The sequence below is a fragment of the Citrobacter sp. MGH104 genome (genome assembly GCF_001034485.1).
GTDB classification, from domain to species: Bacteria; Pseudomonadota; Gammaproteobacteria; order Enterobacterales; family Enterobacteriaceae; genus Citrobacter; species Citrobacter freundii.
The window spans coordinates 1,920,728-2,034,319 of sequence record NZ_KQ089818.1 but is presented as its reverse complement, the minus strand read 5'-3'; the positions used below and the strand labels follow the sequence as shown (position 1 = coordinate 2,034,319).

Sequence of the window (113,592 nt, the reverse complement as noted above, 5' to 3'; positions counted from 1 at the left end):
CGAAGATCGTTGGAACGCAGTTCTCAAGCTGCAGTCTCTGCCGCGTGATTCCAGCCCGTCCCGTCAGCGTAACCGCTGCCGTCAAACAGGTCGTCCGCATGGCTATGTGGGCAAGTTCGGGTTGAGCCGTATCAAACTGCGTGAAGCCGCCATGCGCGGTGAAGTACCAGGCTTGAAAAAGGCTAGCTGGTAATTACCAATTGAATCACGGGAGTAAAGACAGATGAGCATGCAAGATCCGATCGCGGATATGCTGACCCGTATCCGTAACGGTCAGGCCGCGAATAAAGCTGCGGTCACCATGCCTTCCTCCAAGCTGAAAGTGGCAATTGCCAACGTGCTGAAGGAAGAAGGTTTTATTGAAGATTTTAAAGTTGAAGGCGACACCAAGCCGGAACTGGAACTTACTCTCAAGTATTTCCAGGGTAAAGCTGTTGTAGAAAGCATTCAGCGTGTCAGTCGCCCAGGTCTGCGCATTTATAAGCGTAAAGACGAGCTGCCGAAAGTTATGGCTGGCATGGGTATCGCAGTTGTTTCTACCTCTAAAGGTGTTATGACTGATCGTGCAGCGCGCCAGGCTGGTCTTGGTGGCGAAATTATCTGCTACGTAGCCTAATCGGAGGAAAAAATGTCTCGTGTTGCTAAAGCACCGGTCGTTATTCCTGCCGGCGTTGATGTAAAAATCAACGGTCAGGTTATTACGATCAAAGGTAAAAACGGCGAGCTGACTCGTACTCTCAACGATGCTGTTGCAGTAAATCATGCAGATAATGCACTGACCTTCGGTCCGCGTGATGGTTACGCAGATGGATGGGCTCAGGCTGGTACCGCGCGTGCCCTGCTGAATGCAATGGTTGTCGGTGTTACCGAAGGCTTCACTAAGAAGCTTCAGCTGGTTGGTGTAGGTTATCGTGCAGCGGTTAAAGGGAATGTAGTAAACCTGGCTTTAGGTTTCTCTCACCCAGTTGACCATCAGCTGCCTGCGGGAATCACTGCAGAATGTCCGTCTCAGACTGAAATCGTGCTGAAAGGCGCTGATAAACAGCTGATCGGTCAGGTTGCAGCAGATCTGCGCGCCTACCGTCGTCCTGAGCCTTATAAAGGCAAGGGTGTTCGTTACGCCGACGAAGTCGTGCGTACCAAAGAGGCTAAGAAGAAGTAAGGTAACACTATGGATAAGAAATCTGCTCGTATCCGTCGTGCGACCCGCGCACGCCGCAAGCTCCAGGAGCTGGGTGCAACTCGCCTGGTGGTACATCGTACCCCGCGTCATATTTACGCACAGGTAATTGCACCGAACGGTTCTGAAGTTCTGGTAGCTGCTTCTACTGTAGAAAAAGCTATCGCTGAACAATTGAAGTACACCGGTAACAAAGACGCTGCTGCAGCTGTAGGTAAAGCTGTTGCTGAACGCGCTCTGGAAAAAGGCATCAAAGATGTTTCTTTTGACCGTTCCGGGTTCCAATATCATGGTCGTGTCCAGGCACTGGCAGATGCTGCCCGTGAAGCTGGCCTTCAGTTCTAAGGTAGAGGTGTAAGATGGCTCACATCGAAAAACAAGCTGGCGAACTGCAGGAAAAGCTGATCGCGGTTAACCGCGTATCTAAAACCGTTAAAGGTGGTCGTATTTTCTCCTTCACAGCTCTGACTGTAGTTGGTGATGGTAACGGTCGCGTTGGTTTTGGTTACGGTAAAGCGCGTGAAGTTCCAGCAGCGATCCAGAAAGCGATGGAAAAAGCCCGTCGCAATATGATTAACGTCGCGCTGAACCACGGCACCCTGCAGCACCCGGTTAAGGGTACTCACACGGGTTCTCGTGTATTCATGCAGCCGGCTTCCGAAGGTACCGGTATCATCGCCGGTGGTGCAATGCGCGCCGTTCTGGAAGTCGCTGGAGTTCGTAACGTTCTGGCTAAAGCGTATGGTTCTACTAACCCGATTAACGTGGTTCGTGCAACTATCGATGGCCTGGAAAATATGAAATCTCCGGAAATGGTCGCTGCCAAGCGTGGTAAATCCGTTGAAGAAATTCTGGGGAAATAAACCATGGCAAAGACTATTAAAATTACTCAAACCCGCAGTGCAATCGGTCGTCTGCCGAAACACAAGGCAACGCTGCTTGGCCTGGGTCTGCGTCGTATTGGTCACACCGTAGAGCGCGAGGATACTCCTGCTGTTCGTGGTATGGTCAACGCGGTTTCCTTCATGGTTAAAGTTGAGGAGTAAGAGATGCGTTTAAATACTCTGTCTCCGGCCGAAGGCTCTAAAAAAGCGGCTCGCCGCCTGGGTCGTGGTATCGGTTCTGGCCTCGGTAAAACCGGTGGTCGTGGTCACAAAGGTCAGAAGTCTCGTTCTGGCGGTGGCGTACGTCGCGGTTTCGAGGGTGGTCAGATGCCTCTGTACCGTCGTCTGCCGAAATTCGGCTTCACTTCACGTAAAGCAGCGATTACAGCCGAAGTTCGTCTGTCTGACCTGGCTAAAGTTGAAGGCGGTGTTGTAGACCTGAACACGCTGAAAGCAGCTAACATTATCGGTATCCAGATCGAGTTCGCGAAAGTGATCCTGGCTGGTGAAGTCACTACTCCGGTAACTGTTCGTGGCCTGCGTGTTACTAAAGGCGCTCGTGCTGCTATCGAAGCTGCTGGCGGTAAAATCGAGGAATAAGTAGCAGATGGCTAAACAACCGGGATTAGATTTTCAAAGTGCCAAAGGTGGCTTAGGCGAGCTGAAACGCAGACTGCTGTTTGTAATCGGCGCGCTGATTGTGTTCCGTATTGGCTCTTTCATTCCGATCCCTGGTATTGATGCCGCTGTACTTGCCAAACTGCTTGAGCAACAGCGAGGCACCATCATTGAAATGTTTAACATGTTCTCTGGTGGTGCTCTCAGCCGTGCTTCTATCTTTGCTCTGGGGATCATGCCGTATATTTCGGCGTCGATCATTATCCAGCTGCTGACGGTGGTTCATCCAACGCTGGCAGAAATTAAGAAAGAAGGGGAGTCTGGTCGTCGTAAGATCAGCCAGTACACCCGCTACGGTACTCTGGTGCTGGCAATATTCCAGTCGATCGGTATTGCTACCGGTCTGCCGAATATGCCTGGTATGCAAGGCCTGGTGATGAACCCAGGCTTTGCATTCTATTTCACCGCTGTTGTAAGTCTGGTTACAGGGACGATGTTCCTGATGTGGTTGGGTGAACAGATTACTGAACGTGGTATCGGCAACGGTATCTCAATCATTATCTTCGCCGGTATTGTAGCGGGACTCCCGCCAGCCATTGCCCATACTATCGAGCAAGCGCGTCAAGGCGACCTGCACTTCCTCGTGTTGCTGTTGGTTGCAGTATTAGTATTCGCAGTGACGTTCTTTGTTGTATTTGTTGAGCGTGGTCAACGCCGCATTGTGGTAAACTACGCGAAACGTCAGCAAGGTCGTCGTGTCTATGCTGCACAGAGCACACATTTACCGCTGAAAGTGAATATGGCGGGGGTAATCCCGGCAATCTTCGCTTCCAGTATTATTCTGTTCCCGGCGACCATCGCGTCATGGTTCGGGGGCGGGACTGGTTGGAACTGGCTGACAACAATTTCGCTGTATTTGCAGCCTGGGCAACCGCTTTATGTGTTACTCTATGCGTCTGCAATCATATTCTTCTGTTTCTTCTACACGGCGTTGGTTTTCAACCCGCGTGAAACAGCAGATAACCTGAAGAAGTCCGGTGCATTTGTACCAGGAATTCGTCCGGGAGAGCAAACGGCGAAGTATATCGATAAAGTAATGACCCGCCTGACTTTGGTTGGTGCGCTCTACATTACCTTTATCTGCCTGATCCCGGAGTTCATGCGTGATGCAATGAAAGTACCGTTCTACTTCGGTGGGACCTCACTGCTTATCGTTGTTGTCGTGATTATGGACTTTATGGCTCAAGTGCAAACTCTGATGATGTCAAGTCAGTACGAGTCTGCATTGAAGAAGGCGAATCTGAAAGGCTACGGCCGTTAACAGTCGCCCGAGAAGTTACGGAGAGTAAAAATGAAAGTTCGTGCTTCCGTCAAGAAATTATGCCGTAACTGCAAAATCGTTAAGCGTGATGGTGTCATCCGTGTGATTTGCAGTGCCGAGCCGAAGCATAAACAGCGCCAAGGCTGATTTATTCGCATATTTTTCTTGCAAAGTTGGGTTGAGCTGGCTAGATTAGCCAGCCAATCTTTTGTATGTCTGTGCGTTTCCATTTGAGTATCCTGAAAACGGGCTTTTCAGCATGGTGCGTACATATTAAATAGTAGGAGTGCATAGTGGCCCGTATAGCAGGCATTAACATTCCTGATCAGAAACATGCTGTGATCGCATTAACTTCGATCTACGGCGTCGGCAAGACCCGTTCTAAAGCCATTCTGGCTGCCGCGGGTATCGCTGAAGATGTTAAGATCAGTGAGCTGTCTGAAGAACAAATCGACACGCTGCGTGACGAAGTTGCCAAATTTGTCGTTGAAGGTGATCTGCGCCGTGAAGTTAGCATGAGCATCAAGCGCCTTATGGACCTTGGTTGCTATCGCGGTTTGCGTCATCGTCGTGGTCTCCCGGTTCGCGGTCAGCGTACCAAGACCAACGCACGTACCCGTAAGGGTCCGCGCAAACCGATCAAGAAATAATCGGGGTGATTGAATAATGGCAAAGGCACCAATTCGTGCACGTAAACGTGTAAGAAAACAAGTCTCTGACGGCGTGGCTCATATCCATGCTTCTTTTAACAACACCATCGTTACCATTACTGATCGTCAGGGTAACGCACTGGGTTGGGCAACAGCCGGTGGTTCCGGTTTCCGTGGTTCTCGCAAATCCACTCCGTTTGCAGCTCAGGTTGCAGCAGAGCGTTGCGCTGAAGCCGTAAAAGAATACGGTATCAAGAATCTGGAAGTTATGGTCAAAGGACCGGGTCCAGGTCGCGAATCTACTGTTCGTGCTCTGAACGCCGCTGGTTTCCGCATCACTAATATTACTGATGTGACTCCGATCCCTCATAACGGTTGTCGTCCGCCGAAAAAACGTCGCGTATAACGCTGTCGTTTCTAGGATTGTTGGAGAAAGAAAATGGCAAGATATTTGGGTCCTAAGCTCAAGCTGAGCCGTCGTGAGGGCACTGACTTATTCCTTAAGTCTGGCGTTCGCGCGATCGATACCAAGTGTAAAATTGAACAAGCTCCTGGCCAGCACGGTGCGCGTAAACCGCGTCTGTCTGACTATGGTGTGCAGTTGCGTGAAAAGCAAAAAGTTCGCCGTATCTACGGTGTGCTGGAGCGTCAGTTCCGTAACTACTACAAAGAAGCAGCACGTCTGAAAGGCAACACCGGTGAAAACCTGTTGGGTCTGCTGGAAGGTCGTCTGGACAACGTTGTATACCGTATGGGCTTCGGTGCCACTCGTGCAGAAGCACGTCAGCTGGTCAGCCATAAAGCAATTATGGTAAACGGTCGTGTTGTTAACATCGCTTCTTATCAGGTTAGTCCGAATGACGTTGTTAGCATTCGTGAGAAAGCGAAGAAGCAGTCTCGCGTGAAAGCCGCTCTGGAGCTGGCTGAGCAGCGTGAAAAGCCAACCTGGCTGGAAGTTGATGCTGGCAAGATGGAAGGTACGTTCAAGCGTAAGCCGGAGCGTTCTGATCTGTCTGCGGACATTAACGAACACCTGATCGTCGAGCTTTACTCCAAGTAAAGCTTAGTACCAAAGAGAGGACACAATGCAGGGTTCTGTGACAGAGTTTCTAAAACCGCGCCTGGTAGATATCGAGCAAGTGAGTTCGACGCACGCCAAGGTGACCCTTGAGCCTTTAGAGCGTGGCTTTGGCCATACTTTGGGTAACGCACTGCGCCGTATTCTGCTCTCATCGATGCCGGGTTGCGCGGTGACCGAGGTTGAGATTGATGGTGTACTACATGAGTACAGCACCAAAGAAGGCGTTCAGGAAGATATCCTGGAAATCCTGCTCAACCTGAAAGGGCTGGCGGTGAGAGTTCAGGGTAAAGATGATGTTATTCTTACCTTGAATAAATCTGGCATTGGCCCTGTGACTGCAGCCGACATTACCCATGATGGTGATGTCGAAATCGTCAAGCCACAGCACGTGATCTGCCACCTGACCGATGAGAATGCATCTATTAGCATGCGTATCAAAGTTCAGCGCGGTCGTGGTTATGTGCCGGCTTCTACCCGAATTCATTCGGAAGAAGATGAGCGCCCAATCGGCCGTCTGCTGGTCGACGCATGCTACAGCCCTGTAGAGCGTATTGCCTACAATGTTGAAGCAGCGCGTGTAGAACAGCGTACCGACCTGGACAAGCTGGTCATCGAAATGGAAACCAACGGCACAATCGATCCTGAAGAGGCGATTCGTCGTGCGGCTACCATTCTGGCTGAACAACTGGAAGCTTTCGTTGATTTACGTGATGTACGTCAGCCGGAAGTTAAAGAAGAGAAACCAGAATTCGATCCGATCCTGCTGCGCCCTGTTGACGATCTGGAATTGACTGTCCGCTCTGCTAACTGCCTCAAAGCAGAAGCTATCCACTATATCGGTGATCTGGTACAGCGTACTGAGGTTGAGCTTCTTAAGACGCCTAACCTTGGTAAAAAATCTCTTACCGAGATTAAAGACGTGCTGGCTTCCCGTGGACTGTCTCTGGGCATGCGCCTGGAAAACTGGCCACCGGCAAGCATCGCTGACGAGTAACCGGATCACAGGTTAAGGTTTTACTGAGAAGGATAAGGTCATGCGCCATCGTAAGAGTGGTCGTCAACTGAACCGCAACAGCAGCCATCGCCAGGCTATGTTCCGCAATATGGCAGGTTCACTGGTTCGTCATGAAATCATCAAGACGACTCTGCCGAAAGCGAAAGAGCTGCGTCGCGTAGTTGAGCCGCTGATTACTCTTGCCAAGACTGATAGCGTAGCTAATCGTCGTCTGGCATTCGCCCGTACTCGTGATAACGAGATCGTGGCAAAACTGTTTAACGAACTGGGCCCGCGTTTCGCGAGCCGCGCCGGTGGTTACACTCGCATTCTGAAGTGTGGTTTCCGTGCAGGCGACAACGCGCCGATGGCATACATCGAGCTGGTTGATCGTTCAGAGAAAACAGAAGCTGCTGCAGAGTAATCTGTAGTAACGTAAAAAAACCCGCTTCGGCGGGTTTTTTTATATCCGTCATATCCCCACTTATCTACAATATCTGTACTCTTTTTGTTCATCCCCTGGAGTGTTGTATGTGGTTACTGGACCAGTGGGCAGAGCGCCATATCATTGATGCACAATCTAAAGGTGAGTTTGATGATTTACCGGGAACGGGTAAACCGCTGACTCTTGACGATGACTCCCATGTCCCGACTGAACTCCGAGCTGGATACCGTTTATTAAAAAATGCAGGTTGCCTTCCTCCTGAGCTCGAGCAACGCAGAGAAGCAATACAGCTGCTTGAAATACTCGCGGGGATCCGCAAAGATGATCCAAGTTATCCGGAGGTGAGCCGAAGACTGTCGCTGCTGGAACTTAGACTTCGGCAGGCTGGACTCAGTACCGAGTTTTTGCGCGGTGACTACGCAGATAAGCTGCTAAAAAAGATCAACGATGAATAGCGGAGAGAGCATGTACCGAATTGGTGAAATAGCGAAACTGGCTGACGTGACGCCAGATACTATCCGCTACTATGAAAAGCAGCAGATGATGGAGCATGAAGTGCGTACTGAAGGCGGATTTCGCCTCTATACAGAAAGCGATCTTCAGCGCCTGAAGTTTATTCGTTATGCCCGCCAGCTTGGTTTCACTCTGGAGTCGATCCGCGAATTGCTTTCGATCCGTGTTGATCCCGAACACCATACCTGTCAGGAATCAAAAGGGATCGTCCAGGAAAGACTGCAAGAAGTCGAAGCACGTATTGCCGAACTTCAGACGATGCAGCGGTCTCTGCAGCGATTGAATGATGCATGCTGCGGCAAGTCACACAGCAGCGTGTACTGCTCTATTCTTGAAGCTCTTGAGCAAGGCGCCAGTGGAACAACATCAGGCTGTTGATTTCTTGAACTGCCGGGTCTACACTCCCGGCTTAAATTACCTCAAACTGGAGATATTATGAGTCGTTATCAGCACACCAAAGGGCAGATAAAGGACAACGCCATTGAGGCGCTCCTGCATGACCCACTGTTCAGACAGCGCGTTGAGAAAAATAAGAAAGGGAAAGGAAGTTATCTACGTAAAGGCAAACATGGCAATCGGGGTAACTGGGAGGCCAGTGGCAAGAAAGTAATTAACTTTTTTACCACTGGCCTTCTTGTTTCAGTGAGTGCTTAAGAGCGGTTATTCTGTTCTTTCAGCAGGTCACGAATTTCACTCAGTAATACTTCTTCTTTCGATGGCGCTGGCGGTGCTGCCGGCTCCTCCGCTTTTTTACGGTTCAGTTTGTTGATCAGTTTGATTGCCATAAAGATAGCAAACGCAACAATAACGAAATCGAAGACATTCTGAATAAATACACCGTAATGCATGACCACGGCAGGGATGTCTCCCTGTGCATCACGTAGTGTTAAAGCAAACTGTTTAAAATCAATTCCACCAATTAACAACCCCAGTGGCGGCATGATGATATCGGCAACCAGTGATGAAACAATCTTACCGAATGCCGCACCAATAATGACACCCACTGCCAAATCGACAACATTCCCGCGCATCGCGAATTCGCGAAACTCTTTAATAATGCTCATTTTATTCTCCCTATGCAGCTGACGTTTATAAGTTTAACAAATGTTTAGGCAATTTCCATTTATGTATTGCCGAAAGGAAAATTTATTAGACCATGAAATATAAAGGGAAATAAAAAGGGCGCTGTATTAGCACCCTTTTTATTACAGGAAGAAAGGACTTGGCTGGAATAGTCGCTCGACGTCGGTAATAAACTTTTTATCTGTCAGGAACATAATTACGTGATCGCCCTGCTCAATGCGCAGGTTATCGTTGGCAATCATCACATCGTTACCACGCACAACGGCGCCAATAATGGTTCCAGGGGGAAGTTTAATTTCATCAATTGAGCGTCCCACCACCCGAGATGTTGTTTCATCCCCGTGTGCGACGGCTTCAATGGCTTCCGCGACGCCACGGCGTAGTGAAGAAACGCCGACAATGTCAGCTTTACGTACGTGACTGAGCAACGCGGAGATGGTCGCCTGCTGCGGTGAAATAGCAATATCGATCACGCTACCTTGCACCAGATCGACGTATGCTCTGCGTTGGATTAACACCATCACTTTCTTGGCACCCATCCGTTTGGCAAGCATCGCCGACATGATATTCGCTTCATCATCGTTGGTCACTGCGATGAACAGATCTACCTGATCGATATGTTCTTCGGCCAGCAACTCTTGATCCGAAGCATCACCAAAAAAGACGATCGTATTTTGCAGTTTCTCTGCAAGTTCGGATGCTCGCTGTTGATTACGTTCGATCAGTTTGACGCTGTAATCTTTTTCCAGACGACGAGCAAGACCCGCTCCGATATTACCGCCGCCTACTAACATAATGCGTTTGTACGGTTTTTCCAGACGTTGCAGTTCACTCATTACGGCGCGAATATGCTGTGATGCCGCAATAAAGAAGACTTCATCACCCGCTTCAACGATCGTAGAACCTTGTGGACGGATTGGTCGATCATGACGGAAAATCGCCGCAACACGGGTATCGATGTGCGGCATATGTTCACGCATTGTTGACAGCGCATTACCGATAAGCGGCCCGCCGTAATAGGCTTTTACTACTGCCAGACTGACTTTACCTTCGGCAAAATTGACCACCTGCAATGCACCCGGATATTCAATCAGTCGATAAATGCTATCGATAACCAGTTGCTCCGGTGCAATCAGGTGATCGATAGGTACCGCATCGGATTGGAATAGCTTGTCCGCATCACGAACATAATCCGGTGAACGAATACGGGCGATGCGATTAGGCGTATTAAACAGTGAATAAGCTACCTGGCAGGCAACCATATTTGTTTCATCTGAGCTGGTTACGGCAACCAGCATATCGGCATCGTCGGCCCCAGCTTCACGCAGTACGCGAGGATGTGAACCGTGCCCTTGCACGACGCGGAGATCAAACTTGTCCTGCAGGCTGCGCAGGCGTTCACCATTGGTATCGACTACCGTGATATCGTTGTTCTCTCCGACCAGGTTTTCAGCCAGCGTACCGCCAACTTGCCCTGCGCCCAGAATGATAATTTTCATCAGTCGCGACCCGTTATCCCATCACTTTTTGATTAGCTTAGCGTAAAAGAAGCCATCGCCATCTTCCGCACCCGGTAAATTCTGACGTCCGGGTTTTTCCGGCGTACCGGTTTCGCTTAATACCGCATCCGGCGTGCGTGCCAGGAAGGCGGTAATTTGCTGCTGGTTTTCTTCTGGCAGGATAGAGCACGTTGCATAAACCAGCGTGCCGCCAGGTTTAAGATGTAACCAGGTTGCATTCAGGATCTCGGCCTGCAGCTGCGCAAGTTCGGCAATATCCCGGTCGCGACGCAGCCATTTGATGTCTGGATGGCGACGAATAACGCCGGTGGCAGAACACGGAGCATCCAGCAAAATACGGTCAAACTGTTGTTCGCCACACCATTGTTGTGGATATCGACCATCACCCTGTTTTACGGTTGCCTTCATGCCCAGACGTTTCAGATTGTCGTAAACGCGCGATAAGCGTTTTTCATCCACATCGACGGCCATGACGTTAGCTTGCGGAGCAACTTCCAGAATGTGCGTCGTTTTACCGCCCGGCGCGCAGCACAGGTCGAGGATCTGTTCACCGTTCTCCGGCAACAGATAAGTTACACATCCTTGAGCTGAAGCATCCTGGACGGTTACCCAGCCTTCATCAAAGCCTGGGAGGGCGTGTACAGGAGCCGGCGTTTCCAGACGCACTGCATCCGGATAATCCGGATGTGGGAAGCCGGTTAATCCTGCTTCGCTAAGCAGGTCCAGCCAGGCGTCGCGCGTATGGTGATTACGATTGACGCGTAGCCACATCGGCGGTCGCTGGTTATTGGCTTCAAGAATAGCTTCCCACTGCTGCGGATACGTACTTTTAATACGTTTCACCAGCCAGGAGGGGTGTAAGAAGCGCAAATCGCTTTGCGCAAACTCGGCCAGCAGTTCATCCTGACGGCGTTGAAACTGGCGCAACACGCCGTTGATCAGCCCTTTCAGTTGCGGACGCTTAATGGCAACCGCACCTTCTACTGTCTCAGCCAGCGCGGCGTGTGCTGGAATACGAGTATGCAGAAGTTGGTAGAAGCCCACCATGATCAGGTAGTGAACGGTGCGTTGTTTGCCCGTCATTGGACGTTCCATGAGTTGCTGGATCATCCATTCCAGTTGAGAGAGTGTACGCAATACGCCGAAGCAAAGTTCCTGCAACAGCGCTTTGTCTTTATCTGCAACTTTTTGCTGCATGGCGGGCAGCACGTTGCTTAATGACTGTCCTTTTTCGACAACCTGTTCGACGGCTTGGGCCGCCATACTGCGTAAATTAAGATGTTTTTTCATAAGCGCAAAAATAAAAATGCCCGGAAACACCGGGCTTAAAGAGATGAACCGTCAGACCAGACGGTTACCGGGTACAAACCATTCCCGGCGTGAATTAAGCAGATCCTGCGCGCTCATGGCTTTTTTACCGGCAGGCTGCAAAGAGACGAGATTCAGGATGCCGTCACCCGTGGCGACCTGAATACCCTGCTTTGTTGCCTCCAGAATGGTGCCTGGCGCAGCCTGGGTGTTTTCCGCAATAACCGAAGCTTGCCAGACTTTAACTGGTTGACCGTCGATTTCAAGCCAGCTCATTGGCCATGGGTTAAAGGCGCGGATGCAGCGTTCCAATTGAACAGCTGAAAGCGACCAGTCGATACGGGCCTCTTCTTTGCTGAGTTTTTCTGCATGCGTAACCAGTGATTCATCTTGTACCACCGGGTTTATTGTGCCGGCAGCCAGCTGTTTTAGCGTTTCAATCAGCCCCTGCGGCCCCAAATCTGCCAGCTTATCGTATAACGAACCGCTGGTATCTTCTGCCGTAATCGGGCAAGACAGCTTAAGCAGCATATCTCCGGTGTCGAGGCCAACATCCATCTGCATGATGGTTACACCTGTTTCGGTGTCACCTGCCCACAGTGAGCGCTGGATCGGTGCTGCACCACGCCAGCGTGGAAGCAGGGAGCCGTGAACGTTGATACAACCCAGACGCGGCATTTCCAGTACGGCTTTTGGCAGAATCAGGCCATATGCCACCACCACCATCACGTCTGCGCGTAAATCAGCAACCAGCTGCTGGTTTTCCTGAGGGCGAAGAGAGACAGGTTGGAAAACCGGTATCCCTTTTTCTTCCGCCAGCACTTTGACCGGGCTGGGCATCAGCTTTTTACCGCGTCCCGCCGGGCGGTCCGGTTGGGTAAACACGCCAACGACGTTGTGTCCAGAAGACAACAGCGCGTCGAGATGACGCGCTGCAAAGTCAGGTGTACCCGCAAAAATAATACGTAGTGAGTCTGACACGTTGATTCTTGTCCTTAAGCTCGGGCGTTCAGGCGGTCGAGTTTTTCAACTTTCTGACGAATACGTTGTTGCTTCAACGGAGACAGATAATCGATAAACAGTTTACCGACCAGGTGATCCATTTCATGTTGAATGCAGATAGCCAGTAGGCCATCGGCTTCCAGTTCAAAAAATTTACCGTTGCGATCGAGCGCACGAATTTTTACTTTCTCTGCGCGTGGTACTAACGCACGCTGTTCAGGAATCGACAGACAGCCTTCTTCAATGCCGGTTTCGCCGTCTTTTTCCAGCAGCTCTGGGTTAATGAGTACCAACTGCTCGTCGCGGTTTTCAGAGACATCAATAACGATGATGCGCTGATGAATATCGACCTGTGTTGCTGCCAGGCCGATACCTTCTTCGGCATACATCGTTTCGAACATATCATCAACGATGCGCTGAATTTCTGCATTCACTTCTTCGACCGGTTTTGCGACTTTGCGAAGGCGCTCGTCCGGAATATGTAACACTTGCAAAACTGACATAGTTATCCAGAGTTGTGTTCAGGAGTTGAAAAGATTATTACCTCTATTCTAGACAAAACCCCCTCTGATTGACAGCATCAGTGACCAATCGCAAAGATTGCCAGGACTGCTTGTGGCAGGGGGACAAGGATGACCCAAATCGAAATTTGGCTACGTTTAGCGCAAGTGAATGAACTGTATGGTGATGAGATGGTGCGCATTGCCCACTGGCTCAATACTCAACCGTCGATTAGCAACGCGGTACTCCTGCAGGCAGGATTCTCTCCCCGCCAGGCAAGGCGCTTTTTAACCTTTTCGGATCTGACGCTGGAAAAAACGTTGCGTTGGCTTGAACAGCCTAACCATCATTTTGTGGTTGCCGACAGCGAGCATTACCCGCCACAGCTCCGTGCGATTGAGGATTATCCTGGGGTGCTTTTTGTCGCAGGAAATCCCGCATGTCTTCGCTCGTTCCAGGTGGCCGTTGTCGGCAGCAGACAGCACTCCTGGTATGGCGAACGGTGGGGGCGATTGTTTTGTGAAAAGCTTGCAGCATGTGGTGTGACGATCACCAGCGGTCTGGCCCGGGGAATTGATGGCGTGGCACACAGTGCTGCGATAAACCGACAAGGCACAAGTATTGCGGTGCTGGGAAATGGACTTGAGACCATTCACCCACGACAGCATATCCGTCTTGCTCAGCGACTGATTGAGGCAGGTGGTGCACTGGTGTCTGAGTTCCCATTAGATACGCTCCCTTTGCCACGCAATTTTCCCCGACGAAATCGCATTATCAGTGGTCTAAGTAAAGGTGTACTGGTCGTCGAAGCTGCACAGCGTAGCGGGTCACTGGTTACTGCTCGCTGTGCACTGGAACAAGGGCGGGAGGTGTTTGCTTTGCCGGGGCCGATTGGGAGCCCGGGAAGTGAAGGCCCGCATTGGCTAATTCAGCAGGGAGCCATGCTTGTGACGACACCAGAGGAAATTCTTGAAAATTTGCAATATGGGCTGCAATGGTTGCCAGATGAACCTGAAAAATCAATTTATTCGCCAGATCACGAAGAGGTGGCATTGCCATTTCCGGAGCTCCTGGCTAACGTAGGAGATGAGGTAACACCTGTTGACGTCGTCGCTGAACGTGCCGGCCAACCTGTGCCAGAGGTAGTGGCTCAACTGCTCGAACTGGAGTTAGCAGGGTGGATCGCAGCTGTACCCGGCGGCTATGTCCGATTGAGGAGGGCATGCCATGTTCGACGTACTAATGTATTTGTTTGAGACATATATCCATAACGAAGCTGAGCTGCGTGTGGATCAGGACAAACTGGAACGGGATCTTACCGACGCTGGTTTTGATCGTGAAGACATTTACAACGCGTTACTTTGGCTGGAAAAGCTTGCTGACTATCAGGATGGCCTTGCTGAACCTATGCAACTGGCATCTGACCCTCTTTCTATACGTATTTATACTGCGGAAGAGTGCGATCGACTGGATGCAAGCTGTAGAGGATTCCTGCTATTCCTGGAGCAGATTCAGGTGCTAAACCTCGAAACGCGAGAAATGGTCATTGAGCGTGTACTCGCGCTGGATACGGCAGAGTTCGATCTGGAAGACCTGAAGTGGGTAATCCTGATGGTGCTATTCAACATTCCAGGTTGTGAAAATGCCTATCAGCAAATGGAAGAATTACTCTTTGAAGTGAATGAAGGTATGCTGCATTAATCAATCTTCATTCAGTATGAGTTGTTATGGCTAAATCAGCACTGTTCACGGTGCGTAAAAATGAGCCCTGCCCACAATGCGGGGCTGAATTGGTTATTCGTTCCGGGAAACACGGTCCGTTTCTCGGTTGTTCACACTATCCAGAATGCGATTACATCCGTCCGCTGAAATCTTCCGCGGACGGACATATTGTCAAAGTTCTGGAGGGTAAGCTTTGTCCTGCATGTGGCGCTGAGCTGGTGCTGAGACAGGGACGATTCGGTATGTTCATTGGATGCAGTGACTATCCTGCGTGCGATCACACCGAGCTCATCGATAAGCCTGATGAAACAGCAATAGTCTGTCCTCAATGCCAGACTGGTCATCTTGTCCAGCGGCGTTCCCGTTATGGCAAAACCTTCTACTCCTGCGATCGCTATCCGGAGTGCCAGTTTGTCATTAACTTCAAACCGTTATCCGGAGAATGTCCTGAGTGTCATTATCCGCTTCTCATCGAAAAGAAAACCGCACAGGGTGTGAAGCATTTCTGTGCCAGTAAACAATGTGGAAAGCCGATTTCGGCGGAATAAAAAAGTGAATAATAACCTGCCCACAGACGCTATCGCTGCGGCGATAGCGGTTCTGAAACAAGAAAAAGTCATCGCCTATCCAACTGAAGCTGTTTTCGGTGTCGGTTGCGATCCCGACAGCGAAACGGCTGTTACCCGTCTGTTAGAGTTAAAACAACGCCCAGTCGATAAAGGTTTAATTTTGATTGCGGCAAGCTTTGACCAGCTTAAACCCTATATCGACGATAGCATGCTCACCGAGGCCCAACGTGAGGCTGTGTTCGCCCGCTGGCCTGGGCCTGTTACTTTCGTTTTCCCGGCGCCCGCGACTACGCCTCGTTGGTTGACCGGTCGTTTTGACTCGCTGGCCGTGCGTGTCACCGATCATCCGCTGGTGGTTGCATTGTGCCAGGCTTATGGCAAACCATTAGTCTCTACCAGTGCTAATCTGAGTGGCTTACCGCCTTGCAGAACGGTTGAGGAAGTCCGTGCGCAGTTTGGTACAGACTTTCCTGTGGTTGAGGGGGAGACCGCAGGCCGTTTGAATCCTTCGGAGATCCGTGATGCTCTGACGGGTGAACAGTTTCGACAGGGGTAATATGAAAGAAGCCTATGCTGTTTTTGGTAATCCGATAGCGCACAGTAAATCGCCCTTTATTCATCAGCAATTTGCAGAGCAGTTGAAGATTGATCATTCCTATGGGCGTGTACTGGCGCCCATCAATGATTTTGTGAATACACTGAACGCTTTTTTTGCTGAGGGCGGGAAGGGGGCAAATGTCACTGTGCCTTTTAAAGAAGAGGCGTTTGCACGTGCTGATGAACTAACGGAGCGGGCATCGCTTGCTGGAGCGGTCAACACCCTTAAACGGCTGGAGGATGGGCGTTTACTGGGAGACAACACGGATGGTATCGGCTTATTAAGCGATCTTGAGCGTTTATCTTTCATTCATCCCGGATCGCGAGTTCTGCTGATTGGTGCGGGTGGTGCATCCCGTGGAGTTTTATTACCTCTTCTTTCTATGGATTGTGCGGTGACTATTGTTAACCGTACCGCTTCGCGTGCTGAAGAACTGGCACAAATCTTCTCCCACACCGGTAGCGTGCAGGCGGTGGGAATGGACGATCTTGAAAATTGCAGTTTTGATTTGATCATCAATGCCACATCCAGCGGAATGAGCGGTGAGATACCAGCTATTCCAGCATCTCTTATCCACCCTTCGGTCTATTGTTATGACATGTTTTATCAGAAAGGGAACACACCGTTTCTTTCCTGGTGTGTTTCGCATGGGGCGAAACATTATGCCGATGGCCTGGGGATGCTGGTGGGGCAGGCTGCGCATGCAGTTTTACTTTGGCATGGCGTTTTGCCACAGGTGGAGCCTGTCATAAAAAGCATGCAACAGGAATTGTCGGCATGAATCAGGCGATCCAGTTTCCCGATCGGGAAGAATGGTGCGCGGATGTTTACGCCGTTGTGTTTCCAGCGATGGTTCATGGTATGCAGTTAACATGTGCCATATCTGGAGAGATTATGGCGTCCCGCTTTGGCGGCGACACGCCTGAGCAGTGGTTGGAAATATTTCAACAGCATCGCTGGGATCTGGAAGAAGAAGCTGAAGCATTGATCCAGGCCCAGCAGGAAGATGCTCAAGGTTGGGTGTGGTTACTCTGACTTAAATACTCGTCTTTCCACTTAACATAGTTGTTAGCTGAATATTGTAAGCCTGCTTTCTCTTCATCGCTTAATGGACGGATTTGCTTAACCGGGCTTCCCAGGTACAGATATCCGCTTTCCAGGCGCTTGTTTTGTGGAACCAGGCTACCAGCCCCAATCATAACGTCGTCTTCTACGACTACGCCATCCAGCAGAATCGATCCCATGCCGACTAATACACGGTTGCCAATGATACAGCCGTGTAGCATGACTTTATGACCAACCGTAACGTCCTCACCCACGATCAGTGGATTACCCTGCGGATTAGACGTGGATTTGTGCGTGACATGGAGAACGCTGCCGTCCTGGATGTTTGTACGGGCACCAATTTGTACATAGTTAACGTCGCCACGAATGGCAACCAGTGGCCAAATTCCGACATCATCAGCTAAACGAGCATCACCAATGACGACACTACTGGTGTCGATCATCACGCGATTTCCGATCTGTGGGAAAAGATCCTTATAAGGACGCAATACATCAGACATGTTTACCTCAACGAAAATAGAGCAGTAATGAAGACTTTGGTTGGATTATTGAGACTGTGCAAGTGGTTTAGCTATCAAAAATCAGTCAAATTGCGCAGGAATGTAGCGAAAGGAGTGAAAAACAAGCATTCAGAAAAAAAGATCCAAAAAATACTTGTGCTAAAAAATGGGATCCCTATAATGCGCCTCCATCGACACGGCGGATGTGAATCACTTCACGCAAACAGCCGGTTCGGTTGAAGAGAAAAACCTGAAAATGAGGGTTGACTCTGAAAGAGGAAAGCGTAATATACGCCACCTCGCGACAGAGCGCTAAAGCGCGTCGCAACTGCTCTTTAACAATTTATCAGACAATCTGTGTGGGCACTCGAAGATACGGATTCTTAACGTCGCAAGACGAAAAATGAATACCAAGTCTCTGAGTGAACATACGTAATTCATTACGAAGTTTAATTCACGAGCATCAAACTTAAATTGAAGAGTTTGATCATGGCTCAGATTGAACGCTGGCGGCAGGCCTAACACATGCAAGTCGAACGGTAGCACAGAGGAGCTTGCTCCTTGGGTGACGAGTGGCGGACGGGTGAGTAATGTCTGGGAAACTGCCCGATGGAGGGGGATAACTACTGGAAACGGTAGCTAATACCGCATAACGTCGCAAGACCAAAGAGGGGGACCTTCGGGCCTCTTGCCATCGGATGTGCCCAGATGGGATTAGCTAGTAGGTGGGGTAACGGCTCACCTAGGCGACGATCCCTAGCTGGTCTGAGAGGATGACCAGCCACACTGGAACTGAGACACGGTCCAGACTCCTACGGGAGGCAGCAGTGGGGAATATTGCACAATGGGCGCAAGCCTGATGCAGCCATGCCGCGTGTATGAAGAAGGCCTTCGGGTTGTAAAGTACTTTCAGCGAGGAGGAAGGCGTTGTGGTTAATAACCGCAACGATTGACGTTACTCGCAGAAGAAGCACCGGCTAACTCCGTGCCAGCAGCCGCGGTAATACGGAGGGTGCAAGCGTTAATCGGAATTACTGGGCGTAAAGCGCACGCAGGCGGTCTGTCAAGTCGGATGTGAAATCCCCGGGCTCAACCTGGGAACTGCATCCGAAACTGGCAGGCTAGAGTCTTGTAGAGGGGGGTAGAATTCCAGGTGTAGCGGTGAAATGCGTAGAGATCTGGAGGAATACCGGTGGCGAAGGCGGCCCCCTGGACAAAGACTGACGCTCAGGTGCGAAAGCGTGGGGAGCAAACAGGATTAGATACCCTGGTAGTCCACGCCGTAAACGATGTCGACTTGGAGGTTGTGCCCTTGAGGCGTGGCTTCCGGAGCTAACGCGTTAAGTCGACCGCCTGGGGAGTACGGCCGCAAGGTTAAAACTCAAATGAATTGACGGGGGCCCGCACAAGCGGTGGAGCATGTGGTTTAATTCGATGCAACGCGAAGAACCTTACCTACTCTTGACATCCAGAGAACTTAGCAGAGATGCTTTGGTGCCTTCGGGAACTCTGAGACAGGTGCTGCATGGCTGTCGTCAGCTCGTGTTGTGAAATGTTGGGTTAAGTCCCGCAACGAGCGCAACCCTTATCCTTTGTTGCCAGCGATTCGGTCGGGAACTCAAAGGAGACTGCCAGTGATAAACTGGAGGAAGGTGGGGATGACGTCAAGTCATCATGGCCCTTACGAGTAGGGCTACACACGTGCTACAATGGCATATACAAAGAGAAGCGACCTCGCGAGAGCAAGCGGACCTCATAAAGTATGTCGTAGTCCGGATTGGAGTCTGCAACTCGACTCCATGAAGTCGGAATCGCTAGTAATCGTGGATCAGAATGCCACGGTGAATACGTTCCCGGGCCTTGTACACACCGCCCGTCACACCATGGGAGTGGGTTGCAAAAGAAGTAGGTAGCTTAACCTTCGGGAGGGCGCTTACCACTTTGTGATTCATGACTGGGGTGAAGTCGTAACAAGGTAACCGTAGGGGAACCTGCGGTTGGATCACCTCCTTACCTTAAAGAAACGTTCTTTGTAGTGCTCACACAGATTGTCTGATGAAAATTAGCAGTAAGAAAATCTCTGCAGGCTTGTAGCTCAGGTGGTTAGAGCGCACCCCTGATAAGGGTGAGGTCGGTGGTTCAAGTCCACTCAGGCCTACCAAATTCGCCTCCGTGCTGTGTTACGGCGATGCTCGCATACTTCAGTATGCTTCGCACCACCGCGCCTTGCCAGGAAACGAATTAGGGTACAGAGATTAGCATTTACGATGGGGTTATAGCTCAGCTGGGAGAGCGCCTGCCTTGCACGCAGGAGGTCTGCGGTTCGATCCCGCATAGCTCCACCATCTTTACTGCAAAAACACAAGAAAACTTCAGAGTGTACCTGAAAAGGTTCACTGCGAAGTTTTGCTCTTTAAAAATCTGGATCAAGCTGAAAATTGAAACGACACACTGTTTCATTTCTCCGTAATAAGAAATGAAAAGCGGTGTGTTCGAGTCTCTCAAATTTTCGCAACACGATGGTGTTTTACGAAACATCTTCGGGTTGTGAGGTTAAGCGACTAAGCGTACACGGTGGATGCCCTGGCAGTCAGAGGCGATGAAGGACGTGCTAATCTGCGATAAGCGTCGGTAAGGTGATATGAACCGTTATAACCGGCGATTTCCGAATGGGGAAACCCAGTGTGTTTCGACACACTATCATTACGTGAATACATAGCGTAATGAAGCGAACCGGGGGAACTGAAACATCTAAGTACCCCGAGGAAAAGAAATCAACCGAGATTCCCCCAGTAGCGGCGAGCGAACGGGGAGCAGCCCAGAGTCTGAATCAGCTTGTGTGTTAGTGGAACGGTCTGGAAAGTCCGACGGTACAGGGTGATAGTCCCGTACACCAAAATGCACAGGTTGTGAACTCGAAGAGTAGGGCGGGACACGTGGTATCCTGTCTGAATATGGGGGGACCATCCTCCAAGGCTAAATACTCCTGACTGACCGATAGTGAACCAGTACCGTGAGGGAAAGGCGAAAAGAACCCCGGCGAGGGGAGTGAAAAAGAACCTGAAACCGTGTACGTACAAGCAGTGGGAGCCTCTTTATGGGGTGACTGCGTACCTTTTGTATAATGGGTCAGCGACTTATATTCTGTAGCAAGGTTAACCGTATAGGGGAGCCGAAGGGAAACCGAGTCTTAACTGGGCGTTAAGTTGCAGGGTATAGACCCGAAACCCGGTGATCTAGCCATGGGCAGGTTGAAGGTTGGGTAACACTAACTGGAGGACCGAACCGACTAATGTTGAAAAATTAGCGGATGACTTGTGGCTGGGGGTGAAAGGCCAATCAAACCGGGAGATAGCTGGTTCTCCCCGAAAGCTATTTAGGTAGCGCCTCGTGAATTCATCTTCGGGGGTAGAGCACTGTTTCGGCTAGGGGGTCATCCCGACTTACCAACCCGATGCAAACTGCGAATACCGAAGAATGTTATCACGGGAGACACACGGCGGGTGCTAACGTCCGTCGTGAAGAGGGAAACAACCCAGACCGCCAGCTAAGGTCCCAAAGTCATGGTTAAGTGGGAAACGATGTGGGAAGGCACAGACAGCCAGGATGTTGGCTTAGAAGCAGCCATCATTTAAAGAAAGCGTAATAGCTCACTGGTCGAGTCGGCCTGCGCGGAAGATGTAACGGGGCTAAACCATGCACCGAAGCTGCGGCAGCGACACTATGTGTTGTTGGGTAGGGGAGCGTTCTGTAAGCCGTTGAAGGTGTGCTGTGAGGCATGCTGGAGGTATCAGAAGTGCGAATGCTGACATAAGTAACGATAATGCGGGTGAAAAACCCGCACGCCGGAAGACCAAGGGTTCCTGTCCAACGTTAATCGGGGCAGGGTGAGTCGACCCCTAAGGCGAGGCCGAAAGGCGTAGTCGATGGGAAACAGGTTAATATTCCTGTACTTGGTGTTACTGCGAAGGGGGGACGGAGAAGGCTATGTTAGCCGGGCGACGGTTGTCCCGGTTTAAGCATGTAGGCGGAGGTTCCAGGTAAATCCGGTACCTTTTAACGCTGAGGTGTGATGACGAGGCACTACGGTGCTGAAGTAACAAATGCCCTGCTTCCAGGAAAAGCCTCTAAGCATCAGGTAACACGAAATCGTACCCCAAACCGACACAGGTGGTCAGGTAGAGAATACCAAGGCGCTTGAGAGAACTCGGGTGAAGGAACTAGGCAAAATGGTGCCGTAACTTCGGGAGAAGGCACGCTGATATGTAGGTGAAGCGGTTTACCCGTGGAGCTGAAATCAGTCGAAGATACCAGCTGGCTGCAACTGTTTATTAAAAACACAGCACTGTGCAAACACGAAAGTGGACGTATACGGTGTGACGCCTGCCCGGTGCCGGAAGGTTAATTGATGGGGTTATCCGTAAGGAGAAGCTCTTGATCGAAGCCCCGGTAAACGGCGGCCGTAACTATAACGGTCCTAAGGTAGCGAAATTCCTTGTCGGGTAAGTTCCGACCTGCACGAATGGCGTAATGATGGCCAGGCTGTCTCCACCCGAGACTCAGTGAAATTGAACTCGCTGTGAAGATGCAGTGTACCCGCGGCAAGACGGAAAGACCCCGTGAACCTTTACTATAGCTTGACACTGAACACTGGTCCTTGATGTGTAGGATAGGTGGGAGGCTTTGAAGTGTGGACGCCAGTCTGCATGGAGCCATCCTTGAAATACCACCCTTTAATGGCTGGTGTTCTAACGTGGACCCGTTATCCGGGTTGCGGACAGTGTCTGGTGGGTAGTTTGACTGGGGCGGTCTCCTCCTAAAGAGTAACGGAGGAGCACGAAGGTTAGCTAATCCTGGTCGGACATCAGGAGGTTAGTGCAAAGGCATAAGCTAGCTTGACTGCGAGAGTGACGGCTCGAGCAGGTGCGAAAGCAGGTCTTAGTGATCCGGTGGTTCTGAATGGAAGGGCCATCGCTCAACGGATAAAAGGTACTCCGGGGATAACAGGCTGATACCGCCCAAGAGTTCATATCGACGGCGGTGTTTGGCACCTCGATGTCGGCTCATCACATCCTGGGGCTGAAGTAGGTCCCAAGGGTATGGCTGTTCGCCATTTAAAGTGGTACGCGAGCTGGGTTTAGAACGTCGTGAGACAGTTCGGTCCCTATCTGCCGTGGGCGCTGGAGAATTGAGGGGGGCTGCTCCTAGTACGAGAGGACCGGAGTGGACGCATCACTGGTGTTCGGGTTGTCATGCCAATGGCATTGCCCGGTAGCTAAATGCGGAAGAGATAAGTGCTGAAAGCATCTAAGCACGAAACTTGCCCCGAGATGAGTTCTCCCTGAGACTTTAAGTCTCCTGAAGGAACGTTGAAGACGACGACGTTGATAGGTCGGGTGTGTAAGCGTAGCGATACGTTGAGCTAACCGATACTAATGAACCGTGAGGCTTAACCTTACAACGCCGAAGATGTTTTGGCGAAGAGACGACATTCAGCTTGATACAGATTACATCAGAACGCATAAAGCGGTCTGATAAACAGAATTTGCCTGGCGGCTGTAGCGCGGTGGTCCCACCTGACCCCATGCCGAACTCAGAAGTGAAACGCCGTAGCGCCGATGGTAGTGTGGGGTCTCCCCATGCGAGAGTAGGGAACTGCCAGACATCAAATAAAAGCGAAAGGCCCGGTCGAAAGACCGGGCCTTTTGTTTTATCTGTTGTTTGTCGGCGAGCGCTCTCCTGAGGAGGACAAATCCGCCGGGAGCGGATTTGAACGTTGCGCAGCAACGGCCCGGAGGGTGGCGGGCAGGACGCCCGCCATAAACTGCCAGGCATCAAATCAGCAAAAAGGCCATCCATTAGGGTGGCCTTTTTGCTTTCAGTTCGTTGAAATTTAATGAATAACCTGCGATAAAAACGCACGAGTGCGTTCAGATTTGGGGTGAGCAAAAAACTCATCCGGTGGTGCCTGTTCCACAATCTCGCCAAGATCCATAAAGATCACCCGGTCAGCTACTGTGCGGGCAAAGCCCATTTCATGGGTTACACATAGCATGGTCATGCCCGATTGTGCCAGACCTATCATGGTATCCAGCACTTCTTTTACCATTTCAGGATCCAACGCTGATGTGGGTTCATCAAATAACATGATTTTGGGTTTCATACACAGCGAGCGTGCAATGGCCACGCGCTGTTGTTGTCCACCAGAGATTTGCCCGGGATATTTATGCGCATGTTCGGCAATGCGGACCCGCTCGAGGTAGTGCATTGCCAGTACTTCAGCCTCTTTTTTCGGCATCTTTTGCACCCAGATAGGCGCCAGTGTGCAGTTTTGTAGGACAGTTAAATGAGGAAAGAGATTAAAGTGCTGAAAGACCATGCCAACTTCTTGTCGGACGCGCTCAATATTGCGGATGTCTTCATTGAGTTCAATCCCATCCACCACAATGCGTCCTTGTTGATGCTCTTCCAGATGGTTAATACAGCGGATAGTTGTCGATTTACCCGAACCGGAAGGCCCGCATAATACGATGCGCTCTCCCTGTTTTACCTTCAGGTTGATGTTTTTCAGGACGTGAAACTGTCCGTACCATTTGTTGACGTTTTCCAGCGTAATCATCGCGTCGGTAGACGGCATTAATAATTGGCTCATAAATTCCTCAGTGCGGTGTACGCCCGGTGTTAAAACGTTTTTCCAGATGTTGGCTGTAACGCGACATACTGAAACAGAAGATCCAGTAAATCAGTGCAGCGAAAACATATCCTTCTGTCGACATACCCAGCCACGCAGGGTCCACAGTTGCTTGCTGCACGCTACTGAAGAGATCAAACAGACCGATGATAATGACCAGACTGGTATCCTTGAACAGGGCGATAATCGTGTTAACCAGGCCAGGGATAACCAGCTTGAGGGCTTGCGGAAGAATGACCAGCCCCTGAGTTTTCCAGTATCCTAACGCCAGTGATTCAGCGGCTTCATACTGACCTTTTGGTAGGGCTTGTAACCCTCCGCGAACCACTTCTGCGACATAGGCCGACTGGAAAAGAATAACGCCGACCAGGGCCCGGATAAGCTTGTCGATACTGGTTCCTTCGGACATAAACAGAGGAAGCATGACCGAGGACATAAACAGAACGGTAATCAACGGCACACCGCGCCAGAACTCAATGAAAATGACGGATAAAACCCGCACGACTGGCATATTGGAACGACGTCCCAGCGCCAGTAAAATGCCCCATGGAAGCGCGCCTGCAATCCCCACGGATGCGATAATTAGCGTCAGTGTTAATCCACCCCACTGCCGGGTTTCTACGCGCTCCAGCCCGAAAAAACCCCCGTACATCAGCCACCAAACCACCACTGGATAAACGACGGCCCAGACGGCGATATAGCGGCCACGATGCGGGATTGTTTTCAAGAACATGGGAACGATAGACAGCAAACCAATTATCAGGGCCAGATTTACACGCCAGCGCTGATCGTGGGGATAAAGTCCATACATGAATTGCCCAAAGCGTTCATGAATGAACACCCAGCAGGCTCCGGCTTTGGTGCAGTCTGCTCGGGTTGAACCGACCCAGTTGGCCTGAAAGAATACCCAGTTCAACAGTGGCGGAAGAAATGACCAAATCAGCCATATGCATAGTAGGGTGAGCAGGCTATTTGACCAACTGGAGAACAGGTTTTTACGCACCCAGAGTAGGCTGCGGCTTGCCGGATTACTGCGCTGGCGTGAGGGGTGAGACAGCAGGGCTTTTGTCATCATGGCTCCTTAGCGCTCAATCAGTGCAATACGGCGGTTATAAATATTCATCAGCAAAGAAATACTCAGACTAATGATCAGGTATACCGACATGGTGATGGCGATCGTTTCAATGGCTTGCCCTGTTTGATTGAGTACCGTGCCGGCAAACAGTGAAACCATGTCCGGATAGCCAATGGCGGCCGCAAGAGAAGAATTCTTGACGATATTCAGGTACTGGCTGGTCAGTGGGGGAATGATGACGCGTAGCGCCTGTGGGATGATTACCTGGCGTAGCGTCACCGGATTTGGCAGGCCCAGCGAGCGTGCGGCTTCATGTTGGCCATAAGGAACGGCCTGAATTCCCGCCCGAATAATTTCTGCAATAAATGCCGAGGTGTACACCGAAAGCGCCAGAGTCAGTGCCGCCAGTTCGGGAATAAGCACCATACCGCCACGGAAGTTAAAACCACGAAGCGCGGGAATATCCCAGTGAAGCGCAGCGCCAAACATCCACTGTGAAATCACCGGTAAAAGTACGACCAACGCCAGAGCCGTGGGCCAGGTCCGACGTAGCTGGCCGGTTTTGGTCTGATGCATTCTGTTGAATCGAAATAATCCGATGGTGACGACGATAGCGATAACGACAGCGGTGCAAAAGGCAAAAAAACCTTCTCCCATTTGTGGGGCCGGTATATAGAGCCCCCGGTTACTCAGGAACATCAAATCCAGTGCGTTAACAGCCTGGCGTGGGCCGGGCAGGTTACGTAATACAGCGAAATACCAGAAGAAGATCTGCAGCAGCGGCGGTATATTGCGGAACGTTTCGATGTAGATCGTCGAGAGTTTTCGCAATAACCAGTTATCTGACAGGCGTGCCAGTCCGAGAAAGAAACCGAGAATTGATGCGAAAACAATACACAATGCAGAAACTAATAGTGTATTGAGCAGGCCGACCACAAAGACACGGCCATACGTATCGCCTTGCTCGTAATCAATCAGATGCTGGACAATACCAAATCCGGCACTGCGATCGAGAAAAGAAAACCCCGAGGTAATACCGCTATTGTTCAGGTTATTTATCGTGTTATGAATGAGATAGACCGCAATGCTGATAACCGCAATGACGGCGAGTATTTGAAATAACCAGGCGCGGACCGCAGGGTTAGAAAAGGATAACGATCCTTTTATGGTTGAGCGGCGATGGAACATAAGAAAACCTCAGTAACTATGACTCTGGGCTGAGCGCCGCAGTTGCGGCGCCCGTTACATCACTACGCATTAGCGCACCGGTGGCGCATATTGGATGCCACCGTTATTCCAGAGGTTGTTCTGTCCACGTTTGATCTTCAGCGGACTTTCCGAGCCAACGTTACGTTCAAAGATCTCCGAATAGTTACCAACCTGCTTGATAATGTTGTAGGCCCATTTGTTATCAAGTTTCAGATCCTTGCCATAATCCCCTTCTTTACCCAACAGGTGAGCCATATCCGGAGTTGCTGGATTAGCTGCTTTTTCATCGACGTTTTTCGAGTTAACACCCATTTCTTCCGCATTCAACATGGCGAACAGCGTCCAGCGAACAATGGAGAACCACTCATCGTCCCCACGACGTACGACAGGTCCCAGCGGTTCTTTAGAAATAACTTCTGGCAGGACGATCCACTCCGCAGGATTGCTCAGCTTGATGCGTAGGGCATACAACTGAGACTGGTCGGAAGCCAGCGTATCGCAACGTCCAGATTCCAGAGCTTTGGCTGATTCATCCGAGCGGTCAAAGGTGACGGGGGTGTACTTCATATTGTTGGCTTTAAAGTAGTCGGCCACGTTCAGTTCGGTATCGGTTCCCGCCTGAATACAGACCGTTGCGCCATCCAGCTCTTTAGCGCTCTTCAGACCTGCTTTATTGTGGGTAAGAAAACCAATGCCGTCATAATACGTTACGCCAGTGAAGGACATACCCATACCGGCATCACGAGAGGAGGTCCACGTGGTATTACGAGAGAGCATGTCGACTTCACCAGACTGTAATGCAGTAAAGCGTTCCTTGGCGGTGAGCGGGGTATATTTTACTTTGCTATCATCGCCAAATACGGCGGAGGCAACGCCACGACATACATCAACATCAATACCCGAGAACTTGCCGCTTGCATCGGCGTAAGAAAAGCCAGGCAAGCCGTCGCTGATCCCACATTGCACAAACCCTTTTTTCTTTACGGCATCAAGTGTTGCGCCGGCATGCGCCTGATTTGCAACAGCAAGCAGCACGCCGGCCGCAGCCAGGCTGGCGATTATCATCTTTTTCATAGAGCATCCTGTGTGGAGGAATTATTGTTATGGAAACGTTCTGAAAACGTCTTTTACCTGTCTGTGGTTTTGGCCATACTCTTTTAAGCAAAGGTAGTGCCAGTTTTTTGCGCCTGATTATTTGACGCAATATGCAGAGTGTAGACAGGAAAAAATAAATGCAGCGCCCTGAAGTGGTGCAAAATTGAAACGTAAGCCACATTTCGGCGCAAAAAATTTAAAAATCAGACAGGACGCGTGATAACGATTTCTGGCGTTAATATTAATGGCGTGAGAATAATGAAAAGAAACTGTGGTGTAACGAAAAACAGAAAAAATGCTAATTTTAAATCGTGGATGTGTGAGGGAAATCTATAATAATTTTATTATATGTCAGTCGCTATTAAGCAACGTTTTGTCTTATATGTAGATTTTATGCTTAGTGCTCAAAGCGCGGTAATAACCGCGCTTTTGAGATGATTTATTTGGTCAGGGCGACAATCCCAAGTGTTAGTCCGGCAACGGCTGCAGCACCACCGGCGATGGCTCCGGCTGTTTCCCAGTTATCCTGGGTAGTGCCTTTCATACAGGTATTGGTATGAACCAGGCGCCCCTGATCGTCGTATACAGGTACGCAAGGAGAATCGTGTGCACAGCCAGCCAGGAATGCGGTAAGCAATGCAACGGATATTAATCTTTTCATGGTGTTACCTCAAAATAAGCGTTTCGCTAATTAAGCAAAGACAAACGCTAAGCCATCTGCGAACTCGGTGATTATTTTACCACTTCTTAAAAAAGGACTGACATGAGGAATAATCTCAATTCATGTGGATTGTAAAAATAATGGATAAAAAGAAAGGTCGTAGGCGAGTTTAGAGGGGTAGTTTAAATGAAATAAATGGCTATCTTACTAATAAATAAAGAGGAGCATCGTAGGTAAAAAAGGCGTCCGTAGACGCCTTTATTTTACAAATTAATCGTTGTGCCGACTAAAACGCCGTCTTACGACAACAAAGAAGACGGGGACGAAGAAGATAGCCAACAATGTTGCGGTCAGCATTCCTCCCATAACACCTGTACCGACCGCATTCTGTGCACCACTACCTGCTCCGTGACTGATAACCAGAGGCATAACCCCCAGAATAAAGGCCAGGGATGTCATCAGGATAGGACGAAGACGCATACGTGATGCCTCCAGCGTCGCTTCAATCAACCCCTTGCCTTCTTTATCCATCAGGTCTTTGGCAAACTCGACGATCAGGATGGCGTTCTTAGCCGAGAGGCCGATAGTGGTTAGTAAGCCAACCTGGAAATACACATCGTTATTCATCCCGCGCAGTGATGCTGCTAACAATGCGCCTACAACACCGAGCGGTACAACCAGCATCACCGAGAAAGGAATAGACCAGCTTTCATACAATGCGGCAAGGCAAAGGAATACTACGATTAACGAGATGGCATACAGCGCAGGCGCCTGGTTACCCGACAGCCTTTCCTGATAAGACATACCCGTCCAGTCATGACCAATACCATTCGGCAGTTTTTCCGCCAGACTTTCCATCAGCGCCATTGCTTCACCAGTGCTTCGCCCTGGTGCCGCTTCGCCCAGTATTTCCATGGATGGCATACCGTTGTAACGTTCCAGTCGCGGTGAACCATAAATCCAATGTGATGCACTGAACGCAGAGAACGGAACCATTTCGCCATTGGAGCTGCGGATATACAGATTATTGATGTCCGCTGGCAGCATGCGGTATTTTGCATCCCCCTGAACGTACACTTTTTTCACACGACCGCGGTCAATAAAGTCATTGACGTAATAGCCGCCCAGTGATGCGGAGATAGTTTCGTTGATATCCGACAGCGATACCCCCAGTGCCTGTGCTTTCTCCTGATCAACATCCAGCTTAAACTGCGGAGTATCTTCCAGTCCGTTAGGACGAACGCGAACCAACAGATCGGGGTGTTTAGCCACCATTCCCAGTAGTTGGTTACGGGCTTGCGTCAACGCCGTATGCCCCAGACCGCCCTGATCGATCAGCTCAAAATCGAAGCCGGTTGCGGTACCCAGTTCAACAATAGCGGGCATATTGAAGGGGAAGACTAACCCATCGCGGATCTGGCTGAACGCGCGTGTGGCGCGTGCAATGACCGCTTCAACACTATTTTCCTCGCCGCTACGTTCATTCCAGGGCTTGAGGCTAACGAATGCCAGACCTGAGTTTTGCCCCTGACCGCTGAAGCTAAAACCGTTAACCGTGAAGACGCTTTCGACGTTAGCTTTCTCATTGGTCAGGTAGTACTGAGTAACCTGATCCAGTACTTTCTGGGTGCGCTCTTGCGTAGCTCCTGCCGGAAGTTGAATCATTGTCATAAACACACCCTGATCCTCCTCTGGCAGGAAGGAGGTCGGCAGGCGCATAAACAGAACCGCCATTCCGATCACGATGATCAGATAGACGACAAGGTAACGCCCTGTTTTACGCACAATACCGCTGACGCTATTGGTATAGTGATTGACGCTGTGATCGAATTTGGCATTAAACCAGCCAAAGAAACCGCTTTTTTTCTCGTGATGCTCAGCCGATACCGGCTTCAACAATGTTGCACAAAGCGCAGGAGTCAGGATCAGCGCTACCAGTACAGAAAGTGCCATGGCGGAAACGATGGTAATGGAGAACTGCCGATAGATAGCCCCAGTTGAACCGCCAAAGAAGGCCATCGGGATAAATACCGCAGACAGCACCATGGCAATACCAACCAGTGCCCCCTGTATTTGTGACATGGACTTTTCCGTCGCCTCTTTAGGCGGCAGATTATCTTCCATCATCACGCGTTCCACGTTTTCCACCACCACTATCGCATCATCGACCAATAGACCGATGGCGAGCACCATGCCGAACATCGTCAGGGTGTTTATCGAGTAGCCAAACGCGGCAAGTACGGCGAATGTGCCCAACAATACGACGGGGACAGCGATGGTTGGAATGAGCGTTGCCCGGATGTTTTGCAGGAACAAATACATGACCAGGAACACCAGCACGATCGCTTCAAACAGCGTTTTTACCACTTCATGAATGGAGATGGTCACAAACGGCGTCGTGTCGTATGGGTAGACCACCTTCATTCCCTGCGGGAAGAATGGTTGCAGTTCAACCAGCTTGGCTTTGATAGCGTTCGCGGTATCCAGCGCGTTTGCCCCGGTTGCCAGCTTGATCCCAAGGCCGGATGCAGGCTTACCGTTAATACGCGCCACGACGTTGTAGTTTTCCCCACCCAACTCGATACGCGCGACGTCTTTCAGGTGAACAACCGAACCATCGCTGTTCACGCGTAAAGTTACTTTCCCGAACTCTTCAGGGTCTTTCAGTCGCGTTTGCGCAATGATAGAGGCGTTCAACTGCTGGTTAGGTAATGCAGGCGTCCCCCCTAACTGACCTGCGGCAATCTGATCGTTCTGTACCTTCAACTGATTGATCACATCAACCGGCGTGAGCTGATATTTGTTCAATAAGTTTGCATCCAGCCAGATGCGCATGGCGTACTGTGCACCAAACAGCTGCACGTCACCCACGCCATTCAGACGGCTGATTGAGTCTTTAACGTTCGAAGCGACGTAGTCGGAAATGTCATCCTGTGTGGTTTGTGGGTTGTCAGAAACAAAACCCGCGACCATCAAAAAGCTGCTACTCGATTTCTCGACGCTGATCCCTTGCTGCTGAACTTCTTGCGGCAGTAACGGAGTGGCGAGCTGCAGTTTATTTTGCACCTGTACTTGCGCGATATCGGGATCGGTACCGGACTGGAAAGTCAGCGTAATAGTCACACTCCCGGCCGAGTCGCTGGTGGAGGACATATACATCAGGTTATCGATACCATTCATATTCTGTTCGATAACCTGTGTGACTGTATCCTGAACCGTCTGCGCATCTGCACCAGGATAAGTGGCAGAAATGGCGACCGCAGGAGGCGCAATGGTCGGGTACTGTGCCACGGGCAGTTGCATGATTGCCAGAGCACCGGCCATCATCAGAATGATAGCCAGTACCCAGGCAAAGATAGGACGCCTGATAAAAAAGTTAGCCATGTCCGGTTACCTTATTGGGCTTTCGTGGCAGGAGTTTCGGTATCGGCGGTTGCTTTAACCTGAACGCCTGGACGTGCTTTCTGTAAGCCGCTCACGATAACTTTGTCACCCGGTTGCAGGCCTTCGCTGATAAGCCATTTGTCGCCAATGGCTTGTGCAGCAACGACTGCGCGAGACTCAACCTGACTCTTGTCATTGACGACCATTACGGTGGCATCGCCGCGAGGCGTACGCGTTACCCCCTGCTGCGGAACGAGAATGGCATTTGGCTGAACACCTTCATCAATGCGTGCGCGCACAAACATGCCCGGCAACAGCGTATGCTCTGGGTTTGGGAACACGGCTCTGAGGGTGATTGATCCGGTGCTTTCATCAACCGTCACATCAGAAAACTGCAAAGAGCCTTTTAGCGGGTATGACTGACCATTTTCCATCACCAGTTCGACTGTACTGCTGGCACTGTCTTTATGCAGACTCCCTTGTTCAACAGACTGTTTGAGGCGCATAAAGTCGTTACTGGACTGTGTTACGTCGACGTAAATGGGATCGAGCTGTTGAACGGTAGCAAGCTCTGTAGCCTGGCCATTCGTGACTAATGCGCCTTCGGTGACGTTAGATTTACCGATGCGTCCGCTAATCGGCGATGTCACTTTTGTGTAGGCCAGATTGATACGCGCGCCTTCGACCGCCGCTTTTGCCGCGATCACGGAGGCATCGGCCTGACGAGCATCAGCAATTGCCTGATCGTACTCTTGCTGGCTGATGTACTTGGTGCCAACCAATGGCACATAGCGTTTTACCGTTAAATGCGCGATTGCAGCCGCCGCTTCACTCTTCGCCAGTTCACCTTTGGCGCTGTCATAGTCGGCCTGGTAAGTCGCGGGATCGATCTGATAAAGCGACTGTCCGGCTTCAATATCGCTTCCCTCAGTGAAATTCCGTTTAAGCACTATCCCGCTGACCTGGGGACGGACTTCTGCAATTCGGAATGCCGTTGTGCGCCCGGGTAATTCGGTCGTTACGGCTAAAGGAGCCTTTTCGACGACATGGACAGTCACCTGCGGTTCTGCGGGATGAGCTTGTGCTTCTCCCTGATCGTTACAACCGGCGAGTAATGCAGCGGAGACGATGATGAATGAGGGCAGGAGTGAAAACCTGGCATTTTTCGTCATTTCAATTCCTTAAAAAACCGAACGCTCGTTATTAACCGGGTAACACAGGGGCGATAACGCGCACAAGAGAAAATAATAGTTGGCTATCCTACAAATTATTAGCTAGCGATGTAAGTAATACTTATTTATGGGGGCGATTCACGGCACGTAAAAGCAAAAAGAGATTAATCGACTGTTGTTTCATTGAGGTGTTAATAGCAATACTATGATGCGGATAAACACAAATTGAAATAAGCATTTGGTTTATGAATATATTTATTATTGGTATTTGTTTTGTTTATTTGTGTGCAAAGTCAGTAATAATATTTTTTAGGGCTCGTTTAAATAAATGCTAAGTGATACATTTATTGCGTTTAGCAAATATTAGATAAGAAAGTTAATCATTCTCTACCTTACCCTTACCTCAGACAGCTGAAACCATGGCCAGAAAAACGAAAGCTGATGCCCTCAAAACGCGGCAGCACCTGATAGAAACAGCGATTGTACAGTTTGCCGCACGTGGCGTAAGCAATACGACGCTAAACGACATTGCAGATGCCGCCAGCGTGACGCGGGGGGCGCTGTATTGGCATTTTGAAAACAAGACGCAATTGTTTAATGAACTATGGTTACAACAACCGCCATTGCGCGATCTTATTCAGGACCAGCTTATTGGCCGTTGGGGAGATAATCCTTTACAGCGACTGCGTGAAAAGTTAGTTGTGGGTTTGCAATATATTGCGCAGAATCCTCGCCAGCAGGCATTAATGCAGATTTTATATCATAAATGTGAATTCCATAACGATATGATATCGGAACAGGCTATTCGTGAAAAAATTGGTATCAATCATATGGGTATGCGCATTGCCTTGCAGAAATGTATGGATGACGGACTTATCGCAACCAGCCTTGATTTAGACGTTATAATAATTATTCTTCATGGGAGTTTTAGTGGCATTGTTAAAAACTGGCTCATTAATCCAATGAGTTATGATCTTTATAAACAAGCGCCAGTATTAGTTGATAATGTATTAAAAATGTTAAGCCCAGATGGTAGCGTAAGGCAATTAGCGCAGAGTGAGAGTCAGGTGGGGTAGTTTTAGCCGCCAGGCCTGACGGCTGCTGAAGTGGGGTTGGTGGCGCTATTCGAGGTCGACGCAGTTGACCAGCTTAAGGGGATTCACTGAGTTCATATTCCGGCACTTATCGTGCTCTGTTGTCATCAGCTCTATCCATTGGATGAGCAGCGCATCAAAAAGAAAAACGAATACTGCAAAAACAACCAGCCACCAATACTTGCGAATCATTACCAAACCCTGTGTATTCATGCCCAAGCGTGCAGGGAATATACACGAAATCTGTAACCTGAAAAGCAGACTTACAATGCCTTTACTTTGTTGAAAGAACGCCGCTCTTTGCCGTCAATCGACTCTTTTTAGACAGGTTTTTTGTCTTACGTTTTTTCACCTTGGCAAGCTCAATTTCTGAAAAATGAGAACCGATACTCAGTCTTCTGAGCCCCATTTTTACGTATTCAACATTGATCTCAATCCCGACAAACTTGCGACCCAATTCCACGGCGGTGGCACCGGTGGTGAAGCTGCCGGCAAACGGATCCAGTACCCTGTCATCTGGGTTCGAGGATGCCAGAATTATACGCTCCAGGAGGGCTTTGGGTTTCTGGGTGGGGTGGTTTTCGTATTCGTCCATCAGATAGCGAACGCGTGGGAACTCCCAGACATTTCCCGGCACTTTTTTCTGATTGTATGGCTGCGGTGGATTTTTTCTGTAGTCTATTAGCGCGCGTTGAGCCCCGGTTTTGGCTTCAACCAGAATATCGTCACGATTAAATGTGTAGTTTTTCTGATCTTTTACCATCATCAGGATCGGTTCATACATCGAACCAAAGTAATTTTTGGCCTGTACCCCTGAGCTATCGTATGACCACACGATACGGCTCTTGATAGTAAAGAGCTGGCGGCATTTGAGGTCAATATACGGCATGTTCTCCGTACTGTTCATGATGTACATGGTGCCGTGCGGTTTGAGAATGCGATGGCACTCGTCAATGCACTCAAACAGCCACGCCAGAAAAGCCTCTTCATCCCAGGACTCCACCATCCCGTCAAAATCTTTACCGATGTTATAAGGTGGATCGGCAAAAATGAGATCGACGCTTTCAGAAGACAGCTTTTGCAGTTCGGTCAGTGCATCACCCAGGATTATCTTTTTAGATTCATCGCCAAAATAGACAGGTTCACATCTTGCGTTCATCGCCAAAGCCTCCCGTGTGAAGTTAATAAAAAAGGCGCTTCCCCATGCCGAGTAGCGCCTTTTAAAACAAACATTTAACTGATTAGTATCAGTTCATGCCGTATTTTTTCAGTTTTTTACGCAGCGTACCACGGTTGATGCCCATCATCAGGGCAGCACGGGTCTGGTTACCGCGGGTGTATTGCATCACCATGTCCAACAGGGGCTGTTCTACTTCAGCCAGTACCAGCTCATAGAGATCGTTAACATCCTGACCATTCAATTGAGCAAAATAGTTCTTCAGTGCCTGTTTAACCGAGTCACGCAGGGGCTTTTGAGTTACCTGGTCCTGAGAGTTAACGGTAGAAACGGTCAGTACGTCAGAATTTACGCGTTGTTCGAACATAGTTCTGTCAGCTCTTTATTTCTGTTTACGCAAAATTTTCGAAGTATGCCTCCAACGCCGCCAGCTGTTCGCTGGAATCTTCAATGGCGTTGAATGTGCGCCGAAACTGGTCATCCGGAGCGTGTTCCTGGAGATACCAGGATACGTGTTTACGCGCAATTCGGTACCCTTTTGCCTGACCATAAAAGTCGTGCAGTTCCCGAACGTGCGCACAAAGCAAGCGCTTCACCTCTGCCAGAGGCAGCGGGGGCAGCAGCTCCCCAGTGTCCAGATAATGCTGGATTTCCCGAAAGATCCAGGGTCTTCCCTGAGCTGCACGTCCTATCATCAGGGCATCCGCCCCCGTATAGTCGAGTACAGCTCTGGCTTTATGCGGGTCAGTAATGTCGCCATTCGCGATAATCGGAATGGAAACTTTCTGCTTAACTGCCCGAATACTGTCGTACTCAGCATCTCCATTGAACAAACAGGCGCGGGTGCGTCCATGAATGGTCAGAGCCTGAATGCCACAATCTTCAGCCAGTTGGGCAATCTCTACGCAGTTACGGTGTTCCGGAGCCCAGCCGGTGCGAATCTTGAGTGTGACAGGAACGTCCACTGCATTGACGACCTCGGTTAGTATCGACTTCACTAAATCCGGGTACTGCAAGAGGGCTGAACCTGCGAGCTTACGATTCACTTTTTTAGCCGGACACCCCATATTGATATCAATAATCTGGGCGCCGCTTTCCACGTTAATACGTGCGGCATCGGCCATCTCAACAGGGTCGCTACCGGCAATTTGCACCGTGCGAATTCCTGGCTCATCAACGTGCACCATCCGTAAACGAGACTTGTCACTTTCCCAAACCTGAGGGTTAGAAGACATCATCTCGGATACCGTCAACCCGGCTCCCATCTCATAGCACAGCGTCCTGAATGGTCTGTCAGTGATGCCAGCCATAGGTGCTGCGATCAGGCGATTTCTGAGCTGGTATTGTCCGATGCGCATGAGTTAAGAAATGACCATACTGTGACTGCAAGGCGGCGTATATTACGCATTTTTCGCACGAGATGAAAGGCCAAACTTTGACCAATCCACTGAGGTGGATCAATGAATTGCCGTAAATGTGAACGCATGAAAATATTTAATCATATAAATCATTGCATTATAAAAATGTGTCGATTTTATATACACATATAATTTTGCGTAACTTCTCATTTTTTCTTCAGTTGCAGAAGGTACTGACAAGATATTCTGCTGAATTAATCAGCAAATTACCTCGCCATTGTGTGATCGCTACCTCATTTTAGTACAGGATCTCGGTATCCCCAGAATAGCTGTCCGTAATCTTGCGTTCATTCAACGGCTGCAGCGGGCGATTGTTTGCAGGCCCAACAATGTAGTGAAATTTATCCAACTGTTCGGCTGAAAGAGCAACAGGCGTTTTCAGGACAGCCCAGGTGACGCCTTCGGTGCAGGGTGGCGTTGTTAACGAACCACGGTAGCGCCAGTAGGTTTTATTGTCGGGTAAAAGCTGATTGATATTAACTGGTGAGAAGATGGGCATACTGCTGTCTTCCATGGCTGGAAAGGACTCCCACAAATTTTGAATCGCCTGGTTCGGTTCGCCGACGTCAAACATAACCGCCACGATAGCGATGTCTCCGGATTGATTTTTGTGGAGCAGCTGCAGCTCCAGCGGATAGGTTTTACCGTTGAGGGCATGTTCACTCGGGGCGTGGAATTCAAATTGTTTTAAATAATAAAGCGTTTCATCAATTTCAATGGAATTAGATGTATAGCTACTCATCGTTGCCTGCAACGTATGGTTAATGCTCCGAAATCTAGTTGGGCCATCGACGTACTGCATGTTGAGCGCGGGAAGACCGAGTTTACTGGTTGTGGTGGTCTGGATGTCTATGGGGGATTGGTTTATGCCTGTCTGGCACGTTGCATACGCTTTGCTGATTTCTCCCCACCGTGCGGGGCCATTTTCTTCGGTATATCCCCATGGTACGGCCAGCGTGGTCAGTGGCATCAGGCATGCTGCCAGCAAAGTTGTTGTAAAACAGTTGAAACGCATACGTTTACTCAATGAAAATCAATATAAAAAATAACAAAATCAATTGATTATTATATCGCTGAGGAAAGTGTCGGTATGCTGGTCTATTGTCTGAAAATGGCGTGGTCAGATAACCACGCCGGAAGGGATTATTTTTTCTGGCCGGTAATGCGACACCACTCTTCTTTCTCAATAACCGGATCGAGCGTAAAGAGATCGGCATAGGCTTCACAGACGCTTTCCGCCTGGCTGGCAAGAATACCAGAAAGCCCCAGCAAACCGCCTTCTACGGGCAGTACGCTGATTAAAGGAGCCAGTTCACGTAATGGGCCAGCAAGGATGTTGGCGACCACCACGTCGGCTTTCATCGCCTCTGGCTGGTCTTTCGGCAGATAAAGCTCCAGACGCTCAGAAACACCATTACGCTGGGCGTTATCACGGCTGGCCTGAATCGCTTGCGGATCGATATCCACGCCAATGGCTTTCGCCGCACCCAGTTTCAGTGCCGCAATGGCAAGAATGCCGGAGCCGCAGCCAAAGTCGATAACCGTTTTACCGTTAAGATCAAGACCGTCCAGCCATTGCAGGCACAGAGAGGTGGTGGGGTGCGTGCCTGTACCAAACGCCAGACCCGGGTCCAGCATCACGTTGACAGCATTCTCATCCGGGACATCGCGCCAGCTCGGGCAAATCCACAAACGTTCGCCAAAGCGCATCGGGTGGAAGTTATCCATCCATTCGCGTTCCCAGTCTTTGTCTTCGAGCTGTTCGATTTTATGCACGAAGCCTTCACCCAGCAGCGGATGCTGTTCCAGGATGGCAACAACTTCTTTCATGTCGGTTTCTGCATCGAACAAGCCGATAACGTCGGTATCACCCCACAGGCGAGTCTCGCCCGGCAGAGGTTCAAATACCGGCGTATCATGCGTATCCTGGAAAGTAATGGAAACGGAGCCCGCTTCCATCAGCGCATCGCTCAACTCTTCAGCGTTGGCACCGGTCGTGTTCAGTTTCAGTTGGATCCATGGCATGGCAAAACTCTTTATTTATCAGTAGTCAATATGGCGACTTGCGGGACGGCGGAACCGAAACGGTTGCCGATCAGGAAAGCCAGCAAGCTTATCAGTAACGAGGGCACGATTGGATGGAAGCCCAGGAACTGAACGTTAAAGGTGGCGAGTAAAGCATAAAGCACGCCGCCGACAATCATCGCGCTCAATGCGCCTGACGCGTTTGCCCGCTCCCAGTAGAGGCCCAGCACCAGCGGCCACAGGAAGACGGCTTCCAGCCCGCCAAACGCCAGCAGATTCAGCCAGATAATCATCTCTGGTGGTTTCCAGGCGGCCAGCAACAGTAACGCGCCCAGCAATAGGGTAATCACTGCTGACATGCGCTTCAGCCGGGTTTCATTTTTAAGCTGTTCCGGACGAAGGTTCAGGTACAGATCCTTAATGATCGTAGCGGAACTTTGCAGCAATTGGGCATTGATCGTCGACATGATCGCGGCCATGGGAGCCGCAAGGAAGATCCCGGCAGCGATCGGCGGCAAGACTTTGACCATCAGCGTAGGGATAACCAGGTCTGGTACCGTCAGGTCAGGGATTACCGCCCGTCCCAGAGCACCCGCCAGATGCATACCAAACATCAGGATCGCCACCACTATGGTGCCGATGATAATGCCGCGGTGTACCGCTTTACTGTCTTTATAAGAGATGCAGCGTACCGCCGTATGCGGCAGGCCAATTACGCCAAAACACACCAATACCCAAAATGAGGTCATAAACGTGGGTGACAAAATGTCATCAGCGCCCTGCGGCGAGACCAGTTTAGGATCGATAGTCTGCAGGGTTACCACCGCATTGCTAAGGCCACCGGCAGCATGGACGACGCCGACCAGCAAAACGATAGTTCCAATCAGCATCACCATACCCTGCATGGTATCGTTCAGTACACTGGCGCGAAATCCGCCGAACGCCGTATACAATGCGATACTGACGCCAAAAATCAGCAATCCAGTTTCGTAAGGAATGCCCGCTGCGGTTTCAAGCAGACGTGCGCCGCCAATAAACTGTACGGTCATTGCTCCGACAAACGCGACCAGCAGGCTGAGACTCGCCAGCCACACCAGCAGGCGGCTCTGGTAGCGCGCAAACAGCATATCGTTGAGGGTAACAGCATTATAACGACGCGCCAGAATCGCGAATTTCTTACCAAGAATCCCCAATGAGAGCCAGACGGCAGGCAACTGGATCATCGCCAGCAGCACCCATCCCAGTCCGTATTTGTAAGCAGCGCCAGGACCGCCAATAAACGAGCTGGCGCTAATGTAGGTTGCCGTTAGCGTCATCGCTAACACGACCCCGCCCATGGAACGGCTGCCAAGGAAATATTCATTCAGGAAGGTACCGGTCACTCTCTTACGCATGGCGTAAACAGAAAGACCGAAGACCACCAGAAGATAGGCGACCAGCGGTAAAATAACTTCAAGCTGCATCGTCATCCTCCAACGAAATGTCGCGATAGATAAACTTCACCATCGCCCAGCACAGCACGATGAAAACCAGCGGCGTTAGCAGGCAGGCCATTTCGAACCAGTGCGGTAAGCCGGTAAAACCCAGCGTTGAATCAGGTAAGTAAGCGGTCACTAACCATGTAACCAGATATAAAAGGGTTAGCCACAGCGCCCAGCGCGCCTCTTTATGGGCCTGAACAAAACGAGCGTCCATTTTTTGTCCCTTGTGGATAAAGAAAGCGGGGATTGTACCTTATGGCACGTGCGGGAGGGGAGAAAAACAAAAGGCCGGAATTTCCGGCCTTTTTGGTTAACGCACGCTTACTTTTCCTGAAGTCCGAGTTTTTTCTCCAGATAGTGGATATTGGTTCCACCGTGCTGGAAGTGCTCGTCATTCATGATACGGATCTGCAGGTCAACGTTGGTTTTGATACCGTCGATGATCAGTTCCTGCAAGGCGTTTTTCATACGGGCGATAGCGACGTCGCGGTTTTCGCCATAGCAGATCAGCTTACCGATCATTGAGTCATAGTACGGAGGTACGGTGTAGCCTGCGTAAATATGAGACTCCCAACGCACACCAAAACCACCCGGCGCGTGGAAACGCGTGATTTTACCCGGGCTTGGCAGGAAGGTGTTCGGGTCTTCGGCATTGATACGGCATTCTACCGCATGGCCTTTAACCACAACTTCGTCCTGCTTGATGGACAGCGGTTGACCCGCTGCGATGCGCAGTTGCTCTTTGATCAGGTCAACGCCGGTGATCATTTCGGTTACCGGGTGTTCAACCTGAATACGGGTGTTCATCTCAATGAAGTAGAACTCGCCGTTTTCGAACAGGAACTCGAAAGTACCCGCCCCGCGATAGCCGATATCAACACAGGCTTTGGCGCAACGCTCGCCGATGTAGCGACGCAGTTCCGGAGTAATGCCCGGTGCAGGTGCTTCTTCGACAACTTTCTGGTGACGACGCTGCATGGAGCAGTCACGCTCTGCCAGATAAATTGCGTTACCCTGACCGTCTGCCAGCACCTGAATCTCAATGTGGCGTGGGTTTTCCAGGTACTTCTCCATGTAAACCATGTCGTTGTTGAAAGCCGCTTTCGCTTCCGCTTTGGTCATGGAGATGGATTGTGCCAGTTCGGCATCGCTGCGCACGACGCGCATACCGCGACCGCCGCCGCCGCCGGAGGCTTTGATGATAACCGGATAACCGATGCGTTTAGCATGAGCGCGGTTAGCGTCCATGTCATCACCCAGCGGGCCGTCAGAGCCTGGGACTGTTGGTACACCTGCTTTCTTCATCGCGGTGATTGCGGACACTTTGTCACCCATCAGGCGGATGGTGTCGGCTTTCGGGCCGATGAAGATAAAGCCGGAACGTTCTACCTGTTCAGCAAAGTTGGCGTTCTCAGAGAGGAAGCCATAACCCGGGTGAATTGCCACCGCGCCAGTGATTTCAGCAGCGCTAATGATAGCCGGGATGTTCAGATAGCTTTTTACGGATGCTGCCGGGCCAATACAGACCGTCTCATCCGCCAGCAATACGTGTTTTAAATCGCGATCCGCGCTTGAATGCACCGCGACAGTCTTGATGCCCAGTTCTTTACAGGCACGAAGAATACGCAAGGCAATCTCGCCGCGGTTGGCGATAACAATTTTATCCAACATGTTCGCCTCGTTATTCGATGACGACCAGCGGCTCGTCAAATTCTACCGGTTGACCGCTTTCTACCAGAATCGCTTTAACTACGCCGGATTTGTCGGCTTCGATCTGGTTCATCATTTTCATGGCTTCAACGATGCACAGGGTATCGCCCGCATTCACTTTCTGGCCGATTTCGATGAACGCTTTCGCATCCGGGCTCGGGGTGCGGTAGAACGTACCAACCATTGGGGAGCGTACGATGTGACCACTGATTTCCGCTGCTGCCGGAGCTTCCATACTTGGAGAGGCAGTTTGTGCGACAGCGTTAGACAGAGCTGGCTGCTGCATCACTGGTGCAGCATAAGCCTGTTGCATCATCGGAAAACTTGCAGCTGGCGCTGCACGGCTGATGCGTACAGATTCTTCGCCTTCAGAAATTTCCAGTTCGGAGATGCCTGATTCTTCAACCAGCTCGATCAGTTTTTTAATCTTACGAATATCCATGAGTGGGTTCCGTACTCTTTGTTTAGTGAGATTGTGACAAGCGTTTTACCGCCGTCTGTATAGCATTTTTATAACAGTGAGTGACAAGATGCCACGCATCTCAGGCGCTGCACTGGGTGCTGCTGCCATTAAATGAGATTGCCAGACTTGTTAGTCATTGTGCGGCTATCTTCTGCCATTTTCGGGTAAAAGACAAAATATACCTTCAATATGCGATTGTCACCCTTTCAGCGCTTTAAAAACGCTACCGGGGATAGCAAAGTCGCACATTATAACTATTTCGTAGCAATTGGCAGCTAAATACTGGTCTTATCAGGGAAGATAATCAACCGTTAACATGTAAAGAAAATCGGATCGTCCGTGTTTTGCAACGCACTGCACATAACGTGAAACTACCGCCACCACTGGCGAAACTTCTTGTAACGGCACGCTAACAGCACCGCCGCGAGCGCTGCATAAATAATCGGTTGAGGGGAGATAATTTTTACCGACCACAGATAATGTATGGGTGCCAGGATCGCCACAAGATAGACGAAGTTGTGCAGATACTGCCATTTTTTACCCAGCATTCTCTGTGCAGCTTGCGTAGACGTTAAGGTGAGGGCGAATAATATGACCCAGCTAGCAATGCCCAATGTTAAATAAGGTCGCGTAAGTAATTCGCGCCCTAATAACGCCAGATTATTAATGCCCAGCTCCAGTAACGCGTAGCTGGTTAAATGCAGCGTTGCCCAGGCGAAACACCATAGCCCTAACAGACGACGTGTGCGTATCAATAATGGCTGTTTAGCGTAGCGCGTGAGTGGAGAGACCAGCAAGGTCGCCAGCAAGAATTTCAGAGCTGTCCTACCGGTAAAGTGCTGGATATCTTTGACCGGATCGGCGCTCAGGCCGCCGTGATTTACCGCCCAAAATAGCCAGATAAACGGCAATAATCCGGCAAGATGCAGGCAAACTTTCAGCCTGATAATGTGCTTTGCGGTCAGACGCACTTAAAAATTCTCCTGCAAATTGAGTCCGCGATACAGTGATGCAACCTCTTCGGCATAGCCGTTAAACATCAGCGTGGGCTGACGCTGTACGTCCAGGATACCGCCTGCGCCAATAAAACGCTCAGTGGCCTGGGACCAGCGGGGGTGATCGACATGCGGATTCACGTTGGCATAAAATCCGTATTCATTGGGCGCGGCCAGATTCCAGGTTGTCGGAGGGCGTTCGCGCGTGAGTTTGATACTCACGATCGACTTAATGCCTTTAAATCCATATTTCCACGGCACAATTAAGCGAATGGGCGCGCCATTTTGTGGCGGAAGGGCCTTACCATAAACCCCCACAGTAAGCAGTGTGAGTGGGTGCATTGCTTCATCCAGACGCAGTCCTTCAACATAGGGATATTTTAGCCCGCCGCCAATAAAGCGATCTTTCTGTCCCGGCATATCATCCGGTGCGTACAGCGTTTCGAACGCGACATACTTTGCGTTGCTGGTGGGTTCAACCTGCGCCAGCAGTTTATGTAACGGAAAGCCGATCCACGGCACGACCATTGACCAGGCTTCCACGCAGCGCATCCGATAAATCCGTTCTTCCAGCGGGAAACGGGCGGTCAGCGAATCGTGATCGAGGGTGAGTGGTTTTGCCACCTCGCCACTGATTTGCAACGTCCACGGATCGGTTTTCAGGCTGCCTGCATTGGCTGCCGGATCCGCTTTATCGAGACCGAACTCGTAGAAGTTGTTGTAGCCAGAAACCTTATCCGCAGGCGTTAAAGGAAGTGAATTTTGCCAGGCGGAGGGCTTACTGAAATCAAGCGGCTTACCTGCAGGTGCGGGCGGGCGGTCATTACCCTTAAACCAACTCAGAAGGTCAGCCTGAGCAGAGTGGGGTAAAGACAACGCGGCTGCGCTGATCCCTAGTGCTTTCAGCACCTGGCGACGCTGCATAAAAAAAGCCGACTCGTCAGTGATGTCGGCTTCTGTAAATGGACGTAATTTCTTCATAACAGACTCCCGGCTTACGCGTCATAACTGACAGGGGACGCGTAGTTAATATGGCAGGGAGTCTGTAGATGTGCCGCGAAATTTGGTTAATTAAGTGTAAATTTCTGCGCCAGGGCCTGTTACTTCACCTTCACCAGCGTACGGCCTTGCACCTGGTTATTGATGATGGCATCGGCGAACTTCGGCGCATCCGCCAGCGTAATTTCCGTTGCCGCCTGGGCATAGAAAGATTCCGGCAGATCCTTAACCAGACGCGCCCAGGCCTCTGCACGGCGTGCCGGCGGGGTCATCACCGAGTCCACTCCTTGCAAACGAACGTTACGCAGAATGAATGGCATCACCGTGGTCGGCAGAGCGAAACCACCCGCCAGGCCGCAGGCGGCAACGCAGCCACCGTAGTTCATCTGCGCCAGAACTTTTGCCAGAACTTTGTCGCCAACGGTATCCACCGCGCCAGCCCACAGCTGTTTTTCCAGCGGACGAGACTCGGCAAACTCATCGCGGCCAAGAATACGGTTAGCGCCCAGGCTTTTCAGGTAGTCGTGGGTGCTTTCACGGCCCGAAACCGCCGCAACCTGATAACCCAGCTTATGCAGTAACGCAACGGCTGTGCTGCCCACGCCGCCGCTGGCGCCGGTGACGACAATTTCACCGTCTTGCGGGCGAATACCTGCATCTTCAAGCGCCATTACGCACAGCATAGCGGTAAAGCCGGCGGTACCGATGACCATGGCTTTACGCCCATCCAGTCCTTTTGGCAGCGCAACCAGCCAGTCGCCTTTCACGCGTGCGCGCTCTGCCAGTCCACCCCAATGATTTTCACCCACGCCCCAGCCGGTCAGTAACACTTCCTGACCCGCATGAAAACGGGGATCTTCGCTTGCACGCACGGTACCGGCGAAATCGATACCAGGAATCATCGGAAAATTACGAATGATTTTACCCTTGCCAGTGATAGCCAGAGCATCTTTATAGTTCAGGCTTGACCAGTGGATATCCACCGTAACATCGCCTTCAGGTAGCTGATTTTCGTCGAGGGGTTGAACGGATGCGAGGGTTTTTCCGTCCTGCTGTTCTAAGATCAAAGCCTGCATAACCTGTCCTCAATTCGTATAGTGGATTGGAAAATTATTAATGAAGACTATACTCGCTAATCAAAACATGATGCCGATTCTGCGCAATAAATTGCCAGATATACCTGATTTGGTAGTATGCCCACACTGTATGTATAAATGGACGGATTTTGCGTTCAGTTTTGCATTTTTGGGTCGCTTTATCACTTTCAGGCCTGTTTCATAACTGTCGGAGTTAACACAAGGATGCGATTAACGACGAAATTTTCAGCTTTTGTCACGCTGCTTACTGGGTTAACGATCTTCGTGACTCTGATCGGCTGTTCGCTGAGTTTCTATAACGCTATTCAATATAAGTTCACCACGCGCGTGCAGGCGGTCGCGACGGCGATTGATACGCATCTGGTCTCCAGAGATGTCGTTGCGTTAACCCCGCAAATCGATGAGCTGATGGTTTCTGTTGATATCGTGCGCATCGAACTGTTGCAGGGCGAACACGTGGTGTATGACCACTCGCGCACCAGTAGCTACCGACCGGCAGGGACGAACAATCTCTACCGCGAGATCACCGTACCGTTGGTCAAGCATCCGGGCATGTCATTGCGTCTGGTTTATCAGGATCCGATGGGTAACTATTTCCATTCGCAGCTGACCACCGCACCGCTCACGATAGCCATTGCTTTCATTATTCTGATGCTCTTTTTGTCTGTGCGCTGGCTTCAGCGCCAGCTTTCGGGTCAGGAGCTGCTGGAGATTCGTTCCACACGTATTCTGAACGGCGAACGTGGGCCAAACGTGCGGGGAACGGTCTATGAATGGCCTGCGCGCACCAGCAGTGCGCTCGATATGCTGCTGACTGAAATTCAAAATGCTCGCGAGCAACGCAGCCGCCTGGATACGCTGATTCGTTCCTATGTCGCGCAGGATACAAAAACTGGGCTAAGTAACCGCCTGTTCTTTGATAACCAACTGGCCACGCTGCTGGAAGATCAGGAAAAAGTAGGCTCGCATGGCGTCGTGATGATGGTACGCCTGCCGGACTTTACGCTGCTGCGCGATAGCTGGGGAATCACCCTCGCGGAAGAACAAATCTCGACGCTGATCAATTTGTTGTCGACTTTTATGACGCGCTATCCGGGCGCGTTGCTGGCGCGCTACCACCGTAGCGATTTTGCCATCCTGCTGCCACACCGCACGTTGAAAGAGGCGGAAAGTATTGCCGGGCAATTATTAAAAGCGGTAGATGCACTTCCGGCTAATAAAATGATCGATCGTGCCGATATGGTTCATATTGGCATTTGCGTTTGCCGCAGCGGTCAGTCGCCGGAGCAAGTGATGGATCATGCTGAAGCAGCCACGCGGAATTCGGTATTGCAGGGCGGAAATAGCTGGTCGGTCTATGATGACTCGCTGCCGGAAAAAGGTCGGGGCAACGTACGCTGGCGAACGCTGATCGAACAGATGCTCAGCCGGGGCGGGCCGAGAATTTATCAAAAGCCTGCAGTAACCCGTGAAGGGCGGGTGCACCATCGGGAGCTGATGTGCCGTATTTTTGATGGTAACGAAGAGGTCATTTCGGCGGAATATATGCCGATGGTCCTTCAATTTGGCCTGGCTGAAGAGTATGACCGTTTGCAGATAAGCCGTCTGACCCTGCTTTTGGGTTACTGGCCGCAGGAAAATCTGGCGATGCAGATAACGGTTGAATCGCTTATTCGCCCACGTTTTCAGCGCTGGCTGCGTGATACGCTGATGCAGTGCGAAAAATCATTACGCAAACGCATAATTATTGAACTTGCTGAGGCAGATGTCTGTCAACATATCAGCCGGTTACAGCCCGTCATCAGATTGATGAATGCGCTGGGCGTGCGTATTGCCGTTACGCAGGCGGGGTTAACGCTGGTGAGCACCAGTTGGATTAAAGAGCTTAACGTTGAGTTATTGAAGCTGCATCCAAGTCTGGTGAGGAACATTGATAAGCGAACGGAAAATCAGCTTCTGGTTCAAAGCCTGGTGGAGGCCTGTTCGGGAACACCCACGCAGGTTTACGCTACGGGCGTACGTTCGCGTAGTGAGTGGCATACGCTGACAGAACGCGGAGTTGCGGGTGGGCAAGGGGATTTTTTTGCTGCATCACAACCACTTGACACTAACGTGAAAAAATATTCGCAAAGATACTCGGTTTAACCTGCCGTTTAATTTGTTTTCACGTAGAATAACGCGCGCTGTGCCTTCTGGGGGTGTGCTTGCCTGCTCGCCAGGTTGTAACAGCAAACATGCAGGTGAATGACCTTTGACAGGTTGCAAACAAAAGCGAGGAGTGCTGCTGATTTATTCAGCCCTGATGGACTCAGGCCGGTTTTGTAACAAAGGAAACGAACTGCACTAATTTTCACCGTAGCAGATGATTTTTGCGCCTTGTCGCTGCTGCGTGTGGTTGGTAAAGTAAGCGGATTTTGTTTTCCGCCCCAGCTTTCAGGATTATCCCTTAGTATGTTGAAAAAATTTCGTGGCATGTTTTCCAATGACCTGTCCATTGACCTGGGTACCGCGAATACCCTTATTTATGTAAAAGGACAAGGCATCGTATTGAATGAGCCTTCTGTTGTGGCCATTCGTCAGGATCGTGCCGGTTCGCCGAAAAGCGTGGCTGCAGTAGGTCATGATGCGAAGCAGATGCTGGGTCGTACGCCGGGCAATATCGCTGCAATTCGCCCAATGAAAGACGGCGTTATCGCTGACTTCTTCGTGACTGAAAAAATGCTCCAGCACTTTATCAAGCAAGTGCACAGCAATAGCTTCATGCGCCCAAGCCCGCGCGTACTGGTGTGTGTACCGGTTGGAGCAACTCAGGTTGAACGCCGTGCGATCCGTGAATCAGCTCAGGGCGCAGGTGCTCGTGAAGTCTTCCTGATCGAAGAGCCGATGGCGGCTGCGATCGGTGCGGGTCTGCCAGTTTCTGAAGCAACCGGTTCAATGGTTGTTGATATCGGTGGTGGTACCACTGAAGTTGCCGTTATCTCCCTGAACGGCGTGGTTTACTCCTCTTCTGTTCGTATTGGCGGCGACCGCTTTGATGAAGCCATCATTAATTATGTTCGTCGTAACTACGGTTCTCTGATCGGTGAAGCGACCGCAGAACGTATTAAACACGAGATCGGTTCCGCTTATCCGGGCGACGAAGTGCGCGAAATCGAAGTTCGCGGTCGTAACCTGGCTGAAGGCGTTCCGCGCGGCTTTACCCTGAACTCCAACGAGATTCTGGAAGCCCTGCAGGAACCGCTGACCGGTATCGTTAGCGCGGTAATGGTTGCACTGGAACAGTGCCCGCCGGAACTGGCGTCTGACATCTCCGAACGCGGTATGGTGCTGACCGGTGGCGGTGCGCTGCTGCGTAACCTTGACCGTCTGTTAATGGAAGAAACCGGTATTCCAGTTGTTGTTGCTGAAGATCCGCTGACCTGCGTGGCGCGCGGTGGCGGCAAGGCGCTGGAAATGATCGACATGCACGGCGGCGACCTGTTCAGCGAAGAGTAATCGGATGCAGGTTGGGTAGCCCCCGCGGGTTGCCCTTCCGCTCTGATACGAGAATACGCATAGACTATGAAGCCAATTTTTAGCCGTGGCCCTTCGCTACAGATTCGCCTTATTCTGGCGGTGCTGGTGGCGCTCGGCGTTATTATTGCCGACAGCCGCTTGGGTACGTTTAGTCAAATCCGAACGTACATGGATACCGCCGTCAGTCCTTTCTACTTTATCTCAAATGGTCCTCGTGAATTACTTGACGGCGTGTCGCAAACGCTGGCTTCGCGTGACCAACTCGAACTTGAAAACCGGGCATTGCGTCAGGAACTGCTGCTGAAAAATAGCGAACTGCTGATGCTGGGGCAATACAAACAGGAGAACGCGCGTTTGCGCGAGCTGCTGGGATCGCCATTGCGTCAGGACGAACAAAAGATGGTGACGCAAGTCATCTCAACGGTTAATGACCCTTACAGCGATCAGGTGGTGATCGACAAAGGGAGCGTTAACGGCGTCTACGAAGGTCAGCCGGTTATTAGTGACAAAGGCGTTGTGGGTCAGGTCGTGGCGGTGGCTAAACTGACGAGCCGCGTGCTGCTGATTTGCGATGCGACGCATGCGCTGCCCATTCAGGTTCTGCGTAACGATATTCGCGTGATCGCTGCGGGTAACGGCTGCACTGACGATCTTCAGCTCGAACACCTGCCGGCCAATACCGACATTCGCGTTGGCGATGTGCTGGTCACCTCGGGTCTGGGCGGACGTTTCCCTGAAGGTTATCCGGTTGCTGTTGTTTCTTCCGTTAAGCTGGACACTCAGCGCGCTTATACCGTGATTCAGGCTCGCCCGACCGCGGGTCTGCAGCGTTTGCGCTATCTGTTGCTGTTGTGGGGTGCCGATCGTAATGGCGCGAACCCGATGACGCCGGAAGAAGTACACCGCGTTGCCAATGAACGTCTGATGCAAATGATGCCGCAAGTTCTGCCAGCACCAGATGCCATGGGGCCGCCTGCGCCAGTGCCAACTCCTGCAACAGGTGTGACTTCTGCGCCTGTGGATACCACGCCGCCACAACCTGCTCCGCGTAAGCCGGGAGGACAGTAAGTGGCAAGCTATCGTAGCCAGGGACGTTGGGTGATTTGGCTCTCGTTCCTTATTGCACTGTTGCTGCAAGTCATGCCCTGGCCGGATGACATTCTGGTTTTCCGGCCAAACTGGGTACTGCTCATCTTGTTGTATTGGATCCTGGCGCTGCCGCATCGCGTAAATGTGGGCACGGGATTTGTGGTGGGTGCCATACTGGATCTCATCAGCGGCTCCACGCTTGGCGTGCGCGCATTGTCGATGAGTATCATTGCTTATCTGGTCGCGCTGAAATTCCAGCTATTCCGAAACCTCGCGCTCTGGCAACAGGCGCTGGTGGTCATGTTGTTATCACTGGTCGTGGATATTATTGTTTTCTGGGCCGAGTTTTTAGTGATCAACGTCTCTTTCAGACCTGAAGTGTTCTGGAGTAGTGTAGTGAATGGCGTGCTTTGGCCATGGCTATTCTTACTGATGCGTAAAGTCCGTCAGCAGTTTGCGGTGCAATAAGGTTGATATGAATACTCTGTATCTTGCTTCAGGTTCTCCACGTCGTCAGGAGTTGCTCGCTCAGCTTGGTGTTACGTTTGAACGACTGATCCCTGGGATTGAAGAACAGCGGCACCCGCAGGAAAGTGCGCAGCAGTACGTTTCCCGTCTGGCGCGCGAAAAAGCGCAGGCTGGTGTAGCGCTGGCACCGCGCGATTTGCCGGTATTGGGTGCGGATACCATCGTTATCCTTAATGGCGAAGTGCTGGAAAAACCGCACGACGCTGCCCACGCCGCAGCAATGCTGCGCAAACTGTCGGGCAAAACGCATCAAGTTATGACGGCCGTGGCACTGGCCGATTGCCAGCACAGTCTGGACTGCCTGGTAGTGACGGAAGTGACATTCAGAGCACTAACCGATGAGGACATCGCGGGTTATGTTGCCAGCGGTGAACCAATGGATAAAGCAGGTGCATACGGTATTCAAGGGTTGGGTGGCTGTTTTGTCAGGAAGATAAATGGCAGCTATCACGCCGTAGTCGGCTTACCGCTGGTAGAAACGTATGAGTTGCTGACCAATTTTAACGCACTGCGTGAGAAAAGGGATAAACATGACGGCTGAATTGTTGGTAAACGTAACGCCATCGGAAACTCGGGTGGCTTACATTGATGGCGGTATTCTGCAGGAAATTCATATTGAACGTGAGGCGCGACGCGGAATCGTAGGCAATATCTACAAAGGTCGTGTAAGTCGTGTACTTCCGGGTATGCAGGCGGCTTTTGTAGATATTGGACTGGATAAAGCCGCATTTCTTCACGCTTCTGACATCATGCCGCACACCGAATGCGTGGCGGGTGAAGAACAAAAACAGTTCACCGTACGCGACATTTCTGAACTGGTGCGCCAGGGTCAGGATCTGATGGTGCAGGTGGTAAAAGATCCTTTGGGAACGAAGGGCGCACGCCTGACGACGGACATCACGCTTCCTTCCCGTTATCTCGTTTTTATGCCGGGGGCCTCGCACGTTGGCGTATCCCAACGTATCGAAAGCGAAACGGAACGCGAACGTCTGAAAAAAGTGGTGGCGGATTACTGCGATGAGCAGGGTGGCTTCATCATTCGCACGGCGGCAGAAGGCGTATGCGAAGAGGATCTGGCCTCGGATGCTGCCTACCTGAAGCGCGTCTGGACAAAAGTCATGGAGCGTAAAAAGCGCCCGCAAACGCGCTACCAGATGTACGGTGAACTGGCACTGGCACAGCGCGTGTTGCGTGACTTTGCTGATGCGCAGCTTGACCGCATCCGCGTCGACTCCCGTCTGACCTATGAGGCGTTACTGGAATTTACGGCGGAATATATCCCCGAGATGACCAGCAAGCTGGAACATTACAGCGGGCGTCAGCCTATTTTTGATCTCTTTGACGTAGAGAATGAAATCCAGCGCGCGCTGGAACGCAAGGTTGAGCTGAAGTCCGGCGGTTATCTGATCATCGATCAAACTGAAGCTATGACCACCGTCGACATCAATACCGGCGCGTTTGTTGGGCATCGTAATCTCGACGACACTATCTTTAATACTAATATTGAAGCAACGCAGGCCATTGCTCGTCAGCTGCGTCTGCGTAACCTCGGCGGCATTATCATTATCGATTTTATCGACATGAATAATGAAGATCACCGTCGCCGGGTGCTGCACTCCCTGGAGCAGGCTCTGAGCAAGGATCGTGTAAAAACCAGCATTAACGGTTTTTCACAGCTGGGCCTGGTGGAGATGACGCGCAAACGCACACGTGAAAGCGTGGAACATGTATTGTGCAACGAGTGTCCAACCTGCCATGGGCGTGGTACGGTGAAAACGGTGGAAACCGTATGTTATGAAATCATGCGCGAAATCGTGCGGGTACACCATGCATATGACTCCGATCGTTTCCTGGTTTATGCCTCTCCGGCAGTGGCTGAAACCCTGAAAGGTGAAGAGTCACATGCGCTGGCGGAGGTTGAGATCTTTGTCGGCAAACAGGTCAAAGTACAAATCGAACCGCTGTATAACCAGGAGCAGTTCGACGTCGTCATGATGTAAATCGTGTAGTGGCACCCGCGCATGTAGGCCGGATAAGGCGCAAGCGCCGTCATCCGGCAATATTCACTCAAGGGGTGTGAGTCATATTTTTTGGTAGACAAGGAGAGGTGCGTGAGGCGATTGCCGGGGATATTACTGCTCACTGGAGCCGCATTCGTTGTCATCGCAGCGCTGCTGGTCAGTGGACTGCGCCTTGCGTTACCTCATCTTGATAGCTGGCGTCCAGCCATTCTTGGCAAGATTGAATCCGCTACAGGTCTACCTGTTTCCGCCAGTCAGCTTTCTGCCAGCTGGCAAAATTTCGGTCCTACGCTTGAAGCGCGTAATATCCAAGCGCAGCTAAAAGATGGGGGAGAATTTTCGGTAAAACGCGTCACGCTGGCGCTGGATGTCTGGCAAAGTTTGCTGCACATGCGTTGGCAGTTTCGCGATCTCACCTTTTGGCAACTGCAGTTGCGCACCAATACTCCTATCCAGCGTAGCGAAGGCGGAGATGGAATTGAAACCGACCATCTCAGCAATCTCTTCCTGCGTCAGTTTGATCATTTCGATCTACGCGACAGTCATATCAGCTTTATAACCCTCTCAGGCCAACGTGCTGAACTGGCGATCCCACAGCTTACCTGGCTGAACAATAAAAATCGGCATCGCGCCGAGGGTCAGGTCAGCCTCTCCAGCCTGACCGGACAGCACGGCGTTATGCAGGTGAGGATGGATCTGCGCGACGATAATGGGCTATTGAATAATGGTCGGGTCTGGTTGCAGGCAGACGACATTGACGTCAAACCGTGGTTGGGCAAATGGATGCAGGATAATGTCGCGCTACAAACCGCGCGTTTTAGCCTGGAAGCATGGATGACGATCAGCAAAGGCGTCGTTTCTGGTGGCGATGTCTGGCTGAAAAAAGGTGGAGCAAGTTGGCTGGGTGAAAATCGTACGCACACGCTCTCCGTCGATAATCTGACGGCGCACATCAGCCGTGAAGAGGCGGGCTGGCAATTCTCTATTCCCGATACTCGTATTACCATGGATGATAAACCCTGGCCGAGCGGTGCATTAACGCTGGCATGGATCCCTGAGCAGGAAGTCGGTGGCGAGAATAACAAACGCAGCGACGAGTTACGCATTCGCGCCAGCAATCTGGAACTGGCCGGGTTAGAAGGTCTGCGCCCGATGGCGTCCAGGTTATCACCAGCGTTGGGTGATATCTGGCGGGCCACGCAGCCAAGCGGCAAGATCGATGTGTTGGCGCTGGATATCCCGTTACAGGCGACAGAAAAAACCCGCTTCCTGTCCTCGTGGACCGATTTGGCCTGGAAACAGTGGAAGCTGCTGCCGGGGGCAGAACATTTCTCCGGTACGCTTGCGGGCAGCGTTGAAAATGGGGCGCTCACCGCCTCCATGAAGCAAGCCAAAATGCCGTATGAAACTGTCTTCCGCGCGCCGCTGGAAATAGAGAACGGCGTGGCGACGCTAAGCTGGCTGAAAAATGATAAAGGTTTTCAGTTAGATGGGCGCAACATCGATGTTAAAGCGAAAGCGGTACGCGCACGCGGTGGTTTTCGCTATCTGCAGCCCACTGGAGATGAACCGTGGTTAGGCATTCTGGCTGGCATTAGCACCGACGACGGCTCTCAGGCCTGGCGCTATTTCCCGGAAAACTTGATGGGCAAAGAGCTGGTTGACTACCTCAGCGGCGCTATTCAGGGCGGCGAAGCGGATAACGCCACGCTGGTGTATGGCGGTAACCCGCATCTGTTCCCGTATCTGCACAACGAAGGGCAATTTCAGGTTCTGGTGCCGCTACGTAACGCGAAATTTGCTTTCCAGCCCGACTGGCCTGCGCTAACCGATCTCAATATTGAACTGAACTTCATTAACGATGGTCTGTGGATGAAGACGGATAGCGTCAATTTAGGCGGCGTGAAGGCCAGTAACCTGACGGCTAATATTCCCGACTATGCTAAAGAAAAACTGCTGATTGATGCCGATATCAACGGGCCGGGCAAGGCGGTCGGACCTTATTTTGATGAGACGCCGTTGAAGGACTCCCTCGGCGCTACGCTTGAGCAGTTGCAGATTGACGGCGATGTGAATGCTCGCTTACATCTGGATATTCCGCTAGACGGCTCGCTGGTTACCGCCAAAGGCGATGTCAACCTGCGTAATAACAGCCTGTTTATTAAACCGCTCGACAGCACGCTGAAGAATTTGAATGGTAAATTCAGCTTTATCAACGGCGATCTGAAGAGCGAGCCGATGACGGCGAACTGGTTTAATCAGCCGCTGAACGTCGACTTCTCCACCACCGAAGGGGCGAAAGCCTATCAGGTAGCCGTGAACCTGCAAGGCGACTGGCAGCCAACCCGCATGGGGATTTTACCAGCGCAGGTCAACGATGCCTTAAGCGGCAGCATGGCGTGGAATGGCAAGGTGGGTATCGATCTTCCGTATCATGCCGGACCGACCTACGACATTGAGCTTAAAGGCGACCTGAAGAATGTAAGTAGCCACTTACCTGCTCCGCTGAATAAGGCAGCCGGTGAGGCATTACCGGTGAACGTTAAGGCCAACGGCAATCTGCGCAGTTTTGAAGTGACCGGCAACGCGGGCAGTAAGAACCACTTTAACAGCCGCTGGTTGCTGAATCAGAAACTGACGCTTGACCGCGCAATCTGGACGTCGGAAAGCCGTACCGTGCCCGCGTTACCCGATCAGCAAGGCATTGAGCTTAACCTTCCCCCTATGGATGGCGCGCAATGGCTGGCGTTGTTCCAGAAAGGCGCAGCAGATAACGTTGGCACCAACGCCAACTTCCCGCAGCGCATCACGGTGCGTACGCCATCGTTATCCCTGGGCGGTCAGCAGTGGAATAACTTGAGTATCGTGTCTGAGCCTGCGAGCAATGGCTCCATCGTGCAGGCGCAGGGACGTGAAATTAATGCCACGCTGGCTATGCGCAATAATGCGCCGTGGCTGGCCAATATTAAGTATCTTTATTACAACCCCAGCGCGGCGAAAGCGTCGCCGACGAAAGCACCACTGAATAGTACTCCAGCCTCGCCGTTTTCCGCCGTGGGCAACGTCAGCTTCCACGGCTGGCCGGATGTTCAGTTACGCTGTGCCGAGTGCTGGATGTGGGGACAGAAATACGGGCGCATTGACGCCGATGTGGCGATTAAAGGCGACACGCTAACGCTGAGTAACGGTCTGTTGGATACAGGCTTTGCCAGACTGACCACCGATGGTGTGTGGGTGAACGCGCCGGGCAAAGAACGAACGTCACTGAAGGGTAAACTGAGCGGCAGTAAAATTGACTCCGCTGCCAGTTTCTTTGGCGTATCGACCCCGATTCGTAACTCTTCGTTCAACGTGGAGTATGACCTGCACTGGCGTAACCCGCCATGGGATCCAGATGAAGCTTCGCTGAATGGGATTTTGCGTACCCGGTTGGGCAAAGGTGAGCTTACTGAACTCAGCACCGGACATGCGGGGCAACTATTGCGACTGCTGAGCTTTGATGCGTTGCTGCGTAAACTGCGTTTTGATTTTAGCGATACTTTCAGCGAAGGTTTCTATTTCGACTCGATTCGCAGCACGGCCTGGATCAAAGATGGCGTGATGCATACCGATGACACGCTGGTGGACGGTCTGGAGGCAGACATTGCGATGAAAGGCTCGGTGAACCTGGTGCGCCGGGAGCTGGATATGGAAGCCATTGTCGCGCCGGAAATTTCTGCCACCGTAGGCGTTGCCGCTGCGTTTGCTGTCAATCCAATTGTCGGCGCGGCGGTGTTTGCTGCCAGTAAGGTTCTGGGACCATTGTGGAGCAAAGTGTCGATTCTGCGTTATCGCATCACCGGTCCGGTCGATAAGCCGCAGATTAACGAAGTTCTGCGTCAGCCGCGCAAAGAAAGCCAGCAATAATTTGACGGGGGCGAGTAATTGCCCCAATCTCAACATAGATCCTCTACCGCAGTCCGTAGGCCGGATAAGGCGTTCACGCCGCCATCCGGCATTGAAGTGCCTGATGGCGACGCTGGCGCGTTTTATCAGGCCTACAACAGTAACTAATGAGTAGCAAAACGATGAGTCTGAACCTGGTAAGTGAACAATTGCTAGCGGCAAATGGCCTGAAACATCAGGATCTGTTTGCCATCCTGGGCCAACTGGCCGAACGCCGTCTTGATTACGGCGATCTCTATTTTCAGTCGAGCTATCACGAATCCTGGGTTTTAGAAGACCGCATCATTAAAGATGGTTCTTACAATATCGATCAGGGCGTTGGCGTGCGCGCCATCAGCGGCGAAAAAACAGGGTTTGCCTATGCAGACCAGATTAGCCTGCTGGCGCTGGAGCAGAGTGCTCATGCTGCCCGTACTATCGTGCGTGACAGCGGTGACGGCAAAGTAAAAACGCTGGGAGCTGTGGAGCATCAGGCACTTTACACCTCGGTTGATCCCCTGCAGAGCATGAGCCGCGAAGAGAAACTGGATATTCTGCGCCGCGTAGACAGCGTGGCGCGTGCCGCCGACAAGCGCGTCCAGGAAGTAACCGCCAGCCTGACCGGTGTTTATGAACTGATCCTGGTAGCAGCGACCGACGGTACGCTGGCCGCTGACGTTCGCCCGCTGGTACGCCTGTCCGTAAGCGTACAGGTGGAAGAGGACGGTAAGCGCGAGCGCGGCGCCAGCGGTGGCGGCGGTCGTTTTGGCTATGACTATTTCCTGGGCGACCTTGATGGTGAAGTTCGTGCTGACGCATGGGCGAAAGAAGCCGTACGCATGGCGTTGGTTAATCTCTCAGCGGTAGCTGCGCCTGCTGGTACGCTGCCGGTAGTACTCGGCGCTGGCTGGCCTGGCGTTCTGCTGCATGAAGCGGTCGGTCATGGTCTGGAAGGCGACTTTAACCGCCGTGGTACCTCGGTATTCAGCGGTCACATGGGTGAGCTGGTAGCGTCAGAACTGTGCACCGTTGTGGATGATGGCACAATGGCGGACCGTCGTGGCTCTGTGGCTATTGATGATGAAGGCACGCCGGGTCAGTACAACGTGCTGATCGAAAACGGTATTCTGAAAGGCTACATGCAGGACAAACTGAATGCGCGCCTGATGGGCGTTGCGCCAACGGGTAACGGTCGCCGCGAATCTTACGCGCACCTGCCGATGCCACGTATGACCAACACCTATATGCTGCCGGGGAAATCTACGCCGCAGGAAATCATCGAATCCGTTGAATACGGTATTTATGCGCCTAACTTCGGCGGCGGCCAGGTGGATATCACCTCCGGAAAATTTGTGTTCTCTACGTCTGAAGCATATCTGATTGAAAACGGTAAAGTCACCAAACCGGTGAAAGGCGCGACGCTGATTGGCTCTGGTATCGAAGCGATGCAGCAGATTTCGATGGTGGGTAACGACCTGAAACTGGATAACGGGGTTGGCGTGTGCGGTAAAGAAGGGCAGAGCCTGCCGGTGGGCGTGGGCCAGCCCACGCTGAAGGTGGATAACCTGACCGTGGGTGGCACCGCATAACATCATGATGTATGCCCGATAAGCACCAGTGCGATCGGGCATCTTTCCGGATGCGGCGTCAATGCCTTATCCGGCCTATACTTTTTTTATTTCTCTTTTCCCCGACCGTACATTCCCTGAAACAACTGCGCTACATCGACAAAATAGTCTGTCAGATAGTTAATCACCACCTGCACCTTGAGCGGCAATTTGTCTTTTTCGGTATACAGCGCATAGACCGGACGAGGATCCGACTGGTAGCGGGGAAGCAGAATCTCCACTTCGCCACGATTGATCTCATTGATCACCCACATCAGCGGTACATAGGCAATGCCCGCGCCTGCGGCCAGCCAGCGCACCAATGTCATCGGATCGTTAGTCACAAAACGACCCTCTGGGATCAGGCGGGTGGAAATTCCTTCCGGAGCGATAAGCTCGAATTCATTATCCGGGCGCACGCTGTATTCCAGCCACGAGTGGTTGCTGAGATCGGCAGGTTTCTCCGGGGTGCCAAACTGTGCGAGATAGCTTTTCGCCGCGCAGACCACCATCGGCATAGCCCCCAAACGGCGTGAAAACAGGCTGGAGTCCTGCAACGCGCCGACGCGGATAACCACGTCCAGACCATCAGCGATTAAATCCGGGGCCGGGATGCCGGTCACCAGATTTACCGTCAATCCCGGATACTCTTTCAGCATCGTGGCGGTTAATCCGGCGAGGACATTTTGTGCCATAGTTGAAGAACAGCCAATGCGCAGAGTGCCGATGGGCGTGTTGTTAAAGGCATAGAGTTGCTCGTGAACATCCTGCGCTTCGTGCAGCATTCTCCGGCAGCCCTGATAATATATTTTACCGGCTTCAGTTAGCCCAATGCTACGCGTGCTGCGGTTTAGCAGCTTGACTTGTAGCTCATCTTCCAGTTTTGAGACCGTCTGGCTTATCGATGAAACGCTCATTTGTAGCTGTCTTGCGGCGGCAGTGAAGGAGCCCATTTCGACAACTTTGGCGAACACCGACATACGTTTTAATCGTTCCATTGTTCACTCTGGCTTAAAAGTGATTTAGATCACATAATATAGATAACAGCATAACAGTTACGTTAATATATTATTATTCAAATAACGGCTATGTCGCTCTCGCCTGGCTCATCCTTGCCCTTCTCTGCGGTGACATACGCTAGAAAATCTATCATCTGCACTCTCTTACGTTACCAAGGTCAACATGAGTCTGTTTCCCGTTATCGTGGTGTTTGGTCTGTCCTTCCCACCGATTTTTTTCGAATTACTTTTGTCACTGGCGATTTTCTGGCTGGTGCGCCGGGTGCTTGTTCCGACTGGCATCTATGATTTTGTCTGGCATCCGGCTCTGTTTAACACCGCGCTGTATTGCTGTCTGTTCTATTTAATAACGCGCCTGTTCGTTTGAGGTTGAAGTGAAAACACTAACAAGAAAACTCTCCCGCACGGCCATTACCGTGATACTGGTCATTCTGGCTTTCATCGCTATTTTCCGCGCATGGGTGTTCTACACCGAGTCGCCGTGGACACGTGATGCGCGTTTCAGCGCCGATGTCGTCGCGATTGCGCCGGATGTTGCGGGCCTTATTACCAACGTTAACATCCATGATAACCAACTGGTGAAAAAGGATCAGATCCTGTTCACTATCGACCAGCCACGCTATAAGAAAGCCCTCGAGCAGGCCGAAGCTGACGTGGCCTATTATCAGGTACTGGCGCAGGAAAAACGCCAGGAGGCCGGTCGTCGTAACCGGCTGGGCGTGCAGGCTATGTCTCGTGAAGAGATTGACCAATCAAACAACGTCCTGCAAACCGTATTACACCAGCTTGCGAAGGCGCAAGCGACCCGCGATCTGGCGAAATTAGATCTGGAACGTACCGTTATTCGCGCGCCAGCAGACGGCTGGGTGACGAACCTGAACGTCTATAGCGGCGAATTTATCACGCGCGGTTCCACGGCGGTGGCATTGGTCAAACAGCATTCTTTCTATGTGCTGGCGTATATGGAAGAAACCAAACTGGAAGGCGTCCGCCCTGGGTATCGCGCTGAAATCACCCCGCTTGGCAGTAATAATGTGCTGAAGGGCACGGTTGATAGCGTGGCGGCTGGCGTAACGAATGCCAGCAGCACGCGGGACGCCAAGGGTATGGCGACCATTGATTCCAATCTTGAATGGGTGCGTCTGGCGCAGCGTGTGCCGGTACGAATTCGTCTTGATGAGCAGCAGGGAACCTTGTGGCCTGCCGGGACGACGGCGACCGTCGTCATTACCGGCAAGCAGGATCGCGATGCCAGCCAGGAATCTTTCTTCCGTAAAATGGCGCACCGCCTGCGCGAGTTTGGTTAATCGCGATGGGTATTTTCTCCATTGCCAACCAGCATATCCGCTTTGCGGTAAAACTGGCCTGCGCGATTGTACTGGCGCTGTTCGTTGGCTTTCACTTCCAGCTTGAGACCCCGCGCTGGGCGGTGCTGACCGCGGCCATTGTGGCGGCAGGTCCGGCCTTTGCCGCTGGCGGAGAACCTTATTCAGGTGCTATCCGCTATCGCGGCATGTTGCGTATTGTCGGGACATTTATCGGCTGTATTGCCGCCCTGATCATTATCATCAGCATGATCCGCGCCCCACTATTGATGATCCTGGTGTGTTGTATCTGGGCTGGTTTTTGTACCTGGATCTCGTCGTTAGTGAAGATCGAAAACTCTTATGCCTGGGGGCTTTCAGGCTATACGGCGCTGATCATCGTCATTACTATCCAGGCTGAACCGCTGCTGACGCCGCAATTTGCGCTCGAACGCTGTAGTGAAATTGTGATGGGTATTGTCTGTGCCATTGTTGCCGACCTGCTCTTTTCGCCCCGTTCGGTGAAGCAGGAGATTGATGTTGAACTGGATAGCCTGCTGGTGGCGCAATATCAGCTTATGCAGCTGTGCATTAAGCATGGCGACAGTGAGGAAGTGGACAAAGCTTGGGGAGATTTAGTCCGGCGTACGGCGGCGCTGGAAGGCATGCGTAGTAACCTGAATATGGAGTCCTCGCGCTGGGTGCGGGCTAACCGCAGACTCAAGGCATTGAATACGCTGTCGCTTACGCTTATCACACAATCCTGCGAAACCTATCTTATTCAGAATACCCGACCAGAACTGATCACCGATACCTTCCGCGAGTTGTTCGATACGCCGGTTGAAACGGTACAGGATGTCCATAAACAGCTGAAGCGGATGCGTCGGGTGATTGCATGGACCGGTGAACGTGACACACCTGTCACAATTTACACCTGGGCCGGGGCGGCAACGCGCTATCTGTTACTTAAACGTGGAGTTGTCAGCAACACCAAAATTAGCGCTATCGAAGAAGAGATCCTGCAAGGTGAACCGGTGGTGAAAGTGGAATCTGCCGAGCGTCACCATGCGATGGTTAACTTTTGGCGCACCACGCTTTCTTGTGTGCTGGGAACCTTATTCTGGCTGTGGACCGGCTGGACATCCGGCAGCGGCGCAATGGTGATGATTGCGGTCGTCACCTCGCTGGCAATGCGTTTGCCCAACCCGCGCATGGTGGCGATAGACTTTATCTACGGTACGTTGGCGGCGTTACCGCTCGGGGCACTCTATTTCCTGGTGATTATCCCTAATACGCAGCAAAGCATGTTGTTGCTGTGCCTGAGCCTGGCAGTGCTGGGATTCTTTCTGGGGATTGAAGTACAGAAACGACGGCTGGGTTCGATGGGGGCGCTGGCCAGCACCATTAATATCATCGTGCTGGATAACCCGATGACCTTCCACTTTAGCCAGTTCCTTGACAGTGCACTGGGGCAGATTGTTGGCTGCATGTTGGCGTTTATCGTCATTCTGCTGGTGCGTGATAACTCTCGTGACAGAACGGGTCGTGTGTTGCTCAACCAGTTTGTCTCGGCGGCGGTTTCAGCGATGACCACCAACGTGGTACGTCGTAAAGAAAACCACCTCCCGGCGCTTTATCAGCAGCTGTTTTTGCTGATGAACAAATTTCCGGGCGACCTGGCGAAGTTTCGCCTGGCGCTGACCATGATCATCGCGCATCAGCGCCTGCGCGATGCGCCGGTGCCGGTAAACGAAGATCTCTCCGCATTCCATCGCCAGCTTCGACGCACTGCCGATCGCGTGATTTCTGCAGGAAATGACGACAAGCGCCGACGCTACTTTAGCCAGTTGCTGGAAGAGCTTGAGATCTATCAGGAGAAATTAATCATCTGGCAAGCACCACCACAGGTGACCGAGCCGGTAAAACGACTCAGTGGGATGTTGCACAAATACCAGCATGCGCTGGTCAGTAATTAAGAGTTGAAAACCGACGCTAAAAGCGTCGGTTTTTTTATGGCTATACTTACCTGAAAATGCGAGAGACCCCTACATATTGGCGGTCTGTAGAGTGGCTGGCGTCGGGATGGTGGCTATAGATGAATATCTATACATTTGATTTTGACGAGATAGAAGACCAGGGTGATTTCTATCGCGAGTTTACGCGCACGTTCGGTCTCGCCAGGGAGAAGGTGGTTGATTTAGATTCTCTGTGGGAGGTGGTTATCGGGGAAGTTTTACCGTTGCCGCTGGAGATTGAATTTGTCCATTTACCGGACAAGCTGCGCAGGCGATACGGCGCGCTGATTTTACTGTTCGATGAAGCGGAAGAAGAGCTGGAAGGGCAGTTGCGTTTTAACGTTCGCCACTCAATGTAAGGTATAAAAAAGCCCCCGGCAGGCGGGGGCAAGTCGTCGGACTTAGACGACGAGGGTTTATTTGTAGAGTTCTGCAGTAGCGTGCCAGTGAGCACCTTCACGGAGTTCGGTGACGCGATAGCTGCTGGCGCCTGCTTTTTCAGCCTTAGCGGCGATGGCCTGACGCATGTCCATTGGTGAACTACCGATCTGAGATACGGAGATGCTACCCATAGATTGCAGATTCTGTGCTTCTTGTGAGTTCACCTGAGTAACCGCGGCGCTTGCACCGAAGGAGAGAACAGAAAGAAGGCTTAAGGTTGCAATAGTAGTTTTGATTTTCATGATATTTACCTCGTCGAATTCTTTTATAGGGGTCTGTGTTCTGTGACCCTCATCACAAAATCAAGTATACACTAATAACCTTATAAATTAATACCACGCTAATTGTTTCCGTGGGTATTAAGTGTTAAGAAAAATATTTTTTATAACCAAATGGAATTAAAAAGAGCGTTTCGAACATTTTAAAAGAAATAAATTAAATAAAATCAATTGGATATGGTTTTTTGCAAAATGTGCGTTTTTAAGCCATCACATTCACTATGTGAATGGTTTTTGACGGTTAAACGCACCATTTGTTAAATGCATAGCAGTTAAAAATAGACGGAAGGGGGTAGAAAGAGAGTGTTTTCCCCCGCCGCGAGACGACGGGGAGGCGGTATTACAGTTCTTGTTCGAACAGTTCCAGAATGGCTTCGTACAGATCTTTTACCGTAAAACCCTTAGCTGGGGTGGTGAAGATGGTATCGTCACCGGCAATCGTACCCAGGATACCTTCCGCTTTCCCCAATGAGTCCAGCAGACGTGCAATCAACTGAGCAGCGCCAGGACTAGTATGAATAACCACGACCGCATCGTTATAGTCGATATCCAGCACCAGATTTTTCAGCGGACTGGAGGTTGTAGGCACGCCCAGTTCCGCCGGAAGGCAGTACACCATTTCCATTTTCGCATTGCGGGTACGCACGGCGCCAAATTTGGTCAGCATGCGTGAAACCTTGGACTGATTGATATTATCAAAGCCCTGATCCTGCAATGCGAGGACGATTTCGCCTTGAGAGCTGAACTTTTCTTCTTTAAGCAGCGCTTTAAACGCCTTTACTAATTCTTCTTGTTTTGCCGAGCTTCGCATAAGTCACCCGTAATATGGCGGTAGAAACAACATTATTGTGCATACAGATGAATTTTTATGCAAACAGTCTGCCTTGTTCAAGGCTGAAATAATGTTATGAAAGAGCGGAATTTTATCAAATTTAGTTATCAAGAAACATGCCTGTGTCACGGCTCGCAAATAAGGTTAAAAGTAAATTAAATGTTATCAAATTGATGTTGTTTTGAGAGGTGGGTAGGGTATATTGTCAGCACCTGTTGGAAAGTTGCTCTACTGTGCGGGTGGTTTTGAATTACGTAACTTAGGTTTTATTTTACGTAAGTTAAATGCATAAAAGCCAAATTTGCGTGACTACGCATTCTTGACGCGTGGTTGTTGTATTCGTTGGATTTGTGAATTAAGGTCGCCGCCGCGGAGCAATAGACACTTTGCTTATCAATATAATAAGGAGTTTAGGATGAAAGTTGCAGTCCTCGGCGCTGCTGGTGGTATCGGTCAGGCGCTAGCATTACTGTTAAAAACCCAACTGCCTTCAGGTTCAGAACTCTCCCTGTACGACATCGCTCCAGTAACGCCTGGTGTGGCCGTTGATTTGAGCCATATCCCTACTGCTGTGAAAATCAAAGGCTTCAGTGGCGAAGACGCTACTCCTGCACTGGAAGGTGCTGATGTAGTACTGATCTCCGCGGGCGTCGCACGTAAACCGGGTATGGATCGTTCCGACCTGTTCAACGTTAACGCCGGTATCGTGAAGAATCTGGTGCAGCAGGTTGCTAAAACCTGTCCGAAAGCATGTATCGGTATCATCACCAACCCGGTGAACACGACCGTTGCTATCGCTGCAGAAGTCCTGAAAAAAGCAGGCGTATACGATAAGAACAAACTGTTTGGCGTGACCACGCTGGACATCATCCGCTCCAACACCTTTGTTGCGGAACTGAAAGGCAAGCAGCCTGGCGACGTTGAAGTCCCGGTTATTGGCGGCCACTCTGGCGTGACCATTCTGCCGCTGCTGTCACAAATTCCTGGCGTAAGCTTCACCGAGCAAGAAGCAGCTGACCTGACCAAACGTATCCAGAATGCGGGTACTGAAGTTGTGGAAGCTAAAGCCGGTGGCGGATCTGCAACCCTGTCTATGGGTCAGGCCGCAGCACGTTTCGGACTGTCACTGGTTCGCGCACTGAGCGGCGAAAAAGGTGTGGTTGAATGTGCTTACGTTGAAGGCGATGGTCAGTATGCTCGCTTCTTCTCTCAGCCGCTGCTGCTGGGTAAAAACGGCGTAGAAGAGCGTCAGTCTATCGGCAAGCTGAGCGCGTTTGAACAAGCTGCGCTGGAAGGTATGCTGGATACGCTGAAGAAAGATATCACTCTGGGCGAAGAGTTCGTTAAGTAACGAACTGCCCAAAAGTAAAAAACCGGAGCACTTGCTCCGGTTTTTTTATATCCGTATTAGTTGGTCGCCGGATATTCCTGAATCGTGACCTGCAGCGTCAACTGCTTGTCATCGCGCATCACGACCACGGAGATAACTGAACCTGGTCGAATCTCTGCCACCTGGTCCATCGTTTCCAGTGCAGATACCGCCGGTTTGTTATTGACCGAGATAATCAGATCGTTAACCTGAATACCTGCCTGCGCTGCCGGACCGTCCGGGGCTACTTCGTTAACCACAATCCCCTGAATTTGATCCATCCCGCCGCCCTGGGCGTGCAGTGGCGCAATTTCTCGGCCGCTGATGCCGATATAGCCGCGAATCACGCGCCCGTCACGAATCAGCTTATCCATGATTTTGGTTGCCAGTTGAAAAGGAATAGCAAAGCCGATCCCTTCCGGGGTTTCGCCATCGTTGCTCTTATCAAATGACAGGGTGTTAATACCCATCAACTCGCCCAGCGAGTTGACCAGCGCGCCGCCGGAGTTACCGTGGTTGATGGAGGCATCGGTTTGCAGGAAGTTTTGCCGTCCCGTCGGGTTCAGGCCAATACGACCGGTGGCACTGATAATCCCCTGGGTGATGGTTTGCCCGAGGTTGTACGGGTTCCCGATGGCGAGAACCACATCGCCAATGTGCGGTACGCGTTTGTTATTAATTGGAATTGTCGGCAGTCCACCAGTGGCGTTGATTTTCAGCACCGCAAGGTCGGTTAACGTATCAGACCCCACAAGCAGCGCTTCAAATACGCGACCGTCCTGCAATGCGACGATGATTTGGTCTGCATCGTTAATGACGTGCTTATTGGTAATGATATAGCCGCGCTGATCCATGATAACGCCTGAGCCGAGCGTGCGGATCTCAAGCTGGTTATGCGCTGTGCTGTTCATACTGCGGTTATAAACGTTAACGACGGCAGGTGCTGCACGGCGAACCGCCGGGTTATAGCTGGCGGGCGTTTCATCTGCACTGTCGAACTGCGGTGCAGTAAGCGTATTAATTTTGCGCAGCGAGGGCATCGCGGCCAGCAGAATAGCGCCGACGATTAAACCAATCGCGACCGAACGTAAAAGCTTCACAAACATGATGGCGGCGTCATTAATAAAGGGAACGGCTGCAGCATATCACGAGTTTACCGGACATCACACGAGGGGCTGATGTCCGGTTGCATGCGTTAACGCAGGAGCAGGTAAATACTCTCGTTACCGCGCACCACCTGCAGGGCAATGATCGACGGTTTCGCTTCCAGCACTTTACGCATTTCAGCGATCGAGTTTACGCGATCGCGGTTAACGCCAATAATAACGTCATCTTTATGCAGTCCGGCCTGTGCGGCAGGGCTACTTTTTTCAACGTTATCAATTCTGATGCCTTTGGTACCGTCTTTTAACTGACCGTCGCTGAGCGTGGCCCCTTGCAACGCAGGCGCAATCATCTCTGCGCTGGCGGACGATGATGTGCTGGTATCGAGGGTGACTTCAACCTCCAGCGGTTTACCGTTACGTAGCAGGCCCAGTTTGACTTTGGTCCCTGGTTCGGTTGTCGCAATACGTGAACGAAGTTCGGCGAAGTTGTTAAGCGGTTTACCGTTGAGACTGGTAATGACGTCACCTGATTTCACCCCCGCTTTTGCGGAGCCGGAGTTAGGCAGAACCTCACTGACAAACGCGCCACGCTGTACGTCCAGTTTGAACGCTTTGGCGATATCGGAAGTCATCTCGGTGCCTTTGATGCCCAACAGACCGCGTTTGATTTCACCAAACTGCATCAGCTGCTGTGCCAGCGTGCGCGCCATGTTGCTCGGAATTGCAAAACCAATACCGATGCTGCCGCCACCGGGGGCCAGAATCGCGGTGTTAATACCGATCAGCTCACCGTTGAGGTTAAGCAATGCGCCGCCGGAGTTACCGCGGTTGATAGAGGCGTCAGTCTGAATAAAGTTTTCCAGACCTTCCAGGTTCAACCCACTGCGACCCAAAGCCGATACAATGCCGGAGGTGGCTGTTTGACCCAAACCGAACGGGTTACCCACAGCCACTGCGAAATCACCCACGCGGAGTTTATCAGAGTCAGCAATGGCAATTTGCGTCAGGTTGCTGGGGTGTTGAATTTGTAGCAGTGCGATATCGCTCTGATCGTCGCTGCCAATAAGCTTTGCGTCGAACTCACGACCATCATTAAGCTGAACGCTGATTTTTTGCGCCTGATTAATAACGTGGTTATTGGTCAGGACGTAGCCTTTGGCGGCATCAATAATGACACCTGAACCCAGTCCTTCAAAAGGTTGTGAAGGTTGATCGGGAAGTTCATCACCAAAAAACTTTTTGAACTCTTCCGGGACTTTCTGCCCCTGAGTGGCGGTGCCTTCGACCCTTACACTCACCACGGCTGGCAAAACTTTCTCCAGCATCGGGGCGAGGCTGGGGAGCGCAGCCTGACCGGGAACCTGGCCGGGAATCGACGCAACGGCCGGGAATGGCGCCGAGAGAGTTAACCCGACACTTAACGCTAATGCACTCAACAGCTGGGTTTGTTTTTTCATGGATCCTGCTCTCGTACCTTGAGTAAACGGAAGATGATTCAAAACAGTTTGATGTTATTGAATTTTCGGTTTGGTCACAATGAGGCTAACGACTAAATAATAGCTGGGACGGGAAGAGAAGCGGAGGGCGCAATTGCTGCGCCCAATAAATTTCTTAACGATGTGCGGTTAGTCGCGCTTTGCGCCACTACGCAGTAGGCCAGATGCCCCTTCAGAATAGTCACGTGGCATCTGAACCGGCGCCTGATCGTTGCCTGCTTCAGACTCTGCCAGACGATTACGGAACGGGTTGTTTTCCGGCGACATACCCGGCAGCAGGTTGCTTGAGCTTTTCGCCATGTGCTGGTAAATCTGACGATAATCGTCCGCCATGTTATCCAGCAATTCAGCGCTGCGGGCAAAGTGGCTCACCAGTTCTTCACGGTACTCTTCCAGCTCAGCTTTATTTTTTTCCAGTTCGTACTGCAATGCCTGCTGTTGGCGTAATTTCCGATTACCAAAACGCATGGCTACAGCACCAATAATGATACCGACGACTAACCCAATTAGCGCATATTCCCAGGTCATGAACATCTCCCGTTGTCTTGTGTTTCCGTAGGGTGTTGGCTTTAGGCTCCATGCCTGCGCCTGATTATGCCACTATAACCGCTAATCCCGTAGAAGTGGAATCCCGTGTTTATATCACGTAATGTAGAACGGCCTTTTTTTCGTCAACCGTGAGCGACGGCACATCGATTCTCAAGGAATAACAATAACATCATGCAAAGCCTTTCCCCGACATCGCGTTACCAGCAAGCCCTCAACGACGGCAGTCATCAGCCCGACAATGTACAACAAGAAGCCGTGAATCGACTGGAAACAATTTTCCAGGCGCTTACGACGCCAGCGCGACCTGCGCCGCAGGAGAGCGGACTGATGGCGCGTTTTGGCAAATTGCTGGGCAAGCGTGAGTCGCCGATCAACACACCGGTGCGTGGTTTATATATGTGGGGCGGAGTTGGGCGCGGAAAAACCTGGCTGATGGATCTGTTCTACCATAGTCTGCCGGGCGAACGTAAACAGCGTTTGCACTTTCACCGTTTTATGCTGCGTGTGCATGAAGAGCTTACTGCCTTACAGGGGCAGAGCGATCCGCTGGAAATCATCGCCGATCGCTTTAAGGCAGAAACGGACGTGCTGTGCTTTGACGAATTTTTTGTTTCTGATATTACCGACGCCATGCTACTCGGCGGCCTGATGAAGGCACTGTTTGCCCGTGGCATTACGCTGGTGGCGACCTCCAATATTCCGCCAGACGAGCTGTATCGCAACGGTTTACAACGCGCGCGTTTTCTTCCTGCCATTGATGCTATCAAACAGCATTGCGACATCATGAATGTTGATGCTGGCGTCGATTATCGTCTGCGCACCTTAACGCAGGCGCATTTGTGGCTGTCGCCACTGAATGAGGAAACCCGCCAACAGATGGATAAACTCTGGCTGGCATTAGCGGGAACCAAAGGTGAACATGCGCCGACGCTGGAGATCAATCATCGTCCGATGCAGACGCTGGCCGTCGAAAACCAAACGCTGGCGGTGTCATTTACCACGCTCTGTGTCGATGCGCGTAGCCAGCATGACTACATTGCGCTGTCGCGTTTGTTTCACACGGTACTGTTGTCTGATGTGCCGGTCATGACCCCGCTGATGGAGAGTGAAGCGCGGCGCTTTATCGCATTGGTGGATGAGTTCTACGAACGCCACGTCAAGCTGGTGGTCAGCGCGGCATCGCCACTCTATGAAATTTATCAGGGCGAGCGTCTGAAGTTTGAATTTCAGCGCTGTTTGTCGCGTTTGCAGGAGATGCAAAGCGAAGAGTATCTGAAGCGGGAACATTTAGCCGGTTAAACCTGCCGCAAATCACATAAAGGGGTCGATCTTTGACCCTGACTTCTCTATAATCTTGCGACCCCACGTTACGAGAGAGTTTTTTTCCCAAAACTTTCTATGCGCCGGCATAGGCTATTCGAAGGGGTAGGTTTGCTGGACAATGTCGTGTGAACCTCAACTGACAAAACGTTTGGGTGTTCACCAACGTGTAACTTATTTATTTGGGTAAGCTTTTAATGAAAACTTTTACAGCTAAACCAGAAACCGTAAAACGCGACTGGTATGTTGTTGACGCGACCGGTAAAACTCTGGGCCGTCTGGCTTCCGAACTGGCTCTGCGCCTGCGCGGTAAGCACAAAGCGGAATACACTCCGCACGTAGATACCGGTGATTACATCATCGTTCTGAACGCTGACAAAGTTGCTGTAACCGGCAACAAGCGTACTGACAAAGTGTACTATCACCACACCGGCCACATCGGTGGTATCAAACAAGCGACCTTTGAAGAGATGATTGCTCGCCGTCCTGAGCGTGTGCTTGAAATCGCGGTTAAAGGCATGCTGCCAAAAGGCCCGCTGGGTCGTGCTATGTTCCGTAAACTGAAAGTTTACGCTGGCAACGAGCACAACCACGCGGCACAGCAACCGCAAGTTCTTGACATCTAATCGGGATTATAGGCAATGGCTGAAAATCAATACTACGGCACTGGTCGCCGCAAAAGTTCCGCAGCTCGCGTTTTCATCAAACCGGGCAGTGGTAAAATCGTAATCAACCAACGTTCTCTGGAACAGTACTTCGGTCGTGAAACTGCCCGCATGGTAGTTCGTCAGCCGCTGGAACTGGTCGACATGGTTGAGAAACTGGATCTGTACATCACTGTTAAAGGTGGTGGTATCTCTGGTCAGGCTGGTGCGATCCGTCACGGTATCACCCGCGCTCTGATGGAGTACGACGAGTCCCTGCGTGGCGAACTGCGTAAAGCTGGCTTCGTTACCCGTGATGCTCGTCAGGTTGAACGTAAGAAAGTCGGTCTGCGTAAAGCACGTCGTCGTCCTCAGTTCTCCAAACGTTAATTGTACTCTGCTTCGGCAGACGACAATTTGCGAAAAAACCCGCTTTGGCGGGTTTTTTTATCGTTATTTCTCGCCTCAGATCCACGGTAATCCGCTGATTGCCACCTCTTTTTCCCCATTTCAAGAATCGACTCACCACAAAGGTCACAAAATCTGGTAAACTATCATCCAATTTTCTGCCCAAATGTCCGGTATCGTTCATTTTTTGTTTGTATTTTGAACAGCAATGACTTTCCCGAGTCTGGGTGACATCACTTCTGGCTGGCCACTGAGTGGCTGGTAGCAGTAAAAATTCTGAATATACCTGGAGGTTTTCATGGCTGTCGCTGCCAACAAACGTTCGGTAATGACGCTGTTTTCTGGTCCTACTGACATCTATAGCCATCAGGTCCGCATTGTGCTGGCTGAGAAAGGTGTTAGTTTCGAGATTGAGCACGTGGAGAAGGACAATCCACCTCAGGATCTGATCGACCTCAACCCGAATCAGAGCGTACCGACACTGGTGGATCGTGAGCTGACCCTGTGGGAATCTCGCATCATTATGGAATACCTGGATGAGCGCTTCCCGCATCCGCCGCTGATGCCGGTTTACCCGGTTGCGCGTGGTGAAAGCCGCCTGTACATGCAGCGTATTGAAAAAGACTGGTACACGCTGATGAATGTCATCGTGAACGGTTCTGCATCTGAAGCCGAAGTCGCGCGTAAGCGTCTGCGCGAAGAACTGCTGGCAATTGCGCCAGTATTTGGCCAGAAACCTTACTTCCTGAGCGATGAGTTCAGCCTGGTAGACTGCTACCTGGCGCCGCTGCTGTGGCGTTTACCGCAGCTGGGTATTGAATTCAACGGTGCAGGTTCGAAAGAACTGAAAGGGTACATGACTCGCGTCTTCGAACGTGACTCTTTCCTGGCTTCTCTGACTGAGCCTGAACGTGAAATGCGTCTGGGCCGGGGTTAACCTGTATGGATTTGCCACAGCTAACACCACGCCGTCCGTATCTGCTGCGCGCATTCTATGAGTGGTTGCTAGACAACCAGCTCACGCCGCATCTGGTGGTGGATGTGACGCTCCAGGACGTGCAGGTTCCAATGGAATATGCGCGTGACGGGCAAATTGTTCTGAATATTGCACCGCGTGCGGTGGGCAACCTGGAACTGGCTAACGATGAAGTGCGCTTTAACGCGCGCTTCGGTGGTGTGCCGCGTCAGGTGTCTGTGCCGTTGGCTGCTGTTCTGGCAATTTATGCACGTGAAAATGGCGCTGGTACGATGTTCGAACCGGAAGCCGCCTACGATGAAGATGTCGCCAGCTTAAATGATGACGACAACGACGCGTCTGGTTTTGAGAGTGAAACAGTCATGTCGGTCATTGATGGCGATAAGCCTGACAATGGCGACGACAACGATCCTGATGACACTCCGCCGCCACCTCGCGGTGGGCGTCCGGCGCTGCGCGTAGTGAAATAAATAGTGAAATAAAAAAACAGGTCCTTTCGGGCCTGTTCTGTTTTCTGGCTTCGGGATCAGTAAAACAGCGCGATGGTGGCTACCATATTCACCACAAATCCTACTGCCATCGGGATTGCTGTACGTTTTACTACTTCAAAGGGCGATACGCCGGCAATACCTGATGTCACGACAATTACAGCGGTTATGGGTGACACCGCGCGGGCAAGCGTAGTGGCAAAATGCATCGGCATAATCATCACTACTGCAGGAATATGCAGCCCGGCGGCAATATCCGGAATGAGGCTGGCAAAAGACATAAACGGTGCGTTGCCTGACCCCATGACAATCGCACAGGCGGCGATGACCACCGCCATGATGATCATCACGCCGATGCCGCCAAGACCGGAATGCTCTGCGCCTTTTATTACGGCGTCGACAGTCCCGATAGTCGTCAACCCTTTCGCAAAGATTTCACCGGCGACCACCAGCGTGACAACGTTGGCAAACTGCGTCCCCATGCCGTCAAAAAAAGCCTGCACATCATCCATCGTTTCGCGCAGATTATGTTTATGCAGGAATTCAACAAACATAGTCAGCGTCATGCTCATCAACATCACCACCACCAGATTCAACTCTGCTTTCATTAGTCCCATTTGCGCAAGGGCAAGCGAGCCCAGCATCAGGATCAGCGGCATGACGGGTAGAATGGCGTAATAGAGCGGAGGTACGTTTTCCAGCGTCTTTTGTTCAGCAAATCCGTTGCTTTCCGGTGCGGCTTTTTTATCAAACTGACGCTGAACGAAAAAATGCGCAATGGCGACGGCGACAATGACACACGACGCGACGGGCAACTGGTATTGAAAGAAATAAGTGGCGATTTTCATACCTGCGACCTGCGCGGCAAAAATCGAGTTGGTTTCCAGAATGCCCCATTCAATCGACATCGAAGTGGCAATGACCGCCACTGCAGATAAACGGCTCACGCCAAGACTGACCAGCGTTGGGAATAGCGTCACCATCAGCAACATACCTAACCCGGATGCGCTGGTAATGAATTGCGCCATGATCTGACCAATAACATAGGTGGCGGCAAGCACAACATAGGGTGAGCGGATTAGCTTGAGCGGGCGGCTTAACAGGCTAACCATCGCTCTGCTGGCTCCCATTCTGTCCATATAACGGGCATAACCACCCACTGCCATGATTGATAACCCCAGTCCGGCTGCGCGGTTGGAGAGCATACGCAAAATTTCGTTGTAAATATCGACCAGTAGATAGCCACTGCTCTTATCGTCAGCGACCAACACGCCGTAGCCCAGCCAGACACCGCAGATCATCAGGAAGATCCCAGCGGCGGCCAGCACGACCTGCGGTTTGTAGTTTTTGAGGATCAGGTAACCCATCGTTAATAAAACGATGACAGAGATAATGATGCCGAACATTGTTTCACTCCATGCCAGAGAAGAAGATAAATCCGGTAATAACGCTGTTATCCCAACGGATGTTATATTTTTCTGGGCATTTTTTATGGAGTGAATATCTTATTTTTAATTCGAGGGTTTAATTATTTATCGTTATAAAATAGATGGTTATGATAAATTATCACGTTAATGTTCATAAGTTTCATGAAGATGATATAACTCTATTCAATTAAAAATAGGCGGAAGATACTCGCTTAAAATAATATTGCTGTTACGTATGTTATCAATAAGCCAGCGGGGGCGGATCGACCATCATTTCACCCTGCTTTCGATCCTGTGTTAGGATAAACCCGCTGTTGTTTGTCACCACGACTTAGCTGAATGGACCCTATGAACGCATTTGATTCGCAAGCTGAAGACTCTCCATCCACCATTGGCCGTAGCTTACGCAATCGCCCGCTGGCGCGTAAAAAACTGTCTGAAATGGTTGAGGAAGAACTGGAGCAGATGATTCGTCGTCGGGAATTTGGCGAGGGCGAACAGTTGCCGTCTGAGCGGGAGCTGATGGCCTTCTTTAACGTGGGCCGTCCTTCTGTACGAGAAGCGCTGGCCGCGTTAAAACGCAAAGGTCTGGTACAAATCAACAACGGCGAGCGCGCCCGCGTTTCGCGTCCTTCAGCTGATACCATCATCAGCGAGCTGTCTGGTATGGCGAAAGATTTCCTCGCACATCCCGGCGGCATTGCCCACTTCGAGCAGTTGCGACTGTTCTTTGAATCAAGCCTGGTTCGATACGCCGCCGAACATGCGACGGATGAGCAAATCGACAGGCTGGCGAAAGCGCTGGAGATCAACAGCCAGTCGCTCGATGACAATACGTTGTTCATCCGTTCGGACGTTGATTTTCACCGCGTACTGGCGGAGATCCCGGGCAATCCCATCTTTATGGCGATCCATGTTGCGCTGTTAGACTGGTTAATTGCTGCCCGTCCGGCCGTTGCCGATCAAGAATTGTATGAGCACAATAACGTGAGTTATCAGCAGCATATCGCTATTGTTGACGCGATTCGTCAGCGCGATCCTGAAGAAGCAGACCGTGCACTGCAAGAACATCTCAATAGCGTTTCCGCAACCTGGCACGCCTTCAGCAAAAGTAAAAAATTGCGTAAGTAATCGCGATCCTGACGATCTTTTAAACCCAAAATCATTCAAGTTGCATCAAGGCGGCAAGAGAGCGAGTCCCCTGGAGCATAGATAACTATGTGACAGGGGTGAGCGAACGCAGCCAACGCAGAGGCGGCTCGAAGGATGAAGTGTTTAGTGAGGTAGATCGCACTATAAGCGTTCTCTATTGTATTGCTGCTTATTTGATCTGGTATAACAGGTATAAAGGTATGCAGTCAGATAACACTAATCATCGTCAGAGGTCGTTATGGCAAGAAATTTAAAAGGCGTAATGCCAGCGTTGTTAACTCCATTCGATAACCAACAGAAACTGGACATCGAGAGCCTGCGCCGTCTGGTGCGTTTCAACATTGGGCAGGGGATCGATGGGCTCTACGTTGGTGGCTCAACGGGTGAGGCTTTTGTCCAGAACCGCGCTGAAAGAGAGCAGGTTCTGGAAATTGTTGCTGAAGAAGCAAAAGGCAAGGTGACGCTGATCGCCCATGTTGGCACGGTGAGCACCGAAGAGAGCCAACAGCTGGCGAGCGCTGCGCATCGCTACGGATTTGATGCGGTTTCGGCCGTCACGCCGTTTTATTATCCGTTCAGCTTTGAAGAGCACTGCGATCACTACCGCGCAATTATTGATTCCGCCGATGGCTTACCGATGGTGGTCTATAACATCCCGGCACTGAGCGGCGTAAAACTGACGCTGGATCAGATCAACACGCTGGTGACGTTGCCGGGCGTTGGCGCACTGAAGCAAACTTCTGGCGATCTCTATCAGATGGAACAGATCCGCCGCGCTCATCCCGATCTGGTGCTTTATAACGGTTATGACGAGATCTTCGCTTCTGGACTGCTAGCAGGCGCAGATGGTGGTATCGGTAGCACTTACAACATCATGGGATGGCGTTATCAGGGAATTGTGAAAGCGCTCAAAGAAGGTGACATTCGCACGGCGCAAAAGCTGCAAACCGAGTGCAATAAGGTTATCGATCTGCTCATTAAAGTTGGCGTGTTCCGCGGCCTGAAAACAGTACTGCACTATATGGATGTGGTTTCTGTTCCACTGTGCCGTAAACCCTTTGCTCCAGTAGATGAACGCTATCTGCCGGAACTGAAAGCGCTGGCAAACCAACTGCTGGCGGAAAAGGCGTAATCGCGGGTCGCCGGGGGCGCTTCGCCTTGCCCGGCCTGGATTTTTCGACCGTAAGCCGGGTAAGGCAAAGCCACCACCCGGCACAACAACAAAGATCGTCGGGAGAGTAAAATGAGTACTTCTACCCAGAGCATCCCGTGGTATCGCCATCTCAATCGGGCACAATGGCGGGCATTCTCCGCCGCCTGGCTGGGATATTTGCTTGATGGTTTTGATTTTGTATTAATCGCCCTTGTACTGACGGAAGTACAAGGTGAATTCGGACTGACGACGGTGCAGGCGGCTAGTTTGATTTCCGCCGCCTTTATCTCCCGCTGGTTTGGCGGGTTAATGCTGGGGGCGATGGGCGACCGTTACGGACGTCGCCTGGCGATGGTCACCAGCATCATTCTGTTCTCCGTGGGGACGCTGGCTTGCGGCTTCGCACCGGGGTACACCACCATGTTTATCGCCCGTCTGGTTATCGGTATGGGAATGGCGGGTGAGTACGGCTCCAGTGCAACCTATGTTATTGAAAGTTGGCCTAAACACCTGCGAAATAAAGCCAGTGGCTTCCTGATTTCCGGTTTCTCTGTTGGCGCGGTGATCGCCGCGCAGGTCTACAGCCTGGTGGTTCCGGTCTGGGGGTGGCGTGCGCTGTTCTTCATCGGCATCCTGCCAATTATCTTCGCCCTGTGGCTGCGTAAAAATATTCCGGAAGCGGAAGACTGGAAAGAGAAACACGAAGGCAAAGCGCCAGTGCGCACGATGGTGGATATTCTCTACCGGGGCGAGCATCGGGTAATTAATATTCTGATGACGATCGCCGCTGCAACCGCGCTGTGGTTCTGCTTTGCTGGTGACCTGCAAAATGCGGCTATCGTGGCGGTCCTCGGCCTGATATGTGCGTTTATTTTCATTAGCTTTATGGTGCAAAGCAGCGGGAAGCGCTGGCCGACGGGCGTCATGCTGATGGTGGTCGTACTATTCGCCTTCCTGTACTCGTGGCCGATTCAGGCACTGTTGCCAACCTATCTGAAAACCGAACTGCTGTACGATCCTTCCACGGTGGCCAGAGTGCTCTTCTTTAGCGGTTTTGGTGCGGCGGTCGGTTGTTGCGTCGGCGGTTTTCTTGGCGACTGGCTGGGCACGCGCAAGGCCTATGTCTGCAGTCTGCTGGCCTCGCAGTTGCTGATTATTCCGGTATTTGCGATTGGCGGCTCAAACGTCTGGGTGCTGGGTTTGCTGCTGTTTTTCCAGCAAATGCTCGGCCAGGGGATCTCCGGGATCTTACCAAAACTGATTGGCGGCTATTTCGATACCGACCAGCGTGCGGCGGGCCTGGGCTTCACCTATAACGTGGGCGCACTGGGTGGGGCTCTGGCACCGATCATCGGCGCGCTGATTGCCCAACGTCTGGATCTGGGCACCGCGCTGGGATCGCTCTCTTTCGGCCTGACATTTGTGGTGATCCTGCTGATTGGTCTCGATATGCCGTCCCGCGTACAGCGCTGGCTGCGTCCTGAAGCGTTACGTACGCATGATGCCATTGATGGTCGACCGTTTAGCGGGGCTGTACCGTTCGGCGGTGACAAAAGCACCATGGTGAAATCCAAAAGTTAATCCCATTGCCCGGTGTTGAACCGGGCAATTAGCGTAAGGGAAGAAGTATGTCGTTACTTGAGCAACGGGATAAAAAGCGTATCACCGCGATGCAGAAGGCGGTGTCATGACCACATTGGCAATTGATATCGGCGGTACCAAACTGGCTGCCGCGCTGTTAGACAGTAATCTGCAAATTCGCGAGCGGCGTGAATTGCTGACGCCCGCCAGCAAAACGCCGGAGGCGCTGCGCGCTGCGCTGCAAGCACTGGTTGCACCGCTACAGGGGCGTGCTAATCGGGTGGCGATCGCCTCGACGGGGATTATCCGTGAGGGGGCTTTACTGGCGCTGAATCCGCATAACCTTGGCGGGTTGATGCATTTTCCGCTAACACAAACGCTGGAACAAATCACCGGCCTGCCGACGCTGGCAGTCAATGACGCACAGGCAGCGGCCTGGGCGGAATACCACGCTATGGCGGATGAGATAAGCGACATGGTGTTTATCACCGTGTCGACAGGCGTCGGTGGCGGCGTGATCAGCAACGGCAAATTACTCACCGGGTCTGGTGGTCTGGCTGGACACTTAGGACATACGCTGGCGGATCTCAATGGACCGGCCTGCGGCTGCGGGCGTGTGGGCTGCGTCGAGGCGATTGCTTCCGGTCGAGGGATCGCGGCTGCAGCCGAAGGTACACTTGCTGGATGCGATGCCAAAACCATTTTTAGCCGCGCCGGGCAAGGAGATGAGCAGGCAAGCAGGTTGATCCATCGCTCGGCGCGTACTTTGGCAAGGCTTATCGGCGATGTGAAGGCCACGACCGATTGCCAGATTGTGGTGATTGGCGGCAGCGTTGGGCTGGCTGAAGGATATCTGGCGCTGGTGGAACATTATCTGGCACAAGAGCCCTTGGCCTATCACGTGGAATTACTGGCGGCGCATTACCGCCATGACGCTGGATTACTGGGGGCCGCGCTGTTGGCCCAGGGAGAATGATGATGATATCAGATGAGTTGCGTTCACTGCCTTCTGCCGGATTACATCCGGTCTTACAGCAGGCATTAACGCTTGCCATTGCGGCGAATCCGCAGGAGAAAACGCCAGGGCGCTACGCGTTGCAGGGCGATACTATTTTTATGAATGTCATGCAGTTTGCGACGCAGAGCCCAGAGCAAAAGAAAGCGGAACTGCATCAGCAGTACATTGATATTCAGGTGCTGTTGTCTGGCGAAGAACGCATTCTGTTCGGGATGACCGATTCTGCTCGCCAGTGCGATGAGATGCATGTTGAGGATGACTATCAGTTGTGCAGCGAGATTGCCGATGAGCAGGCGATCGTACTGAAGCCGGGAAGATTTGCGATTTTTATGCCGGGCGAGCCGCATAAACCGGGCTGTATGGTGGGGGGGCCGGGGGAAATCAAAAAGGTCGTGATCAAGGTGCGCGCCAGCTTATTACAAGCCTCACGATGAGAGACCGTGTCGGATGGCAAGGCTTGCGCCATCCGACACTGGATAGAACAACTTAGCGCTTAAACGTCACCGCTTCCGGCTGCGTCAGATGCAGCGTGGTCTGGCTTGGCACTGTCTCAGCAATGACTCGCCCGTGACGAATGGAATAACGGGCAGGCGTCTGGCGACGAACCGCGTCAAACCCATTTTCTGCCGCTAAAATCACCAGATTTCCGGAGTTTCCCACGTTCAGACCGTAATCCTGCAGGTGCAGGGTTTTCGCACTGTGGGTGGTAACCAGGTTCAGCCCATCGTTGATCTGTCCGTATCCCATCAGCTGACACACATGTAATCCCATATGCAGTACCTGCAGCATATTGGCGGTGCCCAGCGGATACCACGGGTCGAAGACGTCATCATGGCCGAAGCAGACGTTGATCTCCGCTTCCAGCATCTCTTTGACGCGCGTTACGCCGCGACGTTTAGGATACGTATCAAAGCGCCCTTGCAGGTGAATATTTACCAGTGGGTTCGCGACAAAGTTAATGCCGGACATTTTCAACAGGCGAAAGAGGCGGGAAGCATACGCGCCGTTATAGGAATGCATTGCCGTGGTATGGCTGGCGGTCACGCGTTCGCCCATATTGTCACGATGCGCCAGCGCCGCGACGGTTTCAACAAAGCGTGACTGCTCATCGTCAATTTCGTCGCAGTGCACATCGATAAGCCGATCGTATTTCTGCGCCAGAGCGAAAATTTTGTGCAGCGACTCAACGCCATATTCACGCGTAAATTCAAAGTGGGGGATCGCGCCAATGACGTCTGCGCCCAAACGCACGGCTTCCTCTAATAGCGCTTCACCGTTGGGGTAAGAAAGAATGCCCTCTTGCGGGAAGGCGACAATTTGCAGCTCTACCCATGGCGCGACTTCTTGCTTCACCTCCAGCATGGCTTTCAGTGCAGTCAGCGTTGGATCGGAAACGTCAACGTGCGTGCGGACATACTGGATGCCGTTGGCCATCTGCCACTTCAGCGTCTGCATGGCGCGCGCTTTGACGTCTTCGTGCGTGAGCATTGCCTTACGTTCGGCCCAACGCTCAATGCCTTCAAATAACGTACCAGACTGGTTCCAGCTCGGCTCGCCTGCGGTTTGCGTGGTGTCCAGATGGATATGTGGCTCAACGAACGGTGGAATGGCCAGGCCGCCTTCGGCATCAAGCACTTCGCCCTGCGGTAACGTGGCGGTGTCCTGTGGCTCAATCCGGCTGAAGCGCCCGTTTTCAATCGTGAGCTGCCACAATCCTTCGCGTCCCTGTAAACGTGCCTGACGAAGGGTGATGTTATTATTCTGCATGGCTGACCTCTGGTGATTTAGCAAGGCTGCGATTGAAAAGTGGATTCAGCAGGATATAGCTGAATACGCCGCCAAGTACGGCGTTGACGGGCACAATACCGGGAATATAGTGACCTGCGGCAATGCCCAATGCAACGGACAGGATCGCTATCCAGTTTACGGAAATAAATTGCGCTTTGCTGAAGTCGGCATAGCGACGATGGTTCAGCAGATAGTCGGCGATGATCACCCCGCCGATCGGGGGAATTGCTGCCGACAGAAAAGTTAGCCAACCGACAAAGTTATTGTAAAGCCATAGCGCGCACAATGTGCCGATAATACCGTTAGCCACCGACAGCGTACGGCTGGAAAGGCCAGTAATATTGGCAAATCCCAGACCTGAGGCATACAGCGCATTGTCGTTAGTCGTCCAGATGTTCAGACCGAGCACTACAATCGCGGGCAGCAGCAGTCCCTGGGCAATCATCACGTCAGAGATATCTGCCTGTCCAACCGCAGCCGCGCCCGCAGCGCCGAAGATGAACATCAAGGAGTTGCCAAGGAAAAACGCCACCATGGCAATCAGCACCGCGCCTTTGGCGTTGCGACCAAAGCGAACGAAGTCGGCGGTTAATGTTCCTGCGCTGACAAACGAACCGACCACCAGCGCCAGGGCGGTGGAGAAATTCAGCGGCGTCTGCGGCACTATCGCTTTTAAATGGTCTAAACCGCCGACATCACTCACCGCCAGCCAGACGGAGTAGCTGCCAAGAACGACGATGGCAGGCACGGCGATGATAGATAAAACGGTCAGCGCCGAGATGCCAAAAAAGATGGTCAGGGTCATCAACAGACCGGAAACCGCAATCAGGATATTGACGTCAATTCCTGTCGCTTTGCCCACCGGGATAGCAAACATAGCCACACCCACGCCAAACCAGCCTACCTGCGTACCGCCTAACAACAGTGAGGGAAGCCATGAACCTTTCAAACCAAATGAGTAACGCGCCAGAAGGTGGGTTGAGAGCCCTGTTTTTGCGCCGATAAAACCGAGAAATGCAGTGTAAATACCGAGGAGAAGATTACCGAAGAGAACTGCCAGGAAGAAATCATTATAGGAAAGACCGGTACCGAGTGTGCCACCGGTCCACATACTGGCGGAAAAAAATGTAAGCCCCAACATGACAAATGTTAGTGGAACCACGCCTTTCCGCGCCGCCAGAGGGACGGGGCCCTGGCTATAATTGTTGTCCTGCGACACAACGCCTCCATGAATTTTGCCCAAAAAATCCGCCGCATAATATACAGTTCTCAGAATAAAGCAAACGATTACGTATAATCTTTACATGGTTATTATTTATGGTGTTGATGATTGCGTTGATTTTCCTTGGTCGACAGTTAACCCGCGTCTGTGAGTTGAGTTCCCAGCATGGTTTGTGAACGAATGAGCTCGTCTGCAAGTAATTTTTCATCAGGTAGCTGTACTTTGTAGTCGCTCGCCTGGATGGTATTCGGTAGGCCGTTCAACGCGTAGTGCGCTTCCCCCGCCCCTTTTCCTGCGCACAGAATCAGCCCGACTGGCGGATTTTCCCCCGGTATCGTCCAATGTTCTTTGGCATAGTTCAGATACATATTCATCTGCCCGGCATCCGCATAGCTGAATTTGCCTACTTTTAGATCAACGAGCAACAGGCAGCGTAAACGACGATGAAAGAACAGCAGATCGACGCGGAACCAGTTATCGTCAATGCGCAATCGACGCTGACGGCCAACAAAAGCAAAATCGTCGCCGAGCTCCAGCATAAAGTCCATCAGGTGATTGATCAGCGCCTCTTCAAGATCCGATTCTGAATACTCATCCTTGAGGCCAAGAAACTCCAGAATGAACGGATCGCGGATGGCCTTTTCAGGCAAGACTTCAGGCTCCGTCGGGACTGCCTTCTGCAACATGGCGGATTTGTCGCGGGACAACAGCGTCCGCTCATAAAACTGAGTGGCAATTTGTCGATTGAGCTGCCGTACTGACCAGCCGTTACGGAGAGTCTCTTTCTCATAAAAAGTGCGGGCATCGGCATTTTTAACAGACAAGAGGCGGACATACGCCGACCAGGGTAGTGGGAATGTTTTGGCGAGTTGTATGAGATTTTGAGATTCACCAGACAGTGTCTGCTGAATCTCAATTTGTTGAAAATAAAGATAAAACATACGCATTTGCCGTATGTTTACCATGGAAAACACCCGTTTATAGCGTTGGTTTAGATCCACTGACAGCCGTTCAATAAGCTGAGCGCCATAGGCTGCCCGGGATTCACCACCTTGCTCAAATTCAACAATTCGTCGACCAATTTCCCAGTAGGTCGCCGTCATTAGTGCATTGATACTACGGACAGTTTCTGTCCGCGCGGTGTCCAGTAGTCGAACAATTCCGTTATGGATTTGCTGATAGTCATCTGCATCCTGAAGTGACGTCGGCGTGGTCATACTTCATCCCTTTAGTGAAAGTTACGGTGTAAAAATATTCCGCGATCAATACGCCCGGGTGCTGAAGTGGTCAATCCACGTTCTACTAATTACAAAGAATTGCAGTCTTAATTGCGAGTAGCTTTCAAAGAATGGTGGAGAAATACGGAGAAAAAAAGCCCCTGTCGACAAACGTGAACAGGGGCCAGAGAAGGCTCTTTTACACTTCCAGGTAATTCAGAATCCCGTCTGCCGCTTTACGACCTTCGGCAATCGCGGTGACCACCAGATCCGAACCGCGTACGATGTCGCCGCCTGCGAAGATTTTCGGGTTGCTGGTCTGGAAAGCGTTGTCGCTACGTTCCGGGGCAATAATGCGCCCCTGTGAATCCAGCTCGACGCTGTGCTCTTTCAACCATTCCATGCTGTGTGGGCGGAAACCAAACGCCAGGACCACGGCATCAGCCGGAACAACGTGCTCGGAGCCAGCGACGATCTCCGCACGGCGACGTCCCTTCGCATCCGGTTCGCCCATTTCAGTGCGCGCCATTTTCACGCCGCACACTTTCCCGTTGGCATTCACTTCCACACCTAAAGGCTGGACGTTGAACTGGAACTCGACGCCTTCTTCGCGCGCGTTTTTCACTTCGCGTTTCGAACCCGGCATGTTCTCTTCATCGCGACGATAGGCGCAGATAACGTGCGATGCTTCCTGACGTACGGAGGTGCGCACGCAGTCCATCGCGGTATCGCCACCGCCGAGCACGACGACACGTTTGCCTTCCATGCTGATATATGGCTCATTGCTGCTTTCGCCAAAGCCCATCAACTGTTTGGTATTGGCAATCAGGAACGGCAGGGCATCAAACACGCCATCAGCGTCTTCGTTTTCCAGCCCGCCGCGCATCGACTGATAGGTTCCTACGCCAAGGAACACGGCGTCGTAATCCTTCAGCAAATCATTGAGCTGTACGTCACGGCCTACTTCCACGTTGAGTTTGAACTCAATGCCCATGCCGGTGAAGATTTCACGGCGACGGGTCATGACCTCTTTTTCCAGCTTGAAGGCTGGGATACCGAAGGTCAGCAAGCCGCCGATTTCCGGGTGACGGTCAAATACCACCGCCTTTACGCCGTTGCGGGTCAGCACATCAGCACAGGCCAGGCCCGCTGGCCCCGCACCGATAATCGCCACGCGCTTGTCCGTCTGGCGAACGCCGGTCATATCCGGACGCCAGCCCATCTCGAACGCTTTATCGTTGATATAGCGCTCGATGTTGCCAATGGTTACCGCGCCAAACTCATCGTTCAACGTACAGGATCCTTCACACAGTCGATCCTGCGGGCATACACGGCCACAGACTTCCGGCAAGGTGTTGGTCTGGTGCGAAAGCTCTGCCGCTTCAAAAATACGTCCCTCATTCGCCAACTTCAGCCAGTTCGGGATGTAGTTATGCACCGGACACTTCCACTCGCAGTACGGGTTACCGCAGGACAGGCAGCGATCTGCCTGTGCTTTGGCCTGACCTTCAGAAAACGGCTCGTAGATCTCGATAAATTCGATCTTACGGATCTTCAGCGGCTTCTTCGGCGGATCAACACGCTGCAGGTCGATAAATTGGTATACGTTCTGACTCATTGCTGCTACCCCTTACTGCGCCTGCACACGCAGCTCTGCTGCGCTACGACTACGGTGACCCAACAGTGCTTTCACATCACTGGATTTTGGTTTTACCAGCGCGAATTTCGCCGAGAATGCTGGCCAGTTCGCCAGGATCTCTTCGCCGTGAGAAGAACCGGTATGCTGTACGTGCTCGGTAATCAGGCCACGCAGGTGCTCTTCGTGGATCGCCAGCGAGTCCACGCTCAGCACTTCGACCAGTTCCGGGTTTACGCGTTTGCGGAATTCACCGTCTTCGTCGAGCACGTAGGCGAATCCGCCGGTCATGCCCGCGCCGAAGTTAACGCCGGTTTTGCCGAGAATACAGACGATGCCGCCGGTCATGTATTCACAGCCGTTGTCGCCAATACCTTCAACCACGGTGATTGCGCCAGAGTTACGCACTGCAAAGCGCTCACCCGCACGACCCGCAGCAAACAGGCGACCACCGGTGGCGCCATACAGGCAGGTGTTACCGATGATGCTCGCCTCATGGCTACGGAAAGCAGAGCCAACCGGAGGACGTACCGCCAGCAGGCCGCCCGCCATGCCTTTACCGACATAGTCGTTGGCATCGCCGGTCAGATACAACTCCACGCCGCCCGCGTTCCATACGCCAAAGCTCTGGCCTGCAGTACCGCTGAAGTGCGCTTTGATCGGGTCAGACGCCAGCCCCTGATCGCCATGCGTCTGAGCGATATAGCCCGACAGCGATGCGCCGACGGAACGGTCGGTGTTGCGGATATCGAACCAGAAGGTTTTGCTCTGGCGCTCGTCGACGAACGGCTTCGCCTGCTGTAACAGCTGGGCGTTCAGCACGCCATTATCAAACGGCGGGTTGTTCTCGGTGCAATGCAGCGCTTTACCCGGATGCGGTTCGGCGGTTTCCAGCAGACGAGACAGCTCCAGCTTTTGCTGCTTGGCGGTAAACCCTTCCAGCTCTTTGAGCAGGTCGGTGCGACCAATCAGATCCACCAGGCGGGTAACGCCCAGCGAGGCCATCAGCTCGCGCACTTCACGGGCGATAAATTCAAAGTAGTTGGTCACTTTGAACGGCAGGCCGTGATAGTGATTCTTACGCAGTTTCTCATCCTGAGTTGCAACACCGGTTGCGCAGTTGTTCAGGTGGCAAATACGCAGATATTTACAGCCCAGCGCCACCATCGGGCCGGTACCGAAGCCAAAGCTTTCTGCACCCAGAATTGCCGCTTTAATGATATCGACGCCGGTTTTCAGACCGCCATCGACCTGCAGACGAATCTTGTGACGCAGACCGTTAGCCACCAGCGCCTGCTGGGTTTCCACCAGGCCGAGTTCCCACGGGCAGCCCGCATATTTCACTGATGAGAGCGGGCTTGCGCCAGTGCCGCCATCGTAGCCAGCAATGGTGATCAGATCCGCATAGGCTTTCGCTACGCCAGTGGCGATGGTACCAACGCCTGGTTCGGAAACCAGCTTCACCGAGATCATCGCCTTCGGGTTGACCTGTTTCAGGTCGAAAATCAGCTGCGCTAAATCCTCGATAGAGTAGATATCGTGGTGCGGCGGCGGGGAGATCAGCGTCACACCCGGTACGGAATAGCGTAGTTTGGCGATGTACGGGGTGACTTTATCACCCGGTAACTGACCACCTTCGCCAGGTTTCGCGCCCTGAGCGACTTTAATCTGAATGACATCGGCATTGACCAGGTATGCCGGGGTTACGCCAAAGCGACCGGAAGCAACCTGCTTAATCCGTGACACTTTATTGGTGCCATAGCGCGCCGGGTCTTCGCCGCCTTCACCGGAGTTCGAATTGCCGCCGATGCTGTTCATGGCTTCGGCCAGCGCTTCGTGTGCTTCCGGGCTTAATGCGCCGATAGACATGGCGGCGGTATCAAAGCGTTTAAACAGTTCGGTCGCGGGTTCTACTTCGCTAATGCTTACGGCTTCATCGCCAGGCGTAATCGCCAGCAGATCGCGCAGCGTGGCCGCCGGACGCTCATTAACCAGCTTGGCGTATTCCTGATAGTCGCTGTACTCGCCGCTTTGTACCGCCTGCTGCAGAGTGCGTACCACGTCCGGGTTGTAGGCGTGGTATTCGCCGCCGTGGACGTACTTCAGCAAACCGCCCTGGCTGATAGGTTTACGCGCCAGCCATGCATGTTTGGAGAGGTTCAGCAGATCCTGCTGGAAGTCGGTAAACCCTGCACCGCTAATACGGCTGACCACGCCCTGGAAGCACAACGCAACCACATCATCGTGCAGACCAACGGCTTCAAACAGCTTCGAGCAGCGGTAGGAGGCAATGGTCGAGATGCCCATTTTGGACATGATTTTGTACAGACCTTTGTTGATGCCGTTACGGTAGTTCAGCATCACGGTCCGGTAATCTTTGGCAATCGCCTGAGTGTCGATCAGACGTCCCAATGTTTCATACGCGAGATACGGATAGATTGCCGTCGCGCCAAAGCCGAGCAGGACGGCAAAATGGTGCGGATCGCGGGCACTGGCGGTTTCAACGATGATGTTGGCGTCGCAGCGCAGGCTTTGTTCTACCAGACGCGTTTGCACTGCGCCCACGGCCATCGGCGCCGGAACCGGCAGACGATTTTTAGCGATGTTGCGGTCAGAGAGTACCAGTAGTACCGTGCCGTTGCGCACCATCTGTTCCGCCTTATCGCACAATGCTTTGACGGTCTCTTCGAGCGTAGTTTCGGTCGCGTCGAAGGTGATATCCAGACGGTCAGCGCGATAATGCTCCTCTTTCATGGTGGTGAGCTGGGTGAAATCGGAGTACAGCAGGATCGGCGATTTAAAGCTCAGGCGGTGTGCCTGACCTTCAGCTTCGCAGAAGACGTTCATCTCACGACCGATGCTGGTGGCCAGCGACATGACGTGCGCTTCACGCAGCGGGTCGATCGGCGGGTTGGTGACCTGCGCGAACTGCTGGCGGAAGTAGTCATAAATGATGCGCGGCTGGCTGGAGAGTACGGCAAACGGGGTATCGTCACCCATTGAACCGACCGCTTCCTGGCCGTTTTCACCGAGCACGCGGATCACGGAATCCAGCTCTTCAGCGCTGTAGTTAAACTGTTTCTGATAGCTGGCGAGGGTGTCATCGTCCAGTTCACGGCTGCCGACCTGATCGTCAGCCAGGTCTTCGAACGGTACCAGGCGGCGGACGTTTTTCTCCATCCACTCTTTGTATGGGTGACGACTTTTCAGGTCATCATCGGTTTCGGCGGAGTGGAGAATGCGCCCGCTGCGAGTATCGATAACCATCAGCTCGCCAGGGCCGACGCGGCCTTTCTCTACCACTTCATCCGGCTGATAATCCCAGATCCCGACTTCAGAGGCGCAGGTAATCAGCTTGTCTTTGGTGATGACGTAGCGTGCCGGACGCAAGCCGTTACGGTCAAGGTTACAGGCGGCAAAGCGGCCGTCGGACATGACGATGCCTGCCGGACCATCCCATGGTTCCATGTGCATGGAGTTGAAGTCAAAGAACGCGCGCAGCTCCGGATCCATATCAGGGTTGTTCTGCCATGCCGGTGGAACCAGTAAGCGCATGGCGCGGATGATGTCCATCCCGCCTGCCAGCAGCAGTTCTAGCATGTTGTCCATCGAGCTGGAGTCAGAGCCGGTTTCGTTAACAAACGGCGCGGCGTCGTGCAGATCCGGGATCAACGGGGTCTGGAACTTATAGGTACGGGCTCGCGCCCATTGGCGGTTGCCGGTGATGGTGTTGATTTCACCGTTGTGCGCCAGATAGCGGAACGGCTGCGCCAGCGGCCAGCGCGGTACGGTGTTGGTGGAGAAGCGCTGATGGAACAGGCAGATGGCCGATTCCAGACGCAGGTCTGCCAGGTCCAGGTAGAAGCGCGGCAGATCCGCCGGCATACACAGACCTTTATAGATATTGACCAGATTCGACAAGCTACAGACGTAGAAATCTTTGTCTTGCAGGAGGCGTTTTTCGATACGACGACGCGCGATGAACAGGCGACGCTCCATATCACGCGGACGCCAGCCCGCAGGGGCGTTAACAAAAATTTGCTCGATACGAGGCAGGGAGGAGAGCGCAATTTCACCGAGAACACCTTCGTTGGTCGGCACGTCGCGCCAGCCGACAATCGACAGGGTTTCCTGCTGTAATTCTTCTTCAACAATGCGACGAGAAGCCGCAGCCAGCTCAGGGTCTTTATTTAAAAAGATCATGCCGACGGCGTAGTTTTTGGCTAAACGCCAGCCGCGCTCTTGCGCCACGATGCGGAAAAAGCGGTCAGGTTTTTGTAACAGCAGGCCGCAACCATCGCCGGTTTTTCCATCGGCAAGAATTGCGCCACGGTGCTGCATACGGGCCAGTGCGTGTATGGCGGTACGCACTACCTTGTGGCTAGGTTCGCCTTCTATGTGGGCGATCAGGCCGAAACCACAGTTATCCCTCTCAAGGGATTTATCGTACAACATATCAGTGAACCTCCCCAGGCTCTGAGGGATTCCCATCTGGACCGTTGCGCACGGGCACACCAAGAGCATGGCGACGGGGTTTGCGTGTCATACGCTTACCTCGCATTCGCCCTCTTTATCCTTTTCGCACAGGTCAAACAAGTTTGAGGACTTGCTTCAGAGGGAATCTCAATTACTGCATAAATATGATGAGCAGACTGCTCATCCAGAAAGCTTCCAGCGGATTTCCAAGTTATCGGGAATCCACACACAGGTCAAATGGCAATCTTATTTATGCAAAAATGTGCTATAGGGCAATTAACTTTATGAAAATATTGAAATAAAAGGATTTTTTACATTGATTTAACCTAAGGGGAATCCCCCAGGAAGTGTGATCTGTCTCACTGTCAGAAAGGCTGGATATCCCTCGTCCTCCCTTTATTTATCGAGATGACTGGCATTTTATGCTGGTTTTTAGAGTTCAGGCGTCTTAAAGATACTGTTTTTACGCTGAGAGTATAAGAAGATAAAAAAAACCGCTGAATATAAGGAAAAGTAATTAGATTTTGAGTGAATGAAATTTCAATTATTTTGATTTGTTATGCAATAAATAAAGGCTCGCCAGGGCGATTGATCCAGGTCATCGCCGACTGGGGCAAAAAATGGCAGGCTTTGGCCTCTTTTCAAGGCGCGGTCTACCAGATTATGCAGTTACAGAAATTAGTCAATATGTTTGGTGGGGATCTTTCTCGCCGTTATGGGCAAAAGGTTCATAAACTCACGCTGCACGGCGGCTTTAGCTGTCCAAATCGTGATGGCACCATCGGACGTGGCGGATGTACTTTCTGTAATGTCGCCTCGTTTGCCGATGAAACTCAGCAGCATCATTCCATTGCCGAGCAGCTTGAGCATCAGGCGCAGTTGGTCAATCGCGCCAGACGCTATCTGGCCTATTTTCAGGCCTATACCAGCACCTTTGCTGAAGTACAGGTGCTGCGGTCGATGTATCAGCAGGCGGTCAGCCAGGCCAGTATCGTCGGGTTATGCGTTGGGACGCGCCCCGACTGCGTGCCGGATGCGGTACTCGATCTGCTTTGCGAGTATAAAGACCTGGGTTATGAGGTATGGCTGGAACTTGGTCTGCAAACCGCACATGACAAAACCCTGCACCGTATTAACCGCGGTCATGATTTTGCCTGCTACCAGAACACCACGCGACTGGCGCGTGAACGCGGGCTGAAAGTCTGTTCGCACCTGATTGTCGGTCTGCCGGGAGAAGGGCAGGCAGAATGTCTACAAACCATGGAGCGTGTGGTGGAGACGGGTGTTGACGGTATTAAGCTGCATCCGCTGCATATTGTGAAAGGCAGTACGATGGCGAAAGCCTGGGAAGCCGGGCGGCTGAACGGAATTGAACTGGACGATTATACGGTTACCGCCGGGGAGATGATCCGCCATACGCCGCCAGAGGTGATTTATCATCGCATTTCCGCCAGCGCGCGTCGCCCAACGCTGTTAGCACCGCTATGGTGTGAAAATCGCTGGACTGGGATGGTTGAACTGGATAAGTACCTTAACGAGCACGGCGTGCAAGGCTCGGCGCTGGGTACGCCATGGGTGCAGCCGGGGATCTAACCCTCCGTAGGCCGGATAAGGTAAAACCGACATCCGGCAATCTGCGCCTGCTTGCCTGATGGCGCTTCGCTTATTAGGCCTACGATTAACCTTCTACGGTCATTTCACTGATAACCTCCGCATTTCTTGCACATTCTCAAACGTCACGCCAAGAATTGAGTATTATTGTGCCAAGTTGTCGTGAAGGAACCCTCTATGAAGCAAATCCGTATGCTGGCGCAATATTACGTCGACCTAATGATGAAGTTGGGTCTGGTGCGCTTTTCGCTGCTATTAGCGCTGGCTCTGGTCGTGTTGGCAATTGTGGTGCAGATGGCTGTCACCATGGTGCTGCATGGCCAGGTAGAAAGCATTGATGTTATCCGTTCTATCTTTTTTGGTCTGTTAATTACCCCTTGGGCTGTCTATTTCCTGTCAGTGGTGGTGGAGCAACTGGAAGAGTCCCGGCAACGCCTGTCACGACTGGTACAAAAGCTGGAAGAGATGCGCGAGCGCGATCTCAAGCTCAATGTGCAATTGAAAGATAATATAGCCCAGCTCAATCAGGAAATTGTTGAGCGCGAAAAAGCCGAAGCGGAGCGCCAGGAAACGTTCGAGCAACTGAAGGTTGAAATCAAAGAGCGCGAAGAAGCGCAGATCCAGCTCGAGCAACAGTCTTCCTTTTTACGCTCTTTCCTTGATGCCTCGCCGGATCTGGTTTTTTATCGCAATGAAGATAAAGAATTTTCCGGCTGTAACCGTGCCATGGAACTGCTGACTGGCAAGAGCGAAAAGCAGCTAGTGAACTTAAAACCGGCTGACGTTTACTCTCCTGAAGCGGCTGAAAAGGTAATTGAAACCGACGAGAAGGTATTCCGTCATAACGTCTCACTCACCTACGAACAGTGGCTGGACTACCCGGACGGGCGCAAAGCCTGCTTTGAAATTCGTAAAGTGCCGTACTATGACCGCGTAGGTAAGCGACATGGCCTGATGGGCTTTGGGCGCGATATTACCGAGCGTAAGCGCTATCAGGACGCGCTTGAACGTGCCAGCCGTGATAAGACCACCTTCATTTCCACCATCAGCCACGAGCTGCGCACTCCGCTTAACGGCATTGTCGGCTTAAGCCGAATCCTGTTGGATACAGACCTGACCGCTGAGCAGGAAAAATACCTGAAAACCATCCATGTCTCTGCCGTGACGCTGGGGAATATTTTCAACGATATCATAGATATGGATAAGATGGAGCGACGTAAAGTCCAGCTCGATAACCAGCCTGTTGATTTCACCAGTTTTATGGCGGATCTGGAAAACCTTTCTGGCCTGCAGGCGCAGCAAAAAGGGCTGCGTTTTGTACTTGAGCCAACGTTACCGCTACCGCATAAGGTCATTACCGACGGCACGCGTTTGCGCCAGATTCTGTGGAATCTGATCAGCAACGCCGTGAAGTTCACTCAGCAGGGACAGGTGACCGTGCGGGCGCGCTATGACCAGGGCGATATGCTGCATTTCGAGGTTGAAGATTCTGGGATCGGCATTCCGCAGGATGAGCAGGATAAAATCTTCGCCATGTATTATCAGGTGAAGGACAGCAACGGCGGTAAACCGGCCACAGGAACCGGGATTGGTTTGGCCGTGTCGAAGCGTCTGGCGAAAAATATGGGCGGCGATATTACGGTTTCCAGCCAGGCAGGTAAAGGCTCCATCTTTACGCTGACCGTACATGCGCCTGCGGTAGCGGAAGAGATTGAAGACGCCTTTGAAGACGATGACATGCCGCTGCCAGCCCTGAATGTGCTGCTGGTGGAAGACATTGAACTGAACGTTATTGTTGCGCGTTCCGTGCTGGAAAAATTAGGCAACAGCGTGGATGTCGCGATGACCGGGAAAGCCGCGCTGGAAATGTTTAAGCCGGGTGAATATGACCTGGTGCTGCTGGATATTCAGCTACCGGATATGACCGGTCTGGATATCTCGCGGGAGCTCACGCAAAAATACGCTCGTGAGGACCTTCCGCCGCTGGTTGCACTCACCGCTAACGTACTGAAAGATAAAAAAGAGTATTTGGACGCGGGGATGGATGACGTGCTGAGTAAGCCGCTGTCGGTTCCGGCGCTAACCGCCATGATCAAAAAATACTGGGATACCAGAAACGAAGAGGAGAGCACTGTGACATCTGAAGAAAGCAGTAAATCGCAAGCGCTGTTAGATATTCCTATGTTGGAACAATACCTCGAGCTGGTGGGACCGAAGTTAATTACCGACGGGCTGGCGGTGTTTGAGAAGATGATGCCGGGATATTTGAGCGTGTTGGAGTCCAACTTGACCGCACGGGATAAAAAAGGCGTGGTTGAGGAAGGTCATAAAATTAAAGGCGCAGCAGGTTCAGTGGGGCTGCGTCACCTGCAACAGTTAGGTCAGCAAATCCAGTCGCCGGACCTTCCCGCCTGGGAAGATAACGTTGCTGAATGGATTGAAGAGATGAAGCAGGAGTGGCAGCACGACGTGGCGGTATTAAAAGCCTGGGTGGCGAGCGTGGAAAAAAAATGACCCCGGCTTGACCGGGGTGCGCGAATACTGCGCCAACACCAGGGAAATCGTGGCTGCGCCGTAAATTATTATCATTGTTTACAAGGGCGCAGCCCTAATTTTCAGGCCGCACGCAGTTAAGATAGCAAATCTTAAATAATTTGTTACATGAATCAGTTAAATGTGTGAAGCGTAGCATTTAAATCATAATAACTAATATGTTTCAGCCAGTTGAGAAAGGAGTATCACGATGAAAAAAGTGGGTGTAGTGCTCAGCGGATGCGGCGTGTATGACGGTGCAGAGATCCATGAAACTGTTCTCACGCTTCTGGCCATTGCCCGCAACGGCGCTCAGGCCGTCTGCTTTGCTCCGGATAAACAGCAAGCGGATGTGATTAATCATCTGACCGGCGAGCCGATGCTGGAAACGCGTAATGTACTGATTGAAGCCGCACGTATAACACGCGGTGAAATTCGCCCGCTCGCTCAGGCAGTCTCAGCGGAACTGGATGCGTTGATCGTGCCGGGTGGGTTTGGTGCGGCCAAAAATCTGAGCAATTTTGCCAGTCAGGGCAGCGAATGCCGGGTTGACAGCGATTTAGCCGCGCTGGCGGTGGCCATGCATCAGGCGGGTAAGCCGCAGGGATTTATGTGCATTGCGCCCGCTATGTTACCTAAAATTTTTGATTTCCCTCTGCGTCTGACCATTGGTACTGATATCGATACGGCAGAGGTGCTGGAAGAGATGGGCGCTGAGCATGTGCCTTGTCCGGTTGATGACATTGTCGTCGATGAGGACAACAAAATTGTCACCACGCCCGCCTATATGCTGGCGCAGGATATCGCTCAGGCTGCGAGTGGTATCGATAAACTGGTATCGCGTGTGCTGGTGCTGGCTGAATGAGAACAGGAGTTACCGCCTTTCTGCGACGTATCTTTCTGCGGGCGGTCATTGTCCTCGGCGTATTCTGGGGCGGGGGCATCGCACTTTTCAGCGTGATGCCTGTGCCTTTCTCTGCGGTGATGGTTGAACGGCAACTGGGCGCATGGCTGTCCGGTGATTTTGGTTATGTGGCGCACTCAGACTGGGTGAGCATGGACGAGATTTCACCGTGGATGGGACTGGCCGTCATTGCCGCGGAGGACCAGAAGTTTCCCGAGCACTGGGGATTCGATGTCTCCGCCATAGAGAAAGCGCTGGCGCACAATGAACGCAATGAAAACCGTATTCGCGGGGCGTCGACGTTATCGCAACAGACGGCGAAAAACCTCTTTCTGTGGGATGGACGTAGCTGGGTACGTAAAGGCCTTGAAGCCGGGCTAACGCTGGGTATGGAAACCGTCTGGAGCAAGAAACGTATTCTGACCGTTTACCTGAATATCGCTGAGTTTGGCGATGGGATTTTTGGCGTGGAGGCGGCGGCGCAGCGCTATTTCCATAAGCCTGCCAGTCGGTTGAGTCTGTCTGAAGCGGCCTTGCTGGCGGCGGTATTACCTAATCCTTTGCGTTTTAAAGCGAATGCGCCTTCTGGTTATGTGCGTAGCCGCCAGGCGTGGATCATGCGTCAAATGCGCCAGTTAGGCGGTGAGTCGTTTATGCGGGAAAATAAGTTGTATTAGTCGCTACTGTCGCTGTTTTTGTTGGCCTGATTTAAGTGCAGCGCATCAGGCACAATACGACACAATGGCATTGCCGGATGCGGCGTAAACGCCTTACCCGACCTACTGGCTACGTGTTAAAACCACTTGACTAATCTTCATCAAAACCTGAATTAAACAGGGCAACCACTGCGGCAAGGGCTTCAACTTCCTGCGGACCCGTGGCTTCAACTTCTATCTGACGCCCTTTGGCTGAATCCAGCATCAGCAGAGCGATAACGCTGTTGGCCTCGGCTTCCGTTCCTTCATCATTACGCAGCAAAACTTCTGCTTCGAAACCCTGCATCAATTCAAACAGTTTCATAGCTGGACGGGCATGCATGCCCAGCTTATTAGTGATTTCAACGGTTTGCTTCACGGTCATGATTTACGTTTTTCCAGCGTACGATGGCGTGACTGCACGTTTTTACCGCGTGAGCGGAAGTAGTCTGCCAGCTGCTCTGCAATATACACCGAACGGTGCTTCCCGCCGGTACAGCCGATGGCTACGGTGAGGTAGCTGCGGTTGTTGGTCTCCAGCATGGGTAACCATAGCTCAAGATAGCTGCGAGTCTGGTAGATAAAATTGTGTACTTCTGTGTGCCTGTCGAGGAAGGCAGCGACGGGGCGGTCAAGACCGGTCATCGGGCGCAGCTTCGGATCCCAGTGCGGGTTAGGCAGGAAGCGCACGTCAAAGACGTAATCCGCGTCAATCGGGATACCGTGTTTGAAACCAAAGGATTCGAAAACCATCGTCAATTCACGTTCACGTTTGCCCAACAGTCGGGTACGCAACATTTCCGCCAGTTCGTGTACGGACATTTCGGAGGTATCAACGATCAGGTCAGCGCGAGAGCGCAAAGGCTCAAGCAAATCGCTTTCCTTATCGATAGCGCTTTCCAGAGACAAGTTCTTGCTGGAGAGTGGGTGCAGGCGACGCGTGTCACTGTAGCGACGAATCAGCGTGTTACGGTCAGCATCAAGGAACAGCAGCTGTGGTGAGAAGCCTTCAGGCAGATTGTTCATTGCCTGCTCGAAAATCTCCGGGGACTCAGGCATGTTGCGCACATCAATGCTGACGGCCGCAGAAATCTGGCGATCGGCCAGAGTACGAGCCAGATCGGGCAACAGCACTACGGGAAGGTTATCCACGCAGTAAAAACCCATATCTTCCAGCGCACGCAGAGCGACAGATTTACCTGACCCTGAACGGCCGCTGACGATCATCAGTACCATGTACTGTTTCTCCTCACAACGACAAAAAAGGATGCCATTGGGTTGTTATGCTTCATCCTGTCCACCTTCGGTGTCCGTGATGATTTGATACAACTCCTGGTCACTCTGTGCGGCGCGCAGACGACGACAGATGGTTTTATCCGCCAGACGTTTTGCGACCAGTGACAACGTATGCAAATGCGTCTTGGTTTGGTCTGCCGGAACCAGCAGGGCGAACAGCAGATCGACTGGCTGATTATCAATAGCGTCGAAGGCGATAGGCGTTTCAAGTTGCACAAACACGCCAACCGCGCGCATCGTGTCTTCTTCCAGCTTTCCGTGCGGAATAGCAATACCATTACCGATGCCGGTACTGCCCATTTTTTCACGCGTCAGAATGGCTTCAAATACCACCTGAGAGGGCAAGCTGAGCTGTTTTGCCGCCAGTTCACTGATGATTTCCAGTGCGCGTTTTTTGCTTTGGCAGTGAACGGCCGCGCGTGTACATTCCTGGTTAAGAACATTGCTCAGTTGTAGAGTCGTATCGTTATTTGTCATAATTTCACCTAAGCGCTAACTGTACAAATGGCCCGTTGTGCTACACAACAGGCCGTCCTGCACCCGCTAACTGCCCGGACAAGTTAGTGCTGTTTCAGTTTATCTTTATGTTTTGTTAACTGCCGAGCCAGTTTATCAATTAAACCGTCAATGGCGGCGTACATATCCTGACCTTCCGCGCTGGCATGAATTTCGCCACCGTTCACATGCAGCGTTGCATCCGAGATATGTGTAACCTTCTCCACTTTCAACACAATATAGACCTGATTAATCCGGTCGAAATATTGTTCAAGCTTGGCAAATTTTGTATTAACAAAATCGCGCAGGGCTTCAGTGATTTCGACGTTGTTTCCAGTGATGTTGAGCTGCATAGTGTCTTCCTTATCGGTTGAGTCAGACCAGCTGTTTGCGCTGGTTAGACGGCGGAATGGATAAAGACTCTCGGTACTTCGCAACGGTGCGGCGTGCCACCATGATACCCTGTTCTGACAGCATAGAGGTTAACTTGCTGTCACTCAGTGGTTTCGCGGGGTTTTCCGCAGCAATTAATTTCTTCACCAGCGCACGGATCGCCGTGGATGAGGCTTCGCCTCCACCTTCAGTGTTAACGTGACTGGAAAAGAAATACTTCAATTCAAAAATGCCGCGCGGACTGTGCAGATACTTTTGCGTGGTCACACGGGAAATGGTCGATTCGTGCATCTCGACGGCCTGGGCGATATCCGCCAGTACCATCGGTTTCATAAACTCTTCACCTTGCTCAAAGAAGGCTTGCTGTTGCTCCACGATGCAGCGACTTACGCGCAGCAGTGTATCATTGCGGCTTTCCAGGCTTTTAATCAGCCACTTCGCATCCTGTAGATTGCTACGTATAAACTGACTGTCGGCATCGTTGCGCGCGCTATTGCACATAGCGGCGTAGTGCTGGTTGATCTGCAGTCGTGGGATGCTGTCGCTGTTGAGTTCGACCACCCAGCGATCGTTATGCTTACGCACCAGCACATCCGGAATAACGTATTCTGGTTCACCAGTCTGGATCGACTGCCCAGGCCTTGGATCCAGTGACTGAATAAGATTGACGGCTTCTTTTAGCACGTCTTCTTTCAGTCGGGTCACGCGCATCAGCGTGCGGAAGTCATGGTTGGCTAACAGATCGAGATGATCGCTGATGATCAGACGCGCTTCTTCCAGCCACGGTGTGGCTTTATCAAACTGCGAAAGTTGGATTAGTAAGCAGTCGCGGAGATCTTTGGCGGCCACGCCTACGGGATCAAAGCGCTGAACGCGTTTAAGCACGGCTTCGATTTCGTCCATACCGACGTCGTCATCGCCCATGCTTTCGAGAATATCGTCCAGGGTCACGGTGAGATAACCGGTTTCGTCTACCGCATCCACAATGGATGTCGCAATGGCGCGATCGGTATCCGAGAACGGGGTCAATTCCACTTGCCACATCAGGTAATCCTGTAGTGATTGCGTGGTCTCACCCTGATACACAGGCAGCTCATCGTCGATGTAATCTCCGCTGGTGCCCGAAGGCGTCCCGGCGGTGTAAATCTCATCCCAACTGGCATCAAGCGGCAGCTCCTCAGGCATCTCTTTTTGTTCGAGAGCATCGGCGGTGTCGAGGGTTTCGCTGTCCTGTTTTTCCTGGGTATCAATTTCGTCGTGAAGATCGGTTTGCTCGAGCAGTGGATTACTTTCCAGCGCTTGCTGAAGTTCTTGCTGAAGTTCCAGCGTGGACAGCTGCAACAGACGGATAGCCTGTTGTAGCTGAGGCGTCATCGCCAGTTGTTGGCTAAGCCTGAGTTGCAAACCTTGCTTCATGTTCAGAGTTGTTTTCTCCTGCGGTGACGTGAAGTCTTCTACCCTATCAGAGTCTGAAGTCTTCCCCAAGGTATACGCGCTTAACGTGCTCATCCTGCAGTATTTCTGTTGGCGTGCCGTGCGCGATCAGGTGCCCCTGACTCACGATATAGGCGCGCTCACACACTGCCAGCGTTTCGCGGACGTTATGGTCGGTAATCAGCACGCCAAGGCCGCTGTCGCGCAGGTGTTCGATGATCCGTTTGATATCAATAACGGAAATCGGGTCAACACCGGCAAACGGTTCATCCAGCAGGATAAATTTCGGATTAGCGGCCAGTGCGCGGGCGATCTCCACGCGGCGTCGTTCACCACCGGAGAGCGACTGCCCCATACTGTCACGCAGGTGTTCGATGTGGAATTCTTCCATCAGCTCGTTGGCGCGATCTTCCCGCTGCTCGCTGGTCAGATCGTCACGAATTTGCAGTACCGCCATCAGGTTATCAAACACGCTCAGACGACGGAAAATCGATGCTTCCTGCGGTAAGTAGCCGATGCCGCGACGCGCGCGTGCATGCAGAGGCAGCAGGCTGATGTCTTCGTCATCAATGATAATGTTACCCGCATCGCGCGGGACAATGCCGACCACCATGTAAAAGGTTGTTGTCTTGCCTGCACCGTTAGGACCGAGCAGACCGACGATCTCCCCGGAGTTGACGGTCAGACTGACATCTTCCACCACACGACGGCCTTTATAGGCTTTTGCAAGGTTCTTTGCAGTTAATGTTGCCATAACGAATCAGTTACCTTTTTTCTCTGCCGGAGCCTTGTTTTTGTCCTGCAACTGCGACGGAACCAGAACGGTGGTGACGCGTTTGCCTTTATCGCTGAAGGCCTGCATTTTCTGCTCTTTTACCAGATAGGTGATCTTATCGCCCGTGATGTTGCTATCGAGCTGTTCCAGATACGCCTTGCCGGTTAGCACGACAAAGTCTTTCGCCAGTTCATAGTGCATCTGCGAGGCGCGGCCTTTAACCGGTTTACCGTTGTCCTGCATCTGGTAAAACGTCGCTGGATTGCCATAGCCGTCAATCACTTCTTTGCCGTCTTCGCCGCCAGGACGGGTCACGACGACTTTATCGGCGTTAATTTTGATGGTGCCCTGAGTCACAATCACGTTGCCAGTAAACGTTACCACGTTGCCCTGCATATCCAGGGACTGCTGGTCCGACTCAATGTGAATCGGCTGCTCGGTATCGCCGGTGACGGCAAATGCCGGAATGCTGGCGGCCAGAAGTGAGCTGGCAAGTACAAGATTAAGGCTGAGTTTGTTTGTTTTGGATTTCATATGAGGTTCTAACCTTTTCAATCAGCTCGGCGTTCTTGCTGCGTAAGTTGCCGCGCATCTTCAGTCCGCTGGAGTTAAATGTTGTGCCATACAACGTCACCAGATCATCGGAAGTGACATCTTGTGTCACCAGGTTAATCTGCGCGTTATCGGTCGTAATTCTGCGTAGTTGAGAGTCAGGCACCAGGGCGTTAACCTCAACATGGCCGTACAGATACAGCATCCGATCGTTGGTCAATTTGGCTTTATCGGCCTTGATCGTCCAAGTCGGTACTTTATCCTTATCAAATGTGGTTAATACTGGTTGAGTAAACCACGAAACCGCTTGTTCCGAATAATATTCAACGTGTTGTGCGATCAAGTGATAGCTCAGCGCGCCTTCCGGACTATACACGACGGTATCAGTATGTTCGCTCTTATAGGTTGGCTCGTTGTTATTGACGACGACCTGAGCGGTGTCCTCTTTGTCTGCCAGATTAATACCAATCATCACAAGGACAGCCAGCGACAGTAGAATGATAACCCAACGTCTGGTTTTGCTCATATCGATTGCCCTTTGGCCTCGTCCAGTTTGCCCTGCGCCAGGAGTAATAAATCGCAGACTTCACGCACAGCGCCACGTCCCCCATTAATACGGGTGACATAATCGGCCCGCGGGATCAGCAAAGGGTGGGCATCTGCCACCGCGACGCTCAATCCCACTTGTGCCATCACCGGCCAGTCGATCAGGTCATCGCCAACGTAGGCGACATTCTCCGGCGCGATCGCCAGTTTGCTAAGGAGATCGCCAAAAGCAACCAGTTTGTCTGACTGCCCCTGATACAGGTGGGTGATCCCCAAAGTGGCACAGCGATCTTCTACAAGTTTAGCCTTTCGTCCGGTAATAATGGCAACCTCAATACCGGAAGTGAGCGCACAGCGAATTCCGTAACCATCGCGGACGTTAAAAGCCTTCAGCTCTTCACCGTTGTTGCCCATATAAATCAGACCATCAGACAGTACGCCATCCACATCCAGGATCAGCAAACGGATGTTTTCTGCCCGGGTGATAACGTCTGCGCTGACGGGTCCATAACAGGTCGCAAGCGACGCACCTGCTTTACTCATTTTCGTTATCCTTGAGTTTCTTACACTACACCTGCACGTAGCAGATCATGCATATGTAACACACCGAGTAACTGGTCGCCATCAGCAACCATTACCGAGGTGATATGGCGGGACTGCATTAAGTTCAGGGCATCGACGGCAAGAATACCCGGACGCACGCGAATGCCTCCAGGGGTCATCACATCGGCAATGCCTAACTGGCGTACATCAACGCCCATATCGAAGACACGACGTAAATCACCATCGGTGAAAATACCGTCAATCTTCATGGCATCATCGCAAATGACTGTCATGCCGAGATTTTTACGCGTGATCTCAATTAAGGCGTCACGCAGGCTGGCGTTTTTGGTTACATGCGGGATCTCGTCGCCCGTATGCATAATATCGTTAACGCGCAGTAAAAGCTTACGGCCCAGTGCCCCACCGGGATGAGACAACGCAAAATCTTCCGCGGTAAAGCCGCGCGCTTTTAATAATGCCACCGCAAGGGCATCGCCCATCACCAGTGTTGCGGTCGTGCTGCTGGTCGGCGCCAGGCCTAACGGACAAGCTTCCTTGGGCACTTTAACACACAGATGCACATCTGCTGCACGCGCCATACTGCTTTCCGGACGACCGGTCATGCAGATAAGCGGTACATGAAGACGTTTTAATACCGGGATCAGCGCCGCTATCTCATTGGATTCACCGGAGTTAGAGATGGCGATGACCACATCCTGCGGCGAGACCATACCCAGATCGCCATGTGCAGCTTCGCCTGGGTGTACAAAAAATGAGGGGGTGCCGGTGCTGGCAAATGTGGCTGCCATTTTCCGCCCGATATGGCCGGATTTCCCCATTCCCATCACCACGACTTTGCCCGGGCAACTGAATATTTTCTCGCATGCGAGGGTAAAATTTTGGTTGATGTACTGATCAAGCTCCGCCAGGCCTTCACGTTCAATTGCCAGGACTTCCTTGCCTGCTTGCTGAAAGTCAAAACCCGGTTGCAACTCTAAGTGCGACATAATGCGTTTCCAGTTATCCAACGAGAAGTGGCGATAACCAATACAGCATCGCCAGCCATATGATAAAACCGCCGGTCAGCAGCGCGCCCGCGCCGCGACCAATCTGGCGCGGACGTCGCCAGCAGAGTAATGCAAAAATAACGCTCACCAGCAGCATGACGCTGTAGTCCCGGACGAAGGCCATAGGATTGACTTCGCCCGGCGTAATCAGCGCCGGTAGCCCGAGGACGATAACAATATTAAAAATGTTCGCGCCGATAATGTTACCGACGGCAATATCGTTTTCACCTTTACGCAGACCCGCAATCGCCGTTGCCAGTTCCGGCAGGCTGGTACCAATGGCGACCACCGTCAACCCGATGGTGAGTTCGCTCATGGCGAAATAGTTCGCCAGTACGGTAGCGTTATCTACCACCATACGCGTAGCCATAGGCATAATAATCAGCGCAATACCCAACCACAAAAATGCGACGGGTAACCCGCCTTCGCGCGGTAGCTCAGCTATCTGCTCGCGTGTCAGGCTGTCATTGCCTTGTCGCTCGGCCAGACGAGCGATTTTAACAATGAATAGCAGCCATAGCACGGCCAGGAGCAGAAGAAAGAAACCGTCGCTGCGGCTCAACTGCCCGTCATACAGGACGGATGCAGCTAAAATACTTACCAGCAACATTAGCGGTAATTCACGACGCAGAACATCAGAATGCACGGTAAAAGGATGAATCAGCGCCGACAGGCCTAAAATAAGCAGAATGTTGGTGATGTTAGAACCTATGGCGGTCCCGACAGCCAGATCGAGTTGCCCATTCATCGATGCGGCAACGGAGACAATGATCTCGGGTAACGACGTACCAATGCTGACCACGGTCATTCCGATGATAATGGGGGGAATACCGACGTTTCGACATAAAATGGATGCGGCAAATACCAGACGGTCGGCACCGTAGACCACCAGAAGTAAACCAATTATTAACAGCGCCGTCGCTAAAAGCATCTAAAGTCCTTTCTTCAGGTATACTCGCCGGTCCTCTTGAAGGATCTTCTGGAAGCCGTAACGAAGTCTTAATTTTGACTTTATGCGGCTAAAAAGTAAAACAAATGCCAGCTTTCGCTAACCAGGACAGGCAATAATCTGTAAATATGTTGAGTTCAGGGCTAAATTGAGCGCCAAACTCTTCGATCAACAAGGCAATAGTAAAGGATGAATCAATGGGGCAGTCTGTGGCGAATCTAGTCGATATGCGCGATGTCAGCTTTTCCCGGGGTGACCGCTGCATCTTTGATAATATTTCCCTGACGGTACCGCGCGGTAAAGTGACGGCAATCATGGGGCCATCAGGCATCGGCAAAACGACGCTGTTGCGTCTGATTGGCGGACAGATCTCACCGGATAAGGGCGAGATTCTGTTTGACGGTGAGAACGTCCCGGCCATGTCCCGTTCGCGTTTATTTACCGTGCGTAAGCGCATGAGTATGCTGTTTCAGTCAGGTGCGCTATTTACCGACATGAATGTGTTTGACAACGTTGCGTACCCTCTGCGCGAGCATACGACGTTGCCAGCGCCGTTGCTGAAGAGCACGGTGATGATGAAGCTCGAAGCCGTTGGTCTGCGGGGTGCGGCCAAATTAATGCCTTCTGAATTATCCGGCGGGATGGCGCGCCGCGCTGCGTTAGCGCGTGCTATCGCGCTGGAGCCTGACCTCATTATGTTTGATGAGCCGTTCGTCGGTCAGGATCCCATCACCATGGGCGTGCTGGTGAAGTTGATTTCAGAACTGAACAGTGCGCTGGGTGTCACCTGTGTGGTGGTATCCCATGATGTGCCTGAAGTACTGAGTATTGCGGATTACGCCTATATAATGGCGGACAAAAAAATAGTGGCCTACGGTAGTGCTCAGGCACTACAAGAAAATGCCGATCCGCGCGTACGCCAGTTCCTTGACGGCATTGCCGATGGACCGGTTCCGTTCCGTTACCCGGCGGGTGACTACCATATCGATTTACTCTAAACAGGGAGTTAAGCCACCCATGTTGTTAAATGCGCTGGCATCACTCGGACATCGAGGAATAAAAACCCTCAGGACGTTCGGGCGAGCCGGATTAATGTTGTTCAATGCGGTTGTCGGCAAACCGGAGTTTCGCAAACATGCGCCGCTGCTGATACGCCAGCTTTATAATGTCGGTGTCTTATCGATGCTGATCATTATTGTGTCAGGCGTATTCATCGGTATGGTGTTGGGATTGCAGGGATACCTGGTGCTGACGACCTACAGTGCGGAAACCAGCCTCGGTATGCTGGTGGCGCTGTCATTGTTACGTGAGCTGGGGCCGGTTGTTGCGGCGCTGCTGTTTGCCGGGCGGGCCGGATCGGCCTTAACCGCAGAGATTGGTCTGATGAGAGCGACCGAGCAGCTTTCCAGCCTGGAAATGATGGCCGTCGATCCACTGCGCCGGGTGATCTCTCCGCGTTTTTGGGCCGGTGTCATTTCATTGCCGCTGCTAACGATTATATTTGTCGCCGTGGGGATCTGGGGTGGTTCACTGGTTGGCGTAAGCTGGAAGGGTATTGATGCGGGCTTTTTCTGGTCGGCTATGCAAAATGCCGTCGACTGGCGTCTGGACCTGGTCAACTGTCTGATTAAGAGCGTGGTGTTCGCCATTACGGTCACCTGGATTGCATTGTTCAATGGTTATGATGCGATCCCGACCTCTGCCGGGATTAGCCGGGCAACGACACGCACCGTTGTGCACGCCTCTCTTGCCGTTCTGGGGCTGGATTTTGTGCTGACCGCACTGATGTTTGGGAATTGAGTTCATGCAAACGAAAAAAAATGAAATTTGGGTCGGGTTATTCCTGCTGGTTGCGCTGCTGGCTGCGCTGTTTGTCTGCCTGAAGGCGGCGAACGTTACCTCAATGCGTACTGAACCGACTTACACGATTTATGCGACCTTTGATAATATCGGCGGCCTGAGAGAGCGTTCTCCGGTGCGGATTGGCGGGGTGGTAGTTGGACGCGTATCGGACATCTCGTTAGATCCGAAAACGTACCTGCCGCGCGTGACGCTGGAAATCGAATCGCGTTTTAACCATATTCCTGACACCAGTTCTCTGAGCATCCGTACTTCCGGTCTGCTGGGCGAACAGTATCTGGCATTGAACGTGGGTTTTGAAGATCCTGAGCTGGGAACGTCTATCCTCAAAGATGGCGGTACGATTCAGGACACGAAATCCGCGATGGTGCTGGAAGATATGATTGGTCAGTTCCTTTACAACAGCAACAGCAAAGGTGATGACAATAAGAATTCTGGCGATGCGCCAGCCGCAACTGAAGGCAATAATGAAGCCACTACGCCTGCGGGCGCAACGAAATAATATCAGGAGAATCGACGTATGTTTAAACGATTGATGATGGTGGCTATGCTGGTGATTGCTCCACTTAGCGCGGCAACCGCAGCAGACCAGACTAACCCGTACAAACTGATGGATGAGGCGGCGCAAAAGACCTTTGACCGTCTGAAAAACGAGCAACCAAAAATCCGTTCCAACCCCGATTACCTGCGTCAGGTCGTCGATCAGGAACTGCTGCCTTATGTGCAGGTTAAGTATGCCGGCGCGCTGGTGCTGGGCCGTTACTACAAAGATGCGACTCCTGCCCAACGTGAAGCCTATTTTGCTGCATTCCGTGAATATCTGAAGCAGGCTTACGGCCAGGCACTGGCGATGTACCACGGCCAGACCTATCAGATTGCCCCTGAGCAGCCGTTGGGTGATGCGACCATCGTACCTATCCGCGTAACCATCATCGATCCAAACGGTCGTCCTCCGGTACGTCTGGATTTCCAGTGGCGTAAAAACTCCCAGACCGGTAACTGGCAGGCGTATGACATGATCGCCGAAGGCGTAAGTATGATCACCACCAAACAAAATGAGTGGAGCGACCTGCTGCGTACCAAAGGTATTGATGGCCTGACGGCACAGCTGAAATCTATTTCTCAGCAGAAAATCACTCTGGAAGAGAAAAAATAATGACGCAGTCACTCACCTGGACGCGCGAAGGCGACAAGCTGGTGCTGGTGGGAGAACTGGATCAGGACGTGTTAAATCCCTTATGGGATGCGCGAATTGAGGCGATGAAAGGGGTATCCTGCATCGATCTGAACCAGGTATCCCGGGTAGATACCGGCGGTCTGGCGTTACTGTTGCATCTGATTAATCAAGGCAAGCAGCAGGGAAACAGCGTTTCGCTCACTGGTGTTAACGATAAAGTGTACACGCTGGCGCAGCTTTACAATTTGCCTGACGACGTCCTTCCGCGTTAATTTTTCCAGGCCGGATAAGGTCTTGTGCCGCTATCCGGCAAAACCCCTGAGGGGGATCTGCCACTAAAGCCTTGTCTGATTTATCAGCGAGGCTTTTTGCTTATTTATGACAGCGCCACTTTGCTCTAAGATGTTGGGCTGTTTTCACTATCTGACGAATGAAGAGCCCATGGAAAATAATGAAATTCAGAGCGTGCTGATGAATGCACTCTCCCTCCAGGAAGTCCACGTTTCTGGCGACGGCAGTCACTTTCAGGTTATTGCCGTGGGTGAGATGTTTGAAGGCATGAGCCGGGTCAAGAAGCAGCAATCGGTCTATGGCCCGTTGATGGAGTACATTGCGGACAACCGCATTCATGCCGTGTCGATTAAGGCGTTTACCCCAGCGGAATGGGCGCGCGATCGCAAACTTAACGGTTTTTGAGCTACGGGTGATGTGCCGGTAGCGAAGATAAATTCTAAACAGAGAACAGAATAATGGATAAATTTCGTGTTCAGGGGCCAACCAAGCTCCAGGGCGAAGTCACAATTTCAGGCGCTAAAAACGCCGCACTGCCGATCCTGTTTGCGGCGCTGCTGGCTGAAGAACCTGTAGAGATCCAAAACGTCCCGAAACTGAAGGACGTTGACACATCAATGAAGCTGTTGAGCCAGCTGGGTGCGAAAGTTGAGCGTAATGGTTCCGTGCACATTGATGCGCGTGATGTGAACGTCTTCTGTGCGCCGTACGATCTGGTGAAAACCATGCGTGCATCCATTTGGGCGCTCGGGCCGCTGGTTGCCCGCTTTGGTCAGGGCCAGGTTTCACTACCGGGCGGCTGCACCATCGGCGCGCGTCCGGTGGACCTGCACATTACCGGTCTGGAGCAGTTAGGCGCGACTATCAAGCTGGAAGAAGGCTATGTGAAAGCGTCTGTTGATGGCCGTCTGAAAGGCGCGCATATTGTCATGGACAAAGTGAGCGTCGGTGCGACTGTCACCATCATGTGTGCAGCAACGCTTGCCGAAGGCACCACCATCATCGAAAACGCTGCGCGCGAGCCGGAGATTGTGGATACCGCGAACTTCCTGATTGCGCTGGGCGCGAAGATCACTGGCCAGGGCACCGATCGTATTACGATCGAAGGCGTTGAGCGTCTCGGCGGCGGTGTGTATCGCGTTCTGCCAGACCGCATCGAAACCGGTACCTTCCTGGTGGCGGCGGCAATTTCTCGTGGCAAAATTATCTGCCGTAATGCACAACCGGACACACTGGATGCCGTTCTGGCGAAACTGCGTGATGCGGGTGCGGATATCGAAGTCGGCGACGACTGGATCAGCCTTGATATGCACGGCAAACGTCCGAAAGCGGTTAATGTGCGTACTGCGCCGCATCCGGCGTTCCCTACCGATATGCAGGCCCAGTTCACGCTGCTGAACCTGGTGGCAGAAGGGACCGGCTTCATCACGGAAACCGTGTTTGAGAACCGCTTTATGCACGTGCCTGAGCTGAGCCGTATGGGCGCTCACGCAGAAATCGAAAGCAATACCGTGATTTGCCACGGCGTGGAAACACTCTCAGGCGCACAGGTTATGGCGACCGATCTGCGTGCATCTGCAAGTTTAGTGCTGGCAGGTTGTATTGCTGAAGGTACAACAGTGGTCGATCGTATTTATCACATCGATCGCGGCTATGAGCGCATCGAAGATAAACTGCGTGCGCTGGGCGCAAACATTGAGCGCGTGAAAGGCGAGTAATCGTCAACGTCTCTTGTAACCCCCAGTTCAGTTGGCCGGGGGTTACAGCTCAATGTTCATTCCGGATTCTTTTTCTCTCTGCGACTCCTCATCATCCGCGTTCTGTCGATGAACTCATGCGTTTTGGCATCGTGATAGCGTGACGGCCAAATCACCCAGGGATCAGTTCCCAGTGCCCGGGCGATAATCAACTCACCTTTTGGCCATGGTCTCGTTAACGCATTTGCCAGCGTTGATGAACTCAATCCATTTTTACGTGATTCAGCGGCCATTGAGGTCCCTTTCTTGCGCAGTCCGGCGATGATGTCGGCCGGATGCCAGTCAATCAGCTTGTTTTCCATAAATTCATCTCTCCTTTGGTTAACGACTTACGGTTCCACGATCGGTTGTGGCGACACTATAACTCCCGAAGAACGAATGTTCTAAAATGTTCATGTAAAGTGTCTGTATATTCAGAATATGCCAAGGTTATGCGTGATTATCCGGAGGAGAGTGGGGGGGTTACTAGAACTTATAAAAAAATCCCGTGCAGAGCACGGGATGAGGGAGGATGCTGTAGGGAATTAACGGTCGCGCTGTACGGCGATATGTGCCAGACCAATCAGCGCTTCTCTCCACGGCGTATCAGGCAGCACCTGCAACGCAGCGATGGCCTTATCTGCCTCTTCTTCTGCACGTTGGCGCGTCCACTCCAGGGAACCACAGGCGTTCATCGCTTCAAGAACCGGCTCCAAAAGGTGACGACCATTACCTTGCTCAATGGCCTGGCGGATCATTTGCGCTTGTTCTGGAGTACCGTGGCGCATGGCATGCAGCAGCGGCAGCGTAGGTTTACCCTCGTTGAGGTCATCACCGACGTTTTTACCCAACTGCTCGCCATCTGCGCTGTAATCCAGCAAATCGTCAATTAACTGGAAAGCTGTACCGAGATAACGGCCATAATCCTGCAACCCTTTTTCTTGTTCTTCGCTACAGCCAGCCAGAATGCCTGAACATTGGGCTGCCGCTTCAAACAACCGCGCCGTCTTACTGTAGATGACGCGCATATAGTTTTCTTCGGTGATGTCTGGGTCGTTGACGTTCATCAGCTGCAAGACTTCACCTTCGGCGATGACGTTGACTGCTTTCGACATGACTTCCAGCACTTTCAACGAGCCAAGGCTAGTCATCATCTGAAATGCGCGGGTATAGATAAAATCGCCAACCAGCACGCTGGCCGCATTACCAAACGCCGCATTTGCCGTAGCTTTCCCACGGCGCATGTCTGACTCATCCACAACATCATCGTGCAGCAGGGTCGCTGTGTGGATAAACTCGATGAGGGCCGCGATCGTAACGTGCGCATTTTCCTGGTAACCAACGGCCCGCGCTGCGAGGACGGCGATCATTGGGCGAATGCGTTTTCCGCCGCCGCTAACGATGTAGTACCCCAGTTGATTGATCAACTGAACGTCAGAATTGAGCTGTTCAAGGATTGTCGCATTGACCCCCGCCATATCTTGCGCGGTTAACTCATTGATTTTTTCTAAATTCATCGCAAAAGCCGGGCTTCTCGCCCCGATTACCTTACTGTGTGAGAAGGTAACGTCGGGTTTAGGGTTATAAATATATGCTGATTGTACTGAAAAAACGCCGTAGATAAACGTTACCGTACGTGTTGTGTTTTTTTTCTTCATGTATTGACGGTAGCACTTGTCAAAGGCTCGCGTTTTGCGTAATATTCGCGCCCTATTGTGAATATTTATAGCGCACTCTGAATCATCAAAAAGGTGTGCGCGGAAGCGGAGTTTTTTATGTACGCGGTTTTCCAAAGTGGTGGTAAACAACACCGAGTAAGCGAAGGTCAGACCGTTCGCCTGGAAAAGCTGGACATCGCAACTGGCGAATCTGTTGAATTCGCAGAAGTTCTGATGATCGCAAACGGTGAAGAAGTCAAAATCGGCGTTCCTTTCGTTGATGGCGGCGTTATCAAAGCTGAAGTTGTTGCTCACGGTCGTGGCGAGAAAGTTAAAATTGTTAAGTTTCGTCGTCGTAAACACTACCGTAAGCAGCAGGGCCATCGTCAGTGGTTCACTGATGTGAAAATCACTGGCATCAGCGCTTAAGTTAAGGGGAGCAGATTAAATGGCACATAAAAAGGCTGGCGGCTCGACTCGTAACGGTCGCGATTCAGAAGCTAAACGTCTGGGCGTAAAACGCTTCGGCGGTGAAACAGTTCTGGCTGGTAGCATCATCGTTCGTCAACGTGGTACTAAATTCCACGCTGGCTCCAACGTTGGTTGCGGCAAAGACCACACTCTGTTTGCTAAAGCAGACGGTAAAGTGAAATTTGAAGTGAAAGGCCCGAAAAACCGTAAATTCATCAGCATCGTTGCTGAATAAGTTTTTCGCGTCCCGGTAACGGATAAAAGCCCCGCAACACGTTGCGGGGCTTTTTACATTCGACGGCCGGTAAATACGCTCGTCACGCCGTGACAACCCGGAAACGAGCCCTTGCAGGGAATACGGCATGAAGCAACAGGCAGGCATTGGTATTCTGTTAGCACTCACAACGGCAGTATGTTGGGGGGCTTTGCCAATAGCAATGAAGCAAGTGCTGGAGGTGATGGAGCCTCCTACCGTGGTGTTCTACCGTTTTTTAATGGCAAGCGTTGGCCTTGGCGCTATTCTTGCGGTTAAAAAAAAGCTCCCTCCATTGCGTATTTTTCGCAAAGCGCGTTGGCTGGTGTTGCTGGCTATCGCAACCGGTGGGCTGTTCGGTAACTTCATTCTGTTTAGTTCATCCTTGCAGTATTTGAGCCCAACGGCTTCGCAGGTTATCGGTCAGCTGTCACCGGTTGGTATGATGATCGCCAGCGTCTTTATCCTGAAAGAAAAGATGCGCGGCACGCAGGTGATTGGCGCCATTATGCTTCTGAGCGGCCTGGTCCTGTTTTTTAATACCAGTCTGATCGAAATTTTTACCCGACTCACCGATTACACCTGGGGCGTTATCTTTGGTGTCGGTGCGGCGATGGTCTGGGTGAGCTATGGGGTCGCGCAAAAGGTGTTATTGCGCCGTCTGGCATCACCGCAGATCCTGTTTTTACTGTACACTTTATGTACGATTGCGTTGTTGCCGCTGGCTAAACCCGGTGTCATCACGCAGCTCAGCGACTGGCAGCTGGCATGCCTGGTATTCTGCGGCCTGAATACGCTGGTAGGATACGGCGCTCTTGCGGAAGCGATGGCGCGTTGGCAGGCGGCGCAGGTGAGCGCTATTATCACGCTCACACCGCTGTTTACGTTGTTATTTTCAGATTTATTATCACTGGCCTGGCCCGATTTCTTCGCCAGACCGATGCTAAACCTATTAGGTTATCTCGGTGCGTTTATCGTGGTTGCGGGCGCGATGTATTCCGCCATTGGTCATCGAATTTGGGGCGGTTTACGTAAGCATGAAACGGTGGTTTCGCAACCCCGCTCAGGCGAATGATTTACGGAGAGTAAAATGAAGTTTGTTGATGAAGCATCGATTCTGGTCGTTGCAGGTGATGGCGGTAATGGTTGCGTCAGCTTCCGCCGCGAAAAGTACATCCCAAAAGGCGGTCCGGACGGTGGTGATGGTGGTGACGGTGGTGACGTTTGGCTGGAAGCCGACGAAAACCTGAACACGCTGATCGATTACCGTTTTGAAAAATCATTCCGTGCGGAACGTGGTCAGAATGGCGCGAGCCGTGATTGCACCGGTAAGCGTGGCAAAGACGTCACGATTAAAGTGCCTGTTGGTACGCGTGTTATCGATCAGGGCACGGGCGAAACCATGGGCGACATGACCAAACACGGTCAGCGTCTGATGGTCGCTAAAGGCGGCTGGCATGGTCTGGGCAACACCCGTTTCAAATCATCGGTTAACCGTACTCCGCGTCAGAAAACAATGGGTACGCCGGGTGATAAGCGCGATCTGATGTTGGAGCTGATGCTGCTGGCAGACGTGGGTATGCTGGGTATGCCAAACGCCGGGAAATCGACGTTTATCCGTGCAGTATCTGCGGCGAAGCCGAAAGTCGCTGATTATCCCTTCACCACCCTGGTGCCGAGCCTGGGCGTGGTGCGTATGGACAACGAAAAGAGCTTCGTGGTTGCCGACATTCCGGGTCTGATTGAAGGTGCGGCTGAAGGCGCAGGCCTGGGTATCCGCTTCCTGAAGCATCTGGAACGTTGCCGCGTGTTGCTGCACCTCATCGATATCGATCCGATTGACGGTTCCGATCCGGTAGAAAACGCCCGTATCATTATTGGCGAACTGGAAAAATACAGTCAGGATCTGGCATCTAAACCGCGCTGGTTAGTGTTCAACAAAATTGATTTGATGGACAAGGCTGAAGCGGAAGAGAAAGCGAAAGCGATCGCCGAAGCGCTGGGCTGGGAAGGTAAATATTACCTGATCTCTGCCGCCAGCCAGCTGGGCGTGAAGGATCTTTGCTGGGATGTGATGACCTTTATCATCGAGAACCCGATTGTTCAGGCTGAAGAAGCGAAACAGCCAGAGAAAGTTGAGTTCATGTGGGATGATTATCACCGCCAGCAGCTTGCTGAAGTCGAAGACGAAGCGGAAGATGACTGGGATGACGATTGGGACGAAGAAGACGACGAAGGCGTCGAGTTCATCTACAAGCGTTAATCGCATGAAAAACCCCGGACAAGTTGCCGGGGTTTTTGTTTCCAGTTTGCGTAGGCCGGATAAGCGTAAGCGCCATCCGGCATCTTCAAAATCTAGTTATTCTGATAAATGTCTTTGTACAACCGGCTCTCGAAGCGCACCAACGGAATACGGCGATTACGCTGGTCAGCCGGCTCTACCGCATAACCAGACAAATATTGCACGAATGCCATGCGTTGGCCGCTTGCCGTGGTAATGAAGCCAGCAAGGTTATAGACTCCTTGCAGCGAGCCTGTCTTCGCCGATACTTTGCCATCCACACCAGCCTGATGCAGACCCGCACGGTATTGCAGGGAGCCGTCGTGCCCCGCCAACGGCAGCATAGTGATAAAGTTCAGCTCGTTATCGTGTTGAGCGATATATTGCAGCACCTGCATCATGGTCGCCGGAGCAATCAGGTTATGCCGGGAGAGGCCTGAACCGTCGGCAATAATGGTGTTGCCGATATCAACGCCCGCCTGCTGACGCAAAATCTGGCGTACGGCATCAGAACCCGCCCGCCAGGTGCCTGGCACGTTAAATCGGACATGACCAATCATACGGAAAACGGTATCGGCAATCATGTTGTCCGATTTTTTCAGCATAATCTTAAGCAGGTCATGCAGTGGCGCTGACTGCTTACTGGCGACCACCGTTCCCGGCTCGTTGACCAGCGTCTGGCGCAGCAGCGTACCGCTGTAGGTGATACCTGCTTGTTTTAGCTCATCTTTGATAATCGCCCCGGCATAGCTGGCTCCGTCCTGAATGGCGAACGCCAGCGGCAGCGGATCGGCTCGTTGGGGCAGGCATCCGGTTAGCGTATAGCGGTTGAGATCGCCGGGAACCACATCCAGTTCACAATATTGCGCTTCCGCAGAACCTCGGGCGAGAGTACGCACCTGACTGAACATGGTGACTGGGTAATAAGATGCCACGCGAATAAAGGCGAGATCGTTGGGTTTTTGCGCGCTGTAGAGTGAAACCGAGAAACAGTTTCTATCGACAATAGCCGCTGCGGGCGGTGCGCTAAAACACTGCGTCATGTCGTTCCAGGGCCAACCGGGCGCTTTATCATGACTGGCGAAAATAGAGGTGTCGATCAGGACATTTCCGGCAATTTGCGTCACGCCTGATTTTTTCAGGGTTGCCACCATATTGCGAATATCCTGGCGT

Annotated in this window: 114 protein-coding genes, 2 tRNA genes and 3 rRNA genes (2 of these 119 only partly in view); 67 read left to right on the top strand and 52 right to left on the bottom strand. The window is 51.9% G+C overall.

Annotated features, from left to right (window positions below; genetic code table 11):
* The 17 genes from rpsN to arfA form a co-directional block, all read left to right on the top strand.
* Positions 1-193: the 3' portion of a 30S ribosomal protein S14 gene (rpsN, locus tag SK34_RS09540; RefSeq protein WP_003031125.1), read on the top strand. The gene continues 113 nt to the left of window position 1, outside the view; the window shows 193 of its 306 coding nt (coding positions 114-306); its start codon lies off the left edge, out of view; it ends in the stop codon at positions 191-193.
* Between the two features lie 30 nt (positions 194-223).
* The gene (gene rpsH / locus SK34_RS09535; RefSeq protein ID WP_003031127.1) at positions 224-616 is read left to right on the top strand and encodes a 30S ribosomal protein S8; all 393 of its coding nucleotides are present in this window, start codon (positions 224-226) and stop codon (positions 614-616) included.
* Positions 617-628: 12 nt separating this feature from the next.
* Complete coding sequence (rplF, locus tag SK34_RS09530) at positions 629-1,162, top strand: 50S ribosomal protein L6 (protein ID WP_003031129.1); 534 nt, start codon at positions 629-631, stop codon at positions 1,160-1,162.
* 9 nt (positions 1,163-1,171) lie between these two features.
* Positions 1,172-1,525 (top strand): 50S ribosomal protein L18, encoded by a 354-nt coding sequence (gene rplR, locus SK34_RS09525; protein ID WP_000358960.1) that lies wholly within the window; start codon positions 1,172-1,174, stop codon positions 1,523-1,525.
* 14 nt (positions 1,526-1,539) lie between these two features.
* Positions 1,540-2,043, top strand: a complete 504-nt coding sequence (gene rpsE, locus SK34_RS09520; protein ID WP_003031131.1) for a 30S ribosomal protein S5 — start codon at positions 1,540-1,542, stop codon at positions 2,041-2,043.
* 3 nt (positions 2,044-2,046) lie between these two features.
* Positions 2,047-2,226 carry a 50S ribosomal protein L30 gene (gene rpmD, locus SK34_RS09515; protein WP_001140434.1) on the top strand — a complete coding sequence of 60 codons (180 nt, stop codon included), beginning with the start codon at positions 2,047-2,049 and terminating at the stop codon, positions 2,224-2,226.
* A 3-nt stretch (positions 2,227-2,229) separates the two neighbouring features.
* Entirely contained in the window at positions 2,230-2,664 is a 435-nt protein-coding gene (gene rplO / locus SK34_RS09510) for a 50S ribosomal protein L15 (RefSeq protein ID WP_003031132.1), read from the top strand.
* 7 nt (positions 2,665-2,671) lie between these two features.
* Complete coding sequence (gene secY / locus SK34_RS09505) at positions 2,672-4,003, top strand: preprotein translocase subunit SecY (RefSeq protein ID WP_001118864.1); 1,332 nt, start codon at positions 2,672-2,674, stop codon at positions 4,001-4,003.
* 30 nt (positions 4,004-4,033) lie between these two features.
* Positions 4,034-4,150 (top strand): 50S ribosomal protein L36, encoded by a 117-nt coding sequence (rpmJ, locus tag SK34_RS09500; protein WP_000868187.1) that lies wholly within the window; start codon positions 4,034-4,036, stop codon positions 4,148-4,150.
* Positions 4,151-4,296: 146 nt separating this feature from the next.
* The gene (gene rpsM, locus SK34_RS09495) at positions 4,297-4,653 is read left to right on the top strand and encodes a 30S ribosomal protein S13 (RefSeq protein WP_003031135.1); all 357 of its coding nucleotides are present in this window, start codon (positions 4,297-4,299) and stop codon (positions 4,651-4,653) included.
* A gap of 16 nt (positions 4,654-4,669) precedes the next feature.
* Positions 4,670-5,059: a 30S ribosomal protein S11 gene (gene rpsK / locus SK34_RS09490; protein WP_003031137.1), complete on the top strand. Its 390-nt coding sequence runs from the start codon at positions 4,670-4,672 to the stop codon at positions 5,057-5,059.
* Between the two features lie 33 nt (positions 5,060-5,092).
* Positions 5,093-5,713: a 30S ribosomal protein S4 gene (gene rpsD, locus SK34_RS09485; protein WP_003031138.1), complete on the top strand. Its 621-nt coding sequence runs from the start codon at positions 5,093-5,095 to the stop codon at positions 5,711-5,713.
* Between the two features lie 25 nt (positions 5,714-5,738).
* Entirely contained in the window at positions 5,739-6,728 is a 990-nt protein-coding gene (locus SK34_RS09480) for a DNA-directed RNA polymerase subunit alpha (RefSeq protein ID WP_003031139.1), read from the top strand.
* 40 nt (positions 6,729-6,768) lie between these two features.
* Positions 6,769-7,152, top strand: coding sequence for a 50S ribosomal protein L17 (rplQ, locus tag SK34_RS09475; RefSeq protein WP_001216370.1), 384 nt, complete (start codon positions 6,769-6,771; stop codon positions 7,150-7,152).
* 107 nt (positions 7,153-7,259) lie between these two features.
* Positions 7,260-7,628 carry a DnaJ family domain-containing protein gene (locus tag SK34_RS09470; RefSeq protein WP_048232906.1) on the top strand — a complete coding sequence of 123 codons (369 nt, stop codon included), beginning with the start codon at positions 7,260-7,262 and terminating at the stop codon, positions 7,626-7,628.
* 10 nt (positions 7,629-7,638) lie between these two features.
* Positions 7,639-8,064 carry a Zn(2+)-responsive transcriptional regulator gene (gene zntR / locus SK34_RS09465; RefSeq protein WP_003845234.1) on the top strand — a complete coding sequence of 142 codons (426 nt, stop codon included), beginning with the start codon at positions 7,639-7,641 and terminating at the stop codon, positions 8,062-8,064.
* Positions 8,065-8,121: 57 nt separating this feature from the next.
* Positions 8,122-8,340, top strand: coding sequence for an alternative ribosome-rescue factor ArfA (gene arfA / locus SK34_RS09460; protein WP_003828276.1), 219 nt, complete (start codon positions 8,122-8,124; stop codon positions 8,338-8,340).
* Here the strand turns inward: arfA and mscL are convergent.
* The 5 genes from mscL to def form a co-directional block, all read right to left on the bottom strand.
* Entirely contained in the window at positions 8,337-8,750 is a 414-nt protein-coding gene (mscL, locus tag SK34_RS09455; protein ID WP_003842149.1) for a large-conductance mechanosensitive channel protein MscL, read from the bottom strand. The two genes, arfA and mscL, sit on opposite strands and share 4 nt — an antisense overlap.
* Positions 8,751-8,891: 141 nt before the next feature.
* Positions 8,892-10,268, bottom strand: a complete 1,377-nt coding sequence (gene trkA / locus SK34_RS09450; protein ID WP_003031153.1) for a Trk system potassium transporter TrkA — start codon at positions 10,266-10,268, stop codon at positions 8,892-8,894.
* 21 nt (positions 10,269-10,289) lie between these two features.
* Positions 10,290-11,579 (bottom strand): 16S rRNA (cytosine(967)-C(5))-methyltransferase RsmB, encoded by a 1,290-nt coding sequence (gene rsmB / locus SK34_RS09445; RefSeq protein ID WP_048233788.1) that lies wholly within the window; start codon positions 11,577-11,579, stop codon positions 10,290-10,292.
* Positions 11,580-11,630: 51 nt separating this feature from the next.
* A complete protein-coding gene (fmt, locus tag SK34_RS09440) occupies positions 11,631-12,578 on the bottom strand; it encodes a methionyl-tRNA formyltransferase (RefSeq protein ID WP_003845229.1) in 948 nt (315 codons plus the stop codon).
* A 14-nt stretch (positions 12,579-12,592) separates the two neighbouring features.
* Positions 12,593-13,102, bottom strand: a complete 510-nt coding sequence (def, locus tag SK34_RS09435) for a peptide deformylase (RefSeq protein WP_048232904.1) — start codon at positions 13,100-13,102, stop codon at positions 12,593-12,595.
* Positions 13,103-13,231: 129 nt separating this feature from the next.
* Between def and dprA the strand changes: the two genes are divergently transcribed.
* Genes dprA through SK34_RS09405 form a run of 6 tightly spaced genes read left to right on the top strand, consistent with a single transcriptional unit; the run spans position 13,232 to position 17,024 of the window.
* Positions 13,232-14,356, top strand: coding sequence for a DNA-protecting protein DprA (dprA, locus tag SK34_RS09430; protein WP_003842154.1), 1,125 nt, complete (start codon positions 13,232-13,234; stop codon positions 14,354-14,356).
* Positions 14,328-14,801, top strand: coding sequence for a DUF494 family protein Smg (gene smg / locus SK34_RS09425; RefSeq protein ID WP_003031162.1), 474 nt, complete (start codon positions 14,328-14,330; stop codon positions 14,799-14,801). Before dprA ends, smg begins: the two co-directional genes overlap by 29 nt.
* A 26-nt stretch (positions 14,802-14,827) precedes the next feature.
* Entirely contained in the window at positions 14,828-15,370 is a 543-nt protein-coding gene (locus tag SK34_RS09420) for a DNA topoisomerase family protein (protein ID WP_003842156.1), read from the top strand.
* A gap of 4 nt (positions 15,371-15,374) precedes the next feature.
* Positions 15,375-15,947: an L-threonylcarbamoyladenylate synthase type 1 TsaC gene (gene tsaC / locus SK34_RS09415; RefSeq protein ID WP_048232902.1), complete on the top strand. Its 573-nt coding sequence runs from the start codon at positions 15,375-15,377 to the stop codon at positions 15,945-15,947.
* Position 15,948: 1 nt separating this feature from the next.
* A complete protein-coding gene (gene aroE, locus SK34_RS09410; RefSeq protein WP_003842160.1) occupies positions 15,949-16,770 on the top strand; it encodes a shikimate dehydrogenase in 822 nt (273 codons plus the stop codon).
* The gene (locus tag SK34_RS09405) at positions 16,767-17,024 is read left to right on the top strand and encodes a DUF1488 family protein (RefSeq protein WP_048232900.1); all 258 of its coding nucleotides are present in this window, start codon (positions 16,767-16,769) and stop codon (positions 17,022-17,024) included. The genes aroE and SK34_RS09405 overlap by 4 nt, the downstream gene beginning before the upstream one ends.
* Here SK34_RS09405 and SK34_RS09400 read toward each other — a convergent pair.
* Positions 17,000-17,554: a gamma carbonic anhydrase family protein gene (locus tag SK34_RS09400; protein ID WP_003031171.1), complete on the bottom strand. Its 555-nt coding sequence runs from the start codon at positions 17,552-17,554 to the stop codon at positions 17,000-17,002. The genes SK34_RS09405 and SK34_RS09400 overlap by 25 nt on opposite strands.
* Before the next feature lie 471 nt (positions 17,555-18,025).
* Between SK34_RS09400 and SK34_RS09385 the strand changes: the two genes are divergently transcribed.
* The 5 genes from SK34_RS09385 (at position 18,026) to rrf (ending at position 23,218) form a co-directional block, all read left to right on the top strand.
* Positions 18,026-19,567 (top strand): 16S ribosomal RNA (locus SK34_RS09385).
* A gap of 71 nt (positions 19,568-19,638) precedes the next feature.
* Positions 19,639-19,715, top strand: a tRNA-Ile gene (locus tag SK34_RS09380).
* Between the two features lie 108 nt (positions 19,716-19,823).
* Positions 19,824-19,899 (top strand) — tRNA-Ala (locus tag SK34_RS09375).
* Between the two features lie 206 nt (positions 19,900-20,105).
* Positions 20,106-23,011 (top strand): 23S ribosomal RNA (locus tag SK34_RS09370).
* Between the two features lie 91 nt (positions 23,012-23,102).
* Positions 23,103-23,218, top strand: a 5S ribosomal RNA gene (gene rrf / locus SK34_RS09365).
* Together the 16S, 23S and 5S rRNA genes with 2 tRNA genes alongside form the textbook arrangement of a ribosomal RNA operon.
* Positions 23,219-23,447: 229 nt before the next feature.
* Here the strand turns inward: rrf and SK34_RS09355 are convergent.
* The 7 genes from SK34_RS09355 to SK34_RS09325 all read right to left on the bottom strand — a co-directional run bounded on the left by SK34_RS09355 (position 23,448) and on the right by SK34_RS09325 (position 32,841).
* Positions 23,448-24,206, bottom strand: coding sequence for an amino acid ABC transporter ATP-binding protein (locus SK34_RS09355; protein ID WP_003025300.1), 759 nt, complete (start codon positions 24,204-24,206; stop codon positions 23,448-23,450).
* A 7-nt stretch (positions 24,207-24,213) separates the two neighbouring features.
* Positions 24,214-25,317 carry an amino acid ABC transporter permease gene (locus tag SK34_RS09350; protein WP_044714568.1) on the bottom strand — a complete coding sequence of 368 codons (1,104 nt, stop codon included), beginning with the start codon at positions 25,315-25,317 and terminating at the stop codon, positions 24,214-24,216.
* 9 nt (positions 25,318-25,326) lie between these two features.
* On the bottom strand, positions 25,327-26,508 hold the full coding sequence (locus SK34_RS09345) for an amino acid ABC transporter permease (RefSeq protein WP_032938248.1): 1,182 nt from the start codon (positions 26,506-26,508) through the stop codon (positions 25,327-25,329).
* Between the two features lie 69 nt (positions 26,509-26,577).
* Positions 26,578-27,603 (bottom strand): amino acid ABC transporter substrate-binding protein, encoded by a 1,026-nt coding sequence (locus SK34_RS09340; protein ID WP_003025295.1) that lies wholly within the window; start codon positions 27,601-27,603, stop codon positions 26,578-26,580.
* Between the two features lie 460 nt (positions 27,604-28,063).
* Positions 28,064-28,285, bottom strand: a complete 222-nt coding sequence (locus SK34_RS09335; protein WP_003025292.1) for a lipoprotein — start codon at positions 28,283-28,285, stop codon at positions 28,064-28,066.
* A 270-nt stretch (positions 28,286-28,555) separates the two neighbouring features.
* Positions 28,556-31,669 carry an efflux RND transporter permease subunit gene (locus SK34_RS09330; RefSeq protein ID WP_003839869.1) on the bottom strand — a complete coding sequence of 1,038 codons (3,114 nt, stop codon included), beginning with the start codon at positions 31,667-31,669 and terminating at the stop codon, positions 28,556-28,558.
* Positions 31,670-31,680: 11 nt separating this feature from the next.
* Positions 31,681-32,841, bottom strand: coding sequence for an efflux RND transporter periplasmic adaptor subunit (locus tag SK34_RS09325; RefSeq protein ID WP_048232896.1), 1,161 nt, complete (start codon positions 32,839-32,841; stop codon positions 31,681-31,683).
* 419 nt (positions 32,842-33,260) lie between these two features.
* Here SK34_RS09325 and envR point away from each other — a divergent pair, with 419 nt between their 5' ends.
* Positions 33,261-33,917, top strand: coding sequence for an acrEF/envCD operon transcriptional regulator (gene envR / locus SK34_RS09320; RefSeq protein WP_048232894.1), 657 nt, complete (start codon positions 33,261-33,263; stop codon positions 33,915-33,917).
* Between the two features lie 45 nt (positions 33,918-33,962).
* On the opposite strand, the gene SK34_RS23675 is transcribed toward envR, so the two are convergent.
* The 13 genes from SK34_RS23675 to acuI all read right to left on the bottom strand — a co-directional run bounded on the left by SK34_RS23675 (position 33,963) and on the right by acuI (position 45,279).
* Positions 33,963-34,127, bottom strand: coding sequence for a DUF2556 family protein (locus tag SK34_RS23675; protein ID WP_003025279.1), 165 nt, complete (start codon positions 34,125-34,127; stop codon positions 33,963-33,965).
* An 82-nt stretch (positions 34,128-34,209) separates the two neighbouring features.
* The gene (gene yhdJ / locus SK34_RS09310; RefSeq protein ID WP_048232891.1) at positions 34,210-35,094 is read right to left on the bottom strand and encodes an adenine-specific DNA-methyltransferase; all 885 of its coding nucleotides are present in this window, start codon (positions 35,092-35,094) and stop codon (positions 34,210-34,212) included.
* A gap of 88 nt (positions 35,095-35,182) precedes the next feature.
* Positions 35,183-35,479, bottom strand: a complete 297-nt coding sequence (gene fis / locus SK34_RS09305; RefSeq protein ID WP_000462905.1) for a DNA-binding transcriptional regulator Fis — start codon at positions 35,477-35,479, stop codon at positions 35,183-35,185.
* Between the two features lie 25 nt (positions 35,480-35,504).
* Positions 35,505-36,470, bottom strand: coding sequence for a tRNA dihydrouridine synthase DusB (dusB, locus tag SK34_RS09300; protein ID WP_003025224.1), 966 nt, complete (start codon positions 36,468-36,470; stop codon positions 35,505-35,507).
* 298 nt (positions 36,471-36,768) lie between these two features.
* Complete coding sequence (locus SK34_RS09295) at positions 36,769-37,545, bottom strand: carbonic anhydrase (protein WP_048232890.1); 777 nt, start codon at positions 37,543-37,545, stop codon at positions 36,769-36,771.
* 128 nt (positions 37,546-37,673) lie between these two features.
* Complete coding sequence (gene prmA / locus SK34_RS09290; protein WP_003839878.1) at positions 37,674-38,555, bottom strand: 50S ribosomal protein L11 methyltransferase; 882 nt, start codon at positions 38,553-38,555, stop codon at positions 37,674-37,676.
* Positions 38,556-38,566: 11 nt separating this feature from the next.
* The gene (gene panF / locus SK34_RS09285) at positions 38,567-40,018 is read right to left on the bottom strand and encodes a sodium/pantothenate symporter (RefSeq protein WP_003839880.1); all 1,452 of its coding nucleotides are present in this window, start codon (positions 40,016-40,018) and stop codon (positions 38,567-38,569) included.
* Complete coding sequence (locus tag SK34_RS09280; protein ID WP_003025216.1) at positions 40,008-40,250, bottom strand: YhdT family protein; 243 nt, start codon at positions 40,248-40,250, stop codon at positions 40,008-40,010. Before SK34_RS09280 ends, panF begins: the two co-directional genes overlap by 11 nt.
* A 107-nt stretch (positions 40,251-40,357) precedes the next feature.
* Positions 40,358-41,707 carry an acetyl-CoA carboxylase biotin carboxylase subunit gene (accC, locus tag SK34_RS09275; protein ID WP_003025213.1) on the bottom strand — a complete coding sequence of 450 codons (1,350 nt, stop codon included), beginning with the start codon at positions 41,705-41,707 and terminating at the stop codon, positions 40,358-40,360.
* A gap of 10 nt (positions 41,708-41,717) precedes the next feature.
* Positions 41,718-42,188, bottom strand: coding sequence for an acetyl-CoA carboxylase biotin carboxyl carrier protein (gene accB / locus SK34_RS09270; RefSeq protein ID WP_003025210.1), 471 nt, complete (start codon positions 42,186-42,188; stop codon positions 41,718-41,720).
* Positions 42,189-42,580: 392 nt separating this feature from the next.
* Positions 42,581-43,180 (bottom strand): protein-methionine-sulfoxide reductase heme-binding subunit MsrQ, encoded by a 600-nt coding sequence (gene msrQ, locus SK34_RS09265; protein WP_016151071.1) that lies wholly within the window; start codon positions 43,178-43,180, stop codon positions 42,581-42,583.
* Positions 43,181-44,185 (bottom strand): protein-methionine-sulfoxide reductase catalytic subunit MsrP, encoded by a 1,005-nt coding sequence (gene msrP / locus SK34_RS09260; RefSeq protein WP_016151070.1) that lies wholly within the window; start codon positions 44,183-44,185, stop codon positions 43,181-43,183.
* 119 nt (positions 44,186-44,304) lie between these two features.
* Positions 44,305-45,279, bottom strand: a complete 975-nt coding sequence (gene acuI, locus SK34_RS09255) for an acrylyl-CoA reductase (NADPH) (RefSeq protein ID WP_016151069.1) — start codon at positions 45,277-45,279, stop codon at positions 44,305-44,307.
* 225 nt (positions 45,280-45,504) lie between these two features.
* Between acuI and csrD the strand changes: the two genes are divergently transcribed.
* The 8 genes from csrD to tldD all read left to right on the top strand — a co-directional run bounded on the left by csrD (position 45,505) and on the right by tldD (position 57,967).
* The gene (gene csrD, locus SK34_RS09250) at positions 45,505-47,445 is read left to right on the top strand and encodes an RNase E specificity factor CsrD (protein ID WP_048232888.1); all 1,941 of its coding nucleotides are present in this window, start codon (positions 45,505-45,507) and stop codon (positions 47,443-47,445) included.
* A gap of 306 nt (positions 47,446-47,751) precedes the next feature.
* Positions 47,752-48,795, top strand: coding sequence for a rod shape-determining protein MreB (gene mreB, locus SK34_RS09245; protein WP_000913396.1), 1,044 nt, complete (start codon positions 47,752-47,754; stop codon positions 48,793-48,795).
* 66 nt (positions 48,796-48,861) lie between these two features.
* Positions 48,862-49,884 carry a rod shape-determining protein MreC gene (mreC, locus tag SK34_RS09240; RefSeq protein WP_003844819.1) on the top strand — a complete coding sequence of 341 codons (1,023 nt, stop codon included), beginning with the start codon at positions 48,862-48,864 and terminating at the stop codon, positions 49,882-49,884.
* Positions 49,885-50,373 carry a rod shape-determining protein MreD gene (mreD, locus tag SK34_RS09235; protein WP_003025196.1) on the top strand — a complete coding sequence of 163 codons (489 nt, stop codon included), beginning with the start codon at positions 49,885-49,887 and terminating at the stop codon, positions 50,371-50,373.
* A gap of 7 nt (positions 50,374-50,380) precedes the next feature.
* Entirely contained in the window at positions 50,381-50,974 is a 594-nt protein-coding gene (locus SK34_RS09230; protein WP_003839891.1) for a Maf family protein, read from the top strand.
* A complete protein-coding gene (gene rng, locus SK34_RS09225; RefSeq protein WP_003025190.1) occupies positions 50,964-52,433 on the top strand; it encodes a ribonuclease G in 1,470 nt (489 codons plus the stop codon). The genes SK34_RS09230 and rng overlap by 11 nt, the downstream gene beginning before the upstream one ends.
* Positions 52,434-52,544: 111 nt before the next feature.
* Entirely contained in the window at positions 52,545-56,360 is a 3,816-nt protein-coding gene (gene yhdP, locus SK34_RS09220) for an AsmA2 domain-containing protein YhdP (protein WP_048232886.1), read from the top strand.
* A 161-nt stretch (positions 56,361-56,521) separates the two neighbouring features.
* Entirely contained in the window at positions 56,522-57,967 is a 1,446-nt protein-coding gene (gene tldD, locus SK34_RS09215; protein WP_003025183.1) for a metalloprotease TldD, read from the top strand.
* A gap of 86 nt (positions 57,968-58,053) precedes the next feature.
* Here tldD and aaeR read toward each other — a convergent pair whose 3' ends face one another.
* Positions 58,054-58,983: an HTH-type transcriptional activator AaeR gene (gene aaeR, locus SK34_RS09210; RefSeq protein WP_003839896.1), complete on the bottom strand. Its 930-nt coding sequence runs from the start codon at positions 58,981-58,983 to the stop codon at positions 58,054-58,056.
* 184 nt (positions 58,984-59,167) lie between these two features.
* Between aaeR and aaeX the strand changes: the two genes are divergently transcribed.
* The 4 genes from aaeX (at position 59,168) to SK34_RS09190 (ending at position 62,682) form a co-directional block, all read left to right on the top strand.
* Positions 59,168-59,371, top strand: coding sequence for a p-hydroxybenzoic acid efflux pump operon protein AaeX (aaeX, locus tag SK34_RS09205; RefSeq protein WP_003025177.1), 204 nt, complete (start codon positions 59,168-59,170; stop codon positions 59,369-59,371).
* 7 nt (positions 59,372-59,378) lie between these two features.
* Positions 59,379-60,311: a p-hydroxybenzoic acid efflux pump subunit AaeA gene (gene aaeA / locus SK34_RS09200; protein ID WP_003025174.1), complete on the top strand. Its 933-nt coding sequence runs from the start codon at positions 59,379-59,381 to the stop codon at positions 60,309-60,311.
* A 5-nt stretch (positions 60,312-60,316) separates the two neighbouring features.
* Entirely contained in the window at positions 60,317-62,284 is a 1,968-nt protein-coding gene (aaeB, locus tag SK34_RS09195) for a p-hydroxybenzoic acid efflux pump subunit AaeB (RefSeq protein ID WP_003025171.1), read from the top strand.
* A 119-nt stretch (positions 62,285-62,403) separates the two neighbouring features.
* The gene (locus tag SK34_RS09190; RefSeq protein WP_003025168.1) at positions 62,404-62,682 is read left to right on the top strand and encodes a barstar family protein; all 279 of its coding nucleotides are present in this window, start codon (positions 62,404-62,406) and stop codon (positions 62,680-62,682) included.
* A 57-nt stretch (positions 62,683-62,739) separates the two neighbouring features.
* Here SK34_RS09190 and yhcN read toward each other — a convergent pair whose 3' ends face one another.
* Together yhcN and argR are read right to left on the bottom strand one after the other, a co-directional pair.
* Positions 62,740-63,006: a peroxide/acid stress response protein YhcN gene (gene yhcN / locus SK34_RS09185; protein WP_003025165.1), complete on the bottom strand. Its 267-nt coding sequence runs from the start codon at positions 63,004-63,006 to the stop codon at positions 62,740-62,742.
* 376 nt (positions 63,007-63,382) lie between these two features.
* On the bottom strand, positions 63,383-63,853 hold the full coding sequence (gene argR, locus SK34_RS09180; protein WP_003025162.1) for a transcriptional regulator ArgR: 471 nt from the start codon (positions 63,851-63,853) through the stop codon (positions 63,383-63,385).
* Positions 63,854-64,289: 436 nt separating this feature from the next.
* Between argR and mdh the strand changes: the two genes are divergently transcribed.
* On the top strand, positions 64,290-65,225 hold the full coding sequence (mdh, locus tag SK34_RS09175; protein ID WP_003025158.1) for a malate dehydrogenase: 936 nt from the start codon (positions 64,290-64,292) through the stop codon (positions 65,223-65,225).
* A gap of 56 nt (positions 65,226-65,281) precedes the next feature.
* Here mdh and degS read toward each other — a convergent pair whose 3' ends face one another.
* The 3 genes from degS to zapG all read right to left on the bottom strand — a co-directional run bounded on the left by degS (position 65,282) and on the right by zapG (position 68,373).
* Positions 65,282-66,349, bottom strand: a complete 1,068-nt coding sequence (gene degS / locus SK34_RS09170) for an outer membrane-stress sensor serine endopeptidase DegS (RefSeq protein ID WP_003025154.1) — start codon at positions 66,347-66,349, stop codon at positions 65,282-65,284.
* Positions 66,350-66,438: 89 nt separating this feature from the next.
* Complete coding sequence (degQ, locus tag SK34_RS09165) at positions 66,439-67,806, bottom strand: serine endoprotease DegQ (RefSeq protein WP_048232884.1); 1,368 nt, start codon at positions 67,804-67,806, stop codon at positions 66,439-66,441.
* A 168-nt stretch (positions 67,807-67,974) separates the two neighbouring features.
* Positions 67,975-68,373 (bottom strand): Z-ring associated protein ZapG, encoded by a 399-nt coding sequence (gene zapG, locus SK34_RS09160; protein ID WP_003025147.1) that lies wholly within the window; start codon positions 68,371-68,373, stop codon positions 67,975-67,977.
* Between the two features lie 192 nt (positions 68,374-68,565).
* On the opposite strand from zapG, the gene zapE reads away from it, so the two are divergent.
* From zapE to sspB, 5 genes are all read left to right on the top strand, one after another.
* Positions 68,566-69,693 carry a cell division protein ZapE gene (zapE, locus tag SK34_RS09155; protein WP_003839902.1) on the top strand — a complete coding sequence of 376 codons (1,128 nt, stop codon included), beginning with the start codon at positions 68,566-68,568 and terminating at the stop codon, positions 69,691-69,693.
* 218 nt (positions 69,694-69,911) lie between these two features.
* Positions 69,912-70,340: a 50S ribosomal protein L13 gene (gene rplM / locus SK34_RS09150; RefSeq protein WP_003025141.1), complete on the top strand. Its 429-nt coding sequence runs from the start codon at positions 69,912-69,914 to the stop codon at positions 70,338-70,340.
* A 15-nt stretch (positions 70,341-70,355) separates the two neighbouring features.
* A complete protein-coding gene (gene rpsI / locus SK34_RS09145; RefSeq protein ID WP_003025138.1) occupies positions 70,356-70,748 on the top strand; it encodes a 30S ribosomal protein S9 in 393 nt (130 codons plus the stop codon).
* 316 nt (positions 70,749-71,064) lie between these two features.
* The gene (gene sspA, locus SK34_RS09140; RefSeq protein ID WP_003025132.1) at positions 71,065-71,703 is read left to right on the top strand and encodes a stringent starvation protein SspA; all 639 of its coding nucleotides are present in this window, start codon (positions 71,065-71,067) and stop codon (positions 71,701-71,703) included.
* Positions 71,704-71,708: 5 nt separating this feature from the next.
* Positions 71,709-72,212, top strand: a complete 504-nt coding sequence (gene sspB / locus SK34_RS09135; RefSeq protein WP_003025130.1) for a ClpXP protease specificity-enhancing factor — start codon at positions 71,709-71,711, stop codon at positions 72,210-72,212.
* A gap of 56 nt (positions 72,213-72,268) precedes the next feature.
* Here the strand turns inward: sspB and dcuC are convergent, their stop codons facing one another.
* Positions 72,269-73,636 carry an anaerobic C4-dicarboxylate transporter DcuC gene (dcuC, locus tag SK34_RS09130; protein WP_032938268.1) on the bottom strand — a complete coding sequence of 456 codons (1,368 nt, stop codon included), beginning with the start codon at positions 73,634-73,636 and terminating at the stop codon, positions 72,269-72,271.
* 360 nt (positions 73,637-73,996) lie between these two features.
* Between dcuC and nanR the strand changes: the two genes are divergently transcribed.
* The 5 genes from nanR to nanQ all read left to right on the top strand — a co-directional run bounded on the left by nanR (position 73,997) and on the right by nanQ (position 78,995).
* A complete protein-coding gene (gene nanR / locus SK34_RS09125) occupies positions 73,997-74,788 on the top strand; it encodes a transcriptional regulator NanR (protein WP_003844825.1) in 792 nt (263 codons plus the stop codon).
* Between the two features lie 259 nt (positions 74,789-75,047).
* Entirely contained in the window at positions 75,048-75,941 is an 894-nt protein-coding gene (gene nanA / locus SK34_RS09120; protein WP_003844827.1) for an N-acetylneuraminate lyase, read from the top strand.
* Positions 75,942-76,052: 111 nt separating this feature from the next.
* Complete coding sequence (locus SK34_RS09115) at positions 76,053-77,543, top strand: MFS transporter (protein WP_003025119.1); 1,491 nt, start codon at positions 76,053-76,055, stop codon at positions 77,541-77,543.
* Positions 77,544-77,649: 106 nt separating this feature from the next.
* A complete protein-coding gene (gene nanK / locus SK34_RS09110) occupies positions 77,650-78,519 on the top strand; it encodes an N-acetylmannosamine kinase (protein WP_016151063.1) in 870 nt (289 codons plus the stop codon).
* A gap of 2 nt (positions 78,520-78,521) precedes the next feature.
* Entirely contained in the window at positions 78,522-78,995 is a 474-nt protein-coding gene (gene nanQ / locus SK34_RS09105) for an N-acetylneuraminate anomerase (protein WP_048233784.1), read from the top strand.
* Between the two features lie 52 nt (positions 78,996-79,047).
* Here nanQ and SK34_RS09100 read toward each other — a convergent pair whose 3' ends face one another.
* The 5 genes from SK34_RS09100 to gltB all read right to left on the bottom strand — a co-directional run bounded on the left by SK34_RS09100 (position 79,048) and on the right by gltB (position 88,879).
* Positions 79,048-80,328: a cytosine deaminase gene (locus SK34_RS09100; RefSeq protein WP_003839918.1), complete on the bottom strand. Its 1,281-nt coding sequence runs from the start codon at positions 80,326-80,328 to the stop codon at positions 79,048-79,050.
* A complete protein-coding gene (gene codB, locus SK34_RS09095; RefSeq protein WP_003844832.1) occupies positions 80,318-81,568 on the bottom strand; it encodes a cytosine permease in 1,251 nt (416 codons plus the stop codon). Before codB ends, SK34_RS09100 begins: the two co-directional genes overlap by 11 nt.
* Before the next feature lie 137 nt (positions 81,569-81,705).
* Complete coding sequence (locus tag SK34_RS09090) at positions 81,706-82,788, bottom strand: PDDEXK nuclease domain-containing protein (protein ID WP_048232881.1); 1,083 nt, start codon at positions 82,786-82,788, stop codon at positions 81,706-81,708.
* A gap of 199 nt (positions 82,789-82,987) precedes the next feature.
* Complete coding sequence (locus SK34_RS09085) at positions 82,988-84,406, bottom strand: glutamate synthase small subunit (RefSeq protein ID WP_003025096.1); 1,419 nt, start codon at positions 84,404-84,406, stop codon at positions 82,988-82,990.
* A 12-nt stretch (positions 84,407-84,418) separates the two neighbouring features.
* Positions 84,419-88,879 carry a glutamate synthase large subunit gene (gltB, locus tag SK34_RS09080; RefSeq protein WP_003839922.1) on the bottom strand — a complete coding sequence of 1,487 codons (4,461 nt, stop codon included), beginning with the start codon at positions 88,877-88,879 and terminating at the stop codon, positions 84,419-84,421.
* Positions 88,880-89,563: 684 nt separating this feature from the next.
* On the opposite strand from gltB, the gene SK34_RS09070 reads away from it, so the two are divergent.
* From SK34_RS09070 to mtgA, 4 genes are all read left to right on the top strand, one after another.
* On the top strand, positions 89,564-90,493 hold the full coding sequence (locus tag SK34_RS09070; RefSeq protein ID WP_003839924.1) for a tRNA modification radical SAM protein MnmL/YtqA: 930 nt from the start codon (positions 89,564-89,566) through the stop codon (positions 90,491-90,493).
* A gap of 195 nt (positions 90,494-90,688) precedes the next feature.
* Positions 90,689-93,025, top strand: a complete 2,337-nt coding sequence (gene arcB / locus SK34_RS09065; protein ID WP_003844840.1) for an aerobic respiration two-component sensor histidine kinase ArcB — start codon at positions 90,689-90,691, stop codon at positions 93,023-93,025.
* 229 nt (positions 93,026-93,254) lie between these two features.
* Positions 93,255-93,908: an isoprenoid biosynthesis glyoxalase ElbB gene (gene elbB / locus SK34_RS09060; protein WP_048232879.1), complete on the top strand. Its 654-nt coding sequence runs from the start codon at positions 93,255-93,257 to the stop codon at positions 93,906-93,908.
* Positions 93,905-94,624 carry a monofunctional biosynthetic peptidoglycan transglycosylase gene (gene mtgA / locus SK34_RS09055; RefSeq protein ID WP_003839927.1) on the top strand — a complete coding sequence of 240 codons (720 nt, stop codon included), beginning with the start codon at positions 93,905-93,907 and terminating at the stop codon, positions 94,622-94,624. The genes elbB and mtgA overlap by 4 nt, the downstream gene beginning before the upstream one ends.
* Positions 94,625-94,754: 130 nt before the next feature.
* On the opposite strand, the gene npr is transcribed toward mtgA, so the two are convergent.
* The 11 genes from npr to SK34_RS09000 form a co-directional block, all read right to left on the bottom strand.
* Positions 94,755-95,027 (bottom strand): PTS phosphocarrier protein NPr, encoded by a 273-nt coding sequence (gene npr / locus SK34_RS09050; protein ID WP_003025086.1) that lies wholly within the window; start codon positions 95,025-95,027, stop codon positions 94,755-94,757.
* On the bottom strand, positions 95,024-95,878 hold the full coding sequence (rapZ, locus tag SK34_RS09045; RefSeq protein ID WP_003025085.1) for an RNase adapter RapZ: 855 nt from the start codon (positions 95,876-95,878) through the stop codon (positions 95,024-95,026). Before rapZ ends, npr begins: the two co-directional genes overlap by 4 nt.
* 45 nt (positions 95,879-95,923) lie before the next feature.
* Positions 95,924-96,415: a PTS IIA-like nitrogen regulatory protein PtsN gene (gene ptsN, locus SK34_RS09040; RefSeq protein WP_006687857.1), complete on the bottom strand. Its 492-nt coding sequence runs from the start codon at positions 96,413-96,415 to the stop codon at positions 95,924-95,926.
* Positions 96,416-96,498: 83 nt separating this feature from the next.
* Positions 96,499-96,786, bottom strand: a complete 288-nt coding sequence (gene hpf, locus SK34_RS09035; protein ID WP_003025078.1) for a ribosome hibernation promoting factor — start codon at positions 96,784-96,786, stop codon at positions 96,499-96,501.
* A 22-nt stretch (positions 96,787-96,808) separates the two neighbouring features.
* A complete protein-coding gene (gene rpoN, locus SK34_RS09030; RefSeq protein ID WP_003025074.1) occupies positions 96,809-98,242 on the bottom strand; it encodes an RNA polymerase factor sigma-54 in 1,434 nt (477 codons plus the stop codon).
* 46 nt (positions 98,243-98,288) lie between these two features.
* A complete protein-coding gene (gene lptB, locus SK34_RS09025) occupies positions 98,289-99,014 on the bottom strand; it encodes an LPS export ABC transporter ATP-binding protein (RefSeq protein ID WP_003025073.1) in 726 nt (241 codons plus the stop codon).
* A 6-nt stretch (positions 99,015-99,020) separates the two neighbouring features.
* A complete protein-coding gene (gene lptA, locus SK34_RS09020) occupies positions 99,021-99,569 on the bottom strand; it encodes a lipopolysaccharide ABC transporter substrate-binding protein LptA (protein ID WP_003025070.1) in 549 nt (182 codons plus the stop codon).
* On the bottom strand, positions 99,538-100,113 hold the full coding sequence (gene lptC, locus SK34_RS09015) for an LPS export ABC transporter periplasmic protein LptC (protein ID WP_003025068.1): 576 nt from the start codon (positions 100,111-100,113) through the stop codon (positions 99,538-99,540). The genes lptA and lptC overlap by 32 nt, the downstream gene beginning before the upstream one ends.
* The gene (gene kdsC, locus SK34_RS09010) at positions 100,110-100,676 is read right to left on the bottom strand and encodes a 3-deoxy-manno-octulosonate-8-phosphatase KdsC (RefSeq protein WP_003025065.1); all 567 of its coding nucleotides are present in this window, start codon (positions 100,674-100,676) and stop codon (positions 100,110-100,112) included. The genes lptC and kdsC overlap by 4 nt, the downstream gene beginning before the upstream one ends.
* A 20-nt stretch (positions 100,677-100,696) precedes the next feature.
* The gene (gene kdsD / locus SK34_RS09005) at positions 100,697-101,683 is read right to left on the bottom strand and encodes an arabinose-5-phosphate isomerase KdsD (RefSeq protein WP_003025063.1); all 987 of its coding nucleotides are present in this window, start codon (positions 101,681-101,683) and stop codon (positions 100,697-100,699) included.
* A gap of 13 nt (positions 101,684-101,696) precedes the next feature.
* A complete protein-coding gene (locus SK34_RS09000) occupies positions 101,697-102,674 on the bottom strand; it encodes a calcium/sodium antiporter (protein ID WP_003839941.1) in 978 nt (325 codons plus the stop codon).
* A gap of 215 nt (positions 102,675-102,889) precedes the next feature.
* On the opposite strand from SK34_RS09000, the gene mlaF reads away from it, so the two are divergent.
* The 7 genes from mlaF (at position 102,890) to murA (ending at position 107,738) form a co-directional block, all read left to right on the top strand.
* Positions 102,890-103,690, top strand: a complete 801-nt coding sequence (gene mlaF / locus SK34_RS08995) for a phospholipid ABC transporter ATP-binding protein MlaF (RefSeq protein ID WP_003025057.1) — start codon at positions 102,890-102,892, stop codon at positions 103,688-103,690.
* Positions 103,691-103,709: 19 nt separating this feature from the next.
* Positions 103,710-104,492: a lipid asymmetry maintenance ABC transporter permease subunit MlaE gene (mlaE, locus tag SK34_RS08990; RefSeq protein WP_003025053.1), complete on the top strand. Its 783-nt coding sequence runs from the start codon at positions 103,710-103,712 to the stop codon at positions 104,490-104,492.
* Between the two features lie 4 nt (positions 104,493-104,496).
* Positions 104,497-105,054, top strand: a complete 558-nt coding sequence (gene mlaD / locus SK34_RS08985) for an outer membrane lipid asymmetry maintenance protein MlaD (protein WP_003025050.1) — start codon at positions 104,497-104,499, stop codon at positions 105,052-105,054.
* Between the two features lie 18 nt (positions 105,055-105,072).
* A complete protein-coding gene (mlaC, locus tag SK34_RS08980) occupies positions 105,073-105,708 on the top strand; it encodes a phospholipid-binding protein MlaC (protein WP_003025047.1) in 636 nt (211 codons plus the stop codon).
* Positions 105,708-106,001 carry a lipid asymmetry maintenance protein MlaB gene (gene mlaB, locus SK34_RS08975; protein WP_003025045.1) on the top strand — a complete coding sequence of 98 codons (294 nt, stop codon included), beginning with the start codon at positions 105,708-105,710 and terminating at the stop codon, positions 105,999-106,001. The genes mlaC and mlaB overlap by 1 nt, the downstream gene beginning before the upstream one ends.
* A gap of 169 nt (positions 106,002-106,170) precedes the next feature.
* Complete coding sequence (gene ibaG / locus SK34_RS08970; protein WP_003025040.1) at positions 106,171-106,425, top strand: BolA family iron metabolism protein IbaG; 255 nt, start codon at positions 106,171-106,173, stop codon at positions 106,423-106,425.
* Between the two features lie 53 nt (positions 106,426-106,478).
* Positions 106,479-107,738 (top strand): UDP-N-acetylglucosamine 1-carboxyvinyltransferase, encoded by a 1,260-nt coding sequence (gene murA / locus SK34_RS08965; RefSeq protein WP_003839949.1) that lies wholly within the window; start codon positions 106,479-106,481, stop codon positions 107,736-107,738.
* 56 nt (positions 107,739-107,794) lie between these two features.
* Here murA and sfsB read toward each other — a convergent pair whose 3' ends face one another.
* Both sfsB and ispB read right to left on the bottom strand, forming a co-directional pair.
* On the bottom strand, positions 107,795-108,079 hold the full coding sequence (sfsB, locus tag SK34_RS08960) for a DNA-binding transcriptional regulator SfsB (RefSeq protein WP_003839952.1): 285 nt from the start codon (positions 108,077-108,079) through the stop codon (positions 107,795-107,797).
* Positions 108,080-108,301: 222 nt separating this feature from the next.
* The gene (gene ispB / locus SK34_RS08955; protein ID WP_003025033.1) at positions 108,302-109,273 is read right to left on the bottom strand and encodes an octaprenyl diphosphate synthase; all 972 of its coding nucleotides are present in this window, start codon (positions 109,271-109,273) and stop codon (positions 108,302-108,304) included.
* A 258-nt stretch (positions 109,274-109,531) separates the two neighbouring features.
* Here ispB and rplU point away from each other — a divergent pair, with 258 nt between their 5' ends.
* The 4 genes from rplU (at position 109,532) to cgtA (ending at position 112,401) form a co-directional block, all read left to right on the top strand.
* A complete protein-coding gene (gene rplU, locus SK34_RS08950) occupies positions 109,532-109,843 on the top strand; it encodes a 50S ribosomal protein L21 (RefSeq protein WP_003025032.1) in 312 nt (103 codons plus the stop codon).
* 19 nt (positions 109,844-109,862) lie between these two features.
* A complete protein-coding gene (rpmA, locus tag SK34_RS08945; protein ID WP_003025030.1) occupies positions 109,863-110,120 on the top strand; it encodes a 50S ribosomal protein L27 in 258 nt (85 codons plus the stop codon).
* Between the two features lie 127 nt (positions 110,121-110,247).
* Complete coding sequence (locus SK34_RS08940; RefSeq protein WP_003844844.1) at positions 110,248-111,213, top strand: DMT family transporter; 966 nt, start codon at positions 110,248-110,250, stop codon at positions 111,211-111,213.
* Between the two features lie 15 nt (positions 111,214-111,228).
* Complete coding sequence (gene cgtA, locus SK34_RS08935) at positions 111,229-112,401, top strand: Obg family GTPase CgtA (protein ID WP_003025024.1); 1,173 nt, start codon at positions 111,229-111,231, stop codon at positions 112,399-112,401.
* A 92-nt stretch (positions 112,402-112,493) separates the two neighbouring features.
* On the opposite strand, the gene dacB is transcribed toward cgtA, so the two are convergent.
* A protein-coding gene (dacB, locus tag SK34_RS08930) for a serine-type D-Ala-D-Ala carboxypeptidase (protein WP_003839958.1) crosses the window boundary here: on the bottom strand, positions 112,494-113,592 show its 3' portion. 335 nt of this gene lie beyond the right edge of the window; the window shows 1,099 of its 1,434 coding nt (coding positions 336-1,434); its start codon lies off the right edge, out of view — the gene reads right to left on this strand; the stop codon is at positions 112,494-112,496.

Coding starts and splice junctions, on each gene's coding strand:
- zapG (WP_003025147.1), bottom strand. CDS start 68,373: ATGACCTGGGAATATGCGCTAATTGGGTTAGTCGTCGGTATCATTATT.
- rpsI (WP_003025138.1), top strand. CDS start 70,356: ATGGCTGAAAATCAATACTACGGCACTGGTCGCCGCAAAAGTTCCGCA.
- rplR (WP_000358960.1), top strand. CDS start 1,172: ATGGATAAGAAATCTGCTCGTATCCGTCGTGCGACCCGCGCACGCCGC.
- envR (WP_048232894.1), top strand. CDS start 33,261: ATGGCCAGAAAAACGAAAGCTGATGCCCTCAAAACGCGGCAGCACCTG.
- lptB (WP_003025073.1), bottom strand. CDS start 99,014: ATGGCAACATTAACTGCAAAGAACCTTGCAAAAGCCTATAAAGGCCGT.
- kdsC (WP_003025065.1), bottom strand. CDS start 100,676: ATGAGTAAAGCAGGTGCGTCGCTTGCGACCTGTTATGGACCCGTCAGC.
- rpsK (WP_003031137.1), top strand. CDS start 4,670: ATGGCAAAGGCACCAATTCGTGCACGTAAACGTGTAAGAAAACAAGTC.
- trkA (WP_003031153.1), bottom strand. CDS start 10,268: ATGAAAATTATCATTCTGGGCGCAGGGCAAGTTGGCGGTACGCTGGCT.
- SK34_RS09070 (WP_003839924.1), top strand. CDS start 89,564: ATGCAGTTACAGAAATTAGTCAATATGTTTGGTGGGGATCTTTCTCGC.
- nanQ (WP_048233784.1), top strand. CDS start 78,522: ATGATATCAGATGAGTTGCGTTCACTGCCTTCTGCCGGATTACATCCG.
- kdsD (WP_003025063.1), bottom strand. CDS start 101,683: ATGTCGCACTTAGAGTTGCAACCGGGTTTTGACTTTCAGCAAGCAGGC.
- zapE (WP_003839902.1), top strand. CDS start 68,566: ATGCAAAGCCTTTCCCCGACATCGCGTTACCAGCAAGCCCTCAACGAC.
- dusB (WP_003025224.1), bottom strand. CDS start 36,470: ATGCGCATCGGACAATACCAGCTCAGAAATCGCCTGATCGCAGCACCT.
- SK34_RS23675 (WP_003025279.1), bottom strand. CDS start 34,127: ATGATTCGCAAGTATTGGTGGCTGGTTGTTTTTGCAGTATTCGTTTTT.
- aaeB (WP_003025171.1), top strand. CDS start 60,317: ATGGGTATTTTCTCCATTGCCAACCAGCATATCCGCTTTGCGGTAAAA.
- rpsE (WP_003031131.1), top strand. CDS start 1,540: ATGGCTCACATCGAAAAACAAGCTGGCGAACTGCAGGAAAAGCTGATC.
- SK34_RS09335 (WP_003025292.1), bottom strand. CDS start 28,285: ATGAAAAGATTAATATCCGTTGCATTGCTTACCGCATTCCTGGCTGGC.
- murA (WP_003839949.1), top strand. CDS start 106,479: ATGGATAAATTTCGTGTTCAGGGGCCAACCAAGCTCCAGGGCGAAGTC.
- sspA (WP_003025132.1), top strand. CDS start 71,065: ATGGCTGTCGCTGCCAACAAACGTTCGGTAATGACGCTGTTTTCTGGT.
- fis (WP_000462905.1), bottom strand. CDS start 35,479: ATGTTCGAACAACGCGTAAATTCTGACGTACTGACCGTTTCTACCGTT.
- mlaB (WP_003025045.1), top strand. CDS start 105,708: ATGACGCAGTCACTCACCTGGACGCGCGAAGGCGACAAGCTGGTGCTG.
- def (WP_048232904.1), bottom strand. CDS start 13,102: ATGTCAGTTTTGCAAGTGTTACATATTCCGGACGAGCGCCTTCGCAAA.
- mscL (WP_003842149.1), bottom strand. CDS start 8,750: ATGAGCATTATTAAAGAGTTTCGCGAATTCGCGATGCGCGGGAATGTT.
- rpmJ (WP_000868187.1), top strand. CDS start 4,034: ATGAAAGTTCGTGCTTCCGTCAAGAAATTATGCCGTAACTGCAAAATC.
- acuI (WP_016151069.1), bottom strand. CDS start 45,279: ATGCAGGCTTTGATCTTAGAACAGCAGGACGGAAAAACCCTCGCATCC.
- elbB (WP_048232879.1), top strand. CDS start 93,255: ATGAAAAAAGTGGGTGTAGTGCTCAGCGGATGCGGCGTGTATGACGGT.
- yhdJ (WP_048232891.1), bottom strand. CDS start 35,094: ATGAACGCAAGATGTGAACCTGTCTATTTTGGCGATGAATCTAAAAAG.
- SK34_RS09280 (WP_003025216.1), bottom strand. CDS start 40,250: ATGGACGCTCGTTTTGTTCAGGCCCATAAAGAGGCGCGCTGGGCGCTG.
- SK34_RS09295 (WP_048232890.1), bottom strand. CDS start 37,545: ATGCGTTTCAACTGTTTTACAACAACTTTGCTGGCAGCATGCCTGATG.
- lptC (WP_003025068.1), bottom strand. CDS start 100,113: ATGAGCAAAACCAGACGTTGGGTTATCATTCTACTGTCGCTGGCTGTC.
- dcuC (WP_032938268.1), bottom strand. CDS start 73,636: ATGTTCGGCATCATTATCTCTGTCATCGTTTTATTAACGATGGGTTAC.
- sfsB (WP_003839952.1), bottom strand. CDS start 108,079: ATGGAAAACAAGCTGATTGACTGGCATCCGGCCGACATCATCGCCGGA.
- rplQ (WP_001216370.1), top strand. CDS start 6,769: ATGCGCCATCGTAAGAGTGGTCGTCAACTGAACCGCAACAGCAGCCAT.
- msrP (WP_016151070.1), bottom strand. CDS start 44,185: ATGAAGAAATTACGTCCATTTACAGAAGCCGACATCACTGACGAGTCG.
- degQ (WP_048232884.1), bottom strand. CDS start 67,806: ATGAAAAAACAAACCCAGCTGTTGAGTGCATTAGCGTTAAGTGTCGGG.
- SK34_RS09230 (WP_003839891.1), top strand. CDS start 50,381: ATGAATACTCTGTATCTTGCTTCAGGTTCTCCACGTCGTCAGGAGTTG.
- SK34_RS09330 (WP_003839869.1), bottom strand. CDS start 31,669: ATGGCTAACTTTTTTATCAGGCGTCCTATCTTTGCCTGGGTACTGGCT.
- mtgA (WP_003839927.1), top strand. CDS start 93,905: ATGAGAACAGGAGTTACCGCCTTTCTGCGACGTATCTTTCTGCGGGCG.
- rplM (WP_003025141.1), top strand. CDS start 69,912: ATGAAAACTTTTACAGCTAAACCAGAAACCGTAAAACGCGACTGGTAT.
- SK34_RS08940 (WP_003844844.1), top strand. CDS start 110,248: ATGAAGCAACAGGCAGGCATTGGTATTCTGTTAGCACTCACAACGGCA.
- SK34_RS09000 (WP_003839941.1), bottom strand. CDS start 102,674: ATGCTTTTAGCGACGGCGCTGTTAATAATTGGTTTACTTCTGGTGGTC.
- hpf (WP_003025078.1), bottom strand. CDS start 96,786: ATGCAGCTCAACATCACTGGAAACAACGTCGAAATCACTGAAGCCCTG.
- nanA (WP_003844827.1), top strand. CDS start 75,048: ATGGCAAGAAATTTAAAAGGCGTAATGCCAGCGTTGTTAACTCCATTC.
- accB (WP_003025210.1), bottom strand. CDS start 42,188: ATGGATATTCGTAAGATTAAAAAACTGATCGAGCTGGTTGAAGAATCA.
- aroE (WP_003842160.1), top strand. CDS start 15,949: ATGAAAGAAGCCTATGCTGTTTTTGGTAATCCGATAGCGCACAGTAAA.
- mlaC (WP_003025047.1), top strand. CDS start 105,073: ATGTTTAAACGATTGATGATGGTGGCTATGCTGGTGATTGCTCCACTT.
- smg (WP_003031162.1), top strand. CDS start 14,328: ATGTTCGACGTACTAATGTATTTGTTTGAGACATATATCCATAACGAA.
- arfA (WP_003828276.1), top strand. CDS start 8,122: ATGAGTCGTTATCAGCACACCAAAGGGCAGATAAAGGACAACGCCATT.
- mreC (WP_003844819.1), top strand. CDS start 48,862: ATGAAGCCAATTTTTAGCCGTGGCCCTTCGCTACAGATTCGCCTTATT.
- SK34_RS09100 (WP_003839918.1), bottom strand. CDS start 80,328: ATGCAGAATAATAACATCACCCTTCGTCAGGCACGTTTACAGGGACGC.
- SK34_RS09480 (WP_003031139.1), top strand. CDS start 5,739: ATGCAGGGTTCTGTGACAGAGTTTCTAAAACCGCGCCTGGTAGATATC.
- mlaD (WP_003025050.1), top strand. CDS start 104,497: ATGCAAACGAAAAAAAATGAAATTTGGGTCGGGTTATTCCTGCTGGTT.
- cgtA (WP_003025024.1), top strand. CDS start 111,229: ATGAAGTTTGTTGATGAAGCATCGATTCTGGTCGTTGCAGGTGATGGC.
- ibaG (WP_003025040.1), top strand. CDS start 106,171: ATGGAAAATAATGAAATTCAGAGCGTGCTGATGAATGCACTCTCCCTC.
- aaeX (WP_003025177.1), top strand. CDS start 59,168: ATGAGTCTGTTTCCCGTTATCGTGGTGTTTGGTCTGTCCTTCCCACCG.
- ptsN (WP_006687857.1), bottom strand. CDS start 96,415: ATGACAAATAACGATACGACTCTACAACTGAGCAATGTTCTTAACCAG.
- degS (WP_003025154.1), bottom strand. CDS start 66,349: ATGTTTGTGAAGCTTTTACGTTCGGTCGCGATTGGTTTAATCGTCGGC.
- rplF (WP_003031129.1), top strand. CDS start 629: ATGTCTCGTGTTGCTAAAGCACCGGTCGTTATTCCTGCCGGCGTTGAT.
- SK34_RS09090 (WP_048232881.1), bottom strand. CDS start 82,788: ATGACCACGCCGACGTCACTTCAGGATGCAGATGACTATCAGCAAATC.
- sspB (WP_003025130.1), top strand. CDS start 71,709: ATGGATTTGCCACAGCTAACACCACGCCGTCCGTATCTGCTGCGCGCA.
- nanR (WP_003844825.1), top strand. CDS start 73,997: ATGGACCCTATGAACGCATTTGATTCGCAAGCTGAAGACTCTCCATCC.
- SK34_RS09190 (WP_003025168.1), top strand. CDS start 62,404: ATGAATATCTATACATTTGATTTTGACGAGATAGAAGACCAGGGTGAT.
- mdh (WP_003025158.1), top strand. CDS start 64,290: ATGAAAGTTGCAGTCCTCGGCGCTGCTGGTGGTATCGGTCAGGCGCTA.
- argR (WP_003025162.1), bottom strand. CDS start 63,853: ATGCGAAGCTCGGCAAAACAAGAAGAATTAGTAAAGGCGTTTAAAGCG.
- rplU (WP_003025032.1), top strand. CDS start 109,532: ATGTACGCGGTTTTCCAAAGTGGTGGTAAACAACACCGAGTAAGCGAA.
- dprA (WP_003842154.1), top strand. CDS start 13,232: ATGACCCAAATCGAAATTTGGCTACGTTTAGCGCAAGTGAATGAACTG.
- aaeR (WP_003839896.1), bottom strand. CDS start 58,983: ATGGAACGATTAAAACGTATGTCGGTGTTCGCCAAAGTTGTCGAAATG.
- SK34_RS09405 (WP_048232900.1), top strand. CDS start 16,767: ATGAATCAGGCGATCCAGTTTCCCGATCGGGAAGAATGGTGCGCGGAT.
- SK34_RS09355 (WP_003025300.1), bottom strand. CDS start 24,206: ATGAGCCAATTATTAATGCCGTCTACCGACGCGATGATTACGCTGGAA.
- lptA (WP_003025070.1), bottom strand. CDS start 99,569: ATGAAATCCAAAACAAACAAACTCAGCCTTAATCTTGTACTTGCCAGC.
- rpoN (WP_003025074.1), bottom strand. CDS start 98,242: ATGAAGCAAGGTTTGCAACTCAGGCTTAGCCAACAACTGGCGATGACG.
- SK34_RS09350 (WP_044714568.1), bottom strand. CDS start 25,317: ATGACAAAAGCCCTGCTGTCTCACCCCTCACGCCAGCGCAGTAATCCG.
- rpsD (WP_003031138.1), top strand. CDS start 5,093: ATGGCAAGATATTTGGGTCCTAAGCTCAAGCTGAGCCGTCGTGAGGGC.
- secY (WP_001118864.1), top strand. CDS start 2,672: ATGGCTAAACAACCGGGATTAGATTTTCAAAGTGCCAAAGGTGGCTTA.
- prmA (WP_003839878.1), bottom strand. CDS start 38,555: ATGCCATGGATCCAACTGAAACTGAACACGACCGGTGCCAACGCTGAA.
- rapZ (WP_003025085.1), bottom strand. CDS start 95,878: ATGGTACTGATGATCGTCAGCGGCCGTTCAGGGTCAGGTAAATCTGTC.
- mlaF (WP_003025057.1), top strand. CDS start 102,890: ATGGGGCAGTCTGTGGCGAATCTAGTCGATATGCGCGATGTCAGCTTT.
- yhcN (WP_003025165.1), bottom strand. CDS start 63,006: ATGAAAATCAAAACTACTATTGCAACCTTAAGCCTTCTTTCTGTTCTC.
- accC (WP_003025213.1), bottom strand. CDS start 41,707: ATGTTGGATAAAATTGTTATCGCCAACCGCGGCGAGATTGCCTTGCGT.
- SK34_RS09325 (WP_048232896.1), bottom strand. CDS start 32,841: ATGACGAAAAATGCCAGGTTTTCACTCCTGCCCTCATTCATCATCGTC.
- zntR (WP_003845234.1), top strand. CDS start 7,639: ATGTACCGAATTGGTGAAATAGCGAAACTGGCTGACGTGACGCCAGAT.
- rpmD (WP_001140434.1), top strand. CDS start 2,047: ATGGCAAAGACTATTAAAATTACTCAAACCCGCAGTGCAATCGGTCGT.
- SK34_RS09115 (WP_003025119.1), top strand. CDS start 76,053: ATGAGTACTTCTACCCAGAGCATCCCGTGGTATCGCCATCTCAATCGG.
- npr (WP_003025086.1), bottom strand. CDS start 95,027: ATGACCGTGAAGCAAACCGTTGAAATCACTAATAAGCTGGGCATGCAT.
- SK34_RS09340 (WP_003025295.1), bottom strand. CDS start 27,603: ATGAAAAAGATGATAATCGCCAGCCTGGCTGCGGCCGGCGTGCTGCTT.
- tldD (WP_003025183.1), top strand. CDS start 56,522: ATGAGTCTGAACCTGGTAAGTGAACAATTGCTAGCGGCAAATGGCCTG.
- nanK (WP_016151063.1), top strand. CDS start 77,650: ATGACCACATTGGCAATTGATATCGGCGGTACCAAACTGGCTGCCGCG.
- SK34_RS09085 (WP_003025096.1), bottom strand. CDS start 84,406: ATGAGTCAGAACGTATACCAATTTATCGACCTGCAGCGTGTTGATCCG.
- gltB (WP_003839922.1), bottom strand. CDS start 88,879: ATGTTGTACGATAAATCCCTTGAGAGGGATAACTGTGGTTTCGGCCTG.
- arcB (WP_003844840.1), top strand. CDS start 90,689: ATGAAGCAAATCCGTATGCTGGCGCAATATTACGTCGACCTAATGATG.
- SK34_RS09470 (WP_048232906.1), top strand. CDS start 7,260: ATGTGGTTACTGGACCAGTGGGCAGAGCGCCATATCATTGATGCACAA.
- rng (WP_003025190.1), top strand. CDS start 50,964: ATGACGGCTGAATTGTTGGTAAACGTAACGCCATCGGAAACTCGGGTG.
- rpmA (WP_003025030.1), top strand. CDS start 109,863: ATGGCACATAAAAAGGCTGGCGGCTCGACTCGTAACGGTCGCGATTCA.
- SK34_RS09400 (WP_003031171.1), bottom strand. CDS start 17,554: ATGTCTGATGTATTGCGTCCTTATAAGGATCTTTTCCCACAGATCGGA.
- rsmB (WP_048233788.1), bottom strand. CDS start 11,579: ATGAAAAAACATCTTAATTTACGCAGTATGGCGGCCCAAGCCGTCGAA.
- SK34_RS09420 (WP_003842156.1), top strand. CDS start 14,828: ATGGCTAAATCAGCACTGTTCACGGTGCGTAAAAATGAGCCCTGCCCA.
- SK34_RS09345 (WP_032938248.1), bottom strand. CDS start 26,508: ATGTTCCATCGCCGCTCAACCATAAAAGGATCGTTATCCTTTTCTAAC.
- mlaE (WP_003025053.1), top strand. CDS start 103,710: ATGTTGTTAAATGCGCTGGCATCACTCGGACATCGAGGAATAAAAACC.
- ispB (WP_003025033.1), bottom strand. CDS start 109,273: ATGAATTTAGAAAAAATCAATGAGTTAACCGCGCAAGATATGGCGGGG.
- mreB (WP_000913396.1), top strand. CDS start 47,752: ATGTTGAAAAAATTTCGTGGCATGTTTTCCAATGACCTGTCCATTGAC.
- csrD (WP_048232888.1), top strand. CDS start 45,505: ATGCGATTAACGACGAAATTTTCAGCTTTTGTCACGCTGCTTACTGGG.
- rpsH (WP_003031127.1), top strand. CDS start 224: ATGAGCATGCAAGATCCGATCGCGGATATGCTGACCCGTATCCGTAAC.
- panF (WP_003839880.1), bottom strand. CDS start 40,018: ATGCAGCTTGAAGTTATTTTACCGCTGGTCGCCTATCTTCTGGTGGTC.
- rplO (WP_003031132.1), top strand. CDS start 2,230: ATGCGTTTAAATACTCTGTCTCCGGCCGAAGGCTCTAAAAAAGCGGCT.